The organism is Citrobacter sp. VF227, assembly GCF_052950715.1.
Map to the genome: position 1 here is coordinate 171,252 of NZ_JBRFVF010000002.1, position 115,343 is coordinate 286,594.

96 protein-coding genes and 1 tRNA gene (2 of these 97 cut by a window edge) are annotated in these 115,343 nt (G+C 50.7%); 36 read left to right on the forward strand and 61 right to left on the reverse strand.

What is annotated here, in order from left to right; genetic code table 11:
* Both ACU8YC_RS08315 and fabA read left to right on the forward strand, forming a co-directional pair.
* Nucleotides 1-422: the 3' end of an AAA family ATPase gene (locus ACU8YC_RS08315; protein ID WP_446895204.1), read on the forward strand. Its footprint begins 1,339 nt before the window's first position; only the last 422 of its 1,761 coding nucleotides appear in the window; the start codon falls outside the window, past its left edge; its stop codon occupies nucleotides 420-422.
* Nucleotides 423-490: 68 nt separating this feature from the next.
* Nucleotides 491-1,009, forward strand: a complete 519-nt coding sequence (fabA, locus tag ACU8YC_RS08320) for a bifunctional 3-hydroxydecanoyl-ACP dehydratase/trans-2-decenoyl-ACP isomerase (protein ID WP_003035875.1) — start codon at nucleotides 491-493, stop codon at nucleotides 1,007-1,009.
* Nucleotides 1,010-1,116: 107 nt separating this feature from the next.
* Here the strand turns inward: fabA and rmf are convergent, their stop codons facing one another.
* The 6 genes from rmf to rlmKL form a co-directional block, all read right to left on the reverse strand.
* Nucleotides 1,117-1,284 carry a ribosome modulation factor gene (gene rmf, locus ACU8YC_RS08325; protein WP_003035871.1) on the reverse strand — a complete coding sequence of 56 codons (168 nt, stop codon included), beginning with the start codon at nucleotides 1,282-1,284 and terminating at the stop codon, nucleotides 1,117-1,119.
* 256 nt (nucleotides 1,285-1,540) lie between these two features.
* Nucleotides 1,541-2,104: a membrane integrity-associated transporter subunit PqiC gene (gene pqiC, locus ACU8YC_RS08330; RefSeq protein ID WP_151217946.1), complete on the reverse strand. Its 564-nt coding sequence runs from the start codon at nucleotides 2,102-2,104 to the stop codon at nucleotides 1,541-1,543.
* Complete coding sequence (gene pqiB / locus ACU8YC_RS08335) at nucleotides 2,101-3,741, reverse strand: intermembrane transport protein PqiB (protein WP_151217945.1); 1,641 nt, start codon at nucleotides 3,739-3,741, stop codon at nucleotides 2,101-2,103. Before pqiB ends, pqiC begins: the two co-directional genes overlap by 4 nt.
* A 4-nt stretch (nucleotides 3,742-3,745) precedes the next feature.
* Complete coding sequence (gene pqiA / locus ACU8YC_RS08340; protein WP_151217944.1) at nucleotides 3,746-4,999, reverse strand: membrane integrity-associated transporter subunit PqiA; 1,254 nt, start codon at nucleotides 4,997-4,999, stop codon at nucleotides 3,746-3,748.
* Between the two features lie 14 nt (nucleotides 5,000-5,013).
* Nucleotides 5,014-6,921, reverse strand: a complete 1,908-nt coding sequence (locus tag ACU8YC_RS08345) for an ABC transporter ATP-binding protein (protein WP_446895205.1) — start codon at nucleotides 6,919-6,921, stop codon at nucleotides 5,014-5,016.
* 12 nt (nucleotides 6,922-6,933) lie between these two features.
* Complete coding sequence (gene rlmKL, locus ACU8YC_RS08350) at nucleotides 6,934-9,042, reverse strand: bifunctional 23S rRNA (guanine(2069)-N(7))-methyltransferase RlmK/23S rRNA (guanine(2445)-N(2))-methyltransferase RlmL (RefSeq protein WP_210904902.1); 2,109 nt, start codon at nucleotides 9,040-9,042, stop codon at nucleotides 6,934-6,936.
* Between the two features lie 98 nt (nucleotides 9,043-9,140).
* Between rlmKL and ACU8YC_RS08355 the strand changes: the two genes are divergently transcribed.
* The gene (locus ACU8YC_RS08355; protein WP_151217941.1) at nucleotides 9,141-10,247 is read left to right on the forward strand and encodes a YcbX family protein; all 1,107 of its coding nucleotides are present in this window, start codon (nucleotides 9,141-9,143) and stop codon (nucleotides 10,245-10,247) included.
* On the opposite strand, the gene zapC is transcribed toward ACU8YC_RS08355, so the two are convergent.
* Nucleotides 10,244-10,786, reverse strand: coding sequence for a cell division protein ZapC (gene zapC, locus ACU8YC_RS08360; RefSeq protein WP_151217940.1), 543 nt, complete (start codon nucleotides 10,784-10,786; stop codon nucleotides 10,244-10,246). The two genes, ACU8YC_RS08355 and zapC, sit on opposite strands and share 4 nt — an antisense overlap.
* A gap of 165 nt (nucleotides 10,787-10,951) precedes the next feature.
* Nucleotides 10,952-11,962, reverse strand: coding sequence for a quinone-dependent dihydroorotate dehydrogenase (gene pyrD, locus ACU8YC_RS08365; protein WP_016152472.1), 1,011 nt, complete (start codon nucleotides 11,960-11,962; stop codon nucleotides 10,952-10,954).
* A 242-nt stretch (nucleotides 11,963-12,204) separates the two neighbouring features.
* On the opposite strand from pyrD, the gene ssuE reads away from it, so the two are divergent.
* Genes ssuE through ssuB form a run of 5 tightly spaced genes read left to right on the forward strand, consistent with a single transcriptional unit; the run spans nucleotide 12,205 to nucleotide 16,455 of the window.
* On the forward strand, nucleotides 12,205-12,780 hold the full coding sequence (gene ssuE / locus ACU8YC_RS08370; protein WP_278238775.1) for an NADPH-dependent FMN reductase: 576 nt from the start codon (nucleotides 12,205-12,207) through the stop codon (nucleotides 12,778-12,780).
* A complete protein-coding gene (locus ACU8YC_RS08375; RefSeq protein WP_278238774.1) occupies nucleotides 12,773-13,747 on the forward strand; it encodes a sulfonate ABC transporter substrate-binding protein in 975 nt (324 codons plus the stop codon). The genes ssuE and ACU8YC_RS08375 overlap by 8 nt, the downstream gene beginning before the upstream one ends.
* Nucleotides 13,744-14,889, forward strand: coding sequence for an FMNH2-dependent alkanesulfonate monooxygenase (gene ssuD, locus ACU8YC_RS08380; protein WP_252838069.1), 1,146 nt, complete (start codon nucleotides 13,744-13,746; stop codon nucleotides 14,887-14,889). The genes ACU8YC_RS08375 and ssuD overlap by 4 nt, the downstream gene beginning before the upstream one ends.
* Before the next feature lie 10 nt (nucleotides 14,890-14,899).
* Nucleotides 14,900-15,691 (forward strand): aliphatic sulfonate ABC transporter permease SsuC, encoded by a 792-nt coding sequence (gene ssuC, locus ACU8YC_RS08385; protein ID WP_151217935.1) that lies wholly within the window; start codon nucleotides 14,900-14,902, stop codon nucleotides 15,689-15,691.
* Nucleotides 15,688-16,455 carry an aliphatic sulfonates ABC transporter ATP-binding protein gene (gene ssuB / locus ACU8YC_RS08390; RefSeq protein WP_446895206.1) on the forward strand — a complete coding sequence of 256 codons (768 nt, stop codon included), beginning with the start codon at nucleotides 15,688-15,690 and terminating at the stop codon, nucleotides 16,453-16,455. Before ssuC ends, ssuB begins: the two co-directional genes overlap by 4 nt.
* A 71-nt stretch (nucleotides 16,456-16,526) precedes the next feature.
* On the opposite strand, the gene pepN is transcribed toward ssuB, so the two are convergent.
* Nucleotides 16,527-19,139: an aminopeptidase N gene (gene pepN, locus ACU8YC_RS08395; RefSeq protein WP_446895207.1), complete on the reverse strand. Its 2,613-nt coding sequence runs from the start codon at nucleotides 19,137-19,139 to the stop codon at nucleotides 16,527-16,529.
* 266 nt (nucleotides 19,140-19,405) lie between these two features.
* Between pepN and pncB the strand changes: the two genes are divergently transcribed.
* The 4 genes from pncB (at nucleotide 19,406) to aspC (ending at nucleotide 25,217) form a co-directional block, all read left to right on the forward strand.
* A complete protein-coding gene (pncB, locus tag ACU8YC_RS08400; protein WP_151217933.1) occupies nucleotides 19,406-20,608 on the forward strand; it encodes a nicotinate phosphoribosyltransferase in 1,203 nt (400 codons plus the stop codon).
* Between the two features lie 166 nt (nucleotides 20,609-20,774).
* Nucleotides 20,775-22,175, forward strand: coding sequence for an asparagine--tRNA ligase (asnS, locus tag ACU8YC_RS08405; RefSeq protein WP_446895208.1), 1,401 nt, complete (start codon nucleotides 20,775-20,777; stop codon nucleotides 22,173-22,175).
* Nucleotides 22,176-22,766: 591 nt separating this feature from the next.
* A complete protein-coding gene (ompF, locus tag ACU8YC_RS08410; protein ID WP_016149871.1) occupies nucleotides 22,767-23,843 on the forward strand; it encodes a porin OmpF in 1,077 nt (358 codons plus the stop codon).
* A 183-nt stretch (nucleotides 23,844-24,026) separates the two neighbouring features.
* On the forward strand, nucleotides 24,027-25,217 hold the full coding sequence (gene aspC, locus ACU8YC_RS08415; protein ID WP_151217931.1) for an aspartate transaminase: 1,191 nt from the start codon (nucleotides 24,027-24,029) through the stop codon (nucleotides 25,215-25,217).
* A 53-nt stretch (nucleotides 25,218-25,270) separates the two neighbouring features.
* Here aspC and ACU8YC_RS08420 read toward each other — a convergent pair whose 3' ends face one another.
* The 7 genes from ACU8YC_RS08420 to cmoM all read right to left on the reverse strand — a co-directional run bounded on the left by ACU8YC_RS08420 (nucleotide 25,271) and on the right by cmoM (nucleotide 35,933).
* On the reverse strand, nucleotides 25,271-25,918 hold the full coding sequence (locus ACU8YC_RS08420) for an MBL fold metallo-hydrolase (RefSeq protein ID WP_065944967.1): 648 nt from the start codon (nucleotides 25,916-25,918) through the stop codon (nucleotides 25,271-25,273).
* A gap of 28 nt (nucleotides 25,919-25,946) precedes the next feature.
* The gene (locus tag ACU8YC_RS08425) at nucleotides 25,947-26,495 is read right to left on the reverse strand and encodes a YcbK family protein (protein WP_003831948.1); all 549 of its coding nucleotides are present in this window, start codon (nucleotides 26,493-26,495) and stop codon (nucleotides 25,947-25,949) included.
* Nucleotides 26,496-26,672: 177 nt separating this feature from the next.
* On the reverse strand, nucleotides 26,673-28,424 hold the full coding sequence (gene ldtD / locus ACU8YC_RS08430; RefSeq protein ID WP_446895209.1) for a L,D-transpeptidase: 1,752 nt from the start codon (nucleotides 28,422-28,424) through the stop codon (nucleotides 26,673-26,675).
* 245 nt (nucleotides 28,425-28,669) lie between these two features.
* Complete coding sequence (mukB, locus tag ACU8YC_RS08435) at nucleotides 28,670-33,130, reverse strand: chromosome partition protein MukB (protein ID WP_187259758.1); 4,461 nt, start codon at nucleotides 33,128-33,130, stop codon at nucleotides 28,670-28,672.
* On the reverse strand, nucleotides 33,130-33,834 hold the full coding sequence (gene mukE / locus ACU8YC_RS08440) for a chromosome partition protein MukE (RefSeq protein WP_016152457.1): 705 nt from the start codon (nucleotides 33,832-33,834) through the stop codon (nucleotides 33,130-33,132). The genes mukB and mukE overlap by 1 nt, the downstream gene beginning before the upstream one ends.
* Nucleotides 33,815-35,137 (reverse strand): chromosome partition protein MukF, encoded by a 1,323-nt coding sequence (gene mukF, locus ACU8YC_RS08445; protein WP_151225136.1) that lies wholly within the window; start codon nucleotides 35,135-35,137, stop codon nucleotides 33,815-33,817. The genes mukE and mukF overlap by 20 nt, the downstream gene beginning before the upstream one ends.
* Nucleotides 35,130-35,933 carry a tRNA uridine 5-oxyacetic acid(34) methyltransferase CmoM gene (gene cmoM, locus ACU8YC_RS08450; RefSeq protein WP_210904894.1) on the reverse strand — a complete coding sequence of 268 codons (804 nt, stop codon included), beginning with the start codon at nucleotides 35,931-35,933 and terminating at the stop codon, nucleotides 35,130-35,132. Before cmoM ends, mukF begins: the two co-directional genes overlap by 8 nt.
* Nucleotides 35,934-36,068: 135 nt before the next feature.
* Between cmoM and elyC the strand changes: the two genes are divergently transcribed.
* Nucleotides 36,069-36,845 carry an envelope biogenesis factor ElyC gene (gene elyC, locus ACU8YC_RS08455; protein WP_210904893.1) on the forward strand — a complete coding sequence of 259 codons (777 nt, stop codon included), beginning with the start codon at nucleotides 36,069-36,071 and terminating at the stop codon, nucleotides 36,843-36,845.
* Here elyC and ACU8YC_RS08460 read toward each other — a convergent pair.
* The 13 genes from ACU8YC_RS08460 to ACU8YC_RS08520 form a co-directional block, all read right to left on the reverse strand.
* Nucleotides 36,822-37,715 carry a YcbJ family phosphotransferase gene (locus ACU8YC_RS08460; RefSeq protein ID WP_151217925.1) on the reverse strand — a complete coding sequence of 298 codons (894 nt, stop codon included), beginning with the start codon at nucleotides 37,713-37,715 and terminating at the stop codon, nucleotides 36,822-36,824. The genes elyC and ACU8YC_RS08460 overlap by 24 nt on opposite strands.
* Nucleotides 37,716-37,878: 163 nt before the next feature.
* A complete protein-coding gene (gene kdsB / locus ACU8YC_RS08465) occupies nucleotides 37,879-38,625 on the reverse strand; it encodes a 3-deoxy-manno-octulosonate cytidylyltransferase (protein WP_016152452.1) in 747 nt (248 codons plus the stop codon).
* A complete protein-coding gene (ycaR, locus tag ACU8YC_RS08470; protein ID WP_151217924.1) occupies nucleotides 38,622-38,804 on the reverse strand; it encodes a protein YcaR in 183 nt (60 codons plus the stop codon). The genes kdsB and ycaR overlap by 4 nt, the downstream gene beginning before the upstream one ends.
* A gap of 51 nt (nucleotides 38,805-38,855) precedes the next feature.
* On the reverse strand, nucleotides 38,856-40,088 hold the full coding sequence (locus ACU8YC_RS08475; RefSeq protein WP_187259760.1) for a winged helix-turn-helix domain-containing protein: 1,233 nt from the start codon (nucleotides 40,086-40,088) through the stop codon (nucleotides 38,856-38,858).
* A gap of 41 nt (nucleotides 40,089-40,129) precedes the next feature.
* Complete coding sequence (gene lpxK / locus ACU8YC_RS08480) at nucleotides 40,130-41,107, reverse strand: tetraacyldisaccharide 4'-kinase (RefSeq protein ID WP_187252718.1); 978 nt, start codon at nucleotides 41,105-41,107, stop codon at nucleotides 40,130-40,132.
* A complete protein-coding gene (gene msbA / locus ACU8YC_RS08485; protein ID WP_151217921.1) occupies nucleotides 41,104-42,852 on the reverse strand; it encodes a lipid A ABC transporter ATP-binding protein/permease MsbA in 1,749 nt (582 codons plus the stop codon). The genes lpxK and msbA overlap by 4 nt, the downstream gene beginning before the upstream one ends.
* 36 nt (nucleotides 42,853-42,888) lie before the next feature.
* Nucleotides 42,889-45,153: a ComEC family protein gene (locus ACU8YC_RS08490; RefSeq protein WP_151225130.1), complete on the reverse strand. Its 2,265-nt coding sequence runs from the start codon at nucleotides 45,151-45,153 to the stop codon at nucleotides 42,889-42,891.
* A 206-nt stretch (nucleotides 45,154-45,359) separates the two neighbouring features.
* Nucleotides 45,360-45,644: an integration host factor subunit beta gene (ihfB, locus tag ACU8YC_RS08495; protein ID WP_003035780.1), complete on the reverse strand. Its 285-nt coding sequence runs from the start codon at nucleotides 45,642-45,644 to the stop codon at nucleotides 45,360-45,362.
* A 159-nt stretch (nucleotides 45,645-45,803) separates the two neighbouring features.
* Nucleotides 45,804-47,477: a 30S ribosomal protein S1 gene (gene rpsA, locus ACU8YC_RS08500; protein WP_003035776.1), complete on the reverse strand. Its 1,674-nt coding sequence runs from the start codon at nucleotides 47,475-47,477 to the stop codon at nucleotides 45,804-45,806.
* Nucleotides 47,478-47,590: 113 nt separating this feature from the next.
* A complete protein-coding gene (cmk, locus tag ACU8YC_RS08505) occupies nucleotides 47,591-48,274 on the reverse strand; it encodes a (d)CMP kinase (RefSeq protein WP_005123561.1) in 684 nt (227 codons plus the stop codon).
* Between the two features lie 171 nt (nucleotides 48,275-48,445).
* Nucleotides 48,446-49,729 (reverse strand): 3-phosphoshikimate 1-carboxyvinyltransferase, encoded by a 1,284-nt coding sequence (gene aroA, locus ACU8YC_RS08510; protein ID WP_446895210.1) that lies wholly within the window; start codon nucleotides 49,727-49,729, stop codon nucleotides 48,446-48,448.
* A gap of 68 nt (nucleotides 49,730-49,797) precedes the next feature.
* Nucleotides 49,798-50,886 carry a 3-phosphoserine/phosphohydroxythreonine transaminase gene (serC, locus tag ACU8YC_RS08515; RefSeq protein WP_446895211.1) on the reverse strand — a complete coding sequence of 363 codons (1,089 nt, stop codon included), beginning with the start codon at nucleotides 50,884-50,886 and terminating at the stop codon, nucleotides 49,798-49,800.
* A 212-nt stretch (nucleotides 50,887-51,098) separates the two neighbouring features.
* Entirely contained in the window at nucleotides 51,099-51,791 is a 693-nt protein-coding gene (locus ACU8YC_RS08520) for a DUF421 domain-containing protein (protein WP_151225128.1), read from the reverse strand.
* A gap of 136 nt (nucleotides 51,792-51,927) precedes the next feature.
* Between ACU8YC_RS08520 and ycaO the strand changes: the two genes are divergently transcribed.
* From ycaO to pflA, 4 genes are all read left to right on the forward strand, one after another.
* Complete coding sequence (gene ycaO / locus ACU8YC_RS08525; RefSeq protein ID WP_446895212.1) at nucleotides 51,928-53,688, forward strand: 30S ribosomal protein S12 methylthiotransferase accessory factor YcaO; 1,761 nt, start codon at nucleotides 51,928-51,930, stop codon at nucleotides 53,686-53,688.
* Nucleotides 53,689-54,093: 405 nt separating this feature from the next.
* Complete coding sequence (gene focA, locus ACU8YC_RS08530; RefSeq protein WP_003035756.1) at nucleotides 54,094-54,951, forward strand: formate transporter FocA; 858 nt, start codon at nucleotides 54,094-54,096, stop codon at nucleotides 54,949-54,951.
* Between the two features lie 59 nt (nucleotides 54,952-55,010).
* Nucleotides 55,011-57,293: a formate C-acetyltransferase gene (gene pflB / locus ACU8YC_RS08535; RefSeq protein ID WP_003035753.1), complete on the forward strand. Its 2,283-nt coding sequence runs from the start codon at nucleotides 55,011-55,013 to the stop codon at nucleotides 57,291-57,293.
* Between the two features lie 185 nt (nucleotides 57,294-57,478).
* Nucleotides 57,479-58,219, forward strand: coding sequence for a pyruvate formate lyase 1-activating protein (pflA, locus tag ACU8YC_RS08540; protein WP_003035751.1), 741 nt, complete (start codon nucleotides 57,479-57,481; stop codon nucleotides 58,217-58,219).
* A 43-nt stretch (nucleotides 58,220-58,262) separates the two neighbouring features.
* Here pflA and ACU8YC_RS08545 read toward each other — a convergent pair whose 3' ends face one another.
* Both ACU8YC_RS08545 and ACU8YC_RS08550 read right to left on the reverse strand, forming a co-directional pair.
* The gene (locus ACU8YC_RS08545; RefSeq protein ID WP_151217918.1) at nucleotides 58,263-59,684 is read right to left on the reverse strand and encodes an amino acid permease; all 1,422 of its coding nucleotides are present in this window, start codon (nucleotides 59,682-59,684) and stop codon (nucleotides 58,263-58,265) included.
* 214 nt (nucleotides 59,685-59,898) lie between these two features.
* Complete coding sequence (locus ACU8YC_RS08550) at nucleotides 59,899-61,047, reverse strand: MFS transporter (protein WP_187259766.1); 1,149 nt, start codon at nucleotides 61,045-61,047, stop codon at nucleotides 59,899-59,901.
* A gap of 385 nt (nucleotides 61,048-61,432) precedes the next feature.
* Here ACU8YC_RS08550 and ycaC point away from each other — a divergent pair, with 385 nt between their 5' ends.
* Nucleotides 61,433-62,059 (forward strand): isochorismate family cysteine hydrolase YcaC, encoded by a 627-nt coding sequence (gene ycaC, locus ACU8YC_RS08555; RefSeq protein WP_016152433.1) that lies wholly within the window; start codon nucleotides 61,433-61,435, stop codon nucleotides 62,057-62,059.
* Nucleotides 62,060-62,088: 29 nt separating this feature from the next.
* Here ycaC and ACU8YC_RS08560 read toward each other — a convergent pair whose 3' ends face one another.
* The 8 genes from ACU8YC_RS08560 to lrp form a co-directional block, all read right to left on the reverse strand.
* The gene (locus ACU8YC_RS08560; protein WP_187252723.1) at nucleotides 62,089-62,952 is read right to left on the reverse strand and encodes a dimethyl sulfoxide reductase anchor subunit family protein; all 864 of its coding nucleotides are present in this window, start codon (nucleotides 62,950-62,952) and stop codon (nucleotides 62,089-62,091) included.
* A gap of 1 nt (nucleotide 62,953) precedes the next feature.
* A complete protein-coding gene (locus ACU8YC_RS08565; protein ID WP_151217916.1) occupies nucleotides 62,954-63,571 on the reverse strand; it encodes a DMSO/selenate family reductase complex B subunit in 618 nt (205 codons plus the stop codon).
* 10 nt (nucleotides 63,572-63,581) lie between these two features.
* Nucleotides 63,582-66,026: a dimethylsulfoxide reductase subunit A gene (gene dmsA, locus ACU8YC_RS08570; protein WP_187259767.1), complete on the reverse strand. Its 2,445-nt coding sequence runs from the start codon at nucleotides 66,024-66,026 to the stop codon at nucleotides 63,582-63,584.
* A 236-nt stretch (nucleotides 66,027-66,262) separates the two neighbouring features.
* Nucleotides 66,263-67,555, reverse strand: a complete 1,293-nt coding sequence (gene serS, locus ACU8YC_RS08575; protein WP_003836908.1) for a serine--tRNA ligase — start codon at nucleotides 67,553-67,555, stop codon at nucleotides 66,263-66,265.
* A 92-nt stretch (nucleotides 67,556-67,647) separates the two neighbouring features.
* The gene (gene rarA, locus ACU8YC_RS08580) at nucleotides 67,648-68,991 is read right to left on the reverse strand and encodes a replication-associated recombination protein RarA (protein WP_187252725.1); all 1,344 of its coding nucleotides are present in this window, start codon (nucleotides 68,989-68,991) and stop codon (nucleotides 67,648-67,650) included.
* 10 nt (nucleotides 68,992-69,001) lie between these two features.
* Nucleotides 69,002-69,613, reverse strand: coding sequence for an outer membrane lipoprotein chaperone LolA (lolA, locus tag ACU8YC_RS08585; protein WP_103798145.1), 612 nt, complete (start codon nucleotides 69,611-69,613; stop codon nucleotides 69,002-69,004).
* A 111-nt stretch (nucleotides 69,614-69,724) separates the two neighbouring features.
* On the reverse strand, nucleotides 69,725-73,735 hold the full coding sequence (locus ACU8YC_RS08590; RefSeq protein WP_446895213.1) for a DNA translocase FtsK: 4,011 nt from the start codon (nucleotides 73,733-73,735) through the stop codon (nucleotides 69,725-69,727).
* 134 nt (nucleotides 73,736-73,869) lie between these two features.
* Nucleotides 73,870-74,364 (reverse strand): leucine-responsive transcriptional regulator Lrp, encoded by a 495-nt coding sequence (lrp, locus tag ACU8YC_RS08595; protein WP_002439523.1) that lies wholly within the window; start codon nucleotides 74,362-74,364, stop codon nucleotides 73,870-73,872.
* 548 nt (nucleotides 74,365-74,912) lie between these two features.
* Between lrp and trxB the strand changes: the two genes are divergently transcribed.
* The 5 genes from trxB (at nucleotide 74,913) to infA (ending at nucleotide 80,737) form a co-directional block, all read left to right on the forward strand.
* Nucleotides 74,913-75,881: a thioredoxin-disulfide reductase gene (trxB, locus tag ACU8YC_RS08600; protein WP_151218818.1), complete on the forward strand. Its 969-nt coding sequence runs from the start codon at nucleotides 74,913-74,915 to the stop codon at nucleotides 75,879-75,881.
* A gap of 114 nt (nucleotides 75,882-75,995) precedes the next feature.
* Complete coding sequence (cydD, locus tag ACU8YC_RS08605; RefSeq protein WP_446895214.1) at nucleotides 75,996-77,762, forward strand: heme ABC transporter permease/ATP-binding protein CydD; 1,767 nt, start codon at nucleotides 75,996-75,998, stop codon at nucleotides 77,760-77,762.
* On the forward strand, nucleotides 77,763-79,484 hold the full coding sequence (cydC, locus tag ACU8YC_RS08610; RefSeq protein WP_446895215.1) for a heme ABC transporter ATP-binding protein/permease CydC: 1,722 nt from the start codon (nucleotides 77,763-77,765) through the stop codon (nucleotides 79,482-79,484).
* Nucleotides 79,485-79,528: 44 nt separating this feature from the next.
* Complete coding sequence (aat, locus tag ACU8YC_RS08615) at nucleotides 79,529-80,233, forward strand: leucyl/phenylalanyl-tRNA--protein transferase (protein ID WP_151218815.1); 705 nt, start codon at nucleotides 79,529-79,531, stop codon at nucleotides 80,231-80,233.
* 285 nt (nucleotides 80,234-80,518) lie between these two features.
* Entirely contained in the window at nucleotides 80,519-80,737 is a 219-nt protein-coding gene (infA, locus tag ACU8YC_RS08620) for a translation initiation factor IF-1 (RefSeq protein WP_002211347.1), read from the forward strand.
* A 79-nt stretch (nucleotides 80,738-80,816) separates the two neighbouring features.
* Here the strand turns inward: infA and ACU8YC_RS08625 are convergent, their stop codons facing one another.
* The gene (locus ACU8YC_RS08625; protein WP_446895216.1) at nucleotides 80,817-81,728 is read right to left on the reverse strand and encodes a LysR family transcriptional regulator; all 912 of its coding nucleotides are present in this window, start codon (nucleotides 81,726-81,728) and stop codon (nucleotides 80,817-80,819) included.
* 108 nt (nucleotides 81,729-81,836) lie between these two features.
* On the opposite strand from ACU8YC_RS08625, the gene ACU8YC_RS08630 reads away from it, so the two are divergent.
* The 3 genes from ACU8YC_RS08630 (at nucleotide 81,837) to ACU8YC_RS08640 (ending at nucleotide 83,628) form a co-directional block, all read left to right on the forward strand.
* Nucleotides 81,837-82,697 carry a pirin family protein gene (locus tag ACU8YC_RS08630; RefSeq protein ID WP_446895217.1) on the forward strand — a complete coding sequence of 287 codons (861 nt, stop codon included), beginning with the start codon at nucleotides 81,837-81,839 and terminating at the stop codon, nucleotides 82,695-82,697.
* Between the two features lie 16 nt (nucleotides 82,698-82,713).
* Nucleotides 82,714-83,391: an isochorismatase family protein gene (locus ACU8YC_RS08635; RefSeq protein WP_151218812.1), complete on the forward strand. Its 678-nt coding sequence runs from the start codon at nucleotides 82,714-82,716 to the stop codon at nucleotides 83,389-83,391.
* A gap of 149 nt (nucleotides 83,392-83,540) precedes the next feature.
* Nucleotides 83,541-83,628: transfer RNA gene (locus ACU8YC_RS08640), tRNA-Ser, on the forward strand.
* A gap of 348 nt (nucleotides 83,629-83,976) precedes the next feature.
* Here the strand turns inward: ACU8YC_RS08640 and ACU8YC_RS08645 are convergent.
* Together ACU8YC_RS08645 and ACU8YC_RS08650 are read right to left on the reverse strand one after the other, a co-directional pair.
* Nucleotides 83,977-84,732, reverse strand: coding sequence for an EAL domain-containing protein (locus ACU8YC_RS08645; RefSeq protein ID WP_187260367.1), 756 nt, complete (start codon nucleotides 84,730-84,732; stop codon nucleotides 83,977-83,979).
* 297 nt (nucleotides 84,733-85,029) lie between these two features.
* A complete protein-coding gene (locus ACU8YC_RS08650) occupies nucleotides 85,030-85,605 on the reverse strand; it encodes a tyrosine-type recombinase/integrase (RefSeq protein WP_187260368.1) in 576 nt (191 codons plus the stop codon).
* A gap of 315 nt (nucleotides 85,606-85,920) precedes the next feature.
* On the opposite strand from ACU8YC_RS08650, the gene ACU8YC_RS08655 reads away from it, so the two are divergent.
* Entirely contained in the window at nucleotides 85,921-86,637 is a 717-nt protein-coding gene (locus tag ACU8YC_RS08655) for a winged helix-turn-helix domain-containing protein (protein ID WP_446895218.1), read from the forward strand.
* On the forward strand, nucleotides 86,634-87,101 hold the full coding sequence (locus ACU8YC_RS08660) for a FidL-like protein (protein ID WP_187260370.1): 468 nt from the start codon (nucleotides 86,634-86,636) through the stop codon (nucleotides 87,099-87,101). Before ACU8YC_RS08655 ends, ACU8YC_RS08660 begins: the two co-directional genes overlap by 4 nt.
* 476 nt (nucleotides 87,102-87,577) lie before the next feature.
* Here ACU8YC_RS08660 and ACU8YC_RS08665 read toward each other — a convergent pair whose 3' ends face one another.
* The 16 genes from ACU8YC_RS08665 to ACU8YC_RS08740 all read right to left on the reverse strand — a co-directional run bounded on the left by ACU8YC_RS08665 (nucleotide 87,578) and on the right by ACU8YC_RS08740 (nucleotide 105,505).
* Nucleotides 87,578-88,138: a hypothetical protein gene (locus ACU8YC_RS08665; RefSeq protein ID WP_210904881.1), complete on the reverse strand. Its 561-nt coding sequence runs from the start codon at nucleotides 88,136-88,138 to the stop codon at nucleotides 87,578-87,580.
* Nucleotides 88,139-88,609: 471 nt separating this feature from the next.
* Nucleotides 88,610-89,587, reverse strand: coding sequence for a hypothetical protein (locus ACU8YC_RS08670; protein ID WP_446895219.1), 978 nt, complete (start codon nucleotides 89,585-89,587; stop codon nucleotides 88,610-88,612).
* Between the two features lie 593 nt (nucleotides 89,588-90,180).
* Nucleotides 90,181-90,873 carry a fimbrial chaperone gene (locus tag ACU8YC_RS08675; protein WP_446895378.1) on the reverse strand — a complete coding sequence of 231 codons (693 nt, stop codon included), beginning with the start codon at nucleotides 90,871-90,873 and terminating at the stop codon, nucleotides 90,181-90,183.
* Nucleotide 90,874: 1 nt separating this feature from the next.
* The gene (gene pefC, locus ACU8YC_RS08680; protein WP_446895220.1) at nucleotides 90,875-93,358 is read right to left on the reverse strand and encodes a PefC/AfrB family outer membrane usher protein; all 2,484 of its coding nucleotides are present in this window, start codon (nucleotides 93,356-93,358) and stop codon (nucleotides 90,875-90,877) included.
* A 109-nt stretch (nucleotides 93,359-93,467) separates the two neighbouring features.
* Nucleotides 93,468-94,016 carry a fimbrial protein PefA gene (locus ACU8YC_RS08685; protein WP_187260375.1) on the reverse strand — a complete coding sequence of 183 codons (549 nt, stop codon included), beginning with the start codon at nucleotides 94,014-94,016 and terminating at the stop codon, nucleotides 93,468-93,470.
* 491 nt (nucleotides 94,017-94,507) lie between these two features.
* Complete coding sequence (locus tag ACU8YC_RS08690; RefSeq protein ID WP_187260376.1) at nucleotides 94,508-95,182, reverse strand: tyrosine-type DNA invertase; 675 nt, start codon at nucleotides 95,180-95,182, stop codon at nucleotides 94,508-94,510.
* A gap of 1,457 nt (nucleotides 95,183-96,639) precedes the next feature.
* Nucleotides 96,640-97,767, reverse strand: a complete 1,128-nt coding sequence (rlmC, locus tag ACU8YC_RS08695) for a 23S rRNA (uracil(747)-C(5))-methyltransferase RlmC (protein ID WP_446895221.1) — start codon at nucleotides 97,765-97,767, stop codon at nucleotides 96,640-96,642.
* A 41-nt stretch (nucleotides 97,768-97,808) separates the two neighbouring features.
* The gene (locus tag ACU8YC_RS08700; protein ID WP_187252730.1) at nucleotides 97,809-98,297 is read right to left on the reverse strand and encodes a YbjO family protein; all 489 of its coding nucleotides are present in this window, start codon (nucleotides 98,295-98,297) and stop codon (nucleotides 97,809-97,811) included.
* A 59-nt stretch (nucleotides 98,298-98,356) separates the two neighbouring features.
* On the reverse strand, nucleotides 98,357-99,202 hold the full coding sequence (gene potI, locus ACU8YC_RS08705) for a putrescine ABC transporter permease PotI (RefSeq protein WP_370618659.1): 846 nt from the start codon (nucleotides 99,200-99,202) through the stop codon (nucleotides 98,357-98,359).
* A complete protein-coding gene (potH, locus tag ACU8YC_RS08710) occupies nucleotides 99,199-100,152 on the reverse strand; it encodes a putrescine ABC transporter permease PotH (RefSeq protein WP_151219651.1) in 954 nt (317 codons plus the stop codon). The genes potI and potH overlap by 4 nt, the downstream gene beginning before the upstream one ends.
* Before the next feature lie 9 nt (nucleotides 100,153-100,161).
* Entirely contained in the window at nucleotides 100,162-101,295 is a 1,134-nt protein-coding gene (gene potG / locus ACU8YC_RS08715) for a putrescine ABC transporter ATP-binding subunit PotG (protein WP_151219694.1), read from the reverse strand.
* A 138-nt stretch (nucleotides 101,296-101,433) separates the two neighbouring features.
* The gene (potF, locus tag ACU8YC_RS08720; protein ID WP_210904878.1) at nucleotides 101,434-102,546 is read right to left on the reverse strand and encodes a spermidine/putrescine ABC transporter substrate-binding protein PotF; all 1,113 of its coding nucleotides are present in this window, start codon (nucleotides 102,544-102,546) and stop codon (nucleotides 101,434-101,436) included.
* A 433-nt stretch (nucleotides 102,547-102,979) separates the two neighbouring features.
* Entirely contained in the window at nucleotides 102,980-103,456 is a 477-nt protein-coding gene (locus tag ACU8YC_RS08725) for a type III secretion system chaperone family protein (RefSeq protein ID WP_151219649.1), read from the reverse strand.
* A 90-nt stretch (nucleotides 103,457-103,546) separates the two neighbouring features.
* Nucleotides 103,547-104,449, reverse strand: a complete 903-nt coding sequence (gene rimK, locus ACU8YC_RS08730; RefSeq protein ID WP_446895222.1) for a 30S ribosomal protein S6--L-glutamate ligase — start codon at nucleotides 104,447-104,449, stop codon at nucleotides 103,547-103,549.
* A 59-nt stretch (nucleotides 104,450-104,508) separates the two neighbouring features.
* Nucleotides 104,509-105,231 (reverse strand): nitroreductase NfsA, encoded by a 723-nt coding sequence (gene nfsA, locus ACU8YC_RS08735; protein WP_151219647.1) that lies wholly within the window; start codon nucleotides 105,229-105,231, stop codon nucleotides 104,509-104,511.
* Nucleotides 105,215-105,505: a YbjC family protein gene (locus ACU8YC_RS08740; RefSeq protein WP_151219646.1), complete on the reverse strand. Its 291-nt coding sequence runs from the start codon at nucleotides 105,503-105,505 to the stop codon at nucleotides 105,215-105,217. The genes nfsA and ACU8YC_RS08740 overlap by 17 nt, the downstream gene beginning before the upstream one ends.
* A 172-nt stretch (nucleotides 105,506-105,677) precedes the next feature.
* On the opposite strand from ACU8YC_RS08740, the gene ACU8YC_RS08745 reads away from it, so the two are divergent.
* Entirely contained in the window at nucleotides 105,678-105,941 is a 264-nt protein-coding gene (locus tag ACU8YC_RS08745) for a GrxA family glutaredoxin (RefSeq protein WP_016152408.1), read from the forward strand.
* A 34-nt stretch (nucleotides 105,942-105,975) separates the two neighbouring features.
* Here ACU8YC_RS08745 and ACU8YC_RS08750 read toward each other — a convergent pair whose 3' ends face one another.
* Complete coding sequence (locus ACU8YC_RS08750) at nucleotides 105,976-106,356, reverse strand: inner membrane protein YbjM (RefSeq protein ID WP_151219645.1); 381 nt, start codon at nucleotides 106,354-106,356, stop codon at nucleotides 105,976-105,978.
* A gap of 270 nt (nucleotides 106,357-106,626) precedes the next feature.
* Between ACU8YC_RS08750 and ACU8YC_RS08755 the strand changes: the two genes are divergently transcribed.
* The 4 genes from ACU8YC_RS08755 to ACU8YC_RS08770 all read left to right on the forward strand — a co-directional run bounded on the left by ACU8YC_RS08755 (nucleotide 106,627) and on the right by ACU8YC_RS08770 (nucleotide 110,423).
* Entirely contained in the window at nucleotides 106,627-108,312 is a 1,686-nt protein-coding gene (locus ACU8YC_RS08755; protein ID WP_187252731.1) for an aspartate:alanine antiporter, read from the forward strand.
* A 458-nt stretch (nucleotides 108,313-108,770) separates the two neighbouring features.
* The gene (locus ACU8YC_RS08760) at nucleotides 108,771-109,265 is read left to right on the forward strand and encodes a hypothetical protein (protein WP_370618670.1); all 495 of its coding nucleotides are present in this window, start codon (nucleotides 108,771-108,773) and stop codon (nucleotides 109,263-109,265) included.
* Nucleotides 109,266-109,377: 112 nt separating this feature from the next.
* Nucleotides 109,378-110,175 (forward strand): SDR family NAD(P)-dependent oxidoreductase, encoded by a 798-nt coding sequence (locus tag ACU8YC_RS08765; RefSeq protein ID WP_446895223.1) that lies wholly within the window; start codon nucleotides 109,378-109,380, stop codon nucleotides 110,173-110,175.
* Between the two features lie 65 nt (nucleotides 110,176-110,240).
* Entirely contained in the window at nucleotides 110,241-110,423 is a 183-nt protein-coding gene (locus ACU8YC_RS08770; protein ID WP_414438006.1) for a hypothetical protein, read from the forward strand.
* 80 nt (nucleotides 110,424-110,503) lie between these two features.
* Here ACU8YC_RS08770 and ACU8YC_RS08775 read toward each other — a convergent pair whose 3' ends face one another.
* Complete coding sequence (locus ACU8YC_RS08775; RefSeq protein ID WP_187260204.1) at nucleotides 110,504-111,052, reverse strand: TetR/AcrR family transcriptional regulator; 549 nt, start codon at nucleotides 111,050-111,052, stop codon at nucleotides 110,504-110,506.
* Nucleotides 111,053-111,137: 85 nt separating this feature from the next.
* On the opposite strand from ACU8YC_RS08775, the gene ACU8YC_RS08780 reads away from it, so the two are divergent.
* Together ACU8YC_RS08780 and ACU8YC_RS08785 are read left to right on the forward strand one after the other, a co-directional pair.
* On the forward strand, nucleotides 111,138-112,346 hold the full coding sequence (locus ACU8YC_RS08780; RefSeq protein ID WP_446895224.1) for an MFS transporter: 1,209 nt from the start codon (nucleotides 111,138-111,140) through the stop codon (nucleotides 112,344-112,346).
* A complete protein-coding gene (locus ACU8YC_RS08785) occupies nucleotides 112,346-113,161 on the forward strand; it encodes a Cof-type HAD-IIB family hydrolase (RefSeq protein ID WP_446895225.1) in 816 nt (271 codons plus the stop codon). The genes ACU8YC_RS08780 and ACU8YC_RS08785 overlap by 1 nt, the downstream gene beginning before the upstream one ends.
* Before the next feature lie 96 nt (nucleotides 113,162-113,257).
* Here ACU8YC_RS08785 and ACU8YC_RS08790 read toward each other — a convergent pair whose 3' ends face one another.
* Nucleotides 113,258-114,490, reverse strand: coding sequence for an MdfA family multidrug efflux MFS transporter (locus tag ACU8YC_RS08790; protein ID WP_446895226.1), 1,233 nt, complete (start codon nucleotides 114,488-114,490; stop codon nucleotides 113,258-113,260).
* Nucleotides 114,491-114,788: 298 nt separating this feature from the next.
* Between ACU8YC_RS08790 and ybjG the strand changes: the two genes are divergently transcribed.
* Nucleotides 114,789-115,343, forward strand: the 5' portion of a protein-coding gene (gene ybjG, locus ACU8YC_RS08795; protein WP_446895379.1) for an undecaprenyl-diphosphate phosphatase. It continues 54 nt past the right edge of the window; the window shows 555 of its 609 coding nt (coding positions 1-555); the start codon lies at nucleotides 114,789-114,791; its stop codon lies beyond the right edge, outside the window.

The following is a 115,343-nucleotide window of genomic DNA, read 5'->3' on the forward strand; positions in this document are numbered from 1 at the left end:
TGATTAGCGCCCTCGCCGACGTTCCTGTTAATCAAAGCATCGCCATTACCGGTTCTGTCGATCAGTTTGGTCGCGCGCAACCTGTTGGTGGTCTGAACGAGAAAATTGAAGGTTTCTTCGCCATCTGCCAGCAGCGTGAGCTGACCGGCAAGCAGGGCGTTATTATTCCTTCAGCTAATGTCAGACATCTGAGCCTGCAGCCCACGCTGCTACAGGCTGTAGAAGAAGAAAAATTCACTATCTGGGCGGTGGACGACGTGACCGATGCGCTGCCACTGTTGTTAAATCTGGTGTGGGATGGTGAAGGTCAGACAACGTTGATGCAAACTATCCAGGAGCGTATTGCTACGGCAACGCAACAGGAAGGTCGTCACCGTTTTCCCTGGCCGCTACGTTGGCTGAACTGGATTCTTCCGAACTGATCGGACTTGTTCAGCGTACACGTGTTAGCTATCCTGCGTGCTTCAATAAAATAAGGCTTACAGAGAACATGGTAGATAAACGCGAATCCTATACAAAAGAAGACCTTCTTGCCTCTGGTCGCGGTGAGCTGTTTGGCGCAAAAGGGCCACAACTGCCTGCACCAAGCATGCTGATGATGGACCGTGTCATCAAGATGACCGAAACCGGCGGCAACTTTGACAAAGGTTATGTTGAAGCTGAACTGGATATCAACCCGGACCTGTGGTTCTTCGGATGCCACTTTATCGGCGATCCGGTGATGCCAGGCTGCCTGGGTCTTGATGCCATGTGGCAGTTGGTTGGATTCTATCTCGGCTGGCTGGGTGGCGAAGGTAAAGGCCGCGCGCTGGGTGTAGGCGAAGTTAAATTCACCGGCCAGGTTCTGCCGACCGCGAAGAAAGTGACTTACCGCATTCACTTCAAACGCATCGTTAACCGTCGCCTGATCATGGGCCTGGCTGATGGTGAAGTGCTGGTTGATGGTCGTCTGATCTATACCGCAAACGATCTGAAAGTGGGTCTGTTCCAGGATACTTCCGCGTTCTAATCCAGGTCCGTGTATCTGCCAGTCATTAACGTTTATTCGTCTTGTCTGGTGGGCAAAAAGGCGAAACCTCCGCTCTGCGGAGGTTTCTTTTATCTAAAGAGACAGAATCAGGCCATTAAAACCCTATCCCCCATGGCTTCTCGCCAGCCTCCCAGCCAGTATGACCTCTGATTCAGCGTCTGATAGGGACACATTTCTTTTGAGCGTCCGGCAATGCCGGCCTGATAACCACGTTGATGTGCCCGTTCCAGGCGATCTCGTTTTTGTCTCTTCATGCCTCGTTTCCCTCATCTTTAGGTCTGGTGGAAAAGAAAACAGTGATTACTAAGTGTGCAATCACACTAAACGAATACCCCTAAACATCAGACCCGTCAATGCGCAAAATTCACGCCAGTGTCATATTTGTGAGCTACCCGAAAAATCATTTGTACAAAAATAGTCAGTCAGAACAGCTATCTCCACGGCTAAAAAAATAAAAAAAACCGCCCCGGGCAATGAACCAGAGGCGGCATAATTTACAATTATTTAAGCTTAAGGCAGGCGTTTCAGCTCCTGAGCAATAGCCGTCGCTTCCTGGCTCCAGGCACTGGCCAGCACCTTCACCATTTCATCGTAACCATCCTGAGTCTGCACCGCTTCGATGTGGAACGGACGTTTAATTAACTGACCCTGATGATTCAGCAACCACTCCCCACTTACAATTACCTTCCCATCATAGCGCCCCTGGAAGCCTGTCACGGTGACGTTAAGAGTGTCCTGTACGCTTCCCAATGGTTGAGAAGCAACAACCCATCCCGGTAATTGGGTGCTGAGATTCGCCACTAGCGTGTTACGCAGTTGCTGGTCTAATGGACTGGCCCAGAGATTATTATTGGCGATCACGTATTTTACATCGCTGGTCTGGTATACCACGCCATTACCCGCCAGGTAGTCAGGTACCGAAATCTGCTCAACCCACAACAGACGATTCCCCTGGTTAGTTGTGCTCTGTACCCCACCCTGTGCAATAGGAAGCTGGTAATAGCTTTTATTTTCTCCGCTGGAGCTACATGACGTCAGCCAGACCGCCATCATCACCATTAGCCACTTTTTCATTGTTTCGCCCTCTTCGGCTCTGGATCTTTTTTATCCTTCGCTTCAAACACCAGCGCGTTGCTCTTATCGTTCAGCGTTTTCAGTACCGGCTGCAGCTCACGCAGAACCTGATCAAGACGTTGCATATCTGCCACCATCTTGTTGTAGGCAGCGGAGCCCGGCTGGAAGCCCTGCATACTCCGATTCAGTTCGCGCAATGTGTTCTGCATATCCCCCGGAAGCTGCTGCATTGACTGGCTGGAAGTAATCTTATTCATGTTATCCAGCGTAGTTTGCAGATGTTTCATCGTGCGCTGACTTTCCGACAGAGTCGTAGTCGCCTGCTCAATCATTGGGTTCAACGGCAGATTATTAATCTTATCCAACGCCTCCATCAGACGCTGCTGGATTTGCGCCAGCCCTCCACTCACGGTCGGAATGATTTGGTAGCCGTCAAACTCACGAATGCCTTTTAACGGTGGATCTTTAGGATAGAAGTCCAGATCCACATACAGTGCCCCTGTTACCAGGTTCCCGGTCTTCAGAGAAGCTCTTAACCCACGGTTCAGCAGATCCGTCAGATGCGCCCCCACGTCGGTGCTCTCGCCAAGCTGCGCTTTCAGACGTTCCGGTTCAATACGAATCAACACCGGGATACGGTAATCGTCATTGAATGCCTGGCGTAGACCTGGCGCAAAGAAAGGCACTTTGCCGACGGTTCCTAAACGGATCCCACGGAATTCTACCGGCGCGCCCGGCTGTAAACCGCGAATAGAATCCTTAAAGAACATCAGATAATCGATATGGTCGGTATACAGAGAATCCTGAATACTCTTTTGATCGTCGTACAAATTAAACGCGGTTTTTTCCGCGACGGGTTGCCCCTGGTCCAGCCCCTCTGGGACGTCGAAACTCACGCCGCCACCAAACAGCGTCGTCAGGGATCCCATTTCTACACGCATTCCCGCAGACGTCAGATCGACCGCGATCCCGCTGTCTTTCCAGAAGCGCACATTGCTGGTGACCAGGCGATCGTTAGGCGCATTGATGAAAAGTTGATAACTAATGCTTCGCTTTTGCGGATCAAAGGTACTGGTCTCAACAGAACCTACGCGGTATCCACGGAATAACACTGGATCGCCCGGACTAAGCTGTCCGGCTTTTTTGCTGTCAAGCACCACACGGATCCCCTTGGCATCCGGCGGCGCCAGCGGCGGCGAGTCCAGCAACTGGTAATTTTCCAGTTTGCTGCCTTTATTGCCGGGCTGCAGTTCAATATATACCCCAGACAACAACGTACCCAGACCGCTGATACCTTCACGCCCTATCTGCGGCTTCACCACCCAAAAGACAGAATCTTTATGCAGCAGCTTTTCCATACCGGAATTAAGACGGGCTTTAATCTGCACATGGGTCAAATCATCTGTCAGGGTCGCGCTTTCAACGACGCCGACATCTACGCTGCGGCTCTTAATTGTCGTTTTCCCCCCCTCAATGCCTTCGGCATTGGTGGTGATCAGCGTAACTTCTGGTCCCTGATGGCTGTAATGATAAAACAGCACCCATGCACCAATGAGCGCAGTGACGATTGGGAATATCCATACCGGAGACCAGTTTTTTACCTTCTGCACTTTGGCTTCCCCACTTTTAGATTCCATGCTGTCAGGACTCCTCATGATCTGGTTCTGGTTCACGGTCCCACGACAGACGCGGATCAAATGTCATCGCAGAAAACATTGTCATAATGACGACTAAAGCAAACATCAAAGCACCCATTGCAGGATAAATGTTCATTAACCCCCCCATGCGCACCAGCGCAGAGAGTACGGCAATTACAAAAACGTCGATCATTGACCAGCGACCAACAAATTCTACAACCTCATAAATAAAATGCATCCGTTCACTGTCGCGTTTGCCGTGCCCCTTAGCATCCCAACACAACCAGGCAATCGCGATCATTTTTAAGGTCGGCACCATAATACTGGCAATAAAGATAACCGCTGCCACCGGGTAAGAACCTTCACTCCAGATTAAAACTACCCCCTCAAGGATCGTCGATGGCAATTTTGACCCGAGCAGGTCGGTGATCATAATCGGCAGAATATTGGCAGGAAGATAAAGCATGATAGACGTAAACAGTAATGCCAACGTCCATTGCAGACTGTTTTTACGCCGCGCATAACCTTTGGCCTGACATCGCGGACATACTAATTCGTCAGCGGGAAGAATAGCAGTGCAGCAAGAGCAAGAGCGCAAACCCTGCCGGATTCCAGGCACACCAGGCTTTAATTCCTGTTCGATAGCTGGCATAGGAGCAATATCATCCCACAGCCAACGGCGGTCCACACACTGGAACGCCCGCAACTGGAGTACACAAAACAAACACCACGGGATGAAGCTGCTACCTACGCCGATATCGCCATAGGCCATCAGCTTAACAAAGCTCACCAGCACGCCCGCGAGGAAGATTTCTGCCATTCCCCAGCTTTTTAACTGAAACAAAATACGCGCCAGCCATGCTTTAAGCCGATCAGGCATCTGAGCGCGGTTTACCAGTAGCAGGATCGTCAGCAGACAAAAGGCCGGAACCAGCTGTACGAATAAGATAAAGAAGGTGCCGAGACTGGCGTAATCTTCAGAAAAGAGCACGCTCGGAATTTGCAGCAGTGTCACTTCACTACTCACCCCTGCGACGTTCATATTCACAAAGGGAAAGAGGTTTGACAGCAGCAGCATAAATAGTGCGGCTAAAACATAGGCAGTGGGACGCTGCCGGGGGGCGTCCCACTCAACGGTTAACGTAGTGCCACATCGTGGACATGCCGCTTTCTGACCATGCTCCAGGCGAGGTAACGCCACCAGCATGTCACACTGCGAGCACAAAATATGCTTCGCGGCATGGTGATGTTCGCACATATGTGCTCCTTTAATTATGCGCCATTCTTCAAAGACTCAAGATACTCCCAGCGCTCAAAGGCTTGCTCAAGTTCTTGTTCCGCTTCGTTCAGATTAGCCAATACCTGCTGCGTTTGCTCGTGCGGCTGACTGAAAAACGTGGCGTCAGCAACCTGAGCCTGTAAGGCTTCCAGCTTAGCTTCCAGTTCTTCAAGCAGCGCGGGGAGTTGCTCCAGTTCGCGCTGCAGTTTATAGCTTAGTTTGCTGGTGCTGCGTTTGACAATTTCTGCTTTAGGAGCAGCAGGTTCCTCTGTTTTTTTCGCAACTGGCTGCTTAAACGCCACATACTGCGATTGTTGACTGCGCGCATCATGATAACCGCCGACATAACGGCCAATTTTACCGCCGCCTTCGAAGATCCAGCATTCGGTCACGGTATTATCGACAAACTGACGGTCGTGGCTCACCAGCAGCACGGTGCCCTGATAGCTATCAATCAATTCTTCAAGCAGTTCCAGCGTTTCGACGTCCAGATCGTTCGTGGGTTCATCGAGAATTAACAAATTGCTGGGTTTCAGGAACAAACGCGCCAACAGCAGGCGATTGCGTTCCCCGCCAGAGAGCGCGCGTACTGGCGTCATCGCGCGTTTCGGATGGAACATGAAATCCTGAAGGTAGCCCAGCACGTGGCGGGGTTTGCCGTTAACCATCACCTCTTGCTTACCTTCAGCAAGGTTGTCCATCACGGTTTTATCCGGATCCAGTTCGGCGCGATGCTGATCGAAATATGCCACTTCCAGCTTAGTTCCAACATGAATGCGTCCACTGTCAGCCTGAAGCTGACCTAACATCAGCTTCAACAGCGTAGTTTTGCCGCAGCCGTTAGGTCCGATTAGCGCGATCTTGTCGCTACGCTGCACCTGCGCGGAGAAATCTTTCACCAGTTGCTTTCCGTAAACCTGGTAATCAACATTCTCCATCTCAAAGACAATCTTGCCAGAACGGCTTGCCTCTTCGACCTGCATCTTCGCTGTGCCCATCACTTCGCGACGTTCACCACGCTCGCGACGCATGGCTTTCAGCGCACGCACGCGACCTTCGTTACGCGTACGACGCGCTTTGATACCCTGACGGATCCAGACTTCTTCCTGTGCCAACTTGCGATCAAATTCCGCGTTTTGTAACTCTTCTACGCGTAATGCTTCTTCTTTATCCAGCAGATACTGATCGTAGTTACCCGGATAGGTAACCAGCTTGCCGCGGTCAAGATCGACAATGCGCGTCGCCATATTGCGGATAAACGAACGGTCGTGGGAAATAAAAATGATTGTCCCATTGAAGGTTTTCAGGAACCCTTCCAGCCAGTCAATGGTTTCAATATCCAGGTGGTTCGTCGGTTCATCCAGCAGCAATACGCGCGGGTTACTCACTAACGCGCGGCCCAGCGCCGCCTTACGTAGCCAGCCGCCGGAAAGCGATGCCAGCTCCATGTCTGCTTCAAGGCCAAGCTGTTCCAGTACTTCATTAATACGGTTTTCCAGCTGCCACAGATTGTGGTGATCCAGCTGTTCCTGAACCTTCGCCAGTTCCTGAAGGTTTTTATCACTCGGATCGGCGATCACCAAATGCGAGATATCGTGATAACGCTTGAGGTAAACTGCCTGTTCTGCAATTCCTTCAGCGACGAAATCGTAGACGCTACCCTGCACGTTGCGCGGCGGATCCTGCTGCAGACGCGCCACAACCAGATCCTGCTCATAAATAATACGCCCATCGTCAAGACCCTGTTCACGATTCAGGATCTTCATTAGCGTCGATTTGCCTGCGCCATTACGGCCAACCAGACAGACGCGCTCGTTATCTTCGATATGCAGTTCAGCATTATCGAGAAGCGGCGCATCGCTGAACGACAGCCATGCACCATGCATACTGATTAATGACATTTAATTTTCCTTTCAGGCTGCGGTAATCAGCCAGCAGTTGTGGATCTGACGGTTACGGGCAAAATCCTGGGAAAGCGTTTTTTGAGTAATTTCTTGTGCTTTCAATCCCAGTGCTGCCAGACCGTCGAGATCCATACGGAATCCACGTTTGTTGTTGGAGAACATGATTGTGCCGTCTTTACGCAGCAGGCGTTTTAGATCTTTCATCAACGCCAGATGATCGCGCTGTACGTCAAACGAGTCTTCCATACGTTTTGAGTTAGAGAACGTCGGCGGATCGATGAAAATCAGATCAAACTGTTCATTGGCTTCGCGCAGCCAGCCCAGGCAATCGGCCTGAATTAAACGGTGCGCGCGGCCACTCAGGCCATTCAGACGCAGGTTACGCTCCGCCCATTCCAGGTAGGTGCGCGACATATCAACCGTCGTGGTGCTACGCGCACCGCCCAATCCTGCATGTACGCTGGCGCTGCCGGTGTAGGAGAACAGGTTAAGGAAATCCTTACCTTTACTCATCTGACCGAGCATGCGGCGTGCAATACGATGATCGAGGAACAAACCGGTATCAAGATAGTCTGTCAGGTTGACCCACAGGCGCGCGTTGTACTCGCTTACCTCAATGAATTCACCCTTCTCATTCATCTTCTGATACTGATTCTTCCCTTTCTGCCGTTCACGGGTTTTCAGCACCAGTTTATTCGGCGCGATTTCCAGTACCGACAGCGTTGCGGCGATAATGTCGAACAGGCGTTGACGTGCTTTTTGTGCATCAACTGTCTTCGGCGGAGCATATTCCTGAACCACAACCCAGTCGCCGTAACGGTCAACTGCAACATTGTATTCCGGCAGGTCAGCGTCATACAGGCGATAGCATTCAATGCCTTCCTGGCGCGCCCATTTTTCCAGCTTCTTGATGTTCTTGCGCAGGCGGTTGGCATAATCTTCCGCGACCGTGGCTGGCTTGCTGTCCGCGGTGGTCTCTGCAACGTGATAGTTCTTCTGTACACAATCCAGCGGGCCGTTTTTCGCTTTGAACTGCTTGTCGGCACGTAATTGCAGGCTGCTGAGCAGATCCGGCGAGGCGCTAAACAACGACAAATTCCAGCCGCCAAACTGGTTTTTCATCGTCCGCCCCAGCAGGCTGTGCAGGGCTATCAGCGCCGGTTCGCTATCCAGACGTTCGCCGTATGGTGGGTTACTGATAACCGTACCATACGGTCCTTTCGGCAGCGGATTGCTCAGTTTGGCAACATCTTTAACGTCAAACGTCATCAGGTCGGCAATACCCGCGCGGCGGGCGTTACTGCGCGCTTTTTCAATTACCCGCGCATCGCTGTCGGAACCATAGAAATGCGAGGAGTAGTCAGCCAGCCCTTTACGCGCACGCACCTGTGCTTCGGCTTTGACTTCTTGCCAGACGACTTCATCGTGCTGCGCCCAACCGCTAAAACCCCAGTACCCGCGGTGCAAGCCCGGCGCACGATCGGTTGCCCACATCGCAGCTTCAATCAGCAGCGTGCCGGAGCCGCACATCGGATCGAGCAACGGTGTGCCTGGCTGCCAGCCAGAACGCATAACGATGGCCGCAGCCAGCGTCTCTTTGATCGGCGCCTGGCCAGCGCGATCGCGATAACCACGCTGATGCAAACCGTCACCGCTAAGATCGAGCGCAATGCTGGCGGTATCTTTGTTCAACCAGACGTTGATGCGCAGATCCGGAGATTCACGATCCACATTTGGACGCGGCAGATTTTTACGGGTGAAGGCATCGACAATCGCATCCTTGACCTTCAGCGCGCCGTACTGACTGTTACGAATGGTCTCGTTCAGGCCACTAAAATGGACGGCAAACGTCGCACCAGGATTAAATATCTCTGTCCAGTCGATTGCCTGAACACCGAGGTACAGATCAAGATCGCTGTAGACCTTGCACTCTCCCATCGGCAGGATAATGCGCGAGGCCAGGCGGCTCCACATCAGGCTCTGGTAAACAAGCCGCGTGTCGCCCTTAAAATGGACCCCACCCTGAACGACCTGGCACTCCAGCGCGCCGAGGTTTTCCAGTTCAGTTTTTAACAGCTCTTCCAGCCCGCGGGCCGTACTGGCAAACAGAGAATTCATAATGTCACTTTTACTCCAATAAAATTGCTGCGCATTATAGCTAATATGGGCTGTATGTCATAAAGTTGAAGGCTTATTTTCGCTCGAGGGGCTGTACAGTGGTAACGTTGACCCGACTTTTTATTCATCCGGTTAAATCTATGCGTGGAATTGGGCTCACGCACGCCCTGGCAGACGTCAGCGGCCTCGCCTTTGACCGTATATTTATGATTACCGAAGCCGACGGAACGTTCATTACTGCCCGACAGTTCCCGCAAATGGTCCGCTTTACCCCTTCCCCTTTCCACGATGGACTGCATCTTACGGCGCCAGACGGCAGCAGCGCGCTGGTGCGATTTGCCGATTTCGCCACCCAGGATGCGCCGACAGAAGTGTGGGGAAACCATTTTACCGCGCGTATCGCGCCATCCGCTATCAACCAATGGCTGAGCAGCTTTTTCTCCCGTGACGTGCAGCTGCGCTGGGTTGGCCCACAATTGACGCGTAGGGTGAAGCGCCACGATGATGTTCCTTTATCCTTCGCCGACGGTTATCCCTACCTGCTGACCAATGAAGCGTCGCTGCGCGATCTGCAGCAACGCTGCCCGGCAAGCGTGAAAATGGAACAGTTTCGCCCTAATCTGGTGATTTCAGGGGCTGGCGCCTGGGAAGAAGATACCTGGAAAGTGATTCGCATTGGCGACGTCATTTTTGATGTGGCAAAACCTTGTAGCCGCTGCATATTCACCACCGTCAGCCCAGAGAAAGGCCAGAAACATCCGTCTGGCGAGCCGCTCGCCACGCTGCAAACTTTCCGCACGGCCGTGGATAACGGCGATGTTGATTTCGGCCAGAATCTCATCGCGCGCAACAGCGGCGTGATTCGCGTTGGCGATGACGTCGAAATTTTGGCAACCGGCCCCGCCAGAGCATACGGCGCGGCGGAGTCAGATGATACCGCACAGGAACAACAGCCTGATGCCACGGTACTGATTGACTGGCAGGGGCAGACCTTCCGTGGCAATAATCAACAGGTATTGCTTGAACAGTTGGAAAATCAGGGTATCCGGATTCCCTATTCATGTCGGGCAGGGATTTGCGGATGTTGTCGAATTCGACTGGTAGAAGGCGAAGTTAACCCGCTGAAAAAATCAGCGATAGGAGATGACGGGACAATTCTGTGCTGCAGTTGTGTTCCGAAAACGACAATCAGGCTGGAGAGTTAAACCGCCTGCTCAAGGCTGAAACTGTCAACAACGACCTGCGGTTTCAGTCTGTCATTCATTATTTTAATCGCGTCACCAAGCTGCATGGTTCTTCCAGCAATAACCACGCCAGGTTGTGCAAGCAGACAAAGCGCGGCGTTTTCACCCGGCTCGACCACTAACAGGTTTACCTGTTCATCGGTATCGCTTAAATCCACACAGGCGGCATCACCCACGGTTGGCGACCAGTTAATACCGTGCGCGACAAAGTGCCAGCTTTTTGGCATTTGTGGTTTAAGATAACGAATCGCCACCAGTGCATTGAGCACCAGTTCCGCTTTTTGTTCTTTGGCTAAATCCAGATAGCGACATTTTTCTTCAAAGGAAAAATAAAGCGCGGCGTCATCAACACAAAAACCCGACGGTGAAAATGCATCGGGAGTGAGCATTTTACGAGCAAAACGCGAACGGAATAACATGCCATTGGCTAAATCGAGCATCATACGATCGTGCTCTTCATCATAATACCAGCGCCAGTTATCGTCGGGTTTAATTCGCATCAGTTTCTCTCCTTTCCTTAATCATCGCCATTACGACAGTATCCTTTTGCCGCTTCGCTTATTGCCTTAATAATAAAAGCTCAGAATGTTTAAATAAGCAACAGTAAAGGAATATAAAACAACCAGGGCCAGAAATAAAGCCCTGGATTGTGATTAAGGTAGCATTCAGATATTGGTGACGATTTCTTTTATCAGCGGCGGACCTTTAAAAATAAAGCCCGAATAAATCTGCACCAGTGAAGCACCGGCAGCTATTTTCTCACGTGCGGCGATGACCGAGTCGATACCACCAACTCCGATAATCGGCAGTTGACCTTTTAATTCCTGAGACAACTGGCGAATAATTTCTGTACTTTTTAATTGCAATGGTCGCCCGCTAAGACCCCCCATTTGATCGCAATTTTTCATTCCCTGAACGAGAGAGCGATCGAGCGTGGTGTTAGTCGCAATTACGCCATCAATATTATGCCGAACTAAACTGTCAGCAACCTGGATCAGTTCTTCCACAGAAAGATCCGGCGCGATCTTTACCGCCACCGGAACATATTTATGGTGGATCGCTTGAAGATCATTTTGCTTATTTTTAATTGCCGTCAGGAGATCGTCCAGCGCCTCACCGTATTGCAGCGTACGTAATCCCGGTGTATTCGGTGAAGAGATATTAATCGCGATATAACCCGCATAAGCATAGACTTTTTCCATACAAATCAGATAGTCATCTTTGCCATTCTCTACCGGGGTATCTTTATTCTTGCCAATATTAATCCCCAGAATACCGTCAAAATGCGATTTTTTAACGTTCTCAACCAGGTTATCAACACCCAGGTTATTAAACCCCATGCGGTTGATCAAACCTTCTGCATCAACCAGACGGAACAGACGCGGTTTATCGTTACCCGGCTGAGGACGCGGCGTTACGGTACCAATCTCAATGGAACCGAATCCCATCGCGCCGAGCGCATCAATACACTCCCCGTCTTTATCCAGTCCGGCAGCAAGCCCGAGCGGATTTTTAAACGTCAGCCCCATACAGGTAACCGGTTTTGCAGGTACCTTCTGGCGGACAAGCGCTTCAAGCGGCGTGCCGGTAATGCGACGTAATTGCTGGAATGTCAATTCATGAGCGCGCTCTGGATCGAGCTGAAAAAGGGCTTTACGAACGAAGGGGTAGTACATGAACTCTCCTGGATTCCCGGTGTGCAAACCGGGGGCGTATTATGTGCGATCGTGAGCAAAAAGGGAATTGACCTGCGGCAATAAATAGCAATCGTTTTCCTGTCTCACTCATTTTATCCATTTTTCAACTTTTCTATCCCGCATAAATCATTTCGATAAACAGAGCCTCTCTGCCAGACTGCAAAAATTGTTATCAATGTTAAACAAAAGCAAACAATTAGTTATAAGCGGAGATTAAAATTATGCGCGTCATTACTCTGGCGGGAAGCCCACGCTTTCCCTCTCGCTCCAGCGCGTTACTGGAATATGCCCGAGAAAAACTCAATGGTCAGGATGTCGAAGTCTTTCACTGGAACCTGCATAACTTTGCCCCGGAAGACCTCATCTGTGCCCGTTTTGATAGTCCGACGCTGAAGACATTCAGCGAACAATTGCAGGATGCTGACGGGCTGATTGTCGCCACGCCGATCTACAAAGCCGCTTACTCTGGCGTACTGAAAACGCTGCTCGATCTGCTTCCCGAGCGGGCGCTGGAAGGAAAAGTGGTGTTGCCGCTGGCGACCGGTGGCAGCGTGGCGCATTTACTGGCCGTCGATTACGCGCTGAAACCGGTACTAAGTACGTTAAAAGCCCAGGAGATCCTGCACGGCGTATTTGCCGATGATTCACAGGTCATCGATTATCAGCATAAACCGCAGTTTACGCCCAACCTGCAGCAGCGCCTGGACAGTGCACTCGCCACCTTCTGGCTGGCATTGCATCGTCGCGATATCCAACGCCCCCAACTGAACACACTGCGGGGTACTGCCCATGCTTAATTTGCTCAAGCGCCACAGATCATGGCTCGCACTGGCCGGGTTGCTGTCACTGTCAACGCTGGCGTATGCCGCAGAGTCTGCGCCCGATGCCCTGCGTATCGGCTATCAGAAAGGAAGCGTCAGTATGGTGCTGGCAAAAAGCCATCAATTGTTGGAAAAGCGCTATCCACAGACCAAAATCTCGTGGGTTGAGTTCCCGGCAGGGCCGCAAATGCTGGAAGCCTTGAATATCGGCAGTATCGATCTCGGCAGTACGGGTGACATTCCACCAATATTCGCCCAGGCTGCCGGAGCCGATCTGGTGTACGTGGGCGTTGAGCCCCCCAAACCGAAAGCTGAAGTGATTCTGGTGCCAAAAGATAGCCCGATTCAGAACGTCGCGCAGCTTAAAGGACATAAAGTCGCATTCCAGAAAGGGTCAAGCGCCCACAATTTACTGCTCCGAGCGCTGCAACAGGCCGGGCTGAAATTTACCGATATTCAACCGACTTATCTGACCCCCGCCGATGCGCGAGCGGCCTTCCAGCAAGGAAACGTTGAGGCATGGGCTATCTGGGATCCCTACTATTCCGCCGCGTTACTGCAAGGTGATGTGCGCGTGCTCAAAGACGGCTCAGATCTGAAGCAGACCGGTTCGTTTTATCTCGCCGCTCGTCCTTATGCCGAGAAAAATGGCGCTTTTGTTCTTGGCGTACTGAATACCTTTAGCCAGGCCGATGCGTTAACCCTCAGCCAGCGCCAGCAAAGCATCACCCTGCTGGCTAAAACCATGGGTCTGCCCGAACCGGTGATTGCGTCCTATCTGGATCACCGCCCGCCAACCACCATTACCCTCATCAGCGACTCTGTTGCCGCATTGCAGCAACAAACCGCCGATCTGTTTTATGACAACCGTCTGGTGCCGAAAAAAATCGATATTCGCCAGCGTATCTGGCAACCCACTCAGCAGGCAGGAGAAAAATTATGAGTCTGAACATGTTCTGGTTTTTACCCACCCACGGTGACGGTCATTATCTTGGAACGGAAGAGGGTTCGCGCCCGGTCGATCATGGTTATCTGCAACAAATTGCGCAAACGGCCGATCGTCTGGGATTTACCGGTGTGCTGATCCCCACCGGACGCTCCTGCGAAGATGCCTGGCTGGTGGCCGCCTCGATGATCCCGGTGACTCAGCGATTAAAATTTCTGGTCGCGCTGCGTCCAAGCGTCACCTCACCGACGGTTGCCGCGCGTCAGGCAGCAACGCTCGACAGGCTTTCTAATGGTCGGGCGCTATTTAACCTGGTGACCGGTAGCGATCCGCAGGAGTTGGCTGGCGACGGCGTGTTCCTCGATCACACCGAGCGCTATGAAGCCTCTGGCGAATTTACTCAGGTCTGGCGACGCTTACTGCAAGGTGAAACCGTGGATTTCAACGGCAAATATATTCATGTCCGCGGGGCAAAACTGTTCTTCCCGCCGATCCAGCAGCCGCATCCTCCACTCTATTTCGGCGGCTCGTCTGATGTCGCACAAGATCTGGCTGCCGAGCAGGTTGATCTCTACCTGACCTGGGGCGAACCGCCTGAACAGGTGAAACAGAAGATTGAACAAGTACGGGCCAAAGCGGCGGCGCTCGGGCGCAAGATCCGCTTTGGTATTCGTCTGCATGTGATCGTACGAGAGACAACGCAAGAGGCGTGGCAGGCTGCGGATCGTCTGATAGCCCATCTGGATGACGACACCATCGCCAAAGCCCAGGCCGCCTTCTCAAAAACGGATTCGGTTGGTCAGCAGCGAATGGCTGCACTGCACAACGGTAAGCGCGACAAACTGGAAATTAGCCCGAACCTGTGGGCAGGAGTAGGACTGGTGCGCGGTGGCGCAGGGACCGCCCTGGTTGGAGATGGTCCTACGGTCGCAGCGCGTATTAACGAGTATGCCGCGCTGGGAATCGACAGCTTTGTGCTGTCCGGCTATCCGCATCTGGAAGAAGCGTACAAGGTTGGTGAGCTGCTGTTCCCACATCTGGATGTCGCGATACCCGAAATTCCGCAACCACAGCGCCTGCAACAGCAAGGCGAAGCGGTTGCGAATGAATTCATCCCGCGCAAAGTCGCACAAAGCTAAGGAGCGGCTAATGGCAACGCCGAAAAACAGATGGTTATTGCGCCTCGCGCCCTGGTTTTTACCGCTCGGTCTGGTGGCACTCTGGCAGCTCGCATCATCAATGGGCTGGCTGTCCACCCGCATACTGCCCTCACCGGAGGGCGTGATCGAAGCTTTCTGGACGCTTTCAGCCAGCGGCGAACTTTGGCAGCATCTGGCGATCAGCGCCTGGCGGGCGCTGATCGGATTCTCCATCGGTGGATCAATTGGCCTGACGCTGGGGCTGATAAGCGGCCTTTCGCGTTGGGGAGAACGCCTGCTGGACACGTCGGTGCAGATGCTGCGTAACGTCCCGCATCTGGCGCTGATCCCACTGGTCATTTTATGGTTCGGTATTGATGAGTCCGCCAAGATCTTTCTCGTCGCGCTGGGCACGCTGTTCCCGATTTACATCAACACCTGGCATGGGATCCGTAACATCGATCGCGGGCTGGTAGAGATGGCGCGCAGCTATGGGTTATCCGGCTTTTCACTGTTTATTCATGTGATCCTCCCCGGTGCCCTGCCCTCGATTATGGTCGGCGTACGTTTTGCTCTCGGGCTGATGTGGCTGACGCTCATTGTTGCGGAAACTATTTCGGCTGATGCCGGTATTGGCTACCTGGCAATGAATGCTCGTGAATTTCTGCAAACCGATGTAGTCGTGGTAGCCATTATTCTCTACGCTCTGCTCGGCAAACTTGCCGATGTCAGCGCGCAATTACTGGAACGTATCTGGCTACGCTGGAACCCGGCTTACCATTTAAAGGAAACTAATGTATGAACACCGCTCGCCTGAACCAGGGCACACCGCTTTTGCTGAGCGCCGTGACGAAACAATACGCCGCCAATACGGTGCTCAATCAGTTAGATTTGCATATTCCAGCCGGACAGTTCGTTGCCGTGGTCGGTCGCAGCGGCGGAGGTAAAAGCACGTTACTGCGCCTGCTGGCTGGGCTGGAATCGCCCACCTCAGGCGCATTACTCGCCGGAACCACACCGCTGGCAGAGATTCAGGATGATACACGAATGATGTTTCAGGATGCGCGTCTGCTGCCATGGAAGACGGTTATCGATAACGTGGGTCTGGGTCTGCAAGGTCACTGGCGCAATGCAGCGCGAGATGCGCTGGCCGCAGTTGGACTGGAGAGTCGTGCCCAGGAATGGCCTGCGGCCCTTTCTGGTGGACAAAAACAGCGCGTGGCCCTGGCGCGGGCTTTAATTCACCGCCCCGGTCTGCTGCTGTTGGATGAACCCCTCGGCGCGCTGGATGCGTTAACCCGCCTTGAGATGCAGGATCTGATTGTCTCTTTATGGCAGGAACACGGCTTTACCGTATTGTTAGTCACCCATGATGTCAGCGAAGCAGTAGCAATGGCCGATCGCGTATTGCTCATTGAAGACGGAAAAATCGGACTGGATTTAACGGTGGATATTGCGCGACCACGCCGGATTAGTTCAGTGCGTCTGGCAGAACTGGAAGCTGAGGTGTTGAACCGGGTGATGCAACGCGGCGAAAATGAAGTTCAGCTACGCAGGCATGGTTAAAAATGCCGGATGGCGCTACCGCTTATCCGGCCTACACGTGAATGGTAGGCCGGCCCCATCCGGCAATATTATCAGGCTAATGCTTTAGCTATCTTCTCGAACAGATCGCCGGAGAGATTCTCCAGGCCTTTCAACTGTTCCAGCGCCGCACGCATCTTCGCCTGACGTTTTGCATCATAACGTTTTAAACGAATCAGCGGCTCAATCAGACGTGACGCTACCTGCGGGTTACGGCTATTGAGCTCAGTCAGCATGTCGACCAGGAACTGATAGCCGCTGCCATCTTCCGCATGAAATGCCGCCGGGTTGCTACCTGCAAAGGCACCGATCAGCGAACGGATGCGATTCGGGTTGCTCATGCTAAAGGAGCGATGCTTCAACAGGCCGCGTACCGTTTCCAGTACATTATCCGCCGGGCTGGTAGATTGCAGGATAAACCATTTATCCATCACCAGACCGTCATGGTGCCACTTATCGTCATACTCCTGCATCAGCGCGTCACGGCAAGGAAGTTGCGCCGCTACTGCCGCAGACAACGCCGCCAGCGCATCGGTCATATTGTTCGCTTCACGGTACTGCTTGCTGACCAGCGTGTCAGCCAGATGGGTTTCGCCAAAGGCCAGGAATCGCAGGCAGGCGTTGCGCAGCGTACGCTTGCCAATATCGGCATGCTCTACGCGGTACTCATCAAGATGATTAGCGTTATAGATGGCGAGGAATTCATCCGCCAGCTCTGCCGCCAGCGTGCGGGTTAACGCTTCACGTACTTCTGTTATCGCCACCGGATCGATGATGTCGAACAGTTCGGCGATTTCATTTACCGAAGGCAGTGTCAGGATCTCAGCCGCCAGCGCCGGATCGATTTTCTCATCCAGTAAAATCGCGCGGAATGCATCGGCCACGTGTACCGGCAGTGACAGCGGCTGTCCCTGCTGATGACGGGCAACGTTGAGCTTAATATAGGTCGCCAGCAGGCTTTGCGCCGCATCCCAACGAGAAAAATCGTTACGCGCATGACGCATCAGGAAGGTCAGTTGCTGATCGCTCCATTTATATTCCAGTTTCACCGGCGCGGAGAATTCGCACAGCAGCGCGGGTACCGGCTGGAAGTAGACGTTATCAAAGACAAACGTCTGCTCTGCCTGGGTAATGTTGAGTACTGAATTCACCGGGTGCCCGCCTTTTTGTAACGGGATCACTTTCCCTTCGTTGTCATACAACTCGAGGGCGAAAGGAATATGCAGCGGTTGTTTTTCTGCCTGATCCGGCGTGGCCGGCGTGCGCTGGCTGATAGTCAGCGTGTACTCTTCCGTTGATGGGTTATAGTCATCACGCACGGTCAAAATCGGCGTACCGGACTGACTGTACCAGCGGCGGAAATGCGAGAGATCGACGTTGGACGCATCCTCCATCGCCTGCACAAAATCATCACAGGTTGCAGCGCTGCCATCATGACGCTCAAAGTACAGCTGCATCCCTTTCTGGAAGTTAGCCTCACCCAACAGGGTGTGGATCATACGAATGACTTCTGCACCCTTCTCATACACGGTCAGGGTATAGAAATTGTTCATTTCGATAACCATATCCGGGCGGATAGGATGCGCCATCGGGCTGGCGTCTTCAGCAAACTGCAGACCGCGCATGGTACGCACATTGCTGATACGGTTTACCGCACGTGAGCCAAGATCGGAACTGAATTCCTGATCGCGAAACACGGTTAACCCCTCTTTCAGGCTCAACTGGAACCAGTCGCGACAGGTCACGCGGTTGCCAGTCCAGTTATGGAAATATTCGTGCCCAATGACGCGCTCAATATCGAGGTAGTCTTTGTCAGTAGCGGTATCGGTACGTGCCAGCACGTATTTGGAGTTAAAGATGTTCAGTCCTTTATTCTCCATCGCGCCCATGTTGAAGAAATCCACTGCGACAATCATATAGATGTCGAGGTCATATTCGAGGCCAAAACGCTCTTCATCCCATTTCATGGAGTTTTTCAGCGAGGTCATCGCCCACGGCGCGCGGTCCAGGTTGCCGCGATCGACGTACAGTTCCAGTGCCACTTCACGCCCGGAGCGGGTGGTAAAAGTGTCACGCAGCACGTCGAAATCACCCGCTACCAGCGCAAACAGATAGCACGGTTTAGGGAAGGGATCCTGCCACTGAACCCAATGGCGACCGTTTTCCAGTTCGCCCTGCGCCACGCGGTTGCCGTTGGAAAGCAGGAACGGATATTGGGTTTTATCGGCGATAATTTTGGTAGTAAAGCGCGCCAGCACGTCCGGGCGATCAAGATACCAGGTAATATGGCGGAAACCTTCTGCTTCGCACTGGGTACACAGCGCATCTCCTGACTTGTAAAGCCCTTCCAGCGCGGTATTCGCCGCTGGGCTAATTTCATTCACGATACGCAGCGTAAAACGTTCCGGCAGTTGATTGATGACCAGAGCGCCCTCTTCTTCTTTATATGCTTGCCACGGTTCATCATTCACGTGGATTGACACCAGGGTCAAATCTTCGCCATTCAGGTGCAGGGGCGCGTCGGACGCGCCATGACGGACAGCCTGGCTCACTGCGGTGACCACGGTTTTTTCAGCATCCAGGTCAAAGGTCAAGTCAATATCAGTAATCTGGTAATCCGGAGCACGATAATCGTGGCGGTATTTGGCTTGTGGCTGTTGTGTCATAAAAAAACCTTTAGCATCTTTGGTAGAGTCTCGGCTTCAGTCTATTCCTGTTGCGTAAATCGCGCTACGCAGAATGTTCATCTTTTCAGGCACAAACGCCCTTTTTGCTACATTTTTATAACACGCGGCACGAATTGCCCTCGACCAGAAAGACAGCTTATGGTGTGATCGGGGTTCAATAAATCGCTAAACAGGGTATACTCCAGCGGTTTTCTTAGTTGTTTATTGTACTAAACGCTCCCGTGAGAGGATGCTACTGCGCACCTATGACACAATTCGCTTCTCCTGTTCTGCACTCGCTGCTGGATACAGACGCTTATAAGTTGCATATGCAGCAAGCCGTTTTTCACCACTACTATGATGTACAAGTAGCGGCTGAATTTCGTTGCCGTGGCGATGACCTGCTCGGTATTTATGCCGATTCTATTCGTGAGCAGGTGAATGCTATGCAGCACCTGCGACTGCAGGAGGACGAGTACCAGTGGCTCTCCGGCCTGCCTTTCTTCAAAGCTGATTACCTTACCTGGTTACGTGATTTCCGCTATAACCCGGAACAGGTTTGCGTCACCAATGATAACGGTAAGTTGAACATTCGCTTAACTGGTCCATGGCGCGAAGTGATCATGTGGGAAGTTCCGCTGTTGGCGGTAATAAGCGAGCTGGTACACCATTACCGTTCGCCTGAATCAGGCGTCCCACAGGCACTCGATGAGTTGGAAAGTAAACTAGTAGAATTCTCTGCTTTAACAAAAGATGTCGATATGTCCCGCTTCCATCTGATGGATTTCGGCACGCGTCGTCGTTTTTCACGTGAAGTCCAGCAGGCTATTGTTAAACGCCTGCAGCAAGAGTCCTGGTTTGTCGGTACCAGCAACTACGATCTCGCCCGCCGCCTGTCATTAACACCAATGGGTACGCAGGCGCATGAGTGGTTCCAGGCTCATCAGCAAATCAGCCCCGAGCTTGCCACCAGCCAGCGCGTTGCTCTGGCCGCCTGGTTAAATGAATACCCTGACCAACTCGGCATCGCGCTGACAGATTGCATCACCATGGATGCGTTTCTTCGCGACTTTGGCGTCGAGTTTGCGACCCGCTACCAGGGTTTACGCCATGACTCAGGCGATCCGGTGGAATGGGGTGAAAAAGCCATCGCCCATTATGAAAAACTGGGCATTGACCCGCTGAGCAAAACGCTGGTGTTTTCAGATAATCTTGATCTGAAAAAAGCGATTGAGCTCTACCGCCACTTCTCTTCTCGTGTGCAGTTGAGTTTTGGCATTGGGACACGACTAACCTGTGATATTCCCCAGGTTAAGCCGCTCAATATAGTCATCAAGCTGGTGGAATGTAACGGCAAACCAGTGGCGAAGTTATCTGACAGCCCGGGTAAAACCATCTGCCACGATAAAGCGTTTGTTCGTGCGCTGCGTAAAGCCTTCGATCTCCCGCATATTAAAAAAGCCAGTTAAACCTTCCAGGGAGCCATTTGGGCTCCCTAATTCGCATTTATTTCCGAAATCTTTCACTCCAGCTACGAATTCTGCTTGTCTGATTGCAGATGCCAGGTAACATAGGTATCCCCCCATTACGGGTGGACATGTGTTTATATATCCGACTATTAACAGAGAGAATATTATGAGCGTTGTGCCTGTAGCCGACGTACTCCAGGGCCGCGTAGCCGTTGACAGCGAAGTCACCGTGCGCGGATGGGTGCGTACCCGCCGAGATTCAAAAGCTGGCATCTCCTTCCTCGCCGTTTATGACGGTTCCTGCTTTGATCCTGTACAGGCCGTCATCAATAATTCTCTGCCCAATTACAATCAGGACGTACTGCGCCTGACGACAGGTTGTTCAGTTATTGTAACGGGTAAAGTCGTTGCATCCCCTGGGCAAGGACAGAGCTTTGAAATTCAGGCCACTGAGGTTGAAGTCGCGGGCTGGGTTGAAGATCCTGATACCTACCCAATGGCGGCTAAGCGTCATAGCATTGAGTATCTGCGTGAAGTGGCGCACATGCGTCCGCGTACCAATATGATTGGTGCGGTAGCGCGCGTACGTCATACGCTGGCGCAAGCGCTGCATCGCTTCTTCCACGAGCAGGGTTTCTTCTGGGTATCGACTCCGCTGATCACCGCTTCCGATACGGAAGGTGCGGGTGAAATGTTCCGTGTTTCTACGCTGGATCTGGAAAACCTGCCGCGTAACGATCAGGGTAAAGTCGATTTCGATAAAGACTTCTTTGGTAAGGAAGCGTTCCTGACCGTTTCCGGTCAGTTAAACGGCGAAACTTACGCCTGCGCCCTGTCCAAAATTTATACCTTTGGTCCGACTTTCCGTGCGGAAAACTCTAACACCAGTCGTCACCTGGCAGAGTTCTGGATGCTGGAACCCGAAGTGGCGTTCGCCGACCTGAACGATATTGCAGGTCTGGCTGAAGCGATGCTGAAATACGCGTTCAAAGCCGTATTGGCAGAGCGTGCGGATGATATGAAATTCTTCGCTGAACGTGTCGACAAAGATGCGATTGCGCGCCTGGAACGTTTTATTGACGCTGACTTCGCGCAAGTGGACTATACCGACGCGGTGAGCATTCTGGAAAAATGCGGCAAAAAGTTCGAAAACCCGGTTTACTGGGGTGTGGATCTCTCTTCCGAGCATGAGCGTTATCTTGCTGAAGAGCACTTTAAAGCGCCGGTCGTAGTTAAAAACTACCCGAAAGATATCAAAGCGTTTTATATGCGCCTTAATGAAGACGGTAAAACCGTTGCGGCAATGGACGTTCTGGCTCCGGGAATCGGTGAAATCATCGGTGGTTCTCAGCGTGAAGAACGTCTGGACGTACTGGATGCCCGCATGCTGGAAATGGGTCTGAATAAAGAAGATTACTGGTGGTATCGCGACCTGCGTCGCTACGGTACCGTTCCGCATTCCGGCTTCGGTTTGGGCTTTGAGCGTTTAATCGCTTACGTTACTGGCGTACAAAACGTCCGTGACGTTATCCCATTCCCGCGTACACCGCGTAACGCCACTTTCTAAACCTGAATGTTTGATTCAAAGGCCAGCACTGCTGGCCTTTTTTGTACCCGTTTCCCCACGATGGGACTCTTCACTTAAAACACAACTTTCCCTTTTCCTGTTACTTATTATTTCACCGCAACACATTCGCACAAAAAAAAATCAGCACTTTTATTGTGGATTAGCATTTTCTGATTAAATAGTACATTTTATGACCACGCACACAGCATTCCAGACGTCCAAAAATAGCCATCTGGAAAACCGGATCTTTGCGATGCAACACAGCAAAAAATGCCTTATCAAAATTAAACATAAGAAAATCATATAAATAGAATTAAAAGCGGTGAATTTTAGTGCAGAGACATCTGAAGTTTGACGTTGTTCACAAAGTTGCACAAAAAAAAACATCTTGTTACACATTTTTTCTTTCTGAAACCAAATCTTTATATTTGTAGCACTTTGACGGTAGCGAAACGATAGTTTGAATGGAAAGATGCCTGTCAGACACATAAAGACACCAAACTCTCATCAATAGTTCCGTAAATTTTAATTGACGGAATTTATTGGCGGCAGTGGCAGGTGTCATATAAAAACCAATGAGGGTAATAAATAATGATGAAGCGCAATATTCTGGCAGTGGTTATCCCTGCTCTGCTGGTAGCCGGGGCAGCTAACGCTGCAGAAGTTTACAACAAAGATGGTAACAAGCTGGATATCTACGGTAAAACCGTTGGTCTGCATTATTTTTCTGACAGCGCTGCTGACGATGGCGATCAGACTTATGCTCGTCTTGGTTTCAAAGGGGAAACTCAGATTAACTCCGAGCTGTCCGGTTACGGTCAGTGGGAATACAACTTTGCCGGTAACAACTCTGAAGGCGGTAGTGACGCTCAGAACGGCAACAAAACCCGTCTGGCATTCGCTGGTCTGAAATACGCAGACCTGGGTTCTTTCGACTACGGTCGTAACTACGGTATCGTTTACGATGCTCTGGGTTACACCGATATGCTGCCAGAATTTGGTGGTGATACCGCATACAGCGACAACTTCTTCGTTGGTCGTGTTGGTGGTGTTGCAACCTACCGTAACTCCAACTTCTTCGGTCTGGTTGACGGTCTGAACTTCGGTATCCAGTACTTGGGTAAAAACGAACGTGATGGCAATACCGGTCGCTCTAACGGCGACGGCGTTGGCGGTTCTGTAAGCTACGAAATGGATGGTTTCGGTATCGTGGGTGCTTACGGCGCAGCTGACCGCACCAACGCGCAGGAAAACTCTTTCTACGGCAATGGCGGTAAAAAAGCTGAGCAGTGGGCGACCGGCGTGAAATACGATGCTAACAACATCTACCTGGCAGCTAACTACGGTGAAACCCGTAACGCGACCCGCATCTCAGGTGCTGGTAACAGCGGTTTTGCGAACAAAACTGAAGACGTATTCGTCGTTGCTCAGTACCAGTTCGATTTCGGCCTGCGTCCGTCCCTCTCCTACAACAAGTCTAAAGCGAAAGACGTAGAAGGTATCGGTGATGTGGATCTGGTCGATTACTTCGAAGTAGGTGCGACCTACTACTTCAACAAAAACATGTCCACCTATGTTGACTACAAGATTAACCAAATCGATTCTGACAACAAACTGGGCGTGAACTCTGACGACATCGTTGCAGTTGGTATCGTTTACCAGTTCTAATAGCAGACCTCTTTGTTAAATGCCTTAAAAACAGGACTTCGGTCCTGTTTTTTTATATCTGCCAGCGGATTCTTGCGTCTTAAAAAAACACCTCAGCTTTTCGCCAGTAACGGTTGGCATTTTGTAAATCTACCGTTAACCTGATAGCGGACTTCCCTTCTGTAATCACTATGGAACCTCGTCATGTTTGAGAACATTACCGCTGCTCCTGCCGACCCCATTTTGGGTCTGGCTGATTTGTTTCGTGCCGATGACCGCCCAGGAAAAATAAACCTCGGGATCGGTGTATATAAAGATGAGACAGGCAAAACGCCAGTACTGACCAGCGTTAAAAAAGCCGAGCAATATATACTGGAAAATGAAACCACCAAAAATTACCTTGGCATTGACGGTATTCCAGAGTTTGGTCGTTGCACTCAGGAATTACTGTTTGGTAAAACGAGTTCGCTTATCATTGATAAGCGCGCACGTACAGCACAGACTCCTGGCGGCACTGGCGCACTGCGAGTGGCAGCTGATTTCCTCGCAAAAAATACGTCGACTAAACGCGTATGGGTGAGCAATCCAAGCTGGCCGAACCATAAAAGCGTCTTTAACTCTGCCGGTCTGGAAGTTCGTGAATACAACTATTATGATGCAGCGAACCACTCATTAGACTTTGATGCGCTGCTGGCAAGCCTCAGCGAAGCGCAGGCTGGCGATGTAGTACTGTTCCACGGCTGCTGCCATAACCCAACCGGTATCGATCCTACGCTTGAACAGTGGCAAACGTTGGCTCAGCTTTCTGTCGAAAAAGGATGGTTGCCGCTGTTTGACTTCGCATACCAGGGCTTTGCCCGCGGTCTGGAAGAAGATGCCGAAGGTCTGCGCGCGTTCGCCGCGCTGCACAAAGAGCTGATTGTCGCCAGTTCCTACTCCAAGAACTTTGGTCTTTACAATGAGCGCGTAGGCGCCTGTACGCTGGTTGCAGCTGATGCTGAAACCGTCGACCGTGCGTTTAGTCAGATGAAATCCGCCATTCGCGCTAACTATTCCAACCCGCCAGCCCACGGAGCATCCGTAGTTGCCACGATTCTGAGCAACGACGCGTTACGGGCTATCTGGGAACAGGAACTGACTGATATGCGCCAACGCATTCAGCGCATGCGTTTACTGTTCGTGAATACGCTGCAGGAAAAAGGTGCGAACAGCGACTTCAGCTTTATCATCAAACAGAACGGCATGTTCTCTTTCAGCGGCCTGACAAAAGAACAGGTTCTGCGTCTGCGTGAAGAGTTTGGTGTCTATGCCGTCGCTTCCGGGCGTGTAAACGTCGCAGGAATGACGCCAGATAACATGGCACCGCTGTGCGAAGCGATTGTCGCAGTACTGTAATTTATCGCGCATAAAAAAGGCCGCAATCGCGGCCTTTTTATTTATCTGCGGTGTTACCAGACGGGCATTTCATCCTGCAGGAACGGGTTATGTAGCCGTTCGTTACCCAATGTAGAAAGTGGGCCGTGACCCGGAATAAACGTCACGTCATCACCCAATGGTAAAAGTTTACGTTTAATCGAATCAATCAATTGGTTGTGATCTCCGCGTGGAAAATCGCTGCGCCCTACGCCGCCTTTAAAAATCACATCACCAGAAATCAGTAACTTTGATTGCTCATCAAAGAAAACCACATGTCCCGGCGTGTGGCCCGGGCAATGCAGCACCTGTAACGTCACGTTACCAACGCTTACTCTGTCGCCTTCATTCAGCCAGCGATCGGGCGTCAGCGGCTCACAATCGCCCAGGCCAAACATGCGGCTCTGAGCTGGGAGTCCCTGTAACCAGAACTCATCTTCTTTTTCCGGACCAATAACCGGAACACCATAATGCTGTGCCAGTTCAGCCGCTGCCCCTACATGGTCAAGATGACCGTGGGTAAGCAGAATCTGCATAAGCGTCAGACCGCTGGCATCCACTTCCTGTTTGATTTTCTCGGCATCACCGCCGGGATCGACCAGCGCGGCCAGACGAGTCTGCTCACACCAGATTAACGAGCAGTTCTGGGCGAATGCAGTGACCGGAATAATACGATAGTTCATACAGCTCCTGTTTCATTAAGCTTATGGATCACCAGTGCCGGGCAGGCCCGGTGTCGATATGCACAAAGTTACTGCTGGGGTAGTATCCTACACCACCTGCGCGCATAGATAACGCAGCTTTGCGAATATTGCTTAATGCGATGCCTTCAATATGGAAATCCATGGCCTGGCCTTTAGTGTGGTAGCTTTTCTTTGCCACACCCCGGCTGCGTGCACGGAGTTCGTTATTGGTATCGATAGAGCGATAGCCTGAGATTAGCTGTACGGGTTTACGCGTGCCCAGCAGGCCCTGCAGACGGAAGAGTTGATCAAACAATCCCGGGTCAATGGATTTCACTTTATTGGCCCGAAAATCACGGAAAAAGTGGTTAAGTTTTGCTAATTCGTCCTGAATATAGCCCCTGCCATCAAAAAACTCTGCTTTTATTGACTCACCGGTATGCAGGTTATTCAGAGTCAATATACGCGGACGTGGGGTGGAAAGAGTGGCAAACGCGGGCGTAGGCAGGATGGCAGCGCCGAGGGCAATACCACCAAGCGCCAGCAGTTTGCGGCGATTAGCGTCAAATTTGTCCATGGTATTAAGGTCTACAAGGTCAATGTTATCGTATGTATGCTCTAGCGCACGCGAGAAACCTTATCTGGCTAAGTAGTCCACGTCAAGGCTCCCAACCCCAGGAAACACGGGGCTTACAGCCATTCCGCCCCGTTTCCCGCATAACTTACGACAATCATTTTCCTCGAACTGCTTCATTTATCTGATTAATTGTTCAGCTTTTGACACAATTTGTGCACTGGATCGCGCTGTCAGATCGTAATTGTAAATATCTGTACGATACTGCGTGCGGCCATCCGGGCCAACAAATGCGGTCAGATAATAGAGGTTAACCGGAATATTCTGCCGGATATTCACGTATCGCGTATCCCCTTGCTTCAGGGCATCCGAGATGCGCGTATCATTCCATCCCGCATCCTGTAGCAGCATATTCGCTAACTCAGATGCCTTATTCACACGTACGCAGCCGGAGCTTAACGCCCGCGTATCCTTCTGGAACAGATTGTGGTTCGGCGTATCGTGCAGATAAATAGCATCCGAACTCGGCATATTGAATTTATAGCGCCCGAGCGAGTTACGTGCACCCGGAGCCTGCTGGAAGCGGAACGGCAAATTAGAGGCGGTGATGGTGGTCCAGTCAACCTGCCACGGATCTATCGTCTCTTTACTGTTCCAGCCGCGCATCACGGTATAGCCATGGCGTTCAAGATACCCCGGATCATTCCATAATTTAGGCAAGATATCTTTTCGGGCCAGCGTCGGCGGCACATTCCACGGCGGGTTAACGACCACATTATTCAGCGCACTGCTCATCATCGGCGTTTTACGATCGGGGCGCCCGACGATAACGCGCGAGGCTAGCACCTGATTTCCGTTCTGATAATAAACCAGCGAGTAGGCAGGAATGTTTACCATGATACCGGTAGACAGATCGCTCGGCAGCAGGCGCAAGCGTTGAATATTTAACGCCAGCACTCCCGCACGCTGAGCAGGCGTTACGTTCAGCCAGTCACGCGTCGCAGGGCCAATCGCGCCATCGGCGCCAAGCCCCTGCCATGTCTGAAACCGCTTTACCGCGTCGACAAGTTCACGATCGTAAGCGCTACGACCTTCTTTAGCAGACGTACTGACGGCAGACCCCAGCATTCCAGTACGGCGCAAAATTTCACGCAGCGCGGGAATGTCGTTACTCCACTCTCCCGGACGCAGCGTCGCGGTACTGGTTAACCGTGGCCAGGGTTGCGTATCGCTCACCAGCTTGAGTAGTGAGTCATGCATTACGGCGTACTGCGGATGCTGTGGCGCCAGGCTGGCGACGAACGACGTCAGTTGGCCGTTATCCAGCGCGACCTGCCACTGGTTGATCACAGAAATCGGCGGCGTCGTCAGCGCATAGGGCTTATCGCTATAGAGCCAGCGATTTCCTTTAACGGGAATATTGGCTATAAAGTGCAGATATCCCATCATTGCATCAGACAGCACAATGTCTCGCGCCTGGCCGGACACTGCCGGGTCAGTCAGAAGCGCAACCCAGGAGGTAAACTGCGGCTGAAACCCGGCAATCGCCACCTCGGCTAACTGTTGCTGAAAGGCTTTTACCGCATCACGATTTTCCCACATCGGTTTCATTTCGCGTGCGGCATACAGCAGTTCCAGCTGGTTCATATAAACCGGCGTGAAGCCCGCTGGAAGTTGAGATTGTAATTCGGCGCGGGCTTGATCAACGGACACGCCCTGCGGCAGCGGTTGAATTCCCGCCATGATAGCCGTCGCGGAAGATTGTACCTGCGGTTGCGATAACGCTGTTGGCTGTTCACTGACGCTCGCTGAGCTATCGCCAGGGATCATTTCAGGCTCATCGGCCTGCGCATTGAACAGTGGAGCGAATGTTACGGCCAGGCACAAACTGATTGCCGACAGCCGACGACCATACATTTTATTAAGCAACATCCCTTGCCCCCTGTTTTCTTTATCATACTCTATAGCCAGGCACCATTAACCGGGTGTGGAACGCCTGTAGACGCCAATACAACTGAAGTATGACGAGTAAGCCTGCATACCCGTCAGGCTTAACTTCAGTATATAAACTTCGCCAATGTTTTACCTGGTATAATGTAAAGAAGTTAAAAGAAATTGCACCTGCAATTGAGACTTTTCGGAAAAGAAGAAAGGCGGTCATTTGACCGCCTTTTTATTCAGCTTGCCTGCGAGGAGGCATCTTCGGTCCCTGGCAGCGGCTCAGGTAACTGAGGCGCAAACCCACGCAGACCAACCACGTGAACGTGTTCAGTGTTCTGGAAGACTTTACGCACCAGTTTGTAGGTTGTGCCTTTCTCCGGGCTGATGTTTTCCGGCGCGGCGATAATCAGCTGCATTTGCAGACGTTCGCACAGTTCAAACAGGGTCGCGATAGAGCGCGCATCAAGTCGCGCAGCTTCGTCAAGGAACAGCAGACGGCAAGGAGAAATATCTTTCCCGCGCAGTCTACGCCCTTCATCTTCCCAGCTTTGTACGACCATCACCAGAATAGACATCCCGGTACCGATCGCTTCCCCCGTTGACAACGCGCCTGATTCAGCACGCAGCCAACCGTCAGAACCTCGGTTTACCTCAACTTCCATCTCCAGATAGTTACGGTAGTCCAACAGCTCTTCACCTATGGTTTGCGGCGTACGCTGTCCCATGTCAATCTGCGGATTCAGACGTTGATACAGCTTCGCCAGCGCTTCAGAGAAGGTCAGACGATTGCTGTTAAACAGATCCTGGTGCTGCTCATGCTGCTCGGAAAGTACGTCCAGCAAGGTGGCATGGGTCTCACGTACGTTGACGTTCAGACGCACGCTGTTTACCTGGCCAAACGACACGCTTTGCAGCCCCTGGTTCAGCATGCGAATACGGTTCTGTTCGCGCTGGATCGTCTTACGAATAATATTCGCCACGCTGCGAGAGCTGATCGCCAGCTTCTGTTCGCGGGAGGTTAATTCTTCCGTCAGACGGCTCAGTTCAATCTCCATCTGTTCGATGGCTTCAACCGGATCGTCGGTACGGATAATATCCTGGCGAATACGTTCACGCAGATGTTGGTAAACCGCGACAAAGAACTGAATTTTACGCTCTGGACGTTTTGGATCTTCAGACATGCGCAGCACATCGCGCAGATGTTCGTTATCCGCAACGGCCAGACGCAGCGCGCCGAGCGCCTTATCCGACATAGAGCGCAGTTCATCACCGGACAGATACGCCAATTCACGACGGTGCAGACGACGTTCAACACCGTTGTCTTTCACCATTCGCATTACCGCACACCATCCCGCTTTCGCAGTAACCACCTGCTCGCGCATCTCAAAATAATCGCGTTCCAGCTTGCGCAGCTTGCGGGTCAGGTTATCCATCTCCGCTTCGCAGAAGGTCAGCGCTTTTTCCAGTTGGTTGCGACGAGCGCGGTTGTTACTGAGCTGCGCATGCAGTTCATCACGACGGATACGCGCACGCTCTTCGGCACCGCTGTCCGCGCGAACGCCAATGTCCTGCAGTTCACGTTGTAAATCGTTAAGCAGCTCTTTTTTGGTGTCGTACGAGCTTTTCAGCGACGCCATGACCTGATTGTACTGGCTTAACTGCGCGGCGTGGCTGCGCAAAGCTTCACGGGCGCGGGTACGTTCAGCTTCCGCCTGTTCAAGACGTTCACGCAGTTTTTCGTTTAGATCGCTGTTACCGCTCAGCATTTCGGCCGAGTCGGAATAGCTAAAGTGCGCCCGGCGCTGCACCACTTCGGTCAGGGCAAAAGCCTGCTGACGCGCATCGCGCTGCATCTGCTGGGAATATGCGTAGTCTTCCTTCAGTTGTTCAAACTGCTCAGGGTCATTTTGCAGAACCGAAACCATCGGCTCCAGTTTGGCTAACTGATTGCCGTGCTGCTGCACAAAACGCGCCGCTTCCTGAGCTTCATCCAGACGCTCACGAATTTCGTCCACACGATCGGCCAACGTGTCATCTGCCAACAGATTCAAACGCGGCAGCAGACGGTTAAGAGCAGAAACCCCCTCTTTCGCCTGTTCAAACTGCATACGGCTTTGCTGATTATCATTTTCATGATTGGTCAGCGCACGTTCCAGTTCAACGCGACGGCCATTCAGTTGACGAATTTCCGCTTCCGGGTCGGCTTCAAACGCCACCGACAGATGGCTGCCGATAAAGCGGCTAAACGCCTGGTGCAGACGTTGGGTTTTCTGGACGTCAAAGGAGAGCGTTGCAAAACGTTCAGACAGCCCTTCACGCTCGGCATGCAGGGTTTCGATACGGCTTTCGCGCGCGGCACGACCAAAAATCGGCACCGTCGGGAAGCGGGAATAACGCCATTGACGCTCGGCGGTTTTTACTACTACCGCTTTTTCCAGCTCATCAACGCTGAAAACGCTGTCATCAAACGACTGAGGATCCCCTTCGATGAAATAGAGATCTTCCGGACAATCCGTCAGTCCTTCAAGCTGTTCGGTGATCAGCGACAGATCCGGCACCACGATAGCATGACGCGAAGGACCGTACAGCGCAGAGAAGTACGGCGCATCTTCAAGGCTAACATCGTCATAGATTTCAGACAGCAGAACGCCGCCGAAGCGTTCCGCCAGCGCGTTCAGACGCTGATCTTCCGCCCCGCCCGGCTGACTTAAACGTTCAATCTCTTCATCAACCGCATTTTTGCGCGCGCCGACTTCATCACGCTCAACAATGGCTTCACGCTCGCGCTCCAGCAACTGCTGCAGGTACTCGGTGACGTCCTGGCTGGAGGTAAATTCTTCGCCACACTGCTCGCTAAGCTGGTTCAGGCTATTTTGCGCGGCCAGCCAGACAGGCGCACGCTTCATCAGATGCTGGATACGAGACTGAAGTTGCTCCTGCTCCTGACGCAACGTCATACGTTGTTCGCTGGCAGAAGAGACGCTGTCAGACAAGGCGGCGATACGTGCTTCCAGCTCCTGGTGCAGCGCTTCCAGCTCATCGATGTCGAACTGTTTACCCTGACGCTTGCAGAATTCAGCCAGCAGACGCTCGGCGTCTTGCTGTTCGCGCAGACGCTGCTCCAGCTCGCTGAGGCGCATACGTAACGGCTGAACCTGCTCCGCCAGATGGCGCTGCTCAACACCTTCCCGCAACAGTTCGCGCGCCACGCTCCAGGCTTCACCGCGCGCCAGCGGACCGTTGATAGCCGCCACCAGCTGATAAGCCTGCTCGAACTGGCTGTGCGCGGTTTGCGCCACGCTCATTTTTTGTTCCAGCGTCAGCAGTTTTTCCGTGGCTTCCTGCTCTTTCGCCTGGAACGTCTCCAGCCATTCGACAGCACTGTCGGGCGTCAGATCCGGTAAGTGACAGAGCTCTTTCGCCCGATTTAGCGCCTGAATCGCCTGAGTGTACTGGATGGCGCGCGTTTGCTGGACATCCAGCGCTTGCTGGTAATCGGCAAGCTGGCTTTTCAGCTCATCTACTTCCAGTTCGGCGGCTTCCGCGCGGGCTTCGTTTTCATCCTGGCGGTCAACGGCTTCCGCGACCACCTCATTTTGTTCTTCGAGACGAACCTGCAGTTCTTCGAGATCCGCTTCGTAGCGTTCAATTTTTTCCTGCTGACGCAGCGCGGTTTGCACCAGATTCAGGTGATCGCTCGCAGCCTGATAATCGGCTTCCAGATCGCCTTCAGCGCCGTTATGCTCACCCAGTTCACGCGCCATATCCACATGCTTATACTGCTCTGCGGCCAGTTGCTTGCGTGAGGTATGCAGCTCACGGCGATATTCCAGCGCTTTATCAAGATGGATACGACGTTCGTTGGCGTGGCGCATATAATCTGCGGCCACATAGTTGGTCGCCTCGCTGATCAAATGCTTAAACAGGTCGCGATCAGACTGGGTTACGCGAATCGCTTCCAGCGTCATGCGGTTTTCACGTAGCGCAGCTTCCATATCCTGGAACGCTTTACGCACCCCACCGTTTTCCGGTAGCAGGTAGTCACGCAGCGAGCGGGTAATGGCGCTGGAGATCCCGCCGTACAGCGATGCTTCAATCAGGCGATAGAACTTACTGCGGTCTGAGGCTGAGCGCAGACGACGGGCGATGATGCCCAGATCGAACATCAGCGAGTGATAATCGGTTATCGAGTTGAACTGCTTAAACTGCACGCCTTCCATCTCATCAAGCTTCTCTTTCAGCTCAGAGAGGGGCAGCACGCGCGCCTGGCGTTCATTCAGTGTTTCCGTTACCAGTTGGGTTGGCTGCACGGACATCGGCAGTCCCTGAATGGCAAACGGTTTGATATCCACTTTACGATCGCGGCCAGCAACCTGCTGCAGACGCACACCCACGACCACACGCTGATGGCGCGAGTTGAGGACGTCAAGCATTGAGTAACAGACACCCGCTTTCAGCTTACCGTGCAGGCCTTTATCACGTGAACCGCTGGTTGCACCGGCTTCGGTGGTGTTACGGAAATGCAGCAGGGTCAAGTCAGGGATAAGCGCTGTAACAAATGCCGCCATGGTAGTGGATTTACCCGCACCGTTACCGCCTGACAGCGTGGTAACCAGTTCATCAAGGTCGAACGTACGGGCAAAAAAACCATTCCAGTTAATCAGCGTAAGTGAGCGAAATTTACCGCGTTCAATCATTATTCTTCTTCTCCACTGTCCGGCTGATTCTCTTCGGGCTCATCGTTGAGCTGCAGGCGGTTCTCGACCGGCATCGCTTCGCCATCACGAATTAAGCGACGCTGTGCTTCGCGCGGATCGTCACCGCTGCGCACATCCGCGCCAAAGCGGAAGACTGATTCCGTAATTCGGAATTTGCTGCTGTCATGACCCATAAACCACACCATGCCTAAACGGCGCAGGCGGTTTAGCGAAGAACGAACCTTTTCCTGGAGTTTCTGGCGATCAACGTCCGAACCGGTTGAACGGTTGTTCACCAGCTTCAGCAGTTTGGCTTCATCCGCCAGCGTCAGCAGCTCGTCATACAGCTCTTGCTGGGTAAAAATCCCTTCGTTCGCCAGGCGTTCCGGGCTGAGGTAGAGATAACAAAGAATTTTACCGACCATCATGTCCAGTTCAGACAGAACCGAACGGGGAATGAGCGTCGTTGAACGTGGACGAAGGTAGAAGAACCCCTCCGGCGCACGGATCAATTCCACGTTATAGCGGCTGTAAAACTCTTCAAAATATTCCTGAAAATCCATCAGGAAGGCATGATTATCCAGTTCATCCAGGCCGATATGTCGGCCTGAACGTAAGGCGCTATCCAGCGCTGGAAATAACGGGTTCGCCAGCGCCTGCGCCAGCTTTACCGGCATCACTTGTTCAATATTTGTCAATGACATGCGCCTGTACCTTGGCTCCGTAATCATTAATCGGCTGCCATTTTGCGGGCAGTCCGGTGAAATCTGCTTGCGCTACGCCAAGACGTACCGCCTGATCAATAACAATACGCGCAACGTCGAAGTGACGGGCACGTGGGTATTGCGCCAGATACTCGCGCACGACCAAACCGAGATCCAGTGGTGTTTGTCTGGATTTGTAGATAGCCAGCTGTTCTTCGATGATCGCCGCCAGCTGTTCACGGATTTCGTTAAATTCTTCGTATTCCAGATCGGCCGGAAGCTCACCAGTGACCTCTTCGTCACGCAGTAGCATCTCTTCGTCGCGCATATCCAGCAGACGATCGGCGTTGGCATAGGTCAGCGCCCACGGTTCGTCAAAGTATGTCTGCACAGACTGGCGCAGACGCTGGGCAAAGACGCGGTTTTTATCCATATCGATCGCGGTACGGATAAACTTATGCACATGTCGATCGTAACCGATCCACAAATCAATAGATTGCTGGCCCCAACTGATAATGCGATCGAGCTTGCTTTGTAAGTCAAACACCAGCCGGTCGACAAAATGCAGATCGTCATGCGTCATCGTGGCGTCCTGAATGCGTAACAGGTTAGCCTGTAGCTTATCCCCTGCCGCTTCCAGCGTATCTTGCAATTCACGCAGCGTACCAGACGTTTCAGAAAGCAGCAGTTCACAGCTGGAAATCGCCGCTCGCCAGTCTTTGTTCAGCAACTGCGCGATATCGTCTTTTACCTGCTGCTGCTGTTCATCCATGATGCGCTGAGTCAGATCGATGCTGTCGAAAATCTCCGCCACCGAATATTTCAATGGCGCGTAGACGTTGCGATGCCAGTGAAACTCATCGCCACCTTCCGCCGCCGCATCCGCCGCGCGCTTCAGTTCACCGGCAACAATTGACAGCTGCATGGAAAGACGCAGCGTAGAGAATTCGCGCTGTCGAATATAGTAATCCGTGATGCCAATTCCGAGCGGCGTTAAACGATAAATGGCGTTGCCTTCAGCCTGCTCGCTGGTAAAGCGGTTCAGCAGACGTTGACGCACCATATCGTTGATCGCGTTGTTGGCGCGCACGCCGATGGTTTCGCTGGTTTGCTCAAACGCATCACTCACATGGCGGAACGCATCCACCAGCTCACCTTCACTCATCTCGCCGTCGAGTCGCTCACCGTTCAGTGTGGCGACAGCCAGCAGGAACGAAAGTCGGTCTACCGGCAGAGAGATGGAGAAGTCATTTTTTCTGGCCCAGGCAACCAGTTCGGGGACTGTCTGGGAAAATTCACTCATAAATTATCCTTGCATCTGCGGCTCGGGCCGGACGTTTAATCGCGGTGACGTGAATATAGCGCCCAAGGCTGATATACGGTTCCTGACGGCAATAGCGCGTTTCTAACTCAAGTAACATTTCGTAATCGTCATGCTGTTTATGCTTATCTCGCAGATAATCATGAAACACGCGGACGCCCGTTTTACCGGTAATTTGCCAACCGATCTCTTCCAGCCACTGGTAGACCTGCCCCGGATCGCGTGGGTAATCCGGTGAAAGCGTACGCTTTTTACGTTTCGGCATCCCCACCTGAACATAGTCAAAGTTCCCTGCGACCATGTTGTGCATCAACAGACCGTTAGCATTGTAGAACATTAACGACAGCGCGCCGCCAGAACGCAGCACTGACCATAAACTCTGCAACACGCCGACCGGATCTGTCACCCACTCCAGCACAGCATGAAACAATATCAGATCAACCGGGCTTTCCAAATGCGAAGCAACATCCTGAGCGGCGCATTGTATAAAATGCATGTTTCCGCTCACACCTTTTGCCTCTGTCGCCTGTTGCGCACGAGCGATCATCTCGCCTGACAGATCGCATAATGTGACAAAATGTCCACGTTCTGCCATTTTAATGGCCGTTTGCCCTTCACCACCACCGGCATCCAGAATGTGCAGTTTTTGCTCACCGAACGAGTCCAGTAATCGATCCAGATCCTGCCAAAGGATAGCCTGCCTTAGTTGACCTTTGGTGGTGCCGTAAATGTTACGGGAAAACTTCTCTGCAATGTCATCAAAATTGCGATCCCGCATCGGGCTCTCCACATACTGGCTTTAGGGTGACTAAGTAAAACCGCTATTTTGTCACACCCACGCCAAGAAGGAACCTTCCTGGTGTAATATCCCTGCAGATCCCCTGCTGTATGGTTAAAAAAGGAACCAAAAAGCATGCTTTTTACGCTGAAGAAAGTGATGGGCGGTATGATGCTGCCGCTGCCGCTGATGCTAATTATGATGGGTATAGGCCTGGCACTGATCTGGTTTAGCCGTTTTCAAAAAACAGGGAAAGTGTGTATTAGCCTGAGTTGGCTGGCGCTGTTACTTTTAAGTTTGCAGCCCGTCGCCGATAGCTTGTTGAAACCGATTGAGGATAGTTATCCAACCTGGCAGGATACACAAAAAGTGGAGTACATTGTGGTGTTGGGGGGCGGATATACCTGGAATCCGCAGTGGGCACCAAGTTCAAACCTGATCAACAACAGCCTTCCACGCCTGAGTGAAGGTATTCGCCTATGGCGCGCAAACCCGGGATCCAAGCTTATCTTTACTGGCGCTGCCGCAAAAACTAATAACGTCAGTACCGCAGAAGCTGGTGCACGCGTTGCGCAGTCGCTGGGGGTGCCAGCCGATGAAATAATCACCCTGGATCAACCGAAAGATACCGAAGAAGAAGCCGCCGCGGTAAAACAGGCCATCGGTAACGCGCCGTTCCTGCTGGTAACCTCAGCCTCACACTTGCCGCGAGCGATGATCTTCTTCCAGCAGGCCGGGTTACATCCTTTGCCAGCGCCAGCTAATCAGTTAGCGATTGATTCTCCGCTTAATCCGTGGGAACGCGCGATTCCTTCACCCATCTGGCTGATGCATAGCGACCGCGCGGGTTACGAAACGCTGGGGCGCATATGGCAGTGGCTAAAAGGTTCAGGCGAGCCACGGCAGCAGTGATTTCGTAGCCAGGTCAAAGTTTGAACGATTAAAACGCCCGGTGTTAACCAATTGCGCCACCTCATCCCATAACACATATAACCAGCGCCGCCAGATGAACGACTCCGCTACTGGCGCGCGCTGCAGGTATTGCCATAGCAGGCTTTCCGCCAGCGCATTATCCATTAAACGGAACAATTCATATTCCCTGGGTGCCCACAGCATCAAACCGGGTCCCACCATGGCCAGAAGCTGATCGCTACGGGCGTCTTTAAGCATGCTGCGTAAACTGAAATTACCATGGATCAACACGCAGTTATCATTGAATCCTTCAAATAAAGCGGGCAAACACTCGCGGGTCCGAAACAGGATCCGCTTGTCCTGCATCGTCAGCCCGGTATTGTTGAACTGACTTAACGTAGTCCACAGCACCTCAACTCGTTGACGATACCAGGATGGCCAGACATTCTCTTGCGTGTTATCCACCATTCCCACGCAGCCACGGCTATCCTGCCGATGCCATGACAGCAGACCTTCTACAATCTGATCCTTTAAATGTTCCCAACGTTCGGGCGTTCGGGCTGGCGCTTCAACCGGCACCCCGCGTAAACGTTCAAGCAGTAGCACATCGGGACCGGGATGCTCCTCGTGCGTTAAGACTCCATAAATAACGGGCATACGTACCGTTCCACTGCGCGCCAGCATCGAAGTTTTCCATGCCAGCTGCTGCGCCATACCCGGCGTAGTGAAACTTCTTGCCATCAGCGGCATTGGATTTCCCTGGCTGTCGTACAGTGCCCACAGGGCCGTATCCACTTTTTCATTCACGCATTCTATACGACTGAGTTTTTCGCCCAGCAGATGGCTGAGTTCGGCACGCAACTGTTCCATTTCAGATTGCCCTCATTAATGCTACTGCTTTCATAATGAGCGTCGTGCAGACAGATGTCACCCGGATGAGATCAATTGATGAAAAGAAAAGTGGAGGGAAAACGTAACGATACGACACTCCTCCCAAAAATTCGCATCACCGGGGGGAGTGTCATGAGAAAAACTAACGCATTTCAGCGCGCACGCGTTCAAGGTCTTCGGCAGTGTCTACGCCGGTTCCGGGGACTTCTTTTGCGACGGCAACGTGAATTTTTTCGCCGTACCACAGCACGCGTAACTGCTCCAGCATTTCAATATGCTCAAGCGGGCTGGGCTGCCAGTTAACATAGCGGCGGATAAACCCGGCACGATAGCCGTAAATACCCAAATGACGCAGGAAGGTGTCACCCACCGTTTCCAGGCTTTTGGCGAAACGGTCACGATCCCACGGAATGGTCGCGCGTGAAAAATAGAGCGCATACCCTTCGGCGTCCAGAACAACTTTTACCGCATTCGGATTAAAGGCCTCTTCCGCGCTGTGAATCGGGGCTGCAAGGGTCGCCATACCAACCTGGCGCTGCGCCAGATTCTCAGCGACCTGGCGAATAATGACCGCCGGGATCATCGGCTCATCACCCTGGACGTTCACAATAACGGTATCGTCGCTAAAGCCACATTTCTCGACAACTTCCGCCAGGCGCTCCGTACCGGACTGGTGATCCGCGCGAGTCATACATACTTCACCGCCTACCGCTTCTACCGCGCGAGCAACATCTTCGTGATCGGTCGCAACGATGATGCGTTCGGCTCCAGATTCACGCGCACGCTCCAGGACATGCACGATCATTGGCTTGCCGTTGATATCCAGTAGCGGCTTGCCCGGCAGACGAGTGGACGCATAACGCGCAGGAATAATGACCACAAAACTCATGATTTACTCTCATCAGCAGTCAGAATGCGGGCTTCGGTTTCCAGTAACACGGGAATGCCATCACGCAATGGGAAAGCAAGGTTATCCAGTTTACAAATCAGTTCCTGTTTTTCCTGGTTAAACCAGAGTTTGCCATTGCATACCGGGCAGGCAATGATTTCAAGCAGACGATGATCCATAGTTCCTCCAGATGGACCGGATTGTGAATCCGTAAATATTAACATAATCGCTTACAGGGCTGGGTCTATTTCCCAACCATGGCGTGCATCAGCAAATAAACCTTCAGGATAGCGCCCCAGCGTTACGCGAGTTGCCTGCTGCCAGCGGGCAAAATCATCAATCGCCTGAAACAATCCTTTTCGCAAAGTGCCCCCTGGTTTGACGCCATCCTGCAACCACAGCGAAATAACCTCCAGTACGCCCGTTTTGCGGTGCATTTTGGCATCCATCCGCCCAACCAACTGCCCGTGATGCAGCAACGGCAAGACAAAATAACCATATTGACGTTTCGGCGCTGGCGTATAGCATTCCAGCCGATAGCTAAAGTCGAATAGCTGCTCTGCCCGTTTACGATCCCAAACCACCGGATCAAAAGGCGATAAAACAGCGCTATGGGTCGCCGTTAATTTACCCGCCAGCGCCTGTTCCAACTGCGGCTGAAGGTGACTATGCAGCCATAGCGTTCCCAGCCCTTCAACGTCGACAGGAATAATTTGTTGCTGTTCTTTGCGCACCTCACACCAGCTTTTTAGCGCCGGGCGCTTCAGTCGGTAATAGTCTGCCAGCCACTGTTCGCGAAAAATCCCCAGACTGCGGGCGCTGTTATCCAGCATGACGCTTTCAGCATCTTCCTGCGAAAGTAGGTCGCGTTCATCATCCCAGTGCGGCATGACGCGATGGGTTAAATCATACACGCGCTGGAAATTACGCCGTTCAACTACCATGACTTTCCCGGCAGTGAACAAGCCTTCAAGATGGCGTTTGTGCGGTTTCCATTCCCACCAGCCGCTGGCACCCTTGCGCGGATGCTCAAAATCGACAGAGCGTACTGCTCCGTTATGCTGGATGTGCTGGAGCAGTTGCTCGATCTCCTGCGCATGTTCTTTCATCCACGCCGCTTGATACTTCCAGCCCATTTTCTCCGGGGCCAGCATGCGGTGGCGGATCAACATAAAGTCGCTGCGTGGCAAAAAGCAGGCCTCATGCGCCCAGTATTCGATCAATTCACCCTGCAGGAGTGAGTCATCCAGCCACTGGGGCGAGTAATTGCCCAAACGACTAAACAGCACCAGATAGGGGCTACGCGCGACAATATTGATGGTATCGATTTGCAGTAACGACATGCGCGAAATGGTGGGAAGAATATCTGCAGGCGTTGCCCGGCGGCGTGTTTTTTTCAGCAGCCCCTGGGCCGCAAGGTGAAGATGGCGGGCATCCGTCAGAGAAAGACGCGGCAACGACATTTATGGCCTCATAAATGATTCGCTGCCGCAGTATGAACCCGTTAGCGAGTCAGCGAGATTAAGCTATCCAGCAACACGTCAGGCCGGTCGCCTGACAAATGAGCGTCAACCGGTAAATACCACCAGTTTTCATCAGCAAATGCACGACATTTAACCGCATCTTTTTCCGTCATCACCAGCGTTTGTCCGGGGTTGGCAAGCGCGCTGACCTCACTGTAGGTCAGAGACTGATGGTCTGCCAGCGCGATACATTTTTGCACTCTGGCCCCACACGCTTCCAGTGTGGCGAAAAAACGCGGTGGATGGCCGATGCCCGCCATAGCGACAATATTGGGCAGGAGCGCCACATCGCGGCGTTCGCCCGTGCGTAAATTAACCGCCAGTCCAGGTTCAAGTCGCATCGGGATTTCCCCTGGCTGCGCAACTCCACCGTTCACAATAGTCGCATCTACCGATTTAAGGCGACCTGCGCGTTCCCGCATTGGGCCTGCGGGAAGCCACCAGCCATTGCCAAACCGACGTTCACCATCAATAACCACGATTTCAACATCCCGCGCCAGACGATAATGCTGTAGACCATCGTCCGTCACAATGATCTGCACGTCGTGATGGGCCAAAATGGCTTTTACCGCATCCGATCTTACCGGGGATACCGCTACCGGCACGCCGGTACGTTGGGCTATCAGCACAGGTTCATCACCCGCTTCTGCGGTGGTGGTCTCTGCAGTCAATACCAACGGGTAAGCAGCCGCTTTCCCACCGTAACCACGCGACACTACGCCCACGCGAATCCCGCGTTGCTGCAGTTGTTCAACCAGCCAAATTACCACCGGTGTTTTGCCATTGCCGCCGGCTGTAAGGTTTCCGACCACCACAACCGGTACTGGCGCGCGCCATGCGCGTTTCAGCCCAAGCTTGTAGCATAGGCGGATCCCGCCACTCACCAGGCCATACAGCCAGGAGAGTGGAAGTAACAGCCGCCACAGTGGCGACTCACCAGACCAGATTCGTGCGATCATTGGCCGAATTGCATTTTGTGTAATTGCGCATAGACCCCGCGCTGCTCAATCAGCTCGCTATGGGTTCCACGTTCAACAATAATACCGTCTTCCACCACGATGATTTCGTCCGCTTGTTCAATGGTAGAAAGACGGTGAGCAATCACCAGGGAAGTACGGTTTTTCTGAAGTTCATCCAGAGCAGCCTGAATCGCGCGTTCGGATTCTGTATCGAGAGCCGACGTTGCTTCATCAAGGATCAGAATCGGGCTGTCACGCAACAAGGCGCGGGCGATAGCGATACGCTGGCGCTGGCCACCGGAAAGCAGGACGCCGTTTTCGCCAATCACCGTATCCAGCCCATTATCCATCTTATTGATGAAATCCATGGCGTAGGCCATCTGTGCCGCTTTTTCGATCTGCTCGCGACTGTACATATCGGTACGCGCGTAGGCGATGTTGTTGGCGACTGTATCGTTAAACAGGTGCACATTCTGCGAAACCAACGCGACCTGATCGCGCAGGGACGCCAGGGTATATTCGCGCAGATCGTGTCCGTCCATCAGAATCTGCCCTTCATCGATATCGTAGAAGCGCGTAATCAGGCTGGCGATGGTGGATTTACCAGATCCCGAACGGCCAACCAGAGCAACGGTTTTGCCCGCTGGAATGTTCAGGTTGATGTCGCGCAGAGCCGGTGCTTCACGTCCTGGATAGGTGAAAGTCACATTGCGGAACTCGAGATCGCCGGTCGCACGTTCGATAACGCGTTTACCTTCATCTTTTTCCTGTTCGCTATCCAGAATAGTAAATAAAGTCTGGCATGCTGCCATACCGCGCTGGAACTGCGCGTTGACGTTAGTCAGCGATTTTAACGGACGCATCAGCGCGATCATTGAGGAGAAGACAACGGTAATTGTCCCTGCCGTCAGGTTTTCCATTACGCTTGGGAAGCTGGCCGCATATAACACGAAGGCCAGCGCCAAAGACGCAATCAGCTGGATGATAGGGTCAGAGATAGAAGAGGCAGAAACCATCTTCATCCCCTGCAGACGCATCTTGTTGCTGACTTTATCAAAGCGCTTGGTTTCGACTTCCTGGCCACCAAAAATCAAAACTTCTTTGTGGCCTTTCAGCATCTGCTCCGCACTGGTCGTAACCTGCCCCATGGTGTTTTGCATGTTTTTACTGATGTTACGAAAGCGCTTGGAAACCACTCGGATTGCCACTGACACAATTGGCGCCAGCACAATCAGGATCAATGACAGCTGCCAGCTGTAATAGAACATCATGATAAACAGGCCAATAATCGAGGCACCTTCACGTACCACGGTGATTAGCGCGCCAGAAGATGATGACGCGACCTGCTCTGAATCATAGGTAATACGTGACAGCAGCGTACCTGTAGACTGCTTATCAAAGAAGGAGACCGGCATGCCCATCATGTGACCAAACAGGCGGCGGCGCATGGTCATAACCACTTTGCCTGACACCCATGAGATACAGTAGCTGGAGACATAGCTGGTTAAGCCACGAACTATCATCAGTCCAATGACCACCAGCGGCATCCACAGCAGCACTGAGCGATCGGTTTTACCAAAACCATCATCCAGTAATGGCTTAAGGAGCGATAACATGAAGGTATCGCTGGCCGCGTTAAGGACTAACGCTATACCCGCCACGATCAGACCCGATTTAAAAGGCGCTATGGTTGGCCATAGTCGGCGAAACGTCTGCCACGTAGAGAGATCTTTATCGTTATGCATTCAAAAAACCGGCATTTGTTAGAATAGCCGCATATTCTACCCGTTATCCTCCGACACGCCAAACCACTGATGATACCAACGAGGTAAAATCTGATCCCGCAAGCTGTGTATTCGCCAGTTGTTTTGATAGAAATCCAGCGTGATCTGCCCCTGATGTGGTGTATCCAGCCATTGATAATTTTGTTGTTGATAACGCTGTTTCACCTTCCAGGACGGTAGACGCCAGGCATTGTAACGGGATGCTGAGGCTAACGCAGCCTGTCCGCCGACCCGCTGAATCAACGCCAGTGATGATGAGGTATTGCTGCCATGATGTGGAACCTGCACCACCGTAGACTGCAGATGCTGCCAGTAGTGACTTAGCATTTTTTGTTCAGCGGGAGACTCAATATCGCCGGTCAGCAGAATACTCTGATACCCATCATCAACTTTAACCACGCAAGAGTGGTTATTCCCTACATCTGTATTGCCACGCACCGGCCAGTGCGCACTAAAGGTTAATCCTTGCCATCGCCAACTTTCCCCGCGAAAACAGGGCAGATGCCCTTCCCAACCTAGCGGACTTCTTATCCATAGCGACGGCCAGGCTTTCTGCAGCGAGCCTAACCCGCCCCGGTGATCCATATGCTCATGGCTTAAAATTACCCCTTCCGGCTCCAGATTGTGCCAGCGTAACCAGGGAATAATCAGCTGTTGCGCGCTATCACCTTCAGGCCATGCCAGACCTGTATCATAAAGCAGCGCTTTCCCATTACGCTCAATCACCATCGCCAGCCCCTGCCCGACATCCAGCATATGCACTTGCCACACATCAGTACGTGAGGTACGCCAGAATGGCCCACTCAATATAATCAGCACCGTGAAACAGACCACCGGTAGCGTACGCAAGATATTTAGGCGCCATGCGATGATCGTCAGTCCGGGTAAAAATGCAAACCCTTGCCAGCGTGCATCAATATTGGTCCACCCTTCAGGCAGGCTCCTGAGTCCCCAAAACAGCAGCGCCAGAGAGCGATCGGCTAAAAACCACAGGCCCGATTCAACCATCACCAGCCCGGTTAAATGCACGATCATGCCTGCTAATATCAAGGGTACGGCAATAAACGTGACCAGCGGTACGGCAAACAAATTCGCCAGAAAAGAGGTCAGACTGAAACCGTGGAACATCGCGATTTGCACCGGCAGAAGCAGAAGCGTAATGCCCAGTTGCAGATGAGCAAGCGCCAGGAATTGACGTCCAACGAACGATAACGGCCAATTTGGCGCAGGAACCCATTGATACCAGAACAGCAGCGCTGCAACGGCAAAAGCAGACAACCACAGACTTTGTGAAAGAACGGCGACAGGATCTACCACCAGAATGGCTGCCAGACAACAGATCCACACCGACCATCCATTCCACTGCCTGCCGCTGAGTTTTAGCGCCCCCCAGACCAGCAGCGCAACAACCGTCCGTAATGCCGGGGGTTGCAACCCCGTTAGCCAGGCATAGAATGTTGCACAGACGATCCCCCCTACTAACGGAATCTGCCAGCAAATCCACCTGGTTGGCATGAAAAATTGGCCCGCGCGAATTATTCCTGCAGCCAGAAGGGCGGCAAATGCAATATGCAGCCCGGAAATCGCCATCAAATGCGCCGTGCCGGTATCACGCATAATGTATTTCACCTCTTGCGACACGGACAAGCGCTCCCCCATTCCCAGCCCCAGTATGACCTGCTGCCAGGAGAAATCAGCAAGCGTGGTTTTCAACGAGGCAAGATACTGCGCTCGCAGGCTACATTGTGGTGTGATAACCGAGGCCTGCGAAAATCGTCCCGTCAAGGGTTGGTGCTGCGCCAACGCATAACGCTGGCTATCAAATCCTCCCTCGTTCAATTGGCCGTGTACGGCACGGACCTTCAGCGTCATCGCCCATGTCTGACCCGCACAAACGTCACCAGGTAAGTACTGTCCATACAGGATAATTCCGACGGAGGGAAAGAGGCGTTTCCCCTGCAGATGCGTAATCTGACCATAGTGCGTCGTCATATTGTCAGTTCCGGTTATCCGCACAACAGCTTGCTGGGTTTTCGCAGGGAGCGTATTACCAGCCCACAGAGCATCTTTTGCTGCCAGGATGCCCCAAAGAAAGAACAGTAGGGTTATTCCGGCAAAACGCAAATGCCTACAGGAAAAAAGACAGAGTACACACGCCAGACAAAATACAACGCTGATGCACAGCATGCCTGGCAGCACGGGTAATAATATAAGCGGGAGAATGCCGAATAATGCGCACGTACTAACCGTTGTTATTTTCATCAATTACCTCCCTGTAGCAGGGAGTGTGCAGCACTCTTCGACAGTTGTCTGGCAACAATTTATCGTTATACGGCGTGCGTTCCGCTGACATTTAGCGGCGGAAGTAACGTACAAATTAACTGGGATGAGGATTCCGGAAGTAGCAAACAGAAATGAAAAAAGCACCCATGCGGGTGCTTTTCTCGGCGTTAAGTTTCGCTAAAAACTTAACCGTAAATATTGGCGCGATCGCGCAGTTCTTTACCTGGTTTAAAGTGCGGAACGTATTTTCCTTCCAGGTCCACTTTATCGCCGGTCTTCGGATTACGTCCGGTGCGTGGTGCGCGGTAATGCAAAGAGAAGCTGCCGAAACCGCGGATTTCAATACGCTCGCCCTGCGCAAGAGTCGAGGCCATATGTTCCAGCATCTCTTTAACTGCATCTTCAACCGCTTTCGCGGGAATATGAGGTTGCTGGGTTGCAAGTCTTTCAATCAATTCTGACTTGGTCATGATTCCTCCGGTTCCTTAAAGGCATAATTAGCTGCTGCATTGATTAAGGGCGGCCGTAGCCGCCCTTTGTCATTGATTACAGGACGAATCCTGTAATCTGTCAAGCTACTCGTCACCCTTTGTGCTGTTAACAGCACAAAGGATTTAGAGCACTCGATATTACTCGCCTTTAGCTGCTTTGAAAGCTTCAGCCATTGCGTTGTTAGAGAAGTTAGCATCTTCCTGTTTGTTAACAGTTGCGATTGCATCTTTCTCATCAGCTTCGTCTTTAGCACGAACAGACAGGCTGATTGCACGGTTCTTACGATCAACGCCGGTGAATTTCGCTTCAACGTCGTCGCCTACGCTCAGAACCAGAGTTGCATCTTCAACGCGGTCACGGGAAGCTTCAGAAGCGCGCAGGTAACCTTCAACGCCGTCAGCCAGTTCTACGGTTGCGCCTTTAGCGTCAACTGCAGTGACTTTACCGTTTACGATTGCGCCTTTCTTGTTCAGTGCAACCCAGTTGTTGAACGGATCTTCTGCGAGTTGTTTAACGCCCAGAGAGATACGCTCACGCTCTGCGTCAACCTGGAGAACAACGGCTGCGATTTCGTCGCCTTTTTTGTATTCACGAACTGCTTCTTCGCCTGCAACGTTCCAGGAGATGTCAGACAGGTGAACCAGGCCGTCGATGCCGCCGTCCAGGCCGATGAAGATACCGAAGTCAGTGATAGACTTGATTTTACCTTCAACACGGTCGCCCTTGTTGTGGGTTTCCGCGAACTGCTGCCATGGGTTGTTTTTGCACTGCTTCAGACCCAGGGAGATACGACGACGTTCTTCGTCGATATCCAGAACCATAACTTCCACTACGTCGCCAACGTTAACAACTTTGGACGGGTGGATGTTTTTGTTGGTCCAATCCATTTCGGAAACGTGAACCAGGCCTTCAACGCCTTCTTCGATTTCAACGAAGCAGCCGTAGTCGGTCAGGTTGGTCACGCGACCAGTCAGTTTGGTACCTTCCGGATAACGCTTAGCGATAGCTACCCATGGATCTTCGCCCAGCTGTTTCAGGCCCAGTGATACACGAGTACGCTCGCGGTCGAACTTCAGCACTTTAACAGTGATTTCGTCGCCAACGTTTACGATTTCGCTCGGATGCTTAACGCGTTTCCATGCCATGTCGGTGATGTGCAGCAGGCCGTCAACGCCACCCAGATCAACGAATGCACCGTAGTCAGTGAGGTTCTTAACGATACCTTTAACTTCCATGCCTTCCTGCAGGTTTTCCAGCAGCTGATCGCGTTCTGCGCTGTTTTCGGATTCGATAACGGCACGACGGGAAACAACAACGTTGTTACGCTTCTGATCCAGCTTGATTACTTTGAATTCAAGCTCTTTGCCTTCCAGGTGCAGCGTGTCGCGGACCGGACGAACGTCTACCAGAGAACCCGGCAGGAACGCGCGAATACCATTCAGCTCAACAGTGAAGCCACCCTTGACTTTGCCATTGATAACACCAGTAACGGTTGCAGCTTCTTCGTAAGCTTTTTCCAGCGTGATCCAAGCTTCGTGACGTTTAGCTTTTTCACGGGACAGCAGGGTTTCACCGAAGCCGTCTTCTACTGCATCCAGAGCAACGTCAACTTCGTCACCAACCTGGATTTCCAGCTCGCCCTGGGCGTTTTTGAACTGCTCTGCCGGAATGGCGGACTCAGATTTCAGACCAGCGTCAACCAGTACTACGTCTTTGTCGATAGCAACAACAACACCACGAACGATGGAACCCGGACGGGTTTCGATTTCTTTTAAGGATTCTTCAAACAGTTGAGCAAAAGATTCAGTCATGTTTAATCTTCAGGTTTCATATTTAACGTCCACCTGGCTCCGTGCCGGATGGGGTTGTTTAACATACCCGCTGTCAATCCATTGCAACGGGGGTACTGCAAATTCGGTCGCACTTAAGCGAGAGCCAGTTTTTGGCGCGCGTATTGTAACGCTTTTTCAATCACTTGCTCAATGCTTAATCGGGTTGAATCCAAAACTAAAGCATCAGCAGCGGGAACAAGCGGCGCTACAGCACGATTACGATCGCGGTAATCGCGTTCTTCGATCTCGGCCAAAAGGCGTTCAAAGTTAACACTAAAGCCCTTTTCCTGCAACTGTAGCATACGTCTGTGCGCACGTTCTTGCGAGGAGGCGTCCAGAAAAATTTTCACCGGAGCATCCGGGAACACCACGGTTCCCATGTCACGCCCGTCGGCAATCAGGCCGGGCGCTTCACGAAATGCGCGTTGACGGCGTAACAGCGCTTCGCGCACGCGAGGAAACGCAGCGACCTGAGAGGCGGCATTCGCCACTTCCTGGGTGCGGATTTCGCCGCTAACATCTTCGCCTTCCAGAATGACTTCCAGGTTGCCGTCCGTTGAGATAAAACGCACATCCAGGTGTGAGGCAAGCGGTACCAGAGCATCTTCAGAAGTGACATCAACATGGTGATGCAACGCTGCGAGCGCCAGTACGCGGTAGATCGCGCCTGAATCTAACAGATGCCACTGCAATGCTTCCGCCATTGCCTTGCACAAGGTGCCTTTTCCTGCACCGCTTGGGCCATCAATGGTAATAACCGGGGCAATTGCCGTCATCTTTTTCTCCTTAAACGGGCATACGTTAACGTGAACGCCGCGCATTATACGCGCCAACGACAACGAACGTTATCTTTGTGTGAAAAATGCAGAATCATTGAAGCTGAGTGTAGAATAAATAGACAGCCGGAGATGACGGAATGTGCCGCACCCAAGGGTGCGGCAATAAAATCAGACAGGTGTACTAATACGCGCCAGCTGTTCGAAATAATCCGGGAAGGTTTTGGCAGTACATTTAGGGTCCAGAATGGTTACCGGCGTGTCAGACAACGCCACCAGCGAGAAACACATCGCCATGCGGTGATCGTTGTAGGTCGCGATATCTGCAAACTGTAACGTCGCTGGCGGTGTAACGCGAATATAGTCCTCGCCCTCTTCCACCGTCGCCCCCACTTTACGCAACTCGGTCGCCATCGCGAACAGGCGGTCGGTCTCTTTGACGCGCCAGTTGTAGATATTACGTAAGGTTGTGGTGCCTTTAGCGAACAACGCAGCCGTGGCAATGGTCATCGCCGCATCGGGAATATGGTTCATATCCATATCTACTGCATTCAGCTCACCGTGAGTACAGGCAATAAAGTCATCACCCCAGGTGATTTTCGCCCCCATTTTTTCCAGTACATCAGCGAAGCGAATATCACCCTGCATACTGTTGCGGCCAATCCCGGTGACTTTTACCGTACCGCCTTTAATAGCGCCTGCCGCGAGAAAATAGGAAGCTGATGAAGCATCACCTTCAACCAGATATGCACCCGGCGACTGATACTGCTGCTGACCCTGCACGACAAAGCGCTGGTAGTTCTGATTCTCAATTTCGACACCAAACGTTTTCATCAGGTTCAGTGTGATATCAATGTAAGGTTTGGATACCAGCTCGCCTTTAATGACGATCGTCGTGTCCTGCGGCGCCAGCGGCGCAGTCATCAGCAATGCCGTGAGGAACTGGCTGGATACGCTGCCGTCAACCTCAACCTGTCCTCCGGTGAAACCACCGCGCAGACGTAAAGGCGGATAGTTTTCCTGCTCCAGGTATTCAATGTTGGCTCCGCCCTGGCGTAGCGCATCAACCAAATGACCAATCGGGCGCTCTTTCATGCGCGGTTCGCCCGTCAGCACGATGTCATTGTTGCCCAGGCACAGCGCTGCGGCCAGCGGGCGCATTGCGGTTCCGGCATTGCCAAGGAACAGCTCCACAGCACCTTCTGCATGCAGCGCACCGCCATTACCGATTATCTCGCAACGCGTGCGATCGGCTGAAAGGGTATAGATAATCCCTAACGCATTCAGAGCATTAAGCATATGGCGGACATCATCGCTGTCCAACAGGTTGGTCAGAACAGTGGTGCCATTTGCTAATGCAGCCAGCAGCAAAGCGCGGTTAGAAACACTTTTGGATCCAGGCAGATTGATGGTGCCATCCACCCGCGCAATGGGTTGTAACGTCAGGGATTCCATGAAACTCGACTCTCAAAAACAGACATAAAAACCCCACAGGTTGGCTGTGGGGATGAAAATAAAGCTGATTAACCGCGGCGACGCTCGAAATCGACCATGAAATCGGTCAGCGCTTTTACACCTTCCAGCGGCATTGCATTGTAGATGGACGCGCGCATACCGCCGACCACACGATGCCCTTTCAGCGCATGCAGGCCCGCAGCGAAAGACTCTTCCAGGAAGAGTTTATCCAGCGTGCTATCAGCCAACTGGAACGGGACGTTCATGCGAGAACGGTTCGATTTCGCCACGTCATTACGGTAGAAATCGCTGTTATCGATTACGCCATACAGCAGTTCCGCTTTTTGCTGGTTAATTTTATCCATCGCGTTAACACCGCCCTGCTCTTTCAGCCATTTAAAGACCAGGCCAGACAGATACCAGGCAAAAGTTGGCGGCGTATTAAACATGGAGTCGTTGTCATTCAGCACGGTATAATCGAGGATTGACGGGCAAGACACATGGGCCTTACCCAGCAAATCTTCACGCACGATGACAATCGTCAGCCCCGCCGGGCCAATGTTTTTCTGCGCTCCGGCATAAATTACGCCATAGCGGCTAACGTCAATCGGTGCGGAAAGAATGGTCGAGGACAGATCCGCCGTAACCACCACGCCGCTGGCAAAATTCGGCGTTTCATCGATCGCAATGCCATCGATGGTTTCATTCGGGCAATAGTGCAAGTACGCCGCATTGTCAGAAAGCTGCCATTCACTCATCGGCTTAACGGCACGCAGTCCGTCAACGGTGACTTTGGCGTCGATAACGTTTGGCGTACAGTACTTCTTCGCTTCTTTAATTGCACTGGCGGCCCAATACCCAGCATCCACGTAATCCGCCGTGGTTTTGTCACCCAGAATATTTAACGGGATACCCGCGAATTGCCCACGGCCACCGCCATGGCAGAACAACACTTTATAGTTGGAGGGGATACTGAGAAGATCGCGAAAATCCTGCTCTGCTTCCTCTGCGACTTGAATGAATTCTTTGCCACGGTGGCTAATTTCCATCACCGACGTGCCAAGACCGTTCCAGTCGCGAAGATCCTGTTGAGCCAGTTTAAGTACTTCTGCCGGTAGCATTGCCGGACCTGAACTAAAATTGAAGACCTGAGCCATTTCCCCTCACCACGTTGTGTTGTTGTCCAATCAACATCCTGTCATTGACGATAATCCGGTGACAGATATTGGTATAAGTTATTCCTGTGGATATCGGTTTTATCATTCAGTGACACGCGCCGCAATGGGTAAAAATGACCAGGGTAAAAATGTGTCGTTGGTCACACAACAGAATCTATCGGATTGACGGGTAAAAACCGAGATTTTCGCTGTCAGGTAACCCGTTTTGCCCGACTGGCCTTCGACCATTCTGGATTTGCACAGCGCGGGCATAATTGATGATCGCCGGCATTCATTTGCACCACTTCACTGCAACGTATGCAGGCATAGTCCCCAGCTTCAGGCATTATCTTAAAGCGTTGCGTACAGCGTTTTGGCAGAATACTGAGTCCCGGCTTTACATCTTCATTGGCATAGAAATAGACGCTGATTTGCCCGTTCGTTTCCAGAATGGCCAGTTTCACCTGTCCTAATTGCTCTACGCCGTTCAAACGCAATTCCATAAAGAACTCGAATTCCGTCATATTGGCGCTATTGAGCTTTGACCATGCCAGCTCACCATCCTCAATGATCACAACGGGCTTCCCCTCCAGCAAATCCTCCATTTTTTCGCTGTGTGCCATCAACCACATTACCAACCGGTACAGCACTGCAAGGGTAATAAAGACCACTAGCACCGGCAGCATTGGAACATCATCATAAAACGCCACGTCTCCCGCTGCGGAACCCAGCGTAAGGATGATCAGGACTTCAAAAAGCGACATCTGACGTACGCCGCGACGTCCGGTGATTTTTAAAAACAGAAAAACCAATATAAAGGTATAGAGGCTGCGCAAAGCAACTTCGCCCAGAAAATCCATCGGCACTTTATCAAGCGCCATACGGTGTAAATCGAATGCTTTCATTAATATGCTCTAAACGTGGTTGGCTGTAAGAAAGCATAGCTAATGCTTTTATTTACGCCTGGAATCCGGCGACGATAGCGCCGTTCATTGAAAACCCGTATCATTGCGCGCTTTCCGTACGACAAAAGTGATTTTCATGACGCAAACATTTATCCCCGGCAAAGATGCCGCTCTGGAAGACTCCATCGCTCGCTTCCAGCAAAAATTGCTCGACCTTGGTTTTCAAATTGAGGAAGCCTCGTGGTTGAATCCCGTCCCTAACGTCTGGTCTGTACATATTCGCGACAAAGAATGCGCGTTGTGCTTTACCAACGGGAAAGGCGCGACAAAAAAAGCGGCACTGGCTTCCGCGTTGGGGGAATACTTTGAGCGTCTGTCGACTAACTACTTCTTTGCGGATTTCTGGCTGGGTGAAACCATCGCCAACGGTCCGTTCGTGCATTACCCGAACGAAAAATGGTTCCCGCTGACTGAAAACGACGATGTACCAGAAGGTCTGCTGGATGCACGACTGCGAGCGTTTTACGATCCAGAAAACGAACTGACTGGCAGCATGCTTATCGATCTACAGTCCGGTAATGAAGAACGTGGCGTCTGCGGTCTGCCGTTTACCCGCCAGTCTGATAACCAGACCGTCTATATACCGATGAATATTATCGGCAACCTGTATGTTTCTAACGGCATGTCTGCGGGTAACACGCGAAACGAAGCTCGCGTTCAGGGCCTGTCTGAAGTCTTTGAGCGTCATGTGAAGAACCGCATTATTGCGGAAAGCATCAGCCTGCCGGAAATCCCGGCCGAAGTCATGGCGCGCTATCCGGCTGTGGTGGAGTCCATCGCCAAACTGGAAGCGGAAGGTTTCCCAATTTTCGCCTACGATGGCTCGCTGGGCGGCAAGTATCCGGTGATTTGCGTTGTCCTGTTCAACCCGGCGAACGGTACCTGCTTTGCCTCCTTCGGCGCGCACCCGGATTTCGGCGTAGCACTGGAGCGTACCGTCACTGAACTGTTGCAGGGCCGTGGTCTGAAAGACCTTGATGTCTTCACCCCACCGACTTTTGACGACGAAGAAGTGGCTGAACACACTAACCTTGAAACCCACTTCATTGATTCCAGCGGTCTGATTTCATGGGATCTGTTCAAGCAGGATGCCGACTATCCGTTCGTTGACTGGAATTTCTCTGGCACCACGGAAGAAGAGTTCGCCACCCTGATGACTATCTTCAATGCTGAAGATAAAGAAGTGTATATCGCCGACTATGAGCATCTGAGCGTTTACGCCTGCCGCATTATTGTTCCGGGAATGTCTGACATCTACCCGGCTGAAGATCTGTGGTTAGCCAACAACGCCATGGGCGCCCATCTGCGTGACACCATCCTCTCTCTGCCGGGAAGTGAATGGGATAAAGAAGACTATCTCAACCTGATCGAACAACTGGATGAAGAAGGCTTTGACGACTTCACCCGCGTCCGCGAACTACTTGGTCTGGCAACCGGCGCGGATAACGGTTGGTACACCCTGCGTATTGGCGAGCTAAAAGTGATGCTGGCGCTGGCCGGTGGCGACCTGGAGCAGGCGCTGGTCTGGACAGAATGGACGATGGAATTCAATGCCTCCGTCTTTAGCGCTGAACGTGCCAACTACTACCGCTGTCTGCAAACGCTGCTTCTGCTCTCTCAGGAAGAAGATCGTCAGCCGCTGCAATATCTGAATGCGTTTGTCCGCATGTACGGTGCCGAGGCGGTTGAAGCGGCAAGTGCAGCATTGAGTGGCGAAGCGCCATTCTACGGGTTGCAAACCGTTGATAGCGATCTGCAGGCTTTCCCGGCGCATCAGTCTCTGCTGAAAGCCTATGAAAAACTACAGCGCGCGAAAGCGGCACATTGGTCAAAATAATGACAGTCAGCCTGCGCTAAGTAGGCTAAAAGTTTTGTCTGGGATATATTACGGGGCGCTTTAAGCGCCCTGTTTTTTTATTTTGGTCAAATCGGAAAATAAATGTAAAAACAAGGTTAAATATTAGTAGTTGATATTAAAAAAATTAGCGTATTAATGCAGTTTTTTATCTCAATTACTCCATTTTAATTAACCGTCTAACAGGAGACAAAAAGAAAAAATTCAACTCACTTTATAATTTTTAAAATTTATTTTTACGTGGATAATCAACAAGTTACTCCGTAATCGCATAAAAACCATGCGTCTTACGGGCCTATAAGCCAGGCGAGATATGATCTATATCAAATTCTCATCTATAATGCTTTGTTAGTATCTCGTCGCCGACTTAATAAAGAGAGAGTTAGTGTGAAAGCTGACAACCCTTTTGATCTTATTCTTCCTGCTGCAATGGCCAAAGTTGCCGAAGAAGCAGGCGTCTATAAAGCAACGAAACATCCGCTTAAGACGTTCTATCTGGCAATTACTGCCGGTGTATTCATTTCAATTGCCTTTGTTTTCTATATCACCGCAACAACCGGTACCGGAACTATGCCTTTCGGCATGGCAAAATTAGTAGGTGGTATCTGCTTTTCCCTGGGGCTGATTCTTTGCGTTGTCTGCGGCGCAGACCTCTTCACCTCAACCGTATTGATTGTCGTAGCAAAAGCCAGTGGTCGTATTACCTGGGGCCAATTGGCTAAAAACTGGCTTAACGTGTATGTCGGTAACCTGGTGGGTTGCTTGCTCTTCGTGCTACTGATGTGGCTTTCCGGCGAATACATGACCGCCAACGGCGCGTGGGGGCTCAACGTCCTGCAAACAGCCGACCACAAAGTGCACCATACTTTTGTTGAGGCAGTAAGCCTTGGCATCCTGGCTAACCTGATGGTGTGCCTGGCGGTATGGATGAGCTACTCTGGCCGCAGCCTGATGGACAAAGCGTTTATCATGGTATTACCGGTCGCAATGTTTGTTGCCAGCGGTTTTGAGCACAGTATCGCAAACATGTTTATGATCCCTATGGGTATTGTAATACGCGATTTCGCCACCCCGGAATTCTGGACCGCTGTTGGGTCTTCTCCGGAGAATTTTTCTCACCTGACCGTGATGAATTTCATCACCGATAACCTGATTCCGGTTACGATCGGTAACATTATCGGCGGCGGTTTGTTGGTCGGGTTGACATACTGGGTCATTTATCTGCGTGGTAACGATCATCATTAATCTGATGATGCCCATTACACGCAGTAAATAAAAAATCCACTTAAGAAGGTAGGTGTTACATGTCCGAGCTTAATGAAAAGTTAGCCACAGCCTGGGAAGGTTTTACCAAAGGTGACTGGCAGAATGAAGTAAACGTACGTGACTTCATTCAGAAAAACTACACTCCATATGAGGGTGACGAGTCCTTCCTGGCTGGCGCAACTGATGCGACCACTGCACTGTGGGACAGCGTGATGGAAGGCGTTAAACAGGAAAACCGCACTCACGCGCCTGTTGACTTTGACACCTCCGTTGCTTCTACCATCACTTCTCACGACGCTGGCTACATCAACAAAGCGCTCGAGAAAATTGTTGGTCTGCAGACTGAAGCTCCGCTGAAACGTGCGATCATTCCGTTTGGCGGCATCAAAATGGTTGAAGGTTCCTGCAAAGCGTACAACCGCGAACTGGACCCGATGCTGAAAAAAATCTTCACCGAATACCGCAAAACCCACAACCAGGGCGTATTCGATGTTTACACCAAAGACATTCTGAACTGCCGTAAATCCGGTGTTCTGACTGGTCTGCCAGATGCGTATGGCCGTGGCCGTATCATCGGTGACTACCGTCGCGTTGCGCTGTACGGTATCGACTACCTGATGAAAGACAAATACGCTCAGTTCGTCTCTCTGCAGTCCGATCTGGAAAACGGCGTAAACCTGGAAGCAACTATCCGTCTGCGTGAAGAAATCGCTGAACAGCACCGCGCACTGGGTCAGATCAAAGAAATGGCTGCTAAATATGGCTGCGATATCTCTGGTCCGGCTACCAACGCTCAGGAAGCTATCCAGTGGACTTACTTCGGCTACCTGGCCGCGGTTAAATCTCAGAACGGCGCAGCAATGTCCTTCGGTCGCGTATCCACCTTCCTGGATGCTTACATCGAACGCGATCTGAAAGCAGGCAAAATCACCGAACAAGACGCTCAGGAAATGATTGACCACCTGGTCATGAAACTGCGTATGGTTCGCTTCCTGCGTACCCCAGAATACGATGAACTGTTCTCCGGTGACCCAATCTGGGCAACTGAATCTATCGGTGGTATGGGCGTTGATGGCCGTACTCTGGTTACCAAAAACAGCTTCCGCTTCCTGAACACCCTGTACACCATGGGTCCTTCTCCGGAGCCGAACATCACCGTTCTGTGGTCTGAAAAACTGCCTCTGAACTTCAAGAAATTCGCCGCTAAAGTGTCCATCGACACCTCTTCTCTGCAGTACGAGAACGATGACCTGATGCGTCCGGACTTCAACAACGACGATTACGCTATCGCTTGCTGCGTAAGCCCGATGGTTGTTGGTAAACAAATGCAGTTCTTCGGTGCGCGTGCAAACCTGGCGAAAACCATGCTGTACGCAATCAACGGCGGCGTTGATGAAAAACTGAAAATGCAGGTTGGTCCTAAATCTGAACCGATCAAAGGCGACGTTCTGAACTTCGACGAAGTGATGGACCGCATGGATCACTTCATGGACTGGCTGGCTAAACAGTACGTCACCGCACTGAACGTTATCCATTACATGCACGACAAGTACAGCTACGAAGCCTCTCTGATGGCACTGCATGACCGTGACGTTATCCGCACCATGGCGTGTGGTATCGCTGGTCTGTCCGTCGCTGCTGACTCCCTGTCTGCAATCAAATATGCGAAAGTTAAGCCGATTCGTGACGAAGACGGTCTGGCTATCGACTTCGAAATCGAAGGCGAATACCCGCAGTTTGGTAACAACGACTCTCGCGTTGATGACATGGCGGTTGATCTGGTAGAACGTTTCATGAAGAAAATTCAGAAACTGACTACTTATCGTAACGCTATCCCGACTCAGTCTGTTCTGACCATCACCTCTAACGTGGTTTATGGTAAGAAAACGGGTAACACCCCAGACGGTCGTCGTGCTGGCGCGCCATTCGGACCGGGTGCTAACCCAATGCACGGTCGTGACCAGAAAGGTGCTGTTGCCTCTCTGACCTCCGTTGCTAAACTGCCGTTTGCATACGCTAAAGATGGTATCTCTTACACCTTCTCTATCGTTCCGAACGCACTGGGTAAAGACGACGAAGTTCGTAAGACCAACCTGGCTGGTCTGATGGATGGCTACTTCCACCACGAAGCATCCATCGAAGGTGGTCAGCACCTGAACGTGAACGTCATGAACCGTGAAATGCTGCTGGATGCGATGGAACATCCGGAAAAATATCCGCAGCTGACCATCCGTGTTTCTGGCTACGCAGTACGTTTTAACTCCCTGACTAAAGAACAGCAGCAGGACGTTATTACTCGTACCTTCACTCAGACCATGTAATTGGTTTTGACTGAAATCGTACTTTAAAAAGCGTACAATAAAGGCTCCACGTAAGTGGGGCCTTTTTAATAGCCTGCTTTGTCAGCTATCTATACTTATGGATATCAGCCAAAACAGACTCGACACAGTTAATAACTGTGCACTAACACTGGCCCCGGATGGGCCACACCTGGAGAAACACCGCAATGTCAGTTATTGGTCGCATTCACTCCTTTGAATCCTGTGGCACTGTTGATGGCCCGGGCATCCGTTTTATTACCTTTTTCCAGGGCTGCCTGATGCGCTGCCTGTATTGCCACAACCGCGACACATGGGATACGCACGGCGGTAAAGAAGTCACCGTCGATGAATTAATGAAAGAGGTCGTGACCTATCGCCACTTTATGAACGCTTCCGGCGGCGGTGTGACAGCGTCCGGCGGTGAGGCTATCCTGCAAGCTGAATTCGTACGTGACTGGTTCCGCGCCTGTAAAAAAGAAGGCATTCATACCTGTCTGGATACCAACGGTTTTGTTCGCCGCTACGATCCGGTGATTGATGAACTGCTGGAAGTCACCGACCTGGTAATGCTCGATCTCAAACAGATGAACGATGAAATCCATCAGAATCTGGTAGGCGTATCTAACCATCGTACGCTGGAGTTCGCTCGCTATTTGTCTAACAAAGATATCAAGGTTTGGATCCGCTACGTAGTCGTGCCTGGCTGGTCTGACGATGACGATTCCGCACACCGCCTGGGCGAGTTTACCCGCGATATGGGCAACGTCGAAAAAATCGAGCTGCTGCCTTACCACGAACTGGGCAAGCACAAATGGGTGGCGATGGGTGAAGAGTACAAGCTGGACGGCGTTAAGCCGCCGAAGAAAGAGACCATGGAGCGCGTGAAAGGCATTCTCGAGCAATATGGACATAAAGTGATGTATTGATATTTATGGTGGGTAACGGACCCGTTACCCACCAGACTCTACCTTAGCGCCCTCTTCTCGCCAGTAGCGGGAAAATCAACCCCAATCCTACCAGCACAAACGGCGTCACGATATTCAGCGTGAGCTGGAATGTCCACTCAGGGGTAAAGGCTTCCATTTTCGGGAAGATCCCGGTCAGACAAGCAAATGCGGTAAAAGCGAAGCACCAGATCCCCACCGTCATCGCCAGCGATCGATTCCGGATAAAGACATATTCCGGCTTATACTTCTGCGCCAGGCGAATAACAGCAATAAACGCCACAAACACCCATAGATAACGCAATGGCATCACGACTGAATTGAGATTTAGCAACCACTTGTAGAGATTGTTCATGTCGCCAATCCCCAGGGTTGGCAACATAATCAAAATCGCTACCAGCACCAGCGTCAGAATATAACCATTGACCGGTGTCCCCGAGGCATTGGTTTTACACAGGCTTTCCGGAATATATTTACGATCCGCATCGCCCAGCAGAACTTTAAGCGGTGCATCAATAGAAAATACTAATGCCGCGATCTGTCCTAATGTGTTGGCAATAGCGTAAATAACCATCAGCGAGTTACCCATACCATAATACTCGCCCAATTTCTGGAAGGCGTAATATTGACCATTGGTCATGAGATCATCAGGAATATGCCGGGAGTCAAACATCATCCCCATGGCCAGCGACCCGAGGATCGCACACACTGCCACCATCACCGCCAGGACGAGCATCCCTTTCGGAAATTCTTTGCCCGGATTACGTGTCTGATTAACGTAAGGTGATATTTTCTCGGCGCCGCCAACGGCAAAGACCAGCATTGAGATCGTGGTAATATAGGTAAAATCGATATGCGGGATGAACGATTCCCATGTGATATTGGTTGTTGCTATCTGCACATCGGTGATCGCCGGAGCAGTTACCGCCATCACGACATACAGAATAGACATCACGAACATCGCGATGCCCGCCACTGAGCCCACAATTTTCAGTGATTTCATACCACGGGACGCAACCCACATGAAAAAGACAAATAGCGCCAGCGTCAGTCCTTGCAGGGCCACAACGGTATACTCTTTTATCAGTGACCCATCGCCTTTTAGCGCCCATCCCAGCGCAATCAGAATGGCCTGCGGCTTTTGCGCCAGATAAGGAATATGCACGACCCAATAGGTCCATGCAGCAAGATAGGCAAGGCCTGGCCCCATCGTGTGCTTAATCCAGGTACTGACCCCGCCTTTCCCATCTTTAAAGGTAGAACCAAGTTGTCCAACAATCAGCGCATAGGGAATAAAATAGAGCGCAAAAATAAATATCCATGAGGAGACAACAACCAGTCCCTGATTAGCATAGTTGTTAACAACGTTGCCAAAACCCCAAACGGTGATAAACGACATCAATGCGATGTTGTACCATCGCAATTGTTTTTCCTGCACACCAGCCATACGCGATCCTTCGTAGAAGCTTTTTGAGTATTAATATATAAGGCGTGGGATTATGCGCGTTAAAATGAACGAGCGGAAACGGCGGGATGTAAAACTATAACCTTCTGCACACTTTATTTTCAGGACAGATGCGTGCGATTAAATAATACCAGGTCCACATAAAGCATACATAAACAATATGTATGGGAACCTGGTCGGTTTGTGTTAAATCAGATCAAACATGCGCAATAGAATTGGGCGTATGGCCCGTTTTACGTAACAGCATCAGTAAATAAATAAACGATACGCTGGCGATCATGATAAACAGCAAGCTATCTGAATAATTTTGCATCAGCATCGCGGTAAATGAAGGACCAAGCAGGCTGCCCACGGTATAGCTTAATAACAATGCCTGATTCATGGCGACCAGCTGATGATGTTCCACCTTTTCACAGGCCCAGGCCATCGCCACCGGATAGAGGGTAAAACCTGCAGCACCCAACATAAACAATGCGGGCGCCATCGCCGCCTGATTTAGCATGGCGATACTGCCAACGATGACCACGAAAACCTGGACGCGTAAAACCAACAGGCGTCCCAACTTATCCGCCAGGCGGCCAATCGGCCACTGTCCCAGAATTCCGGCACTAACCAGAACAGCCATCCAGAAGCCAATACTGGCGTTGCTCACTCCCTGATGGTTGAGATACAGCGGCATCAGGCCATACAAAGACCCCAGCACAATCCCGGAAATGATACAGCCATTCACGCCCAGGCGCGCCTGTCGCAGTTTCAGCATGGAGACAATAGGTGTGGACTTCTGCTCATCACCCTGCTGATTGGCAATGCGAGTAAAGAGCAGTGGCAAAACACCAGCCAGGATAGTCCCTGTCACCCACGGCAGGACGTTCATCAATTCCGTGGATACTTTACTCACCAGCAGCTGGCCTAAAAACGTCCCCACATAATAGATCATCATATAGGCGGCAAGTAAACGTCCGCGATTACGCGAAGTCCCGCTGCACATCAGCGCGCTTTCCACCACCACCCAAATCATGGCGCAGCCAACACCGGCGATAAAGCGCCAGGTCATCCAGCTCCAGAATCCCACCATAATCCCCAACCCGACACAACCCGCAGCAAAAATAAACGAGGCGATGTAATAGCTGCGATTAAAGCCAAGGTGTTTGATTAAATACCCGGTCAACAACGTCCCTACCAGATTACCGGTAAAGTAAGACGAGCTCACCACGCCTACCTGCCAGGTGGGCAGGTTTTCATGGGCGAGCCAAAGCGGGACGAGCGTGTTTAACACGGCGATCGCCAGGGTCAACAGAAGCAGCCCGCACAGCAGCAGCATGACGGGACGAGTATAGGTGGACATGAATAAAAACCGTGAGGAAGTTCAAATTTCATGCGCATCATGCCACTGCCAAAAACATTGTCAATCGGCGTAATCAGAGGGCTGTGGCGCTTTCTGGCCGATCGATTTGCATTACTGATTCTTAATGTGAATAGATAAAAAGCTTAAAAACACATCTGCTTGTTTTTATTGATCTAAAACAAAAATCTCGCGTTCCGTTCAGTCGAAAAATTTCATGGACTCCCCGTGCTTTTATTTCTTACTAAACTCTATGCGGGATGCAAACCTGCATTGTCCTCAAAATAGAACTGTGAGTTCCTTTTTACCTATCTAATCCAAATTTCGCTCTCTCTGTAGACTTAAACTCATCAAATTTTCCCCACTGATGCTGAACAGGAGAAATATCATGACTAAACCTTACGTGAGACTTGATAAAGATAATGCGGCAGTACTGCTGGTCGACCATCAGGCTGGCCTGCTCTCTCTGGTTCGGGATATCGATCCCGATAAATTTAAAAATAACGTGCTTGCCCTCGGTGACTTAGCAAAATACTTCAAACTCCCGACCATTCTGACAACCAGTTTTGAGACCGGACCCAATGGGCCGCTGGTGCCGGAGCTAAAAGCGCAATTTCCCGACGCGCCCTATATTGCTCGCCCCGGAAACATTAACGCGTGGGATAATGAAGATTTCGTGAAAGCGGTGAAAGCGACCGGCAAAAAACAGCTGATTATCGCCGGCGTCGTGACGGAAGTTTGCGTTGCCTTCCCTGCGCTCTCGGCTATTGAAGAAGGTTTTGACGTCTTTGTTGTCACCGATGCCTCAGGCACATTTAATGAAATTACCCGCCATTCAGCATGGGATCGGATGTCGCAGGCCGGTGCTCAACTGATGACGTGGTTTGGCGTCGCATGCGAGCTGCACCGCGACTGGCGCAACGATATCGAGGGGCTGGCAACGTTGTTCTCTAACCACATCCCCGATTATCGCAATCTGATGACCAGCTACGACACGTTAACGAAACAGAAGTAAAAAACCGGGGCTAAGCCCCGGTTTATCATTTAGCTCGCTACCGCCATACCAACGGTCATATGCAGGCCGTAGAACACGCCACGACCTATTAACTCTCCAACAAGCAACAGAATAAATGCGACGGAAAGCAACGGAACTGCAGGCTGGTAACCCTTCACTTGCGGTACAATCCAGCAGCACAGCGCTAATGCCAGCGCCACAATCCGCCACGCCATGAGCGATCCGTAATCCGGAACCAGCGCAGACGCCTGCTGAATCGAACTGTGGATCGTCGCCAGTTCAGCCCCCTGCATTACTGACATGATGGCGCTCACCACCAGTGCAAGCACTGAGATAGCCGGCAGCAAGCGCATCGCCCAACCGTCAACACCGGCAATTCTCAGTAACAGATACCCCAGCAGCGGACCGCCCATAAACATCGTCAGGAAGAAGCCCAACGGTGTCCAGACGCTGTACCAGGTCGGCACAGTATCGATAGTGTTATACACACGTACCATCATCCAGACAAAAATCACGCCCAGTACCATGGTGACAACTAACCACAGATTGCGTAACGCGGGCGACATTTTTTTCAACGTGGCCAGCAGCCAGCCGATACCACCAACGGCAAAGAAGATGGAGCCGCTGGCAATTTCGTTACTCAACGCCGAAGACCCTACACGATTGAGTGAGTTAAAGGCGCGCATCGGCGAGCCCAGATGAAGCATAGAAGCAATAAAGCCAATACCCATCAATACCCACAGTCCAAACATGCAGGCGATCACGCGCTGCTGCGTTTCAGGACGTAAGTCCCCTTTCATCAGCGCCAGCGCCAGAACAATAAAGCCACCAACCACACACTGTCCGAAGACCGTGAAGATCATCAGCGGCCATTCATGCCATCCACTTCCCATCTTACACCTCCTTCGGATTAGCCAGATAACCTGTGGTATCCCCGGTCGGGCGGCTATTGGCGTTAGGTTTGATGACAATACTTGGTTTGGTAAAGTGCGCACCCGGCAGTGGCGCAACCGCAGCCAGGGAACCATGCTTTTTGCGCAGCTCTTCAATCGGGCCAAAATCCAGCGCACGCAACGGGCAGGATTCGACACAGATAGGTTTCTTGCCTTCAGCGACACGCTCATGGCAGCCGTCACATTTTGTCATATGCCCTTTTTCAGCATTGTACTGCGGCGCACCGTAAGGACAGGCCATGTGGCAATACCGACAGCCAATGCACACGTCTTCATCGACAACGACAAAACCATCTTCACGTTTGTGCATCGCGCCGCTCGGACATACCTTGGTACAGGCCGGATCCTCACAGTGGTTACAGGCAATGGAGAGGTAATAGGCAAAGACATTCTGATGCCAGACGCCGTTGTCCTCCTGCCAGTCACCGCCTGCATACTCATAAATGCGGCGGAAGCTGACCTCCGGGGTTAAATTTTTGAAATCTTTGCAGGCCAGTTCGCAGGTTTTGCAACCGGTGCAACGGCTGGAATCAATAAAAAATCCATACTGGGTTGTCATCGGTTACTCCTTACGCCTTTTCAACCTGAACAAGGTTCGTGTGTGACGGGTTCCCCTTCGCGAGAGGAGACGGACGCTGAGTTGTCAGGACGTTAATGCAACCGCCCTGATCCACGCGTTTTGCATCCGGGTCATACCAGGCGCCTTCGCCTAATGCCACCACACCAGGCATCATACGCGGCGTCACTTTCGCCTCGATATGCACTTCACCACGATCGTTAAAGATACGCACCTTGTCGCCGTTGTTAATGCCGCGTCGCTGCGCATCCATAGGGTTGATCCACATTTCCTGACGGCAGGATGCTTTTAGAACATCCACGTTGCCATAGGTCGAATGGACACGAGACTTGTAATGGAAGCCGGTCAGTTGCAGAGGGAATTTCTCCACCAACGGATCGTTCAGGCTTTCAAATCCAGGGGTATAAATCGGCAACGGATCGATCACATCACCTTCCGGCAGTTCCCAGGTTGCCGCAATTTCGGCAAGCTGTTGCGAATAAATTTCGATCTTACCTGACGGGGTGGTCAACGGATTAGCGTTAGGATCTTCACGGAACGCTTTGTACGCGACGTGATGCCCTTGTGGGTCGCGCTGTTTAAAGATCCCTTGCTTACGGAATTCTTCAAACGTTGGCAGTTCAGGAATCGCTTTGCGTGACTGCTCGTAGAGATGACGCATCCACTCTTCCTGAGTTCGACCTTCTGTAAACTGCTGCTCAACGCCAAGGCGTTTCGCCAGTTCACTGGTCATCTGGTAGATAGTCTTGCATTCGAAGCGTGGTTTAATTGCCTGATCGGTGAAAATCACATAGGACATATTCCCGCATGAGGCATCCAGCGCGAAGTCCATCTGTTCGGAGGCAGTGCAATCCGGTAGCAAAATATCCGCATATTTAGCCGAGGAAGTCATATGACAGTCGATGACGACGATCATCTCGCACTTCTTCTCATCCTGCAGGATTTCATGCGTACGGTTGATGTCAGAGTGCTGGTTAATTAAACAGTTACCAGCATAGTTCCAGATCATCTTAATGGGAACATCAAGCTTGTCTTTGCCGCGCACACCGTCACGCAGGGCCGTCATCTCCGGGCCTCGCTCAATCGCGTCCGTCCACATAAACATCGAGATGCTGGTTTCTACAGGGTTTTCCAACGTAGGCATACGCTCAAACGGCAAACTGTATGAGCCTTCACGTGCCCCGCTATTGCCGCCGTTGATGCCAACGTTACCGGTCAGGATAGCCAGCATAGAAATAGCGCGAGTCGCTATTTCACCATTGGCGTGACGCTGCGGCCCCCACCCCTGACTGATGTATGCCGGTTTTGCGCTACCAATTTCACGAGCCAGTTTGACAATACGTTCAGCGGGAATGCCAGTAATCTGCGCCGCCCACTCAGGCGTCTTGGCAATACCATCTTTGCCCTGCCCAAGAATATATGCCTTATAGTGACCGTTCTTAGGCGCGTCGGCCGGTAAGGTTTTCTCGTCGTAACCCACGCAGTATTTGTCGAGGAACGGTTGATCAACCATGTTTTCGGTGATCAGGACATACGCCAGACCATTAACCAGCGCCGCATCGGTGCCTGGACGGATCGGGATCCATTCATCTTCTCGGCCCGCGCCGGTATCCGTGTAGCGGGGATCGATAATAATCATACGAGCATTGGATTTCTGTCGCGCCTGTTCAAGGTAATAGGTTACCCCGCCCCCGCTCATACGCGTTTCACCAGGGTTATTACCAAACAGGACCACCAGCTTGCTGTTTTCAATGTCGGACGGGCTGTTGCCGTCTGCCCAACCGCCATAGGTATAGTTCAACCCGGCAGCGATCTGCGCAGAAGAGTAATCCCCGTAGTGGTTCAGGTAACCGCCGCAGCAGTTCATCAACCGTGCCACCAGCGTTTTGCCCGGCGGCCAGGAGCGCGTCATGGTGCCCCCCAGCGTACCGGTACCGTAGTTCAGATAGATAGACTCGTTGCCGTAGTCTTTAATAAGACGCTGCATATTACTGGCAATGATTTCGTAGGCTTCATCCCAGCTGATACGCTCAAACTTACCTTCACCGCGCTTACCGACGCGTTTCATCGGATATTTCAGACGATCGGGATTATAGACGCGACGACGCATGGAGCGCCCACGCAGACAGGCGCGTACCTGGTGCAGACCATCATAGTTGTCATCACCGGTGTTGTCGGTTTCGACATACTTTATTTCACCGTCTACCACATGCATACGCAGCGGGCAGCGGCTACCACAGTTCACCGTACACGCGCTCCAGATCACTTTCTCATTAATCTGTTTTGGATTAAGGGCCTCTGCGGCATTTGCAATACGGGTAAATGGCAGGGTAAACGCGCTACTGGCCACCGCCAGCCCGCCTATCGCCGTCGTTTTCACCAGACCGCGGCGACTAACCTCAGCTGCCAGTACGGCATCGGGGATCTTAGTTTTCATAGTGGCTCACTCTGCTGCTCACAATAAACAAAAGGCAAATATTCGTTGTATAGATTTTTATATAACGTTACTATCGATATACAGACAGGTAGGTAATGAATTTGCAGAAAGGCAGTGATAAATACCAACCTTCGTTCGAAGGCAGTATTACTCCTGAATGAGTAGGTGTTATTGTCCAGCGTCAAACAGGTGTAAAAAAAGCGCCCTGAGGCGCTTTTTTAGCAGAGAAAAGTAGCTTAACCGATGAATTCCAGGCCATTCATGTACGGACGCAATACTTCCGGAACCTGAATGCGGCCATCAGCCTGCTGATAGTTTTCCATTACCGCAACCAGCGTACGTCCTACCGCCAGACCAGAACCATTCAGCGTATGCACTAAACGGGTCTTTTTGTCGGATTTGCTGCGACAACGCGCCTGCATGCGACGAGCCTGGAAATCCCACACGTTGGAGCAAGAAGAGATTTCGCGATAGGTATTCTGTGCCGGGATCCATACTTCCAGATCGTAGGTTTTGCATGCGCCGAAGCCCATGTCGCCAGTGCACAGGATGATCTTGCGATACGGCAGACCCAGCAGTTGCAGGACCTTCTCAGCATGACCGGTCATCTCTTCCAGCGCATCCATCGAATCTTCTGGACGAACAATCTGCACCATCTCAACTTTATCGAACTGGTGCATACGGATCAGACCACGAGTGTCACGGCCGTAAGAACCTGCTTCAGAACGGAAGCACGGCGTATGCGCAGTCATTTTGATCGGCAGCGCATCTTCGTCGATGATTTCGTCACGTACCAGGTTTGTCAGCGGCACTTCTGCCGTTGGGATCAGCGCATAGTTGCTGCTGTCAGCTTCTTCATCCAACGGACGCGTGTGGAACAAGTCGCCAGCAAATTTCGGCAGTTGGCCTGTGCCGTACAGGGTGTCATGGTTAACCAGATACGGGACATAGTTTTCGCTGTAACCATGCTGCTCAGTGTGCAGATCCAGCATGAACTGGGACAGCGCACGGTGCATACGCGCAATCTGGCCTTTCATAACAACGAAACGAGAGCCGGTCAGCTTAACCGCCGCAGCGAAATCAAGACCCGTGTGCATTTCACCCAGGGTAACGTGATCGCGCACCTCGAAATCGAACTCGCGCGGTGTACCCCAGCGGCTGACTTCGACGTTATCATTTTCATCTTTACCCACCGGAACTTCGTCTGCTGGCAGGTTAGGAATAGTCAGCGCAATATCGCGGATCTCAGCCTGTAAGGTATCAAGTTCAGCTTTCGCGGCATCCAGCTCTTCGCCCAGTTTGTTCACTTCCAGACGTAAAGACTCGATATCTTCCCCGCGCGCTTTTGCCTGGCCGATGGATTTCGATCGAGAGTTACGCTCTGCCTGCAGGTTTTCAGTTTGTACCTGCAGAACTTTACGACGCTCTTCAAGAGCGCGCAGCTTATCTACATCCAGCTTAAAGCCCCGGCTTGCCAGTTTTTCTGCGACTGCGTCTGGCTCATTACGCAGCAGATTGGGATCGAGCATGCTTATCCTGTGCTTATCGAATTAAAATAGGAGAAAGTGACCACAGCCTGCGGTCACAGGGATACAGAGACAACATTACCGCAACGATAACACTAACGGTAGCGTTTTATAGGGCTATTTTGATCCTGTCCGGCGAGCCAGGCGAGCTTTTCGCCAATCTTGCCTTCAAGACCTCTGTTTGTGGGATGATAATAGCGCGTTTGCGCCAATTCCTGAGGGAAGTACTCTTCTCCGGCGGCATATGCATTTGGCTCATCATGGGCGTAACGATATTCCTGACCGTAGCCCATCTCTTTCATCAGCTTAGTCGGCGCATTACGCAGGTGGACCGGCACGTCGTAATCCGGACGTTCACGGGCATCAGCAAGTGCGGCTTTAAAGGCGGTGTAAACTGCATTACTCTTCGGCGCACAGGCCAGATAAACAATCGCCTGAGCAATCGCGCGTTCGCCTTCAGCTGGCCCCACGCGAGTAAAGCAATCCCATGCAGAAATCGCCACTTGCATAGCGCGAGGATCGGCATTACCAACATCTTCAGAGGCAATCGCCAGACAGCGGCGGGCAACGTACAGCGGATCACCACCAGCGGTGATAATACGTGCATACCAATAAAGCGCTGCATCCGGTGCACTCCCGCGTACCGACTTGTGTAATGCGGAGATGAGATCGTAAAAACGATCGCCTTTATTATCGAAACGCGCGCTGCGTTCACCGGCAATTTCAGTGAGCAATTCTGCTTTCAATATGCGCTTGCCGGAATCATCAACTTCGGCCATATCGGCCATCATTTCCAGCGTATTCAGCGCCCGGCGCGCGTCACCATTAACCAGTTCGGCAATCGCCCGACGCGTCTCAGGCGGGAGTACGATATCCTGTCCGCCGTAGCCCCGCGCTTTGTCTGACATCGCCTGGTCCAGTACCAGTTCAATATCGTCGGTGGTTAACGATTTCAGTAAGTAAACGCGTGCACGTGATAGCAGCGCTGAGTTCAGCTCAAACGAGGGGTTTTCTGTTGTCGCGCCAATAAACGTGATGGTTCCGTCTTCAATATGCGGTAAAAATGCATCCTGTTGGCTTTTATTAAAACGGTGAACTTCGTCCACAAACAGGATCGTACGCCGACCAGCGTTACGGTTCTGACGCGCACGCTCAATCGCTTCACGAATTTCTTTCACACCAGACGTAACCGCCGAAATGCGTTCAACATCAGCGTTGGCGTAACGGGCAATAACTTCGGCAAGGGTGGTTTTGCCTGTTCCCGGTGGTCCCCATAAAATCATGGAGTGCAGATGCCCTGCCTCGATAGCGCGTGGCAAAGGCTTACCCGCAGCCAGCAGATGCTGCTGTCCGATATACTGCGCTAAATTTTCTGGCCGCATGCGCGCGGCCAGTGGCTGAAAAGTATTATCAGAAAAGTCGAGCGACAGATTGCTCACTCACACGCCTCTACTTACGTTGATCGTCAACCGTTACACCTTGCGGCGGGGTAAAGGTGAATTTGGAAGGTTCGATCACACCATTCTGCTGAGATTTCAGCTGATAACTGCTGCGCTGATCGTCTTGTTCAACGGCGCTAAACTGGTGGATCGTCCCGTCACGCCCAACATTGATCGTAAACTGCTTCAGGTTACCGCTACTGGTTTTAGGCGTCAGTACGAAATCATCACCGTTTTGCTTAATGTTGTACTGCTGCCAGTCGCTGGCCTGGTTACGTGCAATCAGCATGAACGGCGTATTGCCAGTGGCGTCTTTCAGCCAGGTCGCGGTCGCCTGTTCAACAAACGGGTTAAAGAACCACAGCGTTTTCCCATCGGAAACCAGGATACTCTCGTCAGGCTGCGTCATATGCCAGTTAAACAGATTAGGACGTTTAACCCATAAATCACCCTGACCTTCTTGCACTGCTGCGCCGCTACCGTCCGTGACCTTCTGAGTAAAGCTGGCATGGAAGCTACTGACTTTATCCAGGCGGCTTTTCAGGTCGCTGGCAGCGTCAGCCCAGACGCTGCTCACCACAAAGCTAGACAGTAATGCACAGGTGATTGCGATTCTTTTCATCGTTATTCCTCAAAATACGTCACTCCCAACGGGGAGATCCCTCTGCTATCCATTTCAGGCCAAAAATCAGCATGAGGAAAGTAGAAAATACTGAATTACTTAACTTTGCAATCATTCGAAGGGCGGCGGAGCCAGCACTTCACGATTACCATTATGTCCTTGTTCGCTGACAATTCCCTGCGCTTCCATTTGTTCGATGATGCGCGCAGCTCGGTTGTAACCGATGCGGAACTGACGCTGGACGCCGGAGATTGAGGCTTTGCGTTTCTGGGTCACAAAGTTTACCGCCTGATCGAACAGCGGATCCAACTCTTCGCCACCATCAAAGCCGCCACCGCCGCCTTCGCTTTCGCTGTCAGAGGTAATGCCGTCAACGTATTGCGGACGACCGCGCGCCTTCCAGTCCTGAACCACCGCGTGAACTTCTTCATCACGAACAAAGGCGCCGTGAACACGCACAGGGATCGTCGAGTTTGGTGCGGAATAAAGCATGTCCCCCATACCTAACAGCGATTCCGCTCCGCCCTGGTCAAGAATGGTACGCGAGTCAATTTTACTGGAGACGGTAAAGGCGATACGCGTTGGAATATTCGCTTTAATCAGACCGGTGATAACGTCGACCGACGGTCGCTGGGTCGCCAGCACCAGGTGTATCCCTGCCGCACGCGCTTTTTGCGCCAGGCGAGCAATCAGTTCTTCCACCTTTTTACCTACGGTCATCATCAGGTCGGCGAATTCATCTACCAACACAACGATATACGGCAGTTTTTCCAGCACCGGATGCTGAACATCCATGCTGTCGCCCGGCTTCCAGTATGGGTCCGGAATCGGACGACCCATGCGGGCTGCTTCGGCGATTTTCTCGTTATAACCAGCAAGGTTACGCACCCCAAGCGCCGACATCAGCTTGTAGCGACGTTCCATTTCATTGACGCTCCAGCGCAAGGCGTTAGCAGCATCTTTCATGTCGGTCACAACTTCAGTCAGCAGATGCGGAATGCCTTCATAAACTGACAGTTCCAGCATTTTCGGGTCAATCATGATAAAGCGAACGTCTTCCGGCTGCGCCTTGTACAGCATGCTGAGGATCATGGCGTTCACCCCAACAGACTTACCGGAACCGGTTGTCCCTGCCACCAGCAGGTGCGGCATTTTCGCCAGATCGGCCACCACCGGTTCGCCCGCAATATCTTTACCCAACACCACGGTCAGCGGAGATGAGTTATCACGGAATTTGGTGTTATCCAACACTTCGCGCAGATAAACGGTTTGACGTTTTTTGTTCGGTAACTCCAGTCCGACATACGGTTTGCCCGGAATAACCTCGACAACACGTACCGCTGCGGTAGACAACGAACGCGCCAGATCGCGCGACAGGTTGGAAATACGTGCCGCTTTAACCCCAGGAGCAAGATTAAGCTCAAAGCGGGTTATCACCGGGCCTGGGGAATAGTTCACCACATCGGCTTTAATGCGGAAATCCGCCAGACGCGCTTCCACCAGACGTGCCATTTGCTCCAGCGCGAATGTATCAATTGGCTCAACTTCGCTCGGCGGCGGTGTGAGCAGATCTAACGATGGCAGCGGCGTGTTTGGACGATGCGCCGGACGGCTATCGCCATTGCGCATCAGGAGCGGATGGATCAGGCTATCCTGCGGCGGCGGTGTAACAGGTTGCGCTGGCTGCTGATAATGCTGCTGCGGTGCAACAGGCTGCGCTGGATGCTGATAATGCTGCTGCGGTGCGACAGGCTGCGCTGGCTGCTGATAATGCTGCTGCGGTGCAACAGGTTCCTGGTACTGTGGCACAGGCTCCGGCATCACGCCAGGCGTAAACAGCGGCTCATGCGGCCCCTCATCCACCAGCGTTTTCATTGGCGAAAATTCAAAGTCATCGAGAGAAAACGGATTCGCTCCGGCTGGCTGCTCACCGGAATAACGTTGCTGCTGGGAAGAGGCAAACTGGCGAGCCAGTTCCGCTTCTGCAGCTGAATCTTCGTCATCAGCTTGATGGATATCTTCCTGATATTCTTCGCCATAGCGGTGCTGCTGCGACTGGGCAAACTGACGTGCCAGCTCATCTTGCTGCATGGCATCAATTTCATCGTCACTGTACGCATCTGTATCAAGCTGCTCTTCGCGGGCTTTCTCTTCAGCCATACGCTGTGACGGCAGTTTGATGCCATACGACGCCAATTCCCGACGAGTAGGCACGCGCACACGATTCGGACGCGGTAACTGCGGACCAATACCCTCTTTCACCTGTGGACGCGGCGCACCGCCACCCGCAAGGCTAAAGACAGGCGCTGCAGCAGCGGCCCCCGCCCCCAAAGCGGCACTTTTTACGCCTGCGGCCAGCGGCGCAACGGCAGCAACAGACTCAACGGGCGGAATGGATGTAGCCGTCGGCATAGATGGCATAGACGGCTTAACACGTTCAGGCTCCTGAACCGGCTCTGGTATCGGTTGATACCAGGCAGCCAGTTGCTCACGCTCACGCGCACGTTTCTCTTCAACTTCTTCAAAATAGTAAAGCGGCGGACGAGTCGGTTTAACCTCTTCAACCACTGGCTCAGGTTCCATCACCGTCGGTTGTTCAACCACAGGCTGCTGGAACGGAGCGCTCTGTTGAAAAGTTGATTCCTGATGATAAACAGGTTGCTGAACTGGCTCCGGCTGATAAGCAGGCTGCTGCACTGGCTCCGGCTGATAAGCAGGCTGCTGAAATGCGGCGTTCTGTTGTAAAGTTGACTCCTGTTGATTGACAGGTTGCTGCAGTGGTTCCGGTTGGTAAACAGGTTCCGGCTGCCAGTTTTGCTCCGCGGTAAATGCCTGCGCTTGCGGCGCGAGGGGCTGCGCATATGTGGGTTCCGCGGTCTGTGGCGCATAATATTGTGGCTGAGGACTCTGCTCCAATACCGGCTGCTGCCAGGGTTCATACTGTTGCTGTACCGGTGGCTGCGCGTACTGGGTTGGCTGCGGATAACCTTCAGGTGCTGGCGCAATCACCGCATCCCCGGTTTGCGCGCCTGGCGCGGATTGCCAGGCTACAGCTGGGGCCGCTTGTTCCATAACGGGGTTGGTCACTGGCGACGTTTGCAGCAGCGGATCAACCGGCGCGCTCCAGGCCTGCGCAGCCGTTGTTGCTGCAGCTGCGGCGGCCACAGGCTCTGTTACCGAATGACCATTCAGCAGCGGGTCCAGTTCGTCATATTCAGGCAACGTCGCGCGATTGCCGGAAAACAGCACATCGTTAGGATCGGCCACAACACCGCGGGCGCTGTATTCAATTTCGTCTTCATCATCCATGCGTTTGCCGGAGAACAGCGCGGCATCAGTATGACGGCCCAGTGGGTTGGTAAACTTCTCTGCCAGACGCTTACGGCGCGCTAACGCACCACGAAGAATACGAGCCCGGCGCGATTCATGAGGTTTACCATCAGCGGCGTCGATAGATTCGTCTTCATCTTCATATTCTTCGTCATCGACCCAGGTATCGTCACGGCGGGTACGGTTGCTGGCAAACGTCAGGATATTGAGTAACCAACCGCCCAGTTTTTCCGCAATGCTAACCCACGACCAACCGGTAAATAGCGTTAATCCAGCAGCCCAAATGCACAATAACGTCAACGTACCGCCGCTGCTGTGCAGTAATGGTTGCAGGGTAGTACTGAGCAAGCTGCCAATCACGCCGCCAGAGGCGAAATACCAGATGTCATCGGCATTGATTGCGGCAAGTCCGCAGGATGTGAGAATCAGCGCCAAAACGCCAATAATGCGCAGCGAAACGGCAAAATAATCGACGTATTCGTCGCTGGCCTGGTGTCGCCATGCAAACCAACAGCCGCCAACAATGATGACGGGAATGGTGTAGGCCATGATGCCAAAAATAAAGAACAGCGTGTCTGCCAGCCATGCGCCGGGTATTCCGCCCAGATTATGAATTGGTTCATGCCACGCCGTTTGCGACCAACTGGGATCCGAAGGATTAAAGCTGAGTAAGGCTGCCATCAACCAGACGGCAAAAAGGGCAATAAGGATCAGTAGCGCTTCCAGAAGTCGGCGCCCGCTGCTTAACTTCGTCAATGTGACGTCTTTGTCTTCAGTGTATTCCTGGCTCAAAAACGGCTCTCCAGGTTTTAGGCTTTTCCTGCCCGATGCTAAAACGGACAACAGCACCGGGTTACCCCGGCACTGTTGCTGTATGGATTAACAGGAGTGTAATCAAACTACGTCGATTTTGCACCTGTTCCGTGTTAGCGCGTCTTAATTACCAGACGATTGCTCTGTTTGACTTCTTCCATTACTACATAAGTACGTGTGTCATTCACGCCAGGCAGACGCAGCAGGGTTTCCCCCAACAGCTTACGGTATGCCGACATATCCGGTACGCGTGTTTTCAGCAAATAGTCGAAATCACCGGAAACCAAATGACACTCTTGAATTTCTTCAAGTTTTTGTACTGCAGAGTTAAATTGTTCAAACACATCCGGGGCGCCACGATTCAGAGTAATCTCAACAAAAACCAGAAGTGATGCATCCAGATAATGCGGGTTTAACAGCGCTGTATAGCCCTGAATAAAACCCTGTCTTTCCAACCGACGCACACGCTCAAGGCAGGGCGTTGGTGAAAGTCCCACACGTTTAGAAAGCTCGACGTTAGAAATACGCCCATCCTTTTGCAGCTCATTAAGAATGTTACGATCAATACGGTCGAGATCTTTGCCAGGGCGCTTCTTACTATCTACCATTATTATTGTCTCTCTGTATTCCTTCCCTACTCCTGCCTGACTCTACTAACATCACTGTTCAGAGTCGCTACCCATCAAAATTAACCGCAACCCAGAGGGATTTTCGGTTCGCAATGCCTGGGTTTATGGTGAGAAGACCGTTGCCTGTCGGCGGCTATCGACATCACGAATGGCATCTGTCCACACCATGCGTAGATTTCGCTAACACGGTAAACATGGTATCTACATGCATGATTATGCAGCACATACATGACACAGTTTTTTTCTTCCTTGAATGTTTTCGCAAAACAGCAGGTGATTGTCAAAGCAAAACATCGATTTTTAGTACAACATGCCAGTTATTCATTCGCAGTGATGGAAAATCGTCATTTTATCACCTTATAACTGACCGATTTTAAGTAGAAATCGTTATAGTATTACGGATAATTACCCCCGCTCATCGGTTTCTGCTATTACACATATTGTTAACAAAATCGCCATACTCTTTTTTTACGTCTGTAAATTCCCTACAATCCTGCTCATTGCCTGCCAACAACTATGGGGATCTCATGGGCGCAACCAAACACAGTAAACTTCTTATTCTGGGCTCAGGCCCTGCGGGATATACCGCTGCGGTCTACGCTGCACGCGCTAACCTGCAACCGGTCCTGATTACCGGTATGGAAAAAGGTGGTCAGTTGACCACAACAACAGAAGTGGAAAACTGGCCTGGCGATCCGCACGATCTTACTGGCCCACTGCTGATGGAGCGTATGCACGAACATGCAACCAAATTTGACACTGAAATCATTTTTGATCACATCAGCAAAGTTGATCTGCAAAACCGTCCTTTCCGTCTGACCGGCGACAGTGGTGAATACACCTGTGACGCACTGATCATCGCCACCGGCGCTTCAGCACGTTACCTGGGTCTGCCTTCAGAGGAAGCATTTAAAGGCCGTGGCGTTTCCGCCTGCGCGACCTGCGACGGTTTCTTCTATCGTAACCAAAAAGTTGCGGTGATCGGCGGCGGCAACACTGCTGTTGAAGAAGCGCTGTATCTGGCGAATATCGCATCTGAAGTGCATTTGATTCACCGTCGCGACAGCTTCCGCGCGGAGAAAATTCTCATCAAACGTTTGATGGATAAAGTTGAGAACGGCAACATCGTGCTGCACACCCACCGTACGCTGGAAGAAGTGACCGGCGATCAAATGGGCGTAACCGGACTCCGCCTACGCGATACGCAAAACACTGACAACGTGGAATCACTGGACGTTGCCGGGCTGTTTGTCGCTATCGGCCACAGCCCGAATACCGCTATTTTCGACGGTCAGCTTGAACTGGAAAACGGCTACATCAAAGTTCAGTCCGGTATTCACGGCAATGCCACCCAAACCAGCATTCCGGGTGTTTTCGCAGCTGGTGATGTGATGGACCATATTTATCGCCAGGCGATTACCTCTGCGGGCACGGGCTGTATGGCCGCACTTGATGCAGAACGTTATCTCGACGGACTTGCGGACGCTAACAAATAAGTTTTACAAATCAGTAACAAAAGTAAAAAAGGCGACTATAAGTCGCCTTTATTTTTGCCTCGTTGTAACATTGCCCTGCCCAAAAATTCCAATAACTCACCTGCTAAGCGTGCAATGAATAAAACCCGTCAAAAAGAGCTGACCCGCTGGTTAAAACAGCAAAGTGTAATTTCCCAACGATGGCTGAACATTTCGCGCCTGTTGGGGTTCGTGAGCGGACTGTTAATCGTCGCTCAGGCCTGGCTCATGGCCCGAATTCTGGACCATATGATCATGGCCAATATTCCCCGAGAAGCGCTTCTGCTTCCTTTCATCGTACTGGTATTGATTTTCATCCTGCGGGCATGGGTCGTCTGGTTACGCGAACGGGTCGGGTTTCACGCAGGGCAGCATATTCGCTTTGAAATTCGCCGCCAGGTGCTTGACCGTCTACAACAGGCAGGTCCGGCCTGGATAAAAGGCAAACCGGCCGGGAGTTGGGCCACGTTGATCCTGGAGCAGATTGACGATATGCATGATTACTATGCGCGTTATCTGCCGCAAATGGCGCTGGCCGTGTGCGTCCCCTTATTAATTGTGGCGGCGGTATTCCCCTCAAACTGGGTGGCCGCTCTTATTCTGCTTGGAACTGCCCCGTTGATCCCATTGTTCATGGCAATGGTCGGTATGGGCGCAGCCGATGCTAACCGCCGCAATTTTCAGGCTCTTGCCCGCCTCAGCGGTCATTTCCTCGATCGCTTGCGGGGCATGGAGACGCTAAGAATATTTGGTCGCGGTGAAGCCGAAACGGAAAGCATCCGTGCTGCGTCGCAAGATTTCCGCCAACGCACCATGGAAGTGCTGCGCCTGGCGTTCCTGTCATCCGGTGTCCTTGAATTCTTTACCTCGCTTTCTATTGCGCTTGTCGCGGTTTACTTTGGTTTTTCCTACCTTGGAGAACTTGATTTCGGCCACTACGGGACGGGCGTCACGCTGGCGGCAGGCTTCCTCGCGCTCATTCTGGCTCCGGAGTTTTTCCAGCCCTTGCGCGATCTGGGCACGTTTTATCACGCTAAAGCGCAAGCGGTGGGGGCTGCGGACAGCCTGAAAACCTTTATGGAAACCCCGTTGGCTCATCCTGAACGTGGCGATATTGAGCTGGCGACAAAAGACGCCGTGTCAATTGAAGCACGAGATCTGGTCATCACCTCGTCGGAAGGCAAAGTGCTGGCCGGTCCGCTCAATTTTGCGTTGGCGGCTGGTCAACGCGCGGTGCTGGTTGGACGCAGCGGCTCCGGCAAAAGTTCTCTGCTCAATGTCCTGTCAGGTTTCCTCTCTTATCAAGGTTCGCTGCGAATTAACGGCTTTGAACTGCGCGACCTGTCGCCTGACTCCTGGCGCAAACAACTGTCATGGGTCGGGCAAAACCCTCAGCTTCCTGCCTCCACGTTACGTGAAAACGTGCTACTGGCTCGCCCAGATGCCAGCGAAGAACAGCTGCAAGCTGCACTCGACAGCGCCTGGGTCAGCGAGTTTTTACCGCTGCTGCCGCAGGGTGTGGATACGCCAGTGGGCGATCAGGCGGCTCGACTTTCCGTTGGACAAGCACAGCGCGTTGCCGTGGCTCGCGCCTTACTCAATCCGTGTCAGTTACTGCTGCTGGACGAACCCGCCGCCAGCCTTGATGCACACAGCGAACAACGCGTGATGCAAGCGTTGAACGCGGCATCGCGCCGCCAGACCACGCTGATGGTGACGCATCAGTTGGAAGATCTTGCCGACTGGAACGTTATCTGGGTGATGCAGGATGGGCAGATCGTTGAACAAGGTACCTGGACCGAACTGGGCGCAGCCAACGGGGCGTTTGCGACATTACTGGCTCATCGTCAGGAGGACATCTGAATGCGCGCTTTGCTACCTTATCTGACGCTGTATAAACGTCACAAATGGATGTTAACGTTAGGGATCGTTCTGGCCATCGTCACGCTGCTGGCAAGCATTGGCTTGCTGACGCTTTCAGGTTGGTTCCTGTCCGCTTCGGCAGTGGTTGGCGTCACCGGGATTTACAGCTTTAACTATATGCTCCCTGCCGCAGGCGTACGCGGTGCGGCGATCACCCGTACCGCGGGTCGTTATTTCGAGCGTCTGGTCAGCCACGATGCGACATTCCGCGTGTTGCAACATTTGCGTATTTATACCTTCAGCAAACTACTGCCGCTCTCCCCTGCTGGCCTGTCCCGTTATGGACAGGGTGAATTGCTCAACCGCGTGGTGGCTGACGTCGACACGCTCGATCATCTGTACTTACGCGTGATCTCCCCACTGGTGGGCGCTTTTGTCGTCATCATGGTGGTTACGCTGGGGTTAAGCGTTCTCGATTTCACGCTGGCTGTCACCCTCGGTGGCATTATGCTGCTGACCTTATTTATCCTGCCACCGCTCTTTTATCAGGCAGGCAAAAGCACCGGACAAAGTCTGACGCATCTGCGTGGGCAATATCGTCAGCAGTTAACATCCTGGCTACAGGGCCAGGCTGAATTGACCATTTTTGGTGCCAGTGAACGTTATCGCGCGCAAATGGAAGCGACTGAGTTGCAGTGGCACGAAGCCCAGCGACGTCAGTCTGAATTAACGGCATTATCACAAGCGGTGATGCTGTTAGTCGGTGCGCTGGCGGTGATTATGATGCTATGGATGGCCTCCGGTGGCGTGGGCGGCAATACCCAGCCCGGCGCGCTGATCGCACTCTTTGTCTTCTGTGCGCTTGCTGCGTTCGAAGCGTTAGCACCAGTAACCGGCGCGTTTCAGCATCTCGGCCAAGTTATTGCCTCTGCGCTGCGCATCACCGAACTGACTGAACAGCAGCCGGAAGTCGCCTTCCCGGATACCGGCTCGACGATTTCCGGGCAGGTGACTCTTACGCTACGCGACGTATCATTCAGCTACCCGGGACAGGCGCAAAAAGCGCTCGATACCCTTTCCCTGCAGGCCACGCCCGGTGAACACATTGCGATTCTCGGTCGTACCGGCTGTGGTAAATCAACGCTGCTACAATTGCTGACCCGCGCATGGGATCCGCAGTGCGGCGAAATCCTGATTAATGAACAGCCGATTGCAGCCCTCAGTGAAACCGCGCTGCGCCAGAGCATCAGCGTCGTGCCACAGCGCGTACACCTGTTCAGCGCGACGCTTCGCGACAATCTGCTGCTGGCAGCACCACACGCCAGCGACGACGCATTGTCCGCAGTATTGCGCCGCGTCGGGCTGGAAAAACTGCTTGAAGGTGATGGCCTTAACGCCTGGCTGGGCGAAGGCGGTCGTCAACTTTCAGGCGGCGAGCTCCGTCGTCTGGCTATCGCCCGCGCCTTATTGCACGATGTTCCGCTGATGCTGCTGGATGAACCCACCGAAGGGCTTGATGCCACCACAGAGAGCCAAATGCTTGAATTAATTAGCGATGTGATGCGCGATAAAACCGTCCTGATGGTTACACACCGACTGCGCGGGCTGTCGCGTTTTGATCAAATAATAGTAATGGACAACGGACAAATTATTGAGCAAGGTAATCACGCAGATCTGTTAGCCAGGCAGGGGCGTTATTACCAGTTTAAGCAACGTCTGTAAGCTATTATTGAACGATCAAACTCGCGTAGTGGAGTTTCGCTGTCATGCGCCTGGTGCAACTGTCCCGACATTCTATAGCCTTCCCGTCACCGGAAGGCGCTTTACGCGAGCCTAATGGCTTGTTGGCGCTTGGCGGTGATCTTTGCCCTGCCCGTCTGCTGATGGCCTACCAGCGCGGTATTTTCCCGTGGTTTTCGCCTGGCGACCCTATCCTTTGGTGGTCGCCCGATCCGCGCGCTGTTCTTTGGCCCGACAAATTTCACCTCAGCCGCAGTATGAAGCGCTTTCATAAAAATTCGCCTTATCGCGTGACGCTCAATTACGCGTTTGGGCAGGTGATTGAAGGCTGTGCGAATGACCGGGAAGAAGGTACCTGGATTACGCATGATGTGGTGGACGCATACCACCGCCTGCACGAACTGGGGCATGCGCACTCAATCGAAGTGTGGCGACAAAATGAATTAGTGGGCGGTATGTATGGCGTGGCACAAGGTACGTTGTTTTGTGGCGAATCGATGTTCAGCCGTCAGGAAAATGCGTCCAAAACAGCACTGCTCGTTTTTTGCGCTGAATTTGTAAATCAGGGCGGAAAATTAATCGACTGCCAGGTATTAAATAGCCACACAGCCTCGCTGGGCGCCGTCGAAACGCCGCGTCGGGAGTACCTTGAACACCTGAGCAGACTGCGCCAGCAGCGGCTACCGAGCCATTTCTGGGTTCCCAGGACGTTATTTTCGCCTCAGAAGTGAATGTTTTCGGCACATTTTTTGTCGGGGTGTTATAATTGTCGCGCAGAGTTGGTTTAGCCCATTACCCCGCCGCCGTTAAGGAACAGTTCGCGTCAGGCAACGCCTATCGTTTATCTCCTCGTTCCCTTACACGTTGCGCTTTAAGTGCGGCTTTGCCGTGTGTGGTTAGAGTAATGCGCCAAACCCGATTTGCTGTGTTTTAAACGCACAAATCTTTACTTATTAAAAGAACTTCGGCATTATCTTGCCGGTTCAAATTACGGTAGTGATACCCCAGAGGATTAGATGGCCAAAGAAGACAATATTGAAATGCAGGGTACCGTTCTCGATACGTTACCTAATACCATGTTCCGCGTAGAGTTAGAAAACGGTCACGTGGTTACTGCACACATCTCCGGTAAAATGCGTAAAAACTATATCCGCATCCTGACGGGCGACAAAGTGACTGTTGAGCTGACCCCGTACGACCTGAGCAAAGGCCGCATTGTCTTCCGTAGTCGCTGATTGTTTTTAACGCCTGAACGGCGTCCAGATAATAAAAGGTCGGTTTAACCGGCCTTTTTTGTGGGCTGAGGCCAGGTATTTAATCCTCAATCATCCGCGCATATTCTTCCGTTAAGAAATCGACTAATGCGCGCACTGACGGCAATAATCCCCTGCGTGATGGAAAGACTGCGTGAATAATTTCTCGCTTCGGTTCCCAGCCGTCGAGTAATGCCACCAGCTCGCCTGCAGCTAATTGATCTTTTACCATCAACTGAGGAAGTTGCACAACCCCTACACCGGCAACAGCAGCTTCACGTAGCGCAAGCATATCGGTGGTGATCATTCGTGGCGCGAAGTGTACCTCCGCACGTGCTTCCTGCGGGCCAAATAACTCCCAACGATGCACATGTTTACCGGAGGCCAGGCTCAGACCCGGCCAGCGAGTCAATTCAGCCGGAGAATGTAGCGCTCCCATTTTCTCGATTAGCTGCGGACTGGCATACAAACGATGCCCCCTGTCCGCCAGAACTCGCATCACCAGATCGCTATCTTCAAATGGTCGAGGCCTGACGCGAATCGCCACGTCCAGACCTTCTCCAACCACATCAACACGGCGGTTTGTGGCCTCCAGTTGCACTGATACGTCAGGATAACGCGCCATAAAGCGGGCAAGCATTGGTCCGATATGCACATGCAGCAACGTAACCGGGCACGTCAGCTTCACAATCCCACGAGGTTCAACCTGCAGCGCGGCAATGGCATCCTGTGCCGCCTGCGCTTCCACCAGCATCGCCTTACAATGTTCGTAAAAGGTTTGCCCAACTTCAGTCACGTTAAACTGCCGGGTGGTTCGCTGAATCAGTCGTACCCCCAACCGCTCTTCCAGTTGCGCTATCCGTCGGCTCAGTTTTGATTTCGGTTCATCAAGCGCCCGACCCGCCGCCGCGAATCCCCCTTCCTCTACAACATGTACAAACCATGCAAAATCATTGAGATCCGGCTTTGTCATCTTATTGTCCTATTTATGAGACAGTGAGGACTATTTTAGCGACTACTCAGCTCGCTGTCATGAATATAAGCTTATTAACATCAAGACAACGCCACCGAGGAGACACATATGAAACAAGTCACAGGCGTCTACACCGCACCTCGCCCGCACTGGGTGGGCGATGGATTTCCGGTTCGCTCGATGTTCTCTTACCAGTCTCATGCAGAACAGTTAAGTCCGTTCCTGCTGCTGGATTACGCCGGTCCACATACATTCGCGCCTGGTAATGAAAAACGCGGCGTAGGCGAGCACCCTCACCGTGGTTTTGAGACGGTGACCATCGTTTACAGCGGCGAAGTTGAACACCGTGATTCAACCGGTCGCGGCGGCATTATCGGCCCCAGCGACGTGCAGTGGATGACCGCGGGTGCAGGGATATTGCACGAAGAGTTCCACTCACCTGAATTTACCCGCCAGGGTGGCGAACTGGAAATGGTGCAGTTGTGGGTCAATCTTCCGGCAAAAGACAAAATGGCCGTGCCCGGCTATCAGGGCATCAGTAGCGATGTTATTCCCACAGTCGCCCTGCCAGATGACGCAGGCAGCGTGCGCGTGATTGCAGGTAACTATCAAGAGACAAAAGGCCCGGCACATACCTTTTCACCACTGAATGTATGGGATATGCGCCTGCAACGTAATCATCAACTTACGTTTTCCCAACCGGAAGGATGGAGTACCGCTCTGGTGGTACTGAAAGGGAATATCACTGTGAACGGCACCACGCCTGCCGGCGAAGCGCAACTGGTGGTGTTCAGCCAGCAGGGGAAAACGCTACACATTGAAGCCACCAGCGATGCCTGCGTGTTGCTGCTGTCTGGCGAACCGTTGAACGAGCCGATTGTGGGTTACGGTCCATTTGTAATGAACACGAAGCAAGAAATCGCCGAAGCCGTACGCGATTTTAACTCAGGCCGCTTTGGCCAAATCTGAATCGAAGGAGAAGAATATGTCCAGTCCTGCAAACTTTAATGGCTCACGTCCGGTCATCGATGTGAATGATTCCGTCATGCTGCTTATTGATCATCAAAGCGGGCTGTTCCAGACCGTCGGCGATATGCCCATGCCAGAACTGCGTGCGCGTGCCGCCGCGCTGGCTAAAATGGCAACGCTGGCGAAGATGCCGGTGATTACCACGGCATCTGTACCACAGGGGCCTAACGGTCCGTTGATCCCAGAGATCCACGCCAATGCGCCACATGCCCAATACGTAGCGCGTAAAGGTGAAATCAACGCCTGGGATAACGAAGACTTCGTGAAAGCCGTCAAAGCAACGGGTCGTAAGACGCTGATCATCGCCGGTACGATCACCAGCGTGTGCATGGCTTTCCCGGCCATCAGCGCGGTTGCGGAAGGCTACAAAGTTTTCGCAGTGATCGACGCTTCCGGTACTTACAGCAAAATGGCGCAGGAAATCACCCTGGCTCGTGTTGTTCAGACTGGCGTCGTCCCGATGGATACCGCCGCCGTCGCGTCTGAAATTCAGGGGACATGGAACCGTGAAGACGCCGCTGAATGGGCGGAAGTGTATACCAAGATCTTCCCGGCTTATCAGTTGCTGATCGAGAGTTACAGCAAAGCCCAGGAAGTTGTGACTAACGGCGAAAAACTGGACTCTAAGCGCTAATCTTATCCTCCGCGCCTACCCGGGCGGAGGAATATGTACATTGCGTAACCAAACGAGAGTGAACACGTAAATTCTGCTTGACCGTTTTAGCGCAACTCCCTATAGTAGCGCCCCGTTGCCCCCCAAGCGGTCAGGCAGCAATACAATATGGTGAGGTGTCCGAGTGGCTGAAGGAGCACGCCTGGAAAGTGTGTATACGGCAACGTATCCGGGGTTCGAATCCCCGCCTCACCGCCATATTTAAAGAAGAGCTCGTACGCAAGTACGGGCTTTTTTTTTCGCATAATGCACAGCATGGCGGGGATGAGAAGCCCGGACCGGGGTTCGACTACTGGCGCAGCCAGTTGGACAGACTGCGAACGCGGCGCCCCTCACCGCCACATTCATTTCAAAATTAATCACTTAAGACGTAAAATTGGTTTTGCCTGCGTATATTCTTTTTCTGATGTGTTCTTTTCCCAGTTTATTGAGAACTTATTTCAACGGTGAAAAAAGTCCGGCTTTCATCCACTTCTGCAGCAAATTTGACTCTTTCCGGACGGACACAATGAGGGATCTGTGATCGCCCTGAGAAAGAGAATATAGCTAAGATGACCGCTCCAGCACAAAGCGCCATACATTTGCCGGCCAGAGCCATCCCTGACCATGAGTAAAACCAAGCATAATAGCCAGCATGCACTGCTCTGGTGTTTCGATGCCTTCTGCCACCAGACAAGTGGCTGAATCACTCGATGGATGAAGCCTCGGGTGAGAGAACGTATAGTTATCTATTTGAGACAGAAACTGTTGTCGTGAGACTTTCATACCCGACAGGGGTAATTTCCTCCCGGACAGTGTTTTCATCCATGCCGGGCTGACATCGTCAGCATAAACTTCAGCACCTGCAAACAGTAAGTGATTCAGGTTTTGACGCAAATAATCCTGTTCCTCAGAGCAGAGGTCTGTCAAATGTTCAGGATCCTGGATCTCCACGACAATACCATTCAGATTATTGCGACAAATAATCTCACACAAAGATCTCCTGACAAGCACCCTGACAGGGAGATTCAAAAAACGTTTTTTGGTAGTCAAACCTGAACTCAGGCGTAGCTGAAGTAAAAATAACTCTGCCAGTGAACCTGCAGACTGTTGGCGAAAAAAAGTCTCACTACAGATACCAGCAGAAAGCTGACTAAGAAATTCGTATCCCGTAATTTGACCAGAATGGAAACTGATCAGGGGCTCCGCTTTCATTCCTTCCAGGAAACGTAATGCTAAATGTTCTTCTCCCGCAATCATGGCACTTTCTGGTAAACGAATTCCCGATAATAGTTCATTACTAGGATACAATAATTCACACATCACGTTTTCCTGTTTTATTTTTGATTCAATTCGTTCTATAGCAATTAAGCTACCTCCCCTGAATCAATTAACATTTGACACTAAAATAAAGCCAGCTAATTTAAAACTAGTTTATACAGAAAAAGACTCTGTATTCTCTGACGCGAAAAAGACAATACTTTTAGTATAGACATACACATCAGACACTCACAGCTCCACACAACAATGAAAAAGGGATCTACCTGCTCAAAGATAAAAACCATAACTAATCACATTGATATTTTAATGAAAATTATCAATATACTGATGCCACGGTCATTAAAAAATATCTTCGCTCCCCAGAGACCAGACACGTGAAAAGCGCTTACAGTTAGCAGCAGTATAATGCACGGTATGACGAATATTCCGGTGCCCTAAATAGTCCTGAATCAGTCGGGTATCCAGGCCTTGATTAGCCAGGGCATAACCACATGAGTGCCTGAGTACATGAGGATGCAATTTAATAGGTAAACCAGCCAGCTCGCCATAGTATCTGACCAGCGAGTATACCTGCTGACGAGATATTCTGCTTCTTCTGGACGAAATAAAAAGCCAGGGCAAATCCTTACCATTCAGTTTCGTTTTTCGTATATCTAGCCATCGTAATAACCATATTTTCTCTTCTTTCTGAACAGGATGTGTTGTTGAGAACCCATTTTTTATTCTCCGGATATAGATCTCGCTACTTTCCAGAGAGAGACTTGAAAGCTGTATGTTTGCAAGTTCACTCACCCTGAGCCCATGGATATACATCATAATCAGTATACATCTGTCCCTGACATAATCATTGTATTCAGGAATAACACTCATTACTGCATTCCATTCTTCCTGTGTGATATAGCGCCTTGTTTTCATTGAAAAATCCAGAAGTTATTTTCGGAGTCAATATGGTAATTAAACAATTCCACAATTAACACATAATTCCGCAATAATGAAATATACAACATTTTTATCTTTTTTATTACCGTAATTTATATTTTTATTCTGGTATAAATTTTTATCAGCAAGGGGTATACAAATTTTCACCTATAGCACATACTCATTTTTCAGAAAGCAAAACGGAACCTTTACAACCAATCCAGAACGGAATTGCATGTTAATGGCGACTACCGCTTCTGGCGGCAAGCTATGTTCCTGGTATTCCTTTACATCGTCAGGTTCTCTGGAAATATGTTCATTATTAATAAAGAAGTGACTTTTAATGAAGAAGACGGGTATCTGGAAAACCCGTCACTTAATGTTTCCGTTTTGATGGCGGCACCAGCTCGCAGATTACTTTTGGTTCTCATCACTGAACGCGGAAGCCCCGTGGAGCGAGACTATCTTTTCAGGACCGTCTGGGATGAACATGGACTGCGTTCTTCTCACAGTAATTTAAACCAGTACATCAGCATCTTAAGAAAAACTCTTGTACAGGCAGGATTACCCGATGATGCGATCATTACTATCCCAAAAATCGGTTTTATGTTTAACCCTGTTATCGACGTCAAGACATATGTCAGTTTTGCCGGAAAAAAAAACAGCAGAATAAAAAATTTATTTAATGATTTTTTTAACAGTCACTTATATTATCCGATATACATTTTATTTGTTATATCTCTTGGCTTAGCAACTTACCTCATTTACTTCAGCGATACCATTACAGCGTCTGCATCACTGATTAAAATTTCCGGATATCCGCCTGAATGTAATGTATATATGTTATCCGGAAATCCTTCAATAAAGGCTCCACCTATTGAGTTCGTTGCAAAAAGCTGCAATAAAAATCAGGATGTATTCATTTTTAACCATGCTGGGAAAAAAGAGGACAAACTTATTGTTTCGTGTGAAAAAGAAAAACCTGACTATTTTACTCATTGTCATAACAGAGTGGACGTGGCCGGATGAAAAAAATCATAATCAGTCTTGTCATTCTTTTTATGCTGGCAGGTCTAACCTGGTGGTTTATTCGTCATCAGTCTGGTACGGATCTACAGTGCCAGTCAACATTTGAAAAAAACACAGCATCAGGGAATCATGCTGCAGGTACCATTTCCGTACATTTTTTCAGTGATTATACGGGGGTGGCTAATATCACGGGAAAGATAGTAACTGAAAAAAAGTATTATATTATAAACAGGGAGATTGAATTTACTTACGACGTTATAGATATCCAAAAAGGTATGTTCAAAGTTAAGTCACAAAACATGAAGATACTTTTACGGGATGACATGAATGAGTTTCATAATGACGATATAAATCTGAATGCCGCCTCCAAAAGCAGTGATTATATCATTATAAAAAAAATAAATAAGAATACTTGGTTATTTAACTCCCCAACATCACCGGTTATGATCTGTGTGTCTGAATAAGGACAGGGGTTTTGATTTTCAACAGATATAATAAACTCTCTCCCAAAGCAGTACTGTATAATCTGCTTATAGCTTAGCACCTGCTCTGTCCTGCATATTTGAATATGCCCACTCACCATAACTGGCGGGAGATGAGATACTCAGGCCAGGCTTTTCTGAACGAGCTGAAAACTTAGATATTGGTATCCAAAACATATGAATTACATTAAATGACACTCGAGTATGGCTAACGTCTCTTACAAACTGTAACAACGTTAAAGTAATAATTCTGGAGTAAAATATTCAGCACAAAATTAATAATATATTTAAAACAATGGCGTGCAGCTTTAAAAATTTCGATTCAGGCGTCATTTTGAATCATTACAATTTCAAATTCTGGACATTAAGATGTATTATATATAATAGAAGTATATGACAAATAGTTAATACCAACTATCTTACTATCTTTTAGAAAAGATCTTCAAATATAGTAGCTGTCATTGTGATAATGACAGCAGTATAGTAAGAGTACTTAAATGATTGAAAATAGGTAGTTTCACGATGTGATACCATTTTCGTATTCTCATCTGCAACATCAACCGATACTTGTCTGCTTCATACGTTTTACTCGATATACCTAACATATCCAAAGCCTGTCTCTGTTCCATATTGCCAAGGCATAATTGGGCCACTATGAGCTGTCTCATACTGTAAGAGGGCAACTCGTTGAATGTTCTGTTAACTTCTCGCATCAGCAGATCAATTACCTTTGAAGGGCTTGTATTTCTTGAAACAAAATAAACAGTAGATAATAATGGCAGGCAAGTAACTTTTAACATGGAGAAAAAAACAATACGTTGGAATTTTAATTTGCATAGTTTCTTTAAGCTATCCGGTGTAAAACTCCCGGTAAGAAAGGTATCAATAACAAGAACATCTCGAGGCAACTCTGTATCAGCTAAACATTCAATGCTATTTATGAGATTAATTTCTTCATCACCGATCGCAGCTTGTATTCCTAAAAAAAAATAGTTATCCTTCGTAATAACATGAATCATTTATACCTCCTGTTAACTATTCAGTAAATTATAAACCAACAATAATTGACACCTTAATGAAAATTGATAGCAACAAGCTTATATCAATATAACACCATCATTCAGTCACAACATTTCGCTAAGTAATCTTAAAGATAAAAATCATTAACTCACGCATATCATTCACTGCTACTTTTATCTCCCCTCTTAAGCACTTCACACTCAATACTTATTACCAATCAATCTAAAAAGGACAGCGATGTTCAAAATGCTGTTCCACATTAATCATATGCACAAAAAAAATTTAATCACAATCAAAACCAGAATCCTTGATTAATAAAAATCGTTATAAAATGATGTTAAATGATAATAATTAATGATATTTTAAGTCCATCATCTTTAGTTGAAGTTATATATTTTAATAAAACAATAAATTTCTTTAATATCCATACCATCATTAAAATTTTATTCAAATGCAGACATACTTCAATACTAGTCAGTGGTTAATATTAGCGTAGAAGCAACCTGACAAACTTCACCTGGCAGCGTATTTTGCGTTGGCTTTATTACATACTCGAGTTGTATCTTTTCAGTGCTTGCCGATTTGGTTTTGTACCCATCAGAAAATCCAACCGATATCTCCTGCCCACCACTTTTAGCCTGAACTGATACTGGATTTTCACCACATTTATCTGAGTCATTCTGGACACTAAACCTGGCCGGAACGGCGGTACTTATACTGAAATCGCCAGTTACAACACAGGATGAAGGCAATATTGCAGAACAGTTTAAAGATGTCGGCCCCGTAATTGACAATGATGCCTGAACCGGGACCAAAGGAGGAGCAACTATTTCCCCTCCGCCTAACGCCCCCCCGCTCACCGTATTACTTGCGCATGTTATCCCGCAAGGTGAACGCGCCAGGGTATTCATATCTGTCAGTGTCATGATGACATCAACACTTTTCTCACCGGGATTATCATCAGTCTCTATTGTCATATTTTTAGCTACCGTCCATTCAAAAAAAGGAGTAAGCGTATATGTGTCACCTGTTTTCAAACCTGGTGGGAAATTAACCCTTGGCAAAAGATAATCGTTATAATTTGTGATATGGTAAATTGACGAAATTTCAGAAGTACAACTACTTTCTATTGCCGCGCCATCACTACCAACATCACAGATAGCAAATGCTGCATTGGTATTGTTCCATAACAACCCAACCTTATCAGGAAAACCAGATATCATGCGAACATCCCTTCCACTTCCAATATTCATTGTGATAGTTGGCGTTCTCTTAACATAAGATAATATTGCATTCACATCATTAGGATATATTTTCTGCTGGGCTCTCGCAGTTATTGTAGGTCCCACCAGCCGTCCAACAGGTGAAAGATAGGTATAAGTAGCCGCATATGTTTTGAATCCAATAATTGATATCAGGCTCAGAAATGCCAATATTTTATTATTCATATCACACTCAACACGATTATTTTAAAAAACATAAAATTAATTTTATATAACAAACACAATATATAGATTAGTCATAATTTTTCTATGGAACAATAACATTGAATCTTAACATGGCGCTGGTTAGGCCACGTGGGGTATCTATTTCTACTTCCGTATTTGGCGTGATAGTACAGTTGCGACTTCCTGTGCCTGAGCAAAAGCGACCACTCTCTTCAGAGGAACCACTCCCGTCCAGCATGACTTCTTTCCCATCATTATCTGTCAACCACAGTTTTACGGGGGTTCCGGAACTTCCTGCTGGCCCGGTCATATCAACGCGATTATTGCTCCCCGCGCTCAGACTTCCCTGAACAATTTCAGCATATAACGCAGTTATAGCTGCTGGCAGTGGACAATCCAGCCGGATAATGAATGGGGGATAACTCTGCGCACCGGGTAAAATCGCCCCCAGGTTTACACGATCAGGCATTGTCAATGTACACGGAGGTGCGGTGAATCTTGCCGTAACAGTAACCCGGTTACTGGTAGTGACAGCGTTCGCGGAATTAAAGACCGAGAGCAGGATGATACACATAAATATGTTAAACAGTTGGTTATTTAATATCATATTTCACCGCGCCGCCCCAATCGTTAAGGGCTATAACACTTACGTCTTTAAGATTTGTGTGCCCGGTATTCACTTCTGAGTACGGGGCCAGTTGTGCAAGTGCACGCTGCACATTCGCATTTAGCTCGATCTCTTTCCCCTGGCTTTTCAGTTTCGTGACCGCAAAATAGTAGGGTGTCGGGTTCTTTATCCAGACCCTTCCACCCCGATTCGACAAAACCAGCTGTTTTTCTGCATTTTTACGTCCTTCAGCCAGAGCTTTTGGGCGGTAAATCAGCTTAACCTGGGTATTCATTGCTATGGCGATCACGCTACCATCAGTTTCTTTGGGTTTTGGCGGAATCTCTTGAACATTAAGACGAAATAAAGATTCCTTATCTGACGGCAAAGTCGGGTTTACATTCATTAATCGCACTATCTGTTTACCTCTCGGCCCAATCCTAAAAAATGGTGGAGACGGTACTATAAAAACATCCGCTTTACTCTGCGATATATTTTCAATCCACACCTGAGCTCCATAGATATCATCTGAGCTGCTACTTACTTCAAAGGAAATATTTTTCTTCCCTTCTTCATAAATAAAACGAGTTCCATTAAGAGTAAAAGCAGCTATGGCAGAACCAGCAAAAAATAATGTCATAGACGTCGTCATGACTGCTAACTTAAAAAACTTCTTAATACTATTCACAACGAATCTCCTGAACTGTTCCTATATTTTCCTTCAACCCTACCGCACTAAATCGACATATTTTTCCAGTACTTTGACTTACTGTAATAGTTTTCGGGGCGGAGAGCAGATTCATCAGCAAAACACCATTACGCGTGACAAAACCAGCATCCAGCCCCTGCTCCGTGGTTGCGTTTCCACCAGTAATTTCATTACCCTGCATATCACGTAACCGAACGATATAACGCCGCACTTTCTGGAAATCAAATTCGCGGTAGATAATTGCTTTTTCTGTTGGAACAACATTATAGGAAGTATTGAGCAACTCAGCGCTTTCCGGTACGTTTTCCGGATTAATGCTTATCGTTGTAGGGTTATATCCTGTCAGGTAAAGCACAGTATTTCCGCTGCTGTTAGTTGGAAGTGAACCATTGAATGTCACTCCTGGTGTATCTCTAATTCTGACAACTGCTACAGTGTCTGAAGATTCTCTTGTGAGCAGTAGACCCGTTTGCCTCGTGGCAATGGCTGTACCAGAGAGATTTCCGGATAAAGTGGTTGCATCTCGGCTTTGTGAAACTGCTAAGTTAGTCTGAATTCGGTCGAAGCCATAACTAGCCGATGCACCAACTGTATTATTACTGTGTTCATCCATTCCAACATTAACACTGTAACTAAGGCGTTCGTCCAGAGCAGCCGATATGTTGGTATTAAAAGAGGTACCATTGTATCGGCTGTAGCCGACTGAATTACTGCTGTTATGACGAATACCTCCCAGCGTAAACGGGATACTTACCCCTAGGGCACCTGAATACTCATCTGTAGTTGACCATGCATTACGTGAATAGTTTCCGTTAATGTAGAGCGATACCCCGTCAAGTATTGTGGTGCTGACGGACAATGATGCTCCAATAGCATCGGTGTTACGATTCCAGTAAGATTGCTGCCAGAACGCGCTGTTAATATAAATGTTATCTATCCGATGGGACAGTCGGGCTTCATATCGCGCCTTCTCTTTGCCATCAAACCAAATGTAGTGTTCATTAAAGCCCAGGCCGTCCGGATCATAAATCTTTCGTCCTATTCCGTCCTTAGGATTCCAGTTCACAAATTCGGTATATCCAGGGCTCTGATACCTGTACGTCAGTAACTGAATATCTGTCTGGTTAGTGAAACTTTTTGCATATTTTAATGTTGCGCTTATTCCCTGGCGTTGAGAGTTATTATCATACTCAGCCCGCGCCCCATTTACACTTAACGCGACAGCGCCGAGTTCTCCCATTGATTGCGTAAGCCCAACTCCGGCGGCCTGATAACTGTTATGCAACAGAGTAGCGATATTAAGCGTGGTCGTTGGTAACCCCCAGTCGAAACTGGCCAGGCCAAAAGTGCCATTTCCTGAGGAGAAAGCATCCCCTAAACGATTAGAGTCGTTACGCTGTCCAACAGCAAAATTGTAATTATATTCTCCAGGACGTAGAAGCGAAGGCAGGGTTGCTACAGGATATTCAGTTACAGTTTTACGACCACTATTATCCTCTACTGTTACAACCATATTTCCGTTACTGGTAGAATTGATGTCATCGAGACGATATGGACCTGGAGGTATCACGCGAGAATAAATTGTATACCCGCCCTGAGTCACTGTAATTCTTGATGTGGTAGAGGCTACTCCGGAGATAACTGGGGCATAGCCGCGGGTGAGCCATGAGCGCATGTTGCTATTAGAACGCAATGATATTCCATAAAAACTAAAGTCGCTGAATAACTCAGTTCTTGTCTGTGAACGCCCGAGCAGTAAATCCCCTTTAACCTGGCTAATAGCGGTGGAAAGGGTAAGATTATTCGTGGCGAATTCATTTCCCCACAAATTGCGTTTAGCATTCATGTCGCTGGATAAAATCCAGCGGCCAATATTGAGGCTCGAATTGAAACTACCATAAGCATTGAGCGAATCATTGCTGTAGCTATTATTCTTATTTTGAACGTTTTGATTAAAGTTACCACTGTACTTCAGACGCAGACCATTTATGCCATAGTCCCAGCGCGTAGCATCATTTTTTTCTGTCATCCACGCCTGAGGGATACTGAAATCCAGAGATTGAGCTCCAAGGTCAAAATTGACTTTAGAGGCCATTTTCTTTCCAATTGAATAACAGCCGCGAATGGAATCAAATGTATCCTGGTAAGCTTCCGGTTTAAAAAAGATACCCGCACTGTGGAGCCATTCCGGGCTGAAGCAGGGTTGTCCAGCCTGCTCATCTTCCGCGCTAATCTCAAATGGCATTCGTCCGGTGCGGGATCCGTTGAGAGAAACGTCGACGTAGTATTGACCTGCAGGGTATTTTACACCGTCTTTCAGAACAGAGGGCACATCTGTGATTCCCTGTAGAAATGCCATATTCAGTTCGGTGGCAGATGCAAAGGAAGAACAAATGCTTAGTGCCAGAAGAGACAGCCCAGGTTGTTTTCTTGCTATGTTATATTTTGTACTCACACAGACCTGCCTTCAGAGCAAAAGAGAAGAACAAGAATAAAATTGCTTTAATAGAGGAAGACCCTGCCTCGTACTTATACCGCTTAGTACGGGCAGGGATTGAAATGACTTAGTTGTAAGAAACTACGTAAGCAAGAGCAGAGCGGTAATCGCCTGCCTGGGTACCACCTATCAGTTGCGCAGTAAATTGCGCGCCTTTGGCAGGGTCATTCAAATCAGTCAATGTTACATCTGATGTCGTGCGGGTTTTATCGATATCATGAGCACCTCCAACTGCATTTACTGCACGCAATTTTACGATGGCATCGGTTGCTGTTCCGCTTTGAGGTACCAGTCCAGAGGCTTCCAGAGGTCCAGAAAATGCAAAAGAGGCATTACTCATAGCAACTGGATTACAGGTAGTGCCCGCCTTCGGTTTCAGAGAAAAATTCACTACCGGACTTTGGTTAGAACCAGAACCAGCCGCTTTTGTAGAAGTTGTAACATTACCCAATTGAACAACGCTACTTACTGCACCAGTATCTGCAAGCGGCACAATGTCGCAAGTTGTGTCAACAACAGCTCCAATAAACTGGACATCACCACTATTTGGTGCTGCAAACGCTGATCCCGATAATACCGCCAGAGTCAGTGTGGAGACCTTCAGTAATTTTTTCATTTCATATTCCTTATTAGGATGCTGATATTAAGCATGCTTTTTGATATTATTTGCGATGTATTTTTCGATGGAAGAAACCATCAGCAACTCTATTATTAATTAACAGGATTACTGATGGACTCTTACTTGAATAAATACAAAGCTACCGCACAAATTTTACAAACCGTAAAATTTTAATTTTCAATCATTTTGCTTATCCCCTTCCTTTCAAACCCTCACAGCGATGTTTTTTTGACCTAAAATAGGAACAGTTGGGACCATTTTGACTCATTGGCATATATCACTTAAAATTAGACAAAAAAAGGATATAACACCTTACACAGACGCAATAACAGATAAAATCAGAATTTACACCTGATTTTAAATGATAGTATTTTGCGTTTTTATTTAGAGTGTTAAATAATATTCCACAAGGAAGTGGTATCTGATGGGCGAGATAAAACTGTGACTAAATAAATAAAATATTTAAAATCAATTAATTGAGGTTTTTTTTAGAAAAAAACTGGCTGAGGGATTGCCTTGCAAATAGTCTTGCTATTAAGATGTGCACAAATTGGTCCCAATTGACCAGTTTTAATTCGCTTTCCAATATCATCTCTACTGATTCTTTCGCGTTCCCACAACCCATTGAATCGCGCTGCATTGCTGGCCGTATAGCGTACAGTGTGACGAATATTCCGATGCCCCAGATAATCCTGAATCAGACGCGTATCCGTGCCCCGTTCCGCCAGTTCATACCCGCAGGCATGACGCAACATATGCGGCGTGGTGCAGGTAACGGCACCTGCCAACTCTCCAGCAGCGCGAATGATACGGTAGGCCTGTTGCCTCGAAAGCATCGTTCCCTTTCGTGAAATAAAAACAGTATCCGTACTGGCAGCATGCCTCCAGGTGCTGCGTACCCGTGTCCATGTGCGGATCGCATCCAGTTCATCATCTATCAGCGGGTGTACCGTAGAAAATCCGTTCTTCAGACGGTTAACGCTCATTCGTCCGGCCTCGAGATCCATATCTCTGTATCGTAGACCTAATAACTCACTGATACGCATACCATGACGAAATGCCATGAGAATAAGGCAGTAGTCCCGGGCTCCGTTATTGCCGTTGCGGACGGCCTCCATCATGCCCGTAACCTCCCGGGCGGTTAGAAAACGACGTCGTGTCATAGGAATGACTCCTTCTGGTTTTTAAGAGGTGAAACCTTCGATCGTGCATCCTGTACCGGCACATACCGGTCAGGTCATCACAATCGACATGACCGTGCAGGAACTGCCGTATTTCAGGCTCGGGGTGGCGTCATGCGCTCTTATCCCGTACCACAACAACTTAGACCTTCAGCCAGGTGGTCAGGCCTGCACAATAACTATGATGGCGGAAAGTGATGCCCCGGACAACCTGGCGAGCATGACTGCCGGCCCGGAACTGGCGTTTTCTAAGCGGTACAGCACCAGACTGGGGCCACATCAAAAACCCACTCCACCGACCAGATGACAATAACGTTAATTGTTGATGCAGATCAGTTTTGCACTATCAACTAATATGGCATAACTGACCGTGCTAACTATGAGGTTTTTAAAGACCTTTATGTTTTATTTTCTTTCTGGTGGGAGTCGCCTGCGACTCCCTTTTTTTAGCCATCATGACAGAATTACGCCTGAGCGTATTATGTAATGATAGCTATAGCGCATTATAACTTCCCCCTGGGACAGGGTACTGCTTTTTTATAATGCGAAATATTAAAATCACCTTAAAATAAAACCCCAAACATGGATATTTAAAATAAAAACACAAAATATAAAAAACACCCCCTAAAAATTGTTAGCAAAATAAACATTACATTCATTTCCATTAATTAAAAAGAAAACCAGGCAATAATGAAATCTACCGATAATTCTGTCGCATTAAAATTTTTCTTTAACTCCAAAGGCACAGTCACTCATCCAATAGCATGGATAAGTAGTGGGGATAAATTCAGAGATACGCAGTGCATTCGTGCGTATATTGGCGCTCAGTTACTCGCCAGAAAAAAGTCCCGAGAGGCCGCTTTTAGGTAACATTTCAGTATTTAACCCTGCGTATATAGAAACACATAGTTGTCAGTGAATACCTCTGTGAACTATTTTGAGGGAGCGATGCCTTACAGCAAAGTACTATCCCGGATAGTCCTAAAAAATAACGTCAGAAAGCATTATTTTTATCACCCAACCGCTATCAGGAGTTACCTCTTGGATATCACTCATAATTATCTCATTCGGTTGCTGGCAAGATTACAAACTTCCCTACGCTCGCACGTAACTAAATTCACTACAGCGATAGCCAGTGAATTAAAAGCTTGACCTTCCCCCTGATACGAATCAATGATGAGTTATCACGTCCAGTATGTATTTTTCTTCCATTACAGCCTCGCGCAACGCGACTGCAATATCATGCCTTTCACGCACGGAAAGCCCGCCATCCACAGCGCGATAACATGCACATTAGCAATGCTTTCCGGATGTCAGACCTTACCACTGGCTGACTACACCATTGCACTGCCGATCACGATCAAAATCACGGGCCTGTTTGCAGGATGCGGCATTCCGGCAGCTCGGCCTGTTAAGCGAAGCGCCATCAGGCATGGTCGTTATTGTCGGCTGAGCAGCGTTAAAACCTCATAATGCGCGGTGTGTGGGAACATATCGAAAAGCTGGACGCGCTCAATGCGATACCCTGGTAACTCACGAATATCCTTCGCCATGGTTTGCGCATTACAGCTGGAATAAATGATAAAACGCGGTGCCATGTGAGAAAGAAAATCACACAGCGGTTTGCCAATTCCCCGACGCGGCGGATTCACCAGCACCAGGTCCGGTACTTCGCCCTGGGCGGTGGCAAACTGAGTCGAATCCAGGGCCTGAAAATGCAGATTTTGTAACCCAAGCTCCTGCGCAGACTGTTTCGCACAGGCAATCGCCTCTGGCGCGATTTCAATCCCCGTCAGTTTCATCTGCGGCGTGGCGCAGTGCAGACCAAAGCCCCCAACACCGCAAAACAGATCCCACATGTGATTAACCGGAAGCTGACGCACCCAGTCGCGCGCCGTGGCATACAACTGCCCCGCCACTACCGGGTTGGTCTGGAAGAAGCTCTGCGGGCGAATCCACAACGGTACATCGTTAAAACGCTCCGCCAGCGCCTGTTGTTCCGTCAGGTAGATTTCACTATCCCCTTCCATAATTGCCATATGCACAGGCTGTATATTGGCAGTGATCACTTTTAACTGCGGAAGCTGTGCCTGCAGCCATGGTAGCGCCGCGCGCAGTTGTGCCAGTTTCGCGTCGGAACGCAGGACAAAACGCAGCATCATGCCGCCATCGAACCGGCTTTCTGTTAACAGCAGATACTTCAGCTCCCCGCGTTTTCGCTCCACGTTATAGGGCGTTAATCCCGCACGGGCGATAAACGGTTTGAGTGTGGCAAACACGGGCGCAAAAGACTCAGGATAAAGCGGACAGTCGCACAAATCCTCAGGTATACCGTCACGATGCAGCATTCCCAACAGCGGTTTCTCTACGCTGCAGCTAACCACCATTTTTGCTTTATTACGAAAAGCGCTTTCCGGGCCGCTGACTGGCGCGCACCATTCACCGACCGGATTATCGGCCAGCAGATTTTGCAGATCGGCTGTTTTGGCGAAGAGTTGATCGGCGACTGGCTGTGTTATCCACTGACAGGAGCGACAGCGTTCGGCGTCATAAAGTGCGCACTGCATACAAAAACCTACAAATTAACCGGGGGCCAAAATTATACACGTTATTGCAAGCGGAAGAACCGCCTGCTGGATGCAGGAACAAAAAGCAGCAGCAACACCAACATATCGGGCAGTTTTTGCATCACCAGGGTATGCAGGATTTCACGTTTAGACTCTCCCGCAATACTGAACAGTTCCGGATATCCGTAGCCCAACGAGGCTGCCCACAGATAGACACTGGCGATAATCTGGGTCAGCAGATAAATCCAGCGTGCCCAGTTCCGACCTTTTACCAACGAAAATGCGCAGTAAATTTCGATAAACAGCATCACCAGGCTAGCCAGAAACACCAGCGTTAAATTCCAGGTCTGTACGCTACGATGAATAAACTCACTAGTTCCACGCAACCCGAGCGTATTAAAAATCATCAACAGATCGAGACAGCGGATCATAATAATAGCCAGCGCCGCCACCTGCACCAAAGCAGGGACGTTTAAGCGGGCATGTGATATGGATGATTTCTTAAAAAATCCCAACGCGTCGTCTTCCATGAAAACGGCGCAGCCACCACAGCTGCGCCGAATAGACAGGTTGGCAGATTTTAGTTTTTTCAGCCACGTCTTGCACGTTGGATATCGCGAATCCGTTGTTTTTCTGTTCGCGCCATCAGATACCACGCGATAAATCCGATAATTCCTACCACGCCAAGTATCAGCGTCGCCAGTGCGTTGATCTCCGGATTAACCCCCATACGTACGCTGGAAAACACCAGCATGGGTAATGTTGTAGCACCGGGACCAGAGACAAAGCTGGCAATAACCAGGTCATCGAGCGACAGCGTAAAGGCCAGTAACCACCCGGAGATCACTGCTGGCATAATCATCGGCAGCGTGATGACGAAAAAGACCTTCAGCGGCGTGGCGCCAAGATCCATCGCCGCTTCCTCAATGGAATGATCCAGTTCGCGCAAACGTGAAGAGATAACGACCGCCACGTACGCTGTACAGAAAGTGACGTGCGCCAACCAGATGGTCAACATACCGCGATCCGCTGGCCAGCCGATGGCGTGCGCCAAAGCCACAAACAGCAGCAACAGCGACAAACCGGTAATGACATCCGGCATAACCAGCGGCGCGGTGATCATAAAGGCGAAGCCATTGGAACCGCGAAAACGACCAAAGCGCACCATCACTACGGCAGCTATGGTGCCGAGGATTGCTGCCATCGTCGCAGCACCAGCAGCAATCGTTAAGCTCATCCCGACGGCGCTTATCATCGAGCTATCGTGGAAAAGTTCACCATACCAACGCGTTGACCATCCCGCCCACACCGTCACCAGCTTGGAGCTGTTAAACGAATAGATAACCAACATCAACATCGGCGCGTACAGAAAGGTAAAACCCAGCACCAGAATAAAGATACGCCACGGTGAGCGAACGACAGGTAAGTTATTCATCCGTGTTCCCCTACGCTTTTTTGCTGATATTTGTGGAACCACATGATCGGCACAATCAGTAACAGCAGCATAATAATGGCGACAGCAGAAGCCACCGGCCAGTCGCGGTTATTGAAAAACTCCTGCCAAAGTACACGACCAATCATGATGCTGTCCGGGCCACCCAACAGTTCAGGGATCACGAACTCCCCAACTGCTGGAATAAACACCAGCATTGATCCGGCAATAATCCCGCCCTTAGTCAACGGCACGATCACGCTAAAGAAGGTTTTCAACGGCCGGGCACCTAAATCCAGCGCCGCTTCCACCAGTGAATAATCGATCCGTGTCAACGCGGTATAAATTGGCAGCACCATAAAAGGCAAATAGGCGTAAACAATTCCGATATAGACCGCCAGATTGGTGTGCAGAATCGTCAATGGTTGATCGATAACCCCCAGCCACAGCAGGAAGTTGTTCAGTACGCCGTTATTTTTCAGGATCCCCATCCAGGCGTACACGCGAATCAAAAACGAGGTCCAGGACGGTAGGATCACCAGCAGCAACAGGATATTACGCGTTGAGGGTTTGCTGTGTGCCACCGCCCATGCCAGCGGATATCCCAGCAGCAGGCAAAATAGCGTCGAAATCCCCGCCACCTGCAAAGATTGCAGGTACGCATCAAAATAGAGCGGATCGTCCGTCAGTTGCAGGAAATTACCTAAGTTGAGCGTGATGGATAGCTGATCGTCAGCCCATGAAACGAGGTCGGTATACGGCGGAATAGCACGTGCCATTTCAGCCAAACTGATTTTGAAGACGATCAAAAACGGCAGCAGAAACAGCAGCAATAGCCACACATACGGCAGCGCGATCACCAGCTTGCGCCCGTGCTTCATTTGCAGCCGCGACATAAACAGCGTGAATCGCCCCGCTTTATCCACGCGAGCCGGAGGTTCAAGTGTACTCATCTTCGCTCCTTAAACCGTCAACACCACACAGCTGTCCGCATCCCAACATAAACGGACTTCGTCACCCCAGGTGGGTAAGCCTTTACGATAACGATGTTCATTTTGTAGCTGGGCGCTCAGCATCTGGCCGCTTTTCAAACGCACGTGGTACACCGACAAATCGCCCAGATAGGCAATGTGCGCCACTTCACCTACCGCGAAGTTGTATCCTTCTGGCGGAGTGGCTTCGCAGAGCATGATTTTTTCCGGACGCAGCGCAACATACACCGGAACGTTATCGACAACAGAAGCATCGGCGTCCACTTTCAGCGGATGCATCAGGCCTGGAGACTCAATAATCAAACCATCTTCCTGACGTTCTTTCAGCAACCCCTCAAAGACGTTCACCGAACCGATAAATTCTGCGCTGTAACGCGTGGTCGGGTGCTCGTAGATCTCTTCCGGCTCGCCGATCTGCACAAATTTTCCACGGTTCATGATCGCAATGCGCCCTGCCATGGTCATGGCTTCTTCCTGATCGTGCGTCACCATCACGCAGGTCACGCCGACGCGCTCAAGGATATCCACCACTTCCAGTTGCATGCGGTCACGGAGCTTTTTATCCAGCGCTCCCATCGGTTCATCCAACAGCAGCAGTTTCGGGCGTTTCGCCAGGCTACGCGCCAACGCCACACGCTGGCGCTGACCGCCAGAAAGCTGATGCGGCTTACGTTTGGCAAACTCTTGCATATGCACCAGGCCCAACATCTCATTCACCCGACTGGCGATTTCAGCCTTTGGCAGTTTGTCCTGCTTGAGGCCAAAGGCAATGTTCTGTTCTACCGTCATGTGCGGAAACAAGGCATAAGACTGAAACATCATATTAATCGGGCGCAGATAAGGCGGGACATGCGCTAAATCGACGCCATCAAGCATAATTTGCCCGGTTGTCGGCAGCTCAAATCCCGCCAGCATCCGCAGCAGGGTCGATTTACCACAGCCGGACGCACCGAGCAGCGCAAATATTTCACCTTTATAGATAGTAAGATTGACGTCATCGACGGCATGCTGACCGTCAAATGACTTGGTCAGGTTGCGAATTTCGAGCAGCGGGGTCAGCGCCTTGCGGATTTTCGCCTGTGGGCGTGGGGTTGCATCATTCACTCTGGTGCTCTCCGGCATAAAACAAATAAACGGTGCAAATAACGCACCACGGTGGTGCGTATTGCCGGGTTTTGTGTGTCCGGGATCGGCACTGCCCGGCAGGCGTAAATCCTGCCAGGTCACGTCCCGTACATCGGGTTATTTCCCGCTTTTTACCTTCGTCCAGGCGCGAGTACGGACACGATCGATCTTCGGATCCTGAACTTTCAACGTGAACAGCTTGTCGCGGACATCCGCAGGCGGGTAAATACCAGGATTGTCGCGAACTTCCTGGCTAACCAGTGCTGTCGCTTCTTTGTTGGCATTGGCATAGAACACGTGGTCGGAAATATGCGCAATCACATCAGGACGCAACAGGTAGTTAAGGAACTGATAGGCTTCGTCTTTGTTTTTCGCATCGGCTGGCATCGCGAACACGTCAAAGAAGGCCATCGCACCTTCCTTCGGAATTGAGAAAGAAATATTGACGCCATTTTTCGCTTCTTTCGCACGGTTTGCCGCCTGCCATACGTCACCCGCCCAGCCAATCGCCACACAGGTATCACCGTTTGCCAGGTCGTTAATGTACTGTGAAGAGTGGAAGTAGCGAATATTCGGACGCAGTTTCAACAGCAGCTCTGTTGCTGGTCCGGTGTAATCATCCGCTTTAGTACTGTTTGGATCTTTGCCCAAATAATTCAGCACGGTGGCAAACACTTCCTCGGGGGCATCGAGGAAGGAGACACCGCAGCTTTTGAGTTTTTCCAGGTTTTCTGGTTTGAGGATCAAATCCCAGCTATTGACCGGCGCATCCGGCCCCAGCACCTCTTTGACTTTATCGACGTTATAACCAATGCCGGTGGTTGCCCACATATACGGCATCGCGAACTTGTTGTCCGGATCGTGTTTGCCCACCAGCTTCAGCAGTTCTGGATCGAGGTTTTTCCAGCCCGGCAATTTGCTCTTATCCAGCGGCTGGAAGACGCCTGCGGTCAGTTGACGCTCAAGGAAACTGGCGGATGGAACGACAAGATCAAAGCCGGTGCTGCCAGCCATGAGCTTACCTTCCAGTACTTCATTAGAATCAAATACGTCATAGATAACTTTAATTCCGGTCTCTTTTTCGAAATTAGCCACCGTATCCGGGGCAATATAATCAGACCAGTTATAAATATGCAGCGTTTTTTGTTCAGCAGCGAGCGTGCCGGCAGAGATGGCCATCAGAGCACCCGCAACCAGGCCTGATAACCATTTTTTATTTAAGGCGGTCATAATCTCTTTCCTTCTGAAAGTTCGTTAACAAACGAACAAAAATGTCACACTCTAATGATATGCAAGAAACGTGCATATTCTTTCATGCGGCACCTATGAAAAGAGAGGCCTCTCCTCACGCCGCCATTGCGCGCTGGTATCTGCCCATGCCTTCAACATGCATTGCGCCCGCAGGTCAGGTCACAAGGGGCTGTTTGAATGAGGGGGTTGATACGCTTTGCAAGAATAACTTTAGCCAGGATTTGTGGATATAGCCCAGATTAAAAAACGTCTTTTATCAATTTTTTATGCAGGAATTGTCTATGACGTAAAGCGGAAGGCGTCGAACACAGGTGAATAATTCTTTAACGAAAGGTTAAATACAGAATAAAAAATGGCAATACGCAACCGCTCTGGCAGCGGCTGCGCAATATATGTCCTGATGCAGGAAGAATTAATGGAGGAAATGAACTTCAGCGCTGCTGTTTTGCCCATCTTCTTCAGCGTTAAATAACAGTTGATGCGCGCCAGCTTCGAGGATCACCATCGATATTTGTTCTTCGCTCTGGCGAATAAAATATTCAAACTGCTCAAACGTCACGCCCGGCATAACGGATAAAGACTGGCAAACCACCAGCTTTGGCAGATTATCATCCTGCATATCCAGAAAGGCTTTCACCGTTAGTGAACTGGCGTTAATCGCGGACAGATCGGCGGCCAGGGGCAGCAGAGCAGAAGGTCTGACTTCTGCCATCGCGGAAAACAGAATGACGTTATCAACCAAATCAACTTTTGCATCAAAGATGCCGTCAAAATTCTGCATGTGCGGTAAATGCAGTGCCTGACAGGTATCGCATTCAAAAAAACTCATGCCCAGGTCGTCGAGCCATTGACGCAACGTATCCAGAGTGGGAACGACCAGTGATGTCATAATAATGTGCGACCTCAATTGATGAAAAAAATACCGGCACAGCTTACGCAAAAAGCGCGTGTCATACTACGACAGCAATCGATATTGTGCTTAGCCGCCGATTTTAAGGCAAAATTCAGGAGTAGCGTGACGCTCTATCCACTGGATCATCTTGCAGGCAATGTCTATTCCGGTAGTTTTCTCCACCCCTTCCAGTCCAGGAGACGCGTTGACTTCCATGACCAGCGGCCCACGTTCAGCGCGCAGAATATCAACGCCTGCAACGTCCAGACCCATAGTCTGCGCGGCTTTGAGCGCAATTTCTCTTTCACGAAGCGTGATATTCGCAATCGTGGCGACCCCGCCACGATGGAGATTAGACCGAAAATCGCCCTCTTTCGCCCGGCGTTCAATGGCGGCCACCACCTCGTCACCCACCACAAAACAGCGAATATCTCGTCCTTTCGCTTCTTTGATATATTCCTGAACCAGGATATGGGCATTCAACCCACGAAAAGCATCCACTACGCTTTCTGCGGCCTGCCGAGTTTCCGCCAGGACCACGCCAATCCCCTGCGTGCCTTCAACGAGTTTCACCACCAGCGGCGCACCACCAACCATGTCAATCATGTCGCTGGTATCATCCGGAGAGTGAGCTATTCCGGTGATGGGCAAATCAATCCCCTGACGCGCCAGCAACTGCAGCGAACGCAGCTTATCGCGCGCCCGCGTAATCGCTACCGACTCATTCAGCGGATAGCTACCTAACATCTCAAACTGGCGCAACGCCGCCGTACCATAAAAGGTAATCGCCGAACCAATCCTTGGGATCACCGCGTCGAAATGGGGAAGCTGACGGCCCTTGTAATGAATTGAGGACGCCGCCGGGCTAATGTTCATATAGCAAGAAAGGGGATCGATAATTTCTACCAGGTGACCGCGCTGCATCGCCGCTTCGCGCAGGCGCTTACAAGAATAGAGCGTTCCGTCCCGGGACAAAATGGCAATTTTCACCCTGTACCTCTCTGAATGACCTGGTTGAAGCTGGCATATCATACACTGGGTTAAAATCTTTAGCGCGTGGCCCATCCCTGTTTATGCAAATATTCCAGGATAAAGGGGCGACTTTCTTTGATAATGGTACGGCGAATATGATCGCTCCAGGTATCGCGACGCGCATTGCTAGCACGAGTCAGATAGTACTGCGCAAGCTGCTCATCATATTGCGACAAAACCTCGCTGTTGAGTGGCTGATACTGGTTTTCGTGCACCACCAGCGACGCCGGCAGACGCGGCTTGATATCCGGGTTATCCGCAGGCCAGCCCAGGCACAAGCCAAACAACGGCAGAACATGTTGCGGAAGCTTCAGCAGTTCGGTAACCGGTTCAATATTGTTACGCAAACCGCCAATAAACACACCGCCAAGTCCCAACGATTCTGCCGCTGTTAGCGCATTTTGCGCCATCATCGCAGTATCAACCACACCCAGCAGCAGTTGTTCCGCCAGCCCAAGTTGCGCGTCAGGACAAATCTGCAGATGCCGATTAAAATCAGCGCAAAACACCCAGAACTCCGCAGCCCGCGCCACATGTTTTTGTCCGCCGGATAAGGTAGCCAGTGATTCGCGCAGGGCTTTGTCCGTGATGCGAACGATGGTCGTGCACTGCAAAAAACTTGAGCTTGACGTCCCCTGAGCGGCGGCAATGATCGCCTCTCGCTGTGCATCCGAAATAGCATCATCGGTGAAATGGCGAATGGAACGGTGGCTGCGTAATAAATCAATGGTTGGCGTCATCTCTTTTATCTCTGTCTGAACGGGAAGAATCGCCGGGGGCTTGTGACATCAGCTGCGGCGCCAGCATCTTAGCAATACGCCACGTTAATCCCACCGCGGCGGGAAGCATCAGCAGCACGCCCAGAAATATCATTACCACACAGGCTAACGGGCTGTTAAGCGGTGCGGGTAAGGAGAGGTAATCGTTAAGCGATAGCAGCGCCAGCGATAACAAAACCATCCCTATTATTTCCAGCATCAATACGCTTTTGGGTAATACACCAATTGTGCGCATAAGCGGCCTCCCGGCGAAATGGCTTTCATTATAAAACGTTCCACCTTGTCGTGTTTAACAGTTATAGCTTGAGGATATCAAAGCAACAGGCTGAACCTGCTTTCCATCCGTCACAAATCGCGGCATCATAACAAGTATTGCCATCCGGCCTGATAAGTTCGAGGAGAGAGAGATGTTTGCCGTTATTTTTGGTCGTCCGGGGTGCCCGTATTGCGTGCGCGCAAAAGAATTAGCAGAAAAATTAAGCAATGAGCATGACGATTTTAACTTCCGCTACATTGATATCCATGCCGAAGGTATTACGAAGGCCGATCTGGAAAAGACGGTAGGTAAGCCAGTTGAAACCGTACCGCAGATTTTTGTTGATCAAAAACACATCGGCGGCTGCACGGATTTTGAAGCGTGGGCAAAAGAGAACATGAATCTGTTCGCCTGATAGCTGTTTCTACGCCCTCCGCTGGAGGGCGTTATTAGTTCTTTTTCCGTCGTTGATGCTGAGTGAACAAGCTGCTGATAAACAAAAAACATAATGCGCCAAGCGCGCACCAAAACACTGCACTAAACAACCACGCCAGCTCTTGCCACAATGAACGCGTCGGCATAAAAACGAACCGCATCAGTAACAGACAGCACGGCGCCGCCAACATTGCACCAAGAAGGGGTTTGAGCACCTCCCGACGATGGGAGAAAAAGCTTGCTGCAGCACCAGGCAGGATGAAAAATAATAATCCGACCTCAGGATGCCCTGCCGCTCTGAATGCCCCTTTCACGTTCAGCGTTAACGAAAGACACACCACAATAAAGAGCACAAAGCAACAGACCGCACCCGCCCAACTTTGCTTATGTTTCAATCGTTCCTCCTGACACATTCTCTATCGAACACTCTTTTCGCCTACAGGCGTCCAGTCAGATAAAGTAACCTGGCATTCCATGCCAAAAACACACTCACACGATTCTTATAGCCGTTGATACGTAATGAGATTAAACTAGCCGCATATATTGTTACGCTGCATTATTCGGGGCTGTGTATGACGCTGTCGCCCCCTTAATTTCTGGCAAAAACATTAGCGTAAATTGCCATTTCTTTCAATAGCTTACTAGTAAACAAGAAGTTAGCCTCCGTGAATATAAACGTCGCAGATTTGTTAAATGGGAATTACATCCTGTTATTATTTGTGGTCCTGGCTCTGGGCTTATGTCTGGGTAAATTGCGCCTGGGTTCAGTCCAACTCGGTAATTCCATTGGCGTTTTAGTGGTGTCCCTATTATTAGGCCAGCAGCACTTTAGTATTAACACCGATGCATTAAATCTCGGCTTTATGCTGTTTATTTTTTGTGTCGGCGTCGAAGCCGGCCCCAACTTTTTTTCGATTTTTTTTCGCGATGGGAAAAATTATCTAATGCTTGCTCTGGTGATGGTCGGCAGCGCAATGCTGATCGCCCTGGGGCTGGGTAAGCTATTTGGCTGGGACATCGGCCTGACGGCAGGTATGCTGGCCGGCTCAATGACCTCAACGCCAGTGCTGGTCGGCGCAGGTGACACCTTGCGCCACTCGGGGATGACAGGAACACAACTGTCGACCGCTCTCGACAACCTAAGTCTCGGTTATGCGCTCACCTATTTGATTGGTCTGGTCAGCCTGATTGTCGGCGCCCGCTACCTGCCAAAACTTCAGCATCAGGATCTACAAACCAGCGCCCAACAAATCGCACGCGAACGCGGTCTGGACACCGACGCCACGCGTAAGGTTTATCTGCCGGTCATTCGCGCCTATCGCGTAGGCCCGGAGCTGGTGGCATGGGCCGATGGTAAAAATCTGCGCGAACTGGGTATTTATCGTCAGACCGGTTGTTACATTGAACGTATCCGTCGCAACGGCATCCTGGCGAATCCGGATGGTGATGCAGTGCTGCAAATGGGCGATGAGATAGCCCTGGTGGGTTATCCGGACGCACATGCCCGCCTCGATCCCAGCTTCCGTAACGGTAAAGAGGTGTTCGATCGCGATCTGCTCGATATGCGCATCGTCACTGAAGAAATTGTAGTGAAAAACCACAATGCCGTTGGTCGTCGCCTGGCCCAGTTGAAACTGACCGACCACGGTTGTTTCCTCAACCGCGTAATCCGTAGCCAGATTGAAATGCCGATTGATGACAACGTTGTACTTAATAAAGGTGACGTGCTGCAGGTCAGCGGAGATGCTCGCCGCGTGAAAACCATTGCCGATCGTATCGGCTTCATTTCGATTCACAGTCAGGTGACCGATCTGCTGGCCTTCTGCGCTTTCTTTATCATCGGTCTGATGATCGGGATGATCACCTTCCAGTTCAGTAATTTCAGCTTCGGCATCGGGAATGCGGCTGGACTGCTGTTCGCGGGGATCATGCTGGGCTTCCTGCGTGCCAACCACCCAACGTTTGGCTACATCCCACAGGGTGCGCTGAACATGGTGAAAGAGTTTGGCCTGATGGTCTTTATGGCAGGTGTCGGTTTAAGCGCGGGCAGCGGCATTGGCAATGGCCTTGGTGTCGTCGGTGGCCAAATGTTGATTGCCGGTCTGGTTGTCAGCCTGGTGCCGGTTGTCATCTGTTTCTTGTTCGGTGCTTACGTATTACGTATGAACCGTGCTCTGTTGTTTGGCGCCATGATGGGGGCACGAACCTGCGCTCCGGCAATGGAAATCATCAGCGATACGGCACGCAGCAATATCCCCGCATTAGGTTATGCCGGGACCTACGCAATCGCCAACGTGCTGCTGACATTAGCGGGGACGCTGATCGTCATTGTCTGGCCTGGCCTTGGTTAGCGCTGAAATTTACCCTTAAACGAAAAATTTTTGCAGTTAAGCAGAACTTTTCTTCAAGGCGTCAGTCATAACTATTGCCACTGCTTTTCTTTGATGTCCCCAATTTGTGGAGCCCATCAACCCCGCCGTTTTGGTTCAAGGTTGATGGGTTTTTTGTTGCCTGAAATTCAAACCCATCTAACGAATGACTGTTACTGTACTGCCTCAGGGGAGTCATAGCCCAATCTGTACGATCAGTTGGTCCATATTTGCTGACATTTGTCGACTTCTCTCTCTGCGAGCGCCACGAGGCAACGATTCCCCCGCAATTTTTGCAGCGCGTATTGCATTGTTTCTTTAGTTGGATGCTTGGGCCTAATTTTAAAGATCTCTACATAGATTCTTTTTAGGTGTTGTGTCCTCTTATGTCGTTGTATAGTCTTTCGTACATAAATATAAAAGTGACTCAGGACAGTTTGATGACTTTCAGTAACGAAACTATTTTGGCTTGCCAGATCACAGCAGCAATTTTTATGGGGTGGGATTACTTCATGCCTAAGTCTCATAGAAAACTTCTAAACAGGAAGTTAAGAGAGTATTTTTCAGGTGTGCAGAGTAATGTTGATAACGATATCGGGAAGACTGTTGAATACATTATCGTTGGTATAAGACCTATCCTGCTATCATTATCAATGGTTGTCATCGGCGTAATCCTAATGCGTATTGGCATCAAAAACCCTATTCTATCCCCTTGGTTTTTCTTACTTTTAAATCTAGGAGCTTTAACAATTTTTTGTATCGGCTTTAATTATCTTTTAGGTGTATTTGTAAAAATCATTACCCCTCTGGGCTTAGGCGGTATATTCAGAATCACCACAACTTTCCTGTTAAATACTGAAAAAGGACCAGTGGCAGGTGTAGGTTTTCTAGCCTTAGTTATCTCATTCATCATGAGATACTTTAATTTAAAATAGTTATATCAGGATTCTGTAGTATAAATTCTAAGTTCAGTTATCTGAGACTAAATTTGCAGCATGCCCGTTATGGCACATACTTTACTCGGTGCTAAATGGTGATGGGGTTGCTATGTTACTCTCAGGCAAAGTCGCAGTGATCTTCGGTGGCAGCGGCGCTATTGGTAATGCGGTTGCGCAGGCGATGACGCGCGAAGGCGCCCATGTGTATCTGGGCGCGCGCCGTCAGGAAAAGCTGGATTGGACCGCCAGTGGCATCCGAACGGCGGGTGGTACAGTCGAAACCTTTATCACCGATGTACTCGACGAGCACAACGCATCGAAGGAAGTTACCCGCCTTGTACAGCAAACCGGTGGAATAGATGTGGTGGTTAACGCAACGGGATTTATGCACGAACAGGGCAAGCGCATCGATGCATTATCCCTCTCTGAGTTTATGAGCGGTATCACCCCTTTTCTTGCGGCGCAGTTCAATATCGCAAAAGCCGTAACGCCGCACATGGGCGGCAATCGAGCAGGCGTTATTCTCACCATCGTTGCGCCCGCAGCCCCGATGGCGATGCCCGGGCATCTCGGCCATATCGTCGGCTGTGCAGGAACAGAGGCTTTTATTAAGGCGCTCGCCAGCGAGACGGGACCAATAAACATTCGTGTCGTCGGCGTGCGGTCGCATGCGATTGTGGATGCTGTAGCGGCTGGCTCCTATACCGGAGAAATTTTCACCGCTAAAGCACAGTCAATGGGTTTAACCGTCGATCAATGGTTAGGGGGGGCGGCGCAAAGTACCATGCTCGCGCGCCTGCCTACGCTTGCACAAATCGCTGAGGTTACAACCTTTCTCGCTTCAGACCATGCCAGCGCCATGACCGCCACAGTGGTGAATATTACCGGGGGCGCCACCGTAAGCTAATTTACCCGCTTTTCACGCCATGCGCTGCTATCGATTACTGGCAGCAGCGTGGCTATACGCCCAATATCAGTTTTCGCAGCAACTCTTTTGAAGCAATAAGAAGTCTGGTTGCAAAAGGCAGAGGGATAACCATTTTATCCGACCTGGTGTATCGCCCGTGGTCACTGGATGGTCTGCGCGTCATGCACAGAACGATTGATGATTTTATTACTTATATGGATATCGGGACGGTAAAAAAAGCCGCCTGACCGTTGACGCCAGAGGCGGTAAAAGTCATTGATTTTTTATGTCAGGCCGTTACCCGCCTCGACAAACCATTTTGAGGATTTTATCTCTGCGGCAATTCGGCAATACGCTCCACCATCATCAGAATATCTTCTCGCTGCAGCGGTTTTTTGTCCGTGACAAAATGCAGCGTCATCCCCTCGATAAACGCATCCAGCGCCCGCGCGGTAATCGGTTCGAACCACTGCTCCAGCGTTTGTTGGCTGCGCAGCATCCAGTTTTGCATCACCGTTTTCAGTGCCGGTTTACGACAGGCAAATGCGTACAGTTGGTACATGAGTTCCATATTATCGGGCGTTGTGACCTGGGAGCTGTAAATCATATCGGTAATGGCATGGCAGGCCGCCTGCGCATCAGCGACATCGGCAAAAAAAGCTTGATACTGATGAGACATCGTATGCGTAAAACAGCTGAATGCCTCCATCAGCAGCTCATCTATTCCCGCAAAATAATAGGTCATTGAGCCCAGAGGCACCTCGGCAATCATAGCGATTTTACGGTGTGTAACCCCATGAATACCATGGATTACTACCGCTTTAAGGGTGGCCTGAACTATTTTTTCCCGCCGCTGCGGATCGTTCGCACGTCGCACTGCATTACCTCTTCTTGCGTTTGTGTACAAATGTACACAACCTTGCTAATGTTGTCTTCTTTCCTCTTTTCTTTGGCTCGAATTCATGACTGGCATCTCATCACGCAAAGCCTTAAGACGTCGCACCTGGGCGCTGTTCACGTTCTTCTTTTTACCAGGATTATTAATGGCCTCCTGGGCAACGCGTACCCCTGCCATCAGAGATATTCTCTCCATCTCTACCGCCGAAATGGGCGCGGTGCTGTTTGGACTCTCTATTGGTTCGATGAGTGGCATTCTTTGTTCGGCCTGGCTGGTGAAACGATTTGGCACGCGCAAAGTGATCCGCACTACCATGTCATGTGCGGTCATTGGGATGGCTATCCTCAGCGTGGCGCTCTGGCTGCATTCCGCCTGGCTTTTCGCATTTGGTCTGGCCGTGTTTGGCGCCAGTTTTGGCGCAGCAGAAGTGGCCATCAACGTCGAAGGTGCGGCGGTTGAACGCGAAATGAATAAAACCGTGCTGCCGATGATGCATGGTTTTTACAGCCTGGGAACGCTGGCGGGCGCAGGAGTCGGGATGATGCTTACCGCCTTTAGCGTCCCGGCAAACGCGCATATTCTGCTGGCGGCGCTGGTAGCTATCACTCCTATCTTTATCGCCATCAAAGCGATTCCTGACGGCACGGGTAAAAATGCCGCTGATGGTTCTCCCTCCGGTGAAAAAGGACTGCCTTTTTATCGCGATATCCAGTTATTGCTGATTGGCGTCGTGGTGCTCGCAATGGCATTTGCTGAAGGTTCCGCCAACGACTGGCTTCCACTGCTGATGGTGGACGGACACGGGTTTAGCCCGACATCAGGCTCGCTTATTTATGCCGGATTTACGCTGGGCATGACCGTTGGCCGATTTACCGGCGGCTGGTTCATCGACCGTTACAGCCGCGTCACGGTGGTACGCGCCAGTGCGCTAATGGGCGCACTCGGGATTAGCCTGATTATTTTTGTCGACAGTACATGGGTGGCCGGAGTTTCCGTTATTCTGTGGGGGCTCGGCGCGTCGCTCGGCTTCCCACTGACCATTTCGGCTGCCAGCGACACTGGCCCTGATGCGCCAACCCGCGTCAGCGTTGTCGCAACCACCGGCTATCTGGCGTTCCTGGTTGGACCGCCGCTGCTGGGATACCTTGGTGAACACTACGGCCTGCGCAGCGCTATGTTGGTGGTGCTGACGCTGGTACTTGTTGCCGCCATCGTCGCAAAAGCGGTGGCGAAACCCGATCTCAAAAATACCACTGTGATGGAGAACAGCTAATGGCTATTAAGTTAATTGCGGTCGACATGGACGGCACATTTTTAAGCGATCAAAAAACCTATAATCGTGAACGGTTTATGGCGCAATACCGCCAGATGAAAGAACAAGGCATCCGCTTTGTGGTCGCCAGCGGCAACCAGTATTACCAGCTCATCTCCTTTTTCCCCGAGCTGGCCAGTGAAATCTCCTTTGTTGCCGAAAACGGCGGTTGGGTGGTCAGTGAAGGGGAAGATGTCTTTAACGGCGAACTGGCAAAAGACGATTTTCAGGCCATCGTGGAACATCTGCTGACACGTACGGACATTGATATTATCGCCTGCGGTAAAAGCAGCGCTTATACGCTGAAGCAGTACAGCGATGAACATAACGCTGTTTCCGCCATGTACTATCATCGTCTTGAATTTGTCGATAACTTCGACAACATCAATGATGTATTCTTCAAATTTGGCCTGAATATCTCCGACGATCGCATTCCACAGGTGCAGGCAGATCTTCATGAGGCGATTGGCGACATTATGGTTCCGGTACATACCGGCTACGGCAGCATCGATTTAATTATTCCCGGCGTGCATAAAGCAAACGGTCTGCGTCTGCTGCAACAACGCTGGAATATTACCGACGATGAGGTTGTCGTGTTTGGCGATGGCGGAAATGATATCGAGATGCTGCGCCAGGCAGGGTTTAGTTTTGCAATGGCGAACGCCCATGAACCGGTTATCCAGGCGGCGAAATATCGCGCGGGATCGAACAACGAAGAGGGCGTCCTGGATATTATCGACCGCGTGTTAAAGCATGAAGCACCGTTTACGCATTAACGCCTCAGCACAGACGGCAACAAAATGATGGCATGATCATCGAACATCAGATTGACGATCACCACTAAGTTTCTGCCAGGCCCGGACAACCGGGCTTTAGCCTTCCTGGGAATCCCCTACCCATTTATCTTTCAGGAAGATAACCATCAGAATCAGCCATAGCACGCCGCTTGCCAGATTGAACAGGCTGAACAAGCCGTTGCCTCCCAACAGATAAGCGTGTTTACTTAGTTCAATACCGACGGTAAAAATCAGCATCTGCAGCATGCCCATGGCGGCAGAAACTGTTCCTTTACTCATTTCACTGGCAAACAACGTCAGACGGACCAGCCCCGCATTCGCCACGCCAATACCAAATGCATAGATGCTCAAACCCGCCGTCATCCAAAGATATGCATGGGATGACACCACCGTGGCCGCAGCGGCAATAATCAGCCCGACAGCGATTGGCCAGCCACCCATAATAATCAGCGAACGCACCGTTTTTCGCGAGGTCAAACGAGCCAGCACCAGGTTACCGGCAATCAGCGCACCAAAAATCGGCACCTGCAACAGACCATATTCGTAACTGCTGAGGTGTTCACCGCTAATGATAATAATTGGGGATTGCGCAATCCAGGCCAATAACGGCAGACTGACAAAACCCAGTGCCAGCGCACCTGCAACAAAACGTACGTTTCTGAGCACCAGTTTATAATCTTTACCCAGCTCTTTAATGGACAGCTTTTCGCCCATCCGGGTTGCTGTTTCCGGCATCGCACGTTGCAAACCAAAAAAGGAGATGGTCGCAAGAGCTGCAAACAGGATAAACATGCCTTCCCACGGCAGAACATGCACCCAGGCTGCGCCAACTAATGGTCCCAGCAGCGGTGCAATTAGCGCCACGTTTGCCATCAGCGCGGTAATTTTTATGCAGACCGCTTCTTCAAACGACTCCTGTATGGCGGCGTAGCCCACTGCGCCAATGAAGCACAGGCTTATCCCTTGTAAAAAACGCAGGAAAGTAAACTGTTCAATATTCTGCGCAAGCAGGGTCGCAAAGCAGGTCACAATGAACCAGAGCACGCCGGTTAGCATCACCGGACGACGCCCAACACGATCCGATAGCGGTCCTAACAGCCACTGTAAAAACATGCCGCCAGCCAGATAGGCGGTCATGGATGTGGGTACCCAATCTAATCCTGCATTGTATTGCTCCACCACCGCCAACATTCCAGGCTGGATCATATCGTTGCCGATATAAGTAGAGAATTCGTAAAGCACCAGACAGAGAGGGAAAAGTAATGCCTGACGCCCCAAACGGGCGCCTGAAGATAAACGGTTCTGCATGCAGTCTCTTAGCTATAGAAAAATCGCGCAAAGTGTAATAAATGCGCCGTACTGGTGATAGTGAATTATGTGTTTTGAAAGCAAAATGCGCACATTTTTACATTCATTTGCTCAAGAAGATTTTGCTTTAAGGTTAATTTAAGTTGTGGTCGCTATCATGCTCAATAAGTCTCATTAATTGTCTCAAAAATAGTCATTTAGCAGACAAATAAGACAAGACCGCTTTTTATCCCGTGAAAGCAATTTTATGCTCTCGCTCCCATGGGCCTTTTTAACCATTACGCTGAGTCTGGACGTTATGCTGGAAAATCTGAACAACTCACTTTTTTATCTCATCAATGCCACGCCGGACTCTGCACAATGGATGATATCGCTTGCCATTTTCATTGCCAAAGATCTGATTAACATCGTACCGCTGTTAGCCGTTGTGCTCTGGCTTTGGGGGCCTCGCGCCCAGGTTACCCTCCAGCGTCAGTTGGTCATAAAAATGGCGATTGCGCTGGCGGTCGGCCTGACTATTTCCTGGCTGATGGGACATCTGTTCCCTCACGATCGCCCGTTTGTAAACCACATCGGTTACAACTTCCTGCATCATGCGGCAGATGACTCTTTCCCGAGCGATCATGGTACGGTTATCTTTACTTTTGCACTGGCTTTCCTGTTCTGGCATCGCCTGTGGACGGGCGCTCTACTGATGGTCATTGCCGTGGCGATTGCCTGGTCGCGAGTTTACCTTGGCGTACACTGGCCGCTGGATATGCTGGGAGGCTTACTTGCCGGACTGATCGGTTGCCTGAGCGCCCAGATGATCTGGCAACGGTTTGGCGAAACCCTGTACCTCGGTTTGCAGAAT

Coding starts and splice junctions, on each gene's coding strand:
- fabA (WP_003035875.1), top strand. CDS start 491: ATGGTAGATAAACGCGAATCCTATACAAAAGAAGACCTTCTTGCCTCT.
- rmf (WP_003035871.1), bottom strand. CDS start 1,284: ATGAAGAGACAAAAACGAGATCGCCTGGAACGGGCACATCAACGTGGT.
- pqiC (WP_151217946.1), bottom strand. CDS start 2,104: ATGAAAAAGTGGCTAATGGTGATGATGGCGGTCTGGCTGACGTCATGT.
- pqiB (WP_151217945.1), bottom strand. CDS start 3,741: ATGGAATCTAAAAGTGGGGAAGCCAAAGTGCAGAAGGTAAAAAACTGG.
- pqiA (WP_151217944.1), bottom strand. CDS start 4,999: ATGTGCGAACATCACCATGCCGCGAAGCATATTTTGTGCTCGCAGTGT.
- ACU8YC_RS08345 (WP_446895205.1), bottom strand. CDS start 6,921: ATGTCATTAATCAGTATGCATGGTGCATGGCTGTCGTTCAGCGATGCG.
- rlmKL (WP_210904902.1), bottom strand. CDS start 9,042: ATGAATTCTCTGTTTGCCAGTACGGCCCGCGGGCTGGAAGAGCTGTTA.
- zapC (WP_151217940.1), bottom strand. CDS start 10,786: ATGCGAATTAAACCCGACGATAACTGGCGCTGGTATTATGATGAAGAG.
- pyrD (WP_016152472.1), bottom strand. CDS start 11,962: ATGTACTACCCCTTCGTTCGTAAAGCCCTTTTTCAGCTCGATCCAGAG.
- ssuE (WP_278238775.1), top strand. CDS start 12,205: ATGCGCGTCATTACTCTGGCGGGAAGCCCACGCTTTCCCTCTCGCTCC.
- ACU8YC_RS08375 (WP_278238774.1), top strand. CDS start 12,773: ATGCTTAATTTGCTCAAGCGCCACAGATCATGGCTCGCACTGGCCGGG.
- ssuD (WP_252838069.1), top strand. CDS start 13,744: ATGAGTCTGAACATGTTCTGGTTTTTACCCACCCACGGTGACGGTCAT.
- ssuC (WP_151217935.1), top strand. CDS start 14,900: ATGGCAACGCCGAAAAACAGATGGTTATTGCGCCTCGCGCCCTGGTTT.
- ssuB (WP_446895206.1), top strand. CDS start 15,688: ATGAACACCGCTCGCCTGAACCAGGGCACACCGCTTTTGCTGAGCGCC.
- pepN (WP_446895207.1), bottom strand. CDS start 19,139: ATGACACAACAGCCACAAGCCAAATACCGCCACGATTATCGTGCTCCG.
- pncB (WP_151217933.1), top strand. CDS start 19,406: ATGACACAATTCGCTTCTCCTGTTCTGCACTCGCTGCTGGATACAGAC.
- asnS (WP_446895208.1), top strand. CDS start 20,775: ATGAGCGTTGTGCCTGTAGCCGACGTACTCCAGGGCCGCGTAGCCGTT.
- ompF (WP_016149871.1), top strand. CDS start 22,767: ATGATGAAGCGCAATATTCTGGCAGTGGTTATCCCTGCTCTGCTGGTA.
- aspC (WP_151217931.1), top strand. CDS start 24,027: ATGTTTGAGAACATTACCGCTGCTCCTGCCGACCCCATTTTGGGTCTG.
- ACU8YC_RS08420 (WP_065944967.1), bottom strand. CDS start 25,918: ATGAACTATCGTATTATTCCGGTCACTGCATTCGCCCAGAACTGCTCG.
- ACU8YC_RS08425 (WP_003831948.1), bottom strand. CDS start 26,495: ATGGACAAATTTGACGCTAATCGCCGCAAACTGCTGGCGCTTGGTGGT.
- ldtD (WP_446895209.1), bottom strand. CDS start 28,424: ATGTTGCTTAATAAAATGTATGGTCGTCGGCTGTCGGCAATCAGTTTG.
- mukB (WP_187259758.1), bottom strand. CDS start 33,130: ATGATTGAACGCGGTAAATTTCGCTCACTTACGCTGATTAACTGGAAT.
- mukE (WP_016152457.1), bottom strand. CDS start 33,834: ATGTCATTGACAAATATTGAACAAGTGATGCCGGTAAAGCTGGCGCAG.
- mukF (WP_151225136.1), bottom strand. CDS start 35,137: ATGAGTGAATTTTCCCAGACAGTCCCCGAACTGGTTGCCTGGGCCAGA.
- cmoM (WP_210904894.1), bottom strand. CDS start 35,933: ATGCGGGATCGCAATTTTGATGACATTGCAGAGAAGTTTTCCCGTAAC.
- elyC (WP_210904893.1), top strand. CDS start 36,069: ATGCTTTTTACGCTGAAGAAAGTGATGGGCGGTATGATGCTGCCGCTG.
- ACU8YC_RS08460 (WP_151217925.1), bottom strand. CDS start 37,715: ATGGAACAGTTGCGTGCCGAACTCAGCCATCTGCTGGGCGAAAAACTC.
- kdsB (WP_016152452.1), bottom strand. CDS start 38,625: ATGAGTTTTGTGGTCATTATTCCTGCGCGTTATGCGTCCACTCGTCTG.
- ycaR (WP_151217924.1), bottom strand. CDS start 38,804: ATGGATCATCGTCTGCTTGAAATCATTGCCTGCCCGGTATGCAATGGC.
- ACU8YC_RS08475 (WP_187259760.1), bottom strand. CDS start 40,088: ATGTCGTTGCCGCGTCTTTCTCTGACGGATGCCCGCCATCTTCACCTT.
- lpxK (WP_187252718.1), bottom strand. CDS start 41,107: ATGATCGCACGAATCTGGTCTGGTGAGTCGCCACTGTGGCGGCTGTTA.
- msbA (WP_151217921.1), bottom strand. CDS start 42,852: ATGCATAACGATAAAGATCTCTCTACGTGGCAGACGTTTCGCCGACTA.
- ACU8YC_RS08490 (WP_151225130.1), bottom strand. CDS start 45,153: ATGAAAATAACAACGGTTAGTACGTGCGCATTATTCGGCATTCTCCCG.
- ihfB (WP_003035780.1), bottom strand. CDS start 45,644: ATGACCAAGTCAGAATTGATTGAAAGACTTGCAACCCAGCAACCTCAT.
- rpsA (WP_003035776.1), bottom strand. CDS start 47,477: ATGACTGAATCTTTTGCTCAACTGTTTGAAGAATCCTTAAAAGAAATC.
- cmk (WP_005123561.1), bottom strand. CDS start 48,274: ATGACGGCAATTGCCCCGGTTATTACCATTGATGGCCCAAGCGGTGCA.
- aroA (WP_446895210.1), bottom strand. CDS start 49,729: ATGGAATCCCTGACGTTACAACCCATTGCGCGGGTGGATGGCACCATC.
- serC (WP_446895211.1), bottom strand. CDS start 50,886: ATGGCTCAGGTCTTCAATTTTAGTTCAGGTCCGGCAATGCTACCGGCA.
- ACU8YC_RS08520 (WP_151225128.1), bottom strand. CDS start 51,791: ATGAAAGCATTCGATTTACACCGTATGGCGCTTGATAAAGTGCCGATG.
- ycaO (WP_446895212.1), top strand. CDS start 51,928: ATGACGCAAACATTTATCCCCGGCAAAGATGCCGCTCTGGAAGACTCC.
- pflB (WP_003035753.1), top strand. CDS start 55,011: ATGTCCGAGCTTAATGAAAAGTTAGCCACAGCCTGGGAAGGTTTTACC.
- pflA (WP_003035751.1), top strand. CDS start 57,479: ATGTCAGTTATTGGTCGCATTCACTCCTTTGAATCCTGTGGCACTGTT.
- ACU8YC_RS08545 (WP_151217918.1), bottom strand. CDS start 59,684: ATGGCTGGTGTGCAGGAAAAACAATTGCGATGGTACAACATCGCATTG.
- ACU8YC_RS08550 (WP_187259766.1), bottom strand. CDS start 61,047: ATGTCCACCTATACTCGTCCCGTCATGCTGCTGCTGTGCGGGCTGCTT.
- ycaC (WP_016152433.1), top strand. CDS start 61,433: ATGACTAAACCTTACGTGAGACTTGATAAAGATAATGCGGCAGTACTG.
- ACU8YC_RS08560 (WP_187252723.1), bottom strand. CDS start 62,952: ATGGGAAGTGGATGGCATGAATGGCCGCTGATGATCTTCACGGTCTTC.
- ACU8YC_RS08565 (WP_151217916.1), bottom strand. CDS start 63,571: ATGACAACCCAGTATGGATTTTTTATTGATTCCAGCCGTTGCACCGGT.
- dmsA (WP_187259767.1), bottom strand. CDS start 66,026: ATGAAAACTAAGATCCCCGATGCCGTACTGGCAGCTGAGGTTAGTCGC.
- serS (WP_003836908.1), bottom strand. CDS start 67,555: ATGCTCGATCCCAATCTGCTGCGTAATGAGCCAGACGCAGTCGCAGAA.
- lolA (WP_103798145.1), bottom strand. CDS start 69,613: ATGAAAAGAATCGCAATCACCTGTGCATTACTGTCTAGCTTTGTGGTG.
- lrp (WP_002439523.1), bottom strand. CDS start 74,364: ATGGTAGATAGTAAGAAGCGCCCTGGCAAAGATCTCGACCGTATTGAT.
- trxB (WP_151218818.1), top strand. CDS start 74,913: ATGGGCGCAACCAAACACAGTAAACTTCTTATTCTGGGCTCAGGCCCT.
- cydD (WP_446895214.1), top strand. CDS start 75,996: ATGAATAAAACCCGTCAAAAAGAGCTGACCCGCTGGTTAAAACAGCAA.
- cydC (WP_446895215.1), top strand. CDS start 77,763: ATGCGCGCTTTGCTACCTTATCTGACGCTGTATAAACGTCACAAATGG.
- aat (WP_151218815.1), top strand. CDS start 79,529: ATGCGCCTGGTGCAACTGTCCCGACATTCTATAGCCTTCCCGTCACCG.
- infA (WP_002211347.1), top strand. CDS start 80,519: ATGGCCAAAGAAGACAATATTGAAATGCAGGGTACCGTTCTCGATACG.
- ACU8YC_RS08625 (WP_446895216.1), bottom strand. CDS start 81,728: ATGACAAAGCCGGATCTCAATGATTTTGCATGGTTTGTACATGTTGTA.
- ACU8YC_RS08630 (WP_446895217.1), top strand. CDS start 81,837: ATGAAACAAGTCACAGGCGTCTACACCGCACCTCGCCCGCACTGGGTG.
- ACU8YC_RS08635 (WP_151218812.1), top strand. CDS start 82,714: ATGTCCAGTCCTGCAAACTTTAATGGCTCACGTCCGGTCATCGATGTG.
- ACU8YC_RS08645 (WP_187260367.1), bottom strand. CDS start 84,732: ATGTGTGAATTATTGTATCCTAGTAATGAACTATTATCGGGAATTCGT.
- ACU8YC_RS08650 (WP_187260368.1), bottom strand. CDS start 85,605: ATGAAAACAAGGCGCTATATCACACAGGAAGAATGGAATGCAGTAATG.
- ACU8YC_RS08655 (WP_446895218.1), top strand. CDS start 85,921: ATGTTCATTATTAATAAAGAAGTGACTTTTAATGAAGAAGACGGGTAT.
- ACU8YC_RS08660 (WP_187260370.1), top strand. CDS start 86,634: ATGAAAAAAATCATAATCAGTCTTGTCATTCTTTTTATGCTGGCAGGT.
- ACU8YC_RS08665 (WP_210904881.1), bottom strand. CDS start 88,138: ATGATTCATGTTATTACGAAGGATAACTATTTTTTTTTAGGAATACAA.
- ACU8YC_RS08670 (WP_446895219.1), bottom strand. CDS start 89,587: ATGAATAATAAAATATTGGCATTTCTGAGCCTGATATCAATTATTGGA.
- ACU8YC_RS08685 (WP_187260375.1), bottom strand. CDS start 94,016: ATGAAAAAATTACTGAAGGTCTCCACACTGACTCTGGCGGTATTATCG.
- ACU8YC_RS08690 (WP_187260376.1), bottom strand. CDS start 95,182: ATGACACGACGTCGTTTTCTAACCGCCCGGGAGGTTACGGGCATGATG.
- rlmC (WP_446895221.1), bottom strand. CDS start 97,767: ATGCAGTGCGCACTTTATGACGCCGAACGCTGTCGCTCCTGTCAGTGG.
- ACU8YC_RS08700 (WP_187252730.1), bottom strand. CDS start 98,297: ATGGAAGACGACGCGTTGGGATTTTTTAAGAAATCATCCATATCACAT.
- potI (WP_370618659.1), bottom strand. CDS start 99,202: ATGAATAACTTACCTGTCGTTCGCTCACCGTGGCGTATCTTTATTCTG.
- potH (WP_151219651.1), bottom strand. CDS start 100,152: ATGAGTACACTTGAACCTCCGGCTCGCGTGGATAAAGCGGGGCGATTC.
- potF (WP_210904878.1), bottom strand. CDS start 102,546: ATGACCGCCTTAAATAAAAAATGGTTATCAGGCCTGGTTGCGGGTGCT.
- ACU8YC_RS08725 (WP_151219649.1), bottom strand. CDS start 103,456: ATGACATCACTGGTCGTTCCCACTCTGGATACGTTGCGTCAATGGCTC.
- nfsA (WP_151219647.1), bottom strand. CDS start 105,231: ATGACGCCAACCATTGATTTATTACGCAGCCACCGTTCCATTCGCCAT.
- ACU8YC_RS08740 (WP_151219646.1), bottom strand. CDS start 105,505: ATGCGCACAATTGGTGTATTACCCAAAAGCGTATTGATGCTGGAAATA.
- ACU8YC_RS08745 (WP_016152408.1), top strand. CDS start 105,678: ATGTTTGCCGTTATTTTTGGTCGTCCGGGGTGCCCGTATTGCGTGCGC.
- ACU8YC_RS08760 (WP_370618670.1), top strand. CDS start 108,771: ATGACTTTCAGTAACGAAACTATTTTGGCTTGCCAGATCACAGCAGCA.
- ACU8YC_RS08765 (WP_446895223.1), top strand. CDS start 109,378: ATGTTACTCTCAGGCAAAGTCGCAGTGATCTTCGGTGGCAGCGGCGCT.
- ACU8YC_RS08780 (WP_446895224.1), top strand. CDS start 111,138: ATGACTGGCATCTCATCACGCAAAGCCTTAAGACGTCGCACCTGGGCG.
- ACU8YC_RS08785 (WP_446895225.1), top strand. CDS start 112,346: ATGGCTATTAAGTTAATTGCGGTCGACATGGACGGCACATTTTTAAGC.
- ACU8YC_RS08790 (WP_446895226.1), bottom strand. CDS start 114,490: ATGCAGAACCGTTTATCTTCAGGCGCCCGTTTGGGGCGTCAGGCATTA.